Origin of the sequence: Bacillus hominis (assembly GCF_030348325.1) — a bacterium.
In the GTDB taxonomy this organism is placed as follows: Bacteria; Bacillota; Bacilli; order Bacillales; family Bacillaceae_G; genus Bacillus_A; species Bacillus_A hominis.
Map to the genome: position 1 here is coordinate 4,568,840 of NZ_JAUCFS010000005.1, position 115,343 is coordinate 4,684,182.

Below are 115,343 nucleotides of genomic sequence, written 5' to 3' on the forward strand. Positions count from 1 at the left end.
TCTCTAGCACCTTTTGTACTTCTGCTACATATTCACTAACACTTGGATTACCTGTTCCTACTGGAATAATCGATACATCAACAATTGCCATAGTAACTTACCTCCTATAATCGCTTCTTATATATCCATTGTCTATTTTACCAAAATCTTTATCATTTTAATAATTTGTTATCCTTCTACTTTAAACTGCTCAACCAATCTTTCTAAGTCCCGCATATTCTCTGTCAAACTTTCCATCGTATGAGCTACCTTTTCTAAATGATTAACCTGTGACTCAGTCGCTGCATTCACCTCTTCAGAAACAGCTGCACTTTCTTGACTTGTACCAGCAATTGTGTTCATTACCTCTGTAATTTCTCCTTGCTCGTGACCTATGTTATTTACCTCTTCTACAATTTTTTCAACTGAAGTACTAATAGTATTTACAACTGACATAATTGTACGGAATTCAGCCTCTGCCTCTGTCGTAACTTTATTTTGTATATCCGCAATATCTTTCAATTTACTTACAACTTCTACAACTCGTTTTACTTCTAATTGTACATCTCCAATCATCGTTGCGATTTCTCCTGTTGCCATTTTTGATTGTTCCGCTAATTTTCGAACCTCTTCCGCAACAACAGCAAAGCCCTTACCTTGCTCACCTACACGTGCTGCTTCAATCGAAGCGTTTAAAGCCAGTAAATTCGTTTGATCCGAAATACCTTTTATAAGCTCTACAACATTTTGAATTGATCCAACTCTTTGCTCTAACTTACCAGATGCTTCTTCCGTATGAACAACGATAGAAGATGATTGTTCTCTTGTACGAACTAAATTCCGCATCGTATTTAATCCTTGCTTAGATGCTTCTTCCGCCTTGCCAGTCACTCCCTTTATTTCACCAACGGAACTATTCATTTCTTCCATTGACTGCGCCATATTTTCAAGTTGCGCTGAAACCTCATCTACACTATTAGCAAGAGTAGACGCACCTCCGCTCACATCATCCATTGCACCTGAAACTTCTCTACTAGCTGCTACAGTTTCATTCGTTAAATAATGCAGATTGTGAGTCGATTGCTGTACTGTCGATACACTATTTTTAATTTTACTTACCATTTCATTCATTTGCTCAACCATATCATTAAAGTGAATCGTAAGTGTACCAACCTCATCTTTACTTGTCACTTTCATTTGTAGTGTTAAATCACCTTCCGCCACTTTTTGAACGTGATTTGTTAATAGTTGTAATGGTCTTGCTAATCTTCTTGAGAATATGTATGACGCAACTATTCCAATTAATAAACTTATACACGCCGTTAAAATAACCGTATTTCTTGTTTCTATTAGTAAGTTATCAATGGACTCTTTCGGATATACAATCCCAATTTTCCACTTCATCTTATCAAACACTTGACTATAGGCTACTACATCTTTCCCATCCAATGTCGTCACCGCAAATTTCGTTTCATCTTTATTTAAACTTTTTACAAGTGGTTCTTTTGAAACATCTTTTCCTACTTTCTCTGGATATACAATGGCAATATTTTTATCATTTACAATAAACATTTCTCCGCCATTATTATATTGAATATTATGGAGTAGCTTTTGAATCGTTCCTAGTGATACATCCATTGCAACAACACCTAACACAGAACCATCTTGTCCGACAATGGCTTTTGAAACTCCAATACTTAACTTACCTGTCGCGATTTCATATTGTGGTTGTCCCCAAATAATCGATTTTGTATCTGCTTCTGACGCTTTATACCATGGACGACTTGTTGGATCATATCCTTCCGGTACTTTGCCTCCTTCAGCAAGATTTGCACTCAACGTTTTTTTATCTTTCGTCCCAATGTATACATCTAAAATATCAGGATGATTCTTTTTAAACCTTGAAAATTCCTTTAAAATAAAACTCTCCTCTTCTGGAGTAACTCCATCTTGTAGCATATTTTGAATATCATCATGAGTTCCATAATGCCCCATATCTTCTTCAATTCGCTGCATAAATGCAGTTAACTGCTCTGTCACAAGATCCATCGTATTTCGAGAATACTGGTCTAAGGAGTGCGTTTCTTTCTCTTTTTGCAATTGATACACAGCTGTACCTAATATTACAAACATCATAGAAATAAGCACCGAAAATACTACTGCAATTTTTAAACGTAAACTTCTTAACATCTTCCCTCAAGCATCCCCTTCTCGATGAAATTTAATTGTATTAATCACTATATTAAGTATAATAGATAAATCAGAAAGCTCAATCTATATAGTTTAAAAACTTGAAGTTTATTCTCATTTCAATCAACTTACTTATTATCTCAACACTTGTGTAAAAACAAATAGTTCATTATCCTTAACATATAATCTCATTCGTTCGGAGGGAACTATGTTACAAAAATTCGGTTTCTCACAATATGAAAGCCAAGCTTACGAAGTTGTCGTATCAAGCAATGAACCATTAGATGCAACAACTATCGTTAAACATTCCGGTGTTCCAAAAGCAAAAATATATGAAGTGTTAGCACGACTCATTGATAAAGGAATGGTAATGGATTCTGTTTCAGAGAAGAAAAAGCTATATACAGCGTTACCACTCAAACTAGCAATTGAAAAGTTAACAACAGAATTCCAATCTAATATTAAAGAACTTGAAAATAATATTTCTAAAAAATCATTCACAGATGACCGTGTTTGGAGTTTGAAAATGCAATCTTCTATTAAAGTACAAAGTAGGCAACTTATAGAAGATGCGAAAGAATCCATACGCATTTCCGCATGGAATGATACCCTTTTAGAATATCTTCCTTTACTAGAACAAAAAGCAAACCAAGGGGTCCAGATCGAGTCCCTCATAGTTGGTAAAGTAGAAACAGACTTAGAAAACATACATTTTCTAATCCCAACTGAAGAACCTAACGCATTAGAGCGTTACTTACTACTCATCGTTGACGATCGTGAAATTTTATTTGCTGGTGTAGAGCAAGAATCATGGCAAGCGATGAAAACAATGTCACAACCTTTCGTGAAGTTCTTTACGGAGTTCTTCTATCATGACGTCGCTCTCGCAAAAATTACAGAGAAACACCATGATCTCTTTATGGAAGATGAGGAAATTAAGAGTTTGTTGATGAAGTTGAGGTACTAACACATTCCCAAAATTGATTCTACAATTTGAATAGATAATATAATTTTCCATACAAAAAAAGCTGTACCAAACGGAGTTTTACATACTCTTTTGGTACAGCTCTTTTTTATGCTTTCGCTAATTCAATTTTATGTAGTTTGTTTTTCGGATGGTTTTGATTTGTAAATACAGAACGGTCATTCTTTATGTGTACGTTTTGTAAAGTTTACACTCAAATAAAGCGACTATATTAAGGCTTTTTTTGTTCCTTTATCTCCATCAATAGCTCAATAATTTTCTCATTTTGCTCTACTTGTTTCTCTGAATTTTGATAGATGAAGCGAACCCATCTAAGAACAAACACGACTACAACTATTGGGAGTAGTGCCAATATAGCTCCAACTAAATCATATGCCATTTTCCATCACCTCGCTATATACACCCTTCTCCTTTCATCCATTAAAACCTGCAATTTTTTACAAATAAAAAAGAATCTATCATACGATAGATTCTTCTTTCGCAAACTGATTCGAGCGTCCTCTCGTAATTGAGAAAATCGCACAAAGCAGTGCCAATATAATAAAAACGCCGCCTACCCAAGCGTTATATATAACAGATGATTTTTCAATAACAACTCCGCCTACTGTTGAACCAAGTGCAATTCCTAAATGAAGTGCAGAGTTATTTAAACCTTGCTGAATACCAGCTGATTCCGGTGCAATTTCAATTAAATAATTTTGCTGTGCTGGTGAAATCGCCCAGCTCAGCATACTCCATAATCCCATCATAATAATGAAGAGCGGGAATGAGAATGTCATTAGTGGCAAAATGAAGATTGCACATGCAAATACGATAATAATGGAAATAATACTTTTCTTCGATCCCCATTTATCCGCAAGCCAGCCGCCAAATCCGCCGCCAATTACCGCTGCGATTCCGAAAATAAAGTAAAACACACTAATCCAGTTTGCTTCAACATGCATTACATCTTTTAAAAACGGCGTTAAATATGCGTATAGTGTTAAATGACCTGTTAAAAATAAAAATGATGTTAACTGTGCACTTACAATTTTTTTATCCTTTAACGTAGCAATTTGTTCTTTTATTGACAATACCGATGTCGCTGGTACTTTCGTTAAAAATAATGAAATACAAGCAATCGCCATAACAGTTAATATTGAAATTAATATAAATGGCGCCCTCCATCCATATGCATTTCCGAGCACAAGACCAAGCGGTACTCCAAGTACAAGTGATCCACTAATCCCCATGAAAATGATTCCAATCGCACGCGCACGAAAATGCGGTTCTACTACACTAGAAGCAAGTGTTACCGATAGTGCAATAATAAGCGATCCACTCGCTGCACAAATTACTCTCGAGAACATTAACATCCCGTAATTCACACTAAATGCCGAAACGATATTTCCAATTAAGAAAATTGATAATGCCACAACATATAATTTTTTTCTTTCAAACTTTCCTGTTAATGCTAATAAAACTGGCCCTGATAGAGCAAATACTACTGAAAATATTGTAATAAGCTGACCCGCTGCACTAATCGACACACCTAAATCATTGGCAACTAAATCAAGCGTTCCTCCTATAATTAGCTCAACCGTTCCGACTACGAAAGCCGCAATAGCTAAAATATATACACGAAAATTCAAGTCTTCCCCCACACTTTCTCTTTTGGTTACTACAACTATAGTAACCAAAAGAGAAAGTGTACGCAAGTACAATTTTTTTACAGCAAAAAAGCAGGCGTATTATACGCCTGCTTTCTAATATTATTAAACTCCAGTTTCTTTCTTCTTATTTAAGTACCAGTACACCGGAAGTCCAGTAAATACAATTCCAATTGATAAGAAACAACTTACTGGATCGTTAATAATCGCACTTCCAAGTACAAACAATGATCCCAAAATCGCAACGATTGGCACAATCGGGAATAACGGTACACTATATGCACGCTCTTTATCCTTGTTACGTTTTCTTAAAATGAAGACACCGATAAATGTCATTACATAGAAAATATAAATGATGAATACGGAAATCTCGGATAGCTTATTCGGATCACTAATAAGCATTAAAATAATTCCTAAAACGATTTCAACAGTAATCGCATTTGCTGGTGTTTTAAATCTCGAATTTTCTTTTGCAATAAACTTAGAAAACGGAAGGTGCCCACGCTCTGCCATCGACATCGGAATACGTGGGAATGTTAAAATCTTTCCATTTAAACAACCGAAAATAGAAATGATAATACCGATACTAATAATTTTTCCGCCATATTCTCCAAGTAGCATGCCCGCAGCTGTCGCTGTTGCATTTTCTCCAAGGTCTACAATTTTCGCTGCTGGTAGTACGTTTAATAACGCTAAGTTAATTAATACGTAAGCAGCCGTTACAATTAAAATCCCAACTGTCATTGCCTTCGGTAATAATTTTGTTGGGTTCTTCATTTCTCCGCCGATAGAAGCAAGTAAAATCCAGCCATCATAAGCAAATAAAGTTGCTAAAATTGCCATCCCGATGCTTTGATTTTCTGATATTGGCACAACTACGTTGAAAATATCACTGTTTCCTTTCCAAAAACCTAACACAACAATTAATATAATCGGAATCATCTTCCCAACTGTCGTAACCGTCTGGACGATACCCCCATATTTTGTTCCCATACTATTTATAACCCCAAGGAACACCACTGTTCCAATTGCGATTGGTAAATTCCATACTTTATCTAAATAGAAAAAATTAATCATTAAAGAACTAAAATACAAACCTAACGTTCCAATAATAGCTGGTCCATATACAATCGTTTGCATCCAGCCAGATAAATACCCCCAAAAACTTCCGTAAATCTCCTCTAAATACGTATACAATCCACCATTTTTCGGAATTTGCGCTCCAATTTCGGCTACTGTTAAACCACTTGCTAATGTCAACAGGCCACCAATTACCCAAGCAAGGATTGCCATATTAGAACTCCCCGAGTAATCTAATACGCTCCCTGGTTTCATAAACACACCAGACCCAATAATAGTTCCTACTACGATAGAAAGTGCTACTGTTAAACCAATTTTATTTTTCTCATCATGATGCATGCTGCGTATCCTCCTTCCAATTCTAGTGTGATGCAAAAATGAAATAAAAAAACACTCCTCCCTAAAAAAGGGACGAGTGTTGTATTCGTGGTTCCACCCTTGTTTCAATTCGTAAAGTGACACACTTCACCAATTTCTCAAGTCTAAATAACGGTTTTTGCCGGCAAGCAATTACTAGATATCCGTTCACTGCTGCAGTTCAGAGGTGGTAATCGATTTTCCCGTATTAGGAAGCTCACAGCCAAAGGCTTCCCTCTCTGAGAATCGTAAAAAATTGATCATATCCTCATCATCACTTCTTGATGTCGAATTTTGTAGTTATTTCTCATTATATTGAATTGTTAGAAAAAATCAATATATATTTTATATAACAAAAGAAATATTTCTCTTCTTATATTATAACAGAAGCTATTATATTTCTCTAATTTTCAATCAAAAGGACCGATTTCCACATTAAGAAATCGGTCCTAAATATGTACCTTTCGGTTGCCCACACGAAAGATACTACATAATTCAATTATTTATCTTCATTTTTCATGAAAAACTTACCCCGCATTAACGGGCAGTAAAACTTCCACCTTAAAATCCAGCGAATACAGGGATGAAGTTGGAATATTAACTGCCCGTAAAAGCCCGATTGGTTCAACTAATAATCAGTGGAAATACACCACTGATTAAAGTTTCACTTTATGGTGCGGAAGATCCACATTTAATTCTGCTAATTGTTTCTTTTCATTTTCTAGAATCGCTTTCGCTTTTTCTTTCGTTGCCTCATCTAATCCTGCAAAGATGTCTTCATGCTTCCCTTTCTCAGGAAGTTTCACGCCTAGTTCCGTCAGCTTCTCTTTCACTTGCTCACGAGTTAATGCTCCAGACTTCTCTTGTTCTAAAATTGATTTCGCTTTTTCTTTTGTCGCCTCATCTAGATTCGCGAACATGTCTTTGTGCTTACCCTTTCCTGGGGATTTCACACCTAGTTTTGTTAATTCCTCTTTTGCCTGTTCACGAGTTAGTTTCCCCGATTTTTCTTGCTCTAAAATCGACTTCGCTTTTTCCTTTGTCGCCTCATCTAGATTCGCGAACATGTCACCACGCTTCCCTCTCTCTGGAAGGTTTACGCCTAATTCTTTCAATTTCTCTTTCGCTTGCTCACGAGTTAATGCTCCAGACTTCTCTTGTTCTAAAATCGACTTCGCTTTTTCTTTTGTCGCCTCATCTAAATCTGCAAACATTTCTTTGTGCTTACCCTTCTCTGGGAATTTCACACCTAGTTCCTCTAATTGTTTCTTTGTATCATCCATAATTGTTTTTACTTTTTGTTTTGTAGCGTCATCTAAATCCTTTTTCGCCGTTTTTGCAGGCTGATCCACTGCTGGAGTATTCGTTGCCGCGAATGCCGGAATACCGACTCCTCCAATGATTCCGAATGATAAAGCACCTGCAATCGCTAAATACCCAACTGTTTTCTTCTTCATAGGAAATTTCCTCCTTCATATTTCTAAAGCATGTACACTTTCGTATACAATGCCTATAGTAATGTTGGTTTCTTAAAATTTCCTTAACGATGCAAATAAAGTGAAACTATAATCAGTAGGGAGTTCATCCTATACTAATCGGATTAGGCTTTTACAAGACAAAAAACACCGCTCATCACGAGCGGTGTTTCTCTAAGCTTTTTGTAATTGTAATTCTTCACGTTCCATTACTTTTCTTAATACAATTGTTTGTGTCATTGTAAATAAGTTACCTGTAATCCAATACAATACAAGTCCTGACGGTGCCGCAATTCCCATAAATAAAATCATCGCCGGCATCATTATTTGCTGTATTTTCAGCATTTGTACTTGCTCTCCAGGCGTTATATTTGATTGGAACACCTTCATCTGGATAAATGTTGTTAACGCTGCAATAATCGGTAATATATGATATGGATCTGCATGTCCTAAGTTCACCCATAAAAATGAAGATGTACGAATCTCTTCAGTTCGGCTAATCGCATAATACAAAGCAGAGAAAATTGGCATTTGTATAAAGATTGGCCAGCAACCAGCTAACGGATTCCAACCGCCTGATTTCATTAGTTCTGACATTTCTTTTTGATACTGTTTTTGTTTTTCAAGATCTTTACCCACATCACCGTGTTTCTTTTTCAGCTTCTGTAATTCAGGTTGCATTTTTTTCATTTTCATTTGACTACGATATTGCGAAACAGCTAATGGAATCAGTGCTGAACGAACAACAAGCGTAATGACAATGATAGCAATACCAAAGCTTCCACCAGATATATGATGAGCAACAAATTGAATCATAAATGAGATTGGATATACAAAATAATGGTTCCAAACTCCCGTACTATGTGAATCAATTGTGCCTGCATTACTGCAGCCAGATAAAACAAAAACAAGTAATAATGATAAACTAATGAGCGCAGCTCGGTATGATTTTAACATGTTTATTCCTCCAATGTTTCGTAATTAATTAGCGAAACATTGGTGTATATGGACCTACCTCGTCACTCTCTCCGCTCGATTCTTGTCTGCGAACAGAACGAATCATTCCATATTTATAAAAAATAGAAAATAGCGGTACATTTCTTGTACCCTCTTCACATGTATCAACTAGCTTAAAAGCTCTCTGTCTACCGCTCGATGCTTGCTGACGTACAAAGCGAGAAACGTTAGCAAGAAAAAAGACTTCTAATAAACAAAGCGCCGTCGTTACAAACGATATATATAGAATTGCATCCTGCAATAAAAATTCCATCGCTTCACATCCTTAATAAAGTCATTTTAGCACATTCAACAAACATTCTCTATTTCCTTTTGTTCTCAAAAGCTTTTTTGCATATTTTCTCAAAAAATTATGCTAAAAAACCAATGTATTCGCTTTCTTTAGTATATTCACACGTATCTTTGAATAGGTTTAATTTTTTAGAAATTTATAAAATTTTTGCATTATAATAAAACTATTGCCAGTTTTTGAAAAAAGCTTTATTCTCTTCTTGTAATCAAAAATGAATATGGAGATGAAACATACTATGGGTCAACTAGGAGACGCCGATTACGTTCCCGACACCGCCTTTTTATCCTTCCCAGCAGCTAAAACATTTCACTTAGAATTTATCATACAGTTAGTTGTTATTTTTATAGCTTCTATTTTGTATGCAATTTCTATGAATATGTTTTTTATCCCGCATAATATGATTAGCGGTGGGTTCGCTGGTGTAGGGATGATTATCGGTTATTTAATGCACTACAATATCGGAGCACTTATCTTTTTACTAAACATTCCGCTTCTTATTTTAAGTCACTTTTACTTAGGTAAGAAGACAACCTTTTTAACGGCATACTTTGTAGCTGTATCATCTTTAGCGATGAACATTATCCCAGTACACCAAGTCTCAGACGATATTTTACTTTCTTCTGTATTCGGTGGTGTCATCTGCGGTGCTGCCTCAGGAATCATATTCCGATTTGCTTCTTCAACAGGTGGTTTTGATGTTGTTGGATTGATTGTAGCGAAACATCGCGATGTTTCAATTGGAGCAATCATCTTTGGATTCAACTTAATCTTACTTGTTGCAGCAGGATTTATTTTCGGATGGGATATTACGCTTTATACGTTAATTAGTCGGTTTGTAGTCAGCAAAGTAATTGATGCCGTGCATACAAAACATATTAAATTAACGATAATGACAATTACAGAAAAAGGTGAGGAAATAAAAAGCTCACTATTACATCACGGCATACGTGGCGTAACAATGGTAGATGCTGTCGGCGGCTATACAAACCATAAGAAAAAAATGATTTACACTGTCGTAACTCGCTACGAGTTGGGCGAAATGAAACGTATTATCCGCCAAGTGGATAATAAAGCATTTATGAACATTACTGAAACAGTTGAAATTGTCGGCCGTTTCAAACGTATATAAAAAAGCGCAAGGAACTACAATTCCTTGCGCTTTTTATTTTTTACACTTATTACAAAATCAGATAATTCTATTATTGTATCACTAAATGTGTTATAATGAAATTAGACTTACAAAAAAGAGTATATAGACTTGGAAGTTTCTCTTATTTTTATAAGCAAAAAGAAACGAGCAGTCGGGTATATTTCAGACACCATACACGTAACGGTTTTAAAAAAAGCCGATCACCTTAGTTATTCTTCACTGATCTTTTTATAAAAAGATACGTACAACTAAAATTCACTTCAATATACTATACCTACCTTTTTGACTTCCAAATCATCTTATTACATAAGGAGATGAACATATGAATCAATATATACGATACACACTAGCTGCCTTATTTGCCATCATCGGCGGTGTAATCTGTTTCTGGACAAACACTCAGCTTGGAGAACATATCATTTTTAATGGAATCGAAACACTTGTAAGCGCTTCAATTTTAGGCGGCTACATTTTCTTCCTCTTCAATCCAGAAGAAAATGCACAAAAAACAATGTTATTAACAATGATCGGAATCGTTGGTGGATGTATTTCCTACTCAATGACAAACTATACATTACCACTTCAATTAAGCTCAGCTTTCTTCCACGGTCTATGGACTTGGTTTATCGCATTCTGCCTAGCAGACATATTCAACCTATTACAAGACACTGAAGAAGAAAACGGTCATCAAATTGAAAGTAACTCGTAAGCTGGAAGAGATTCTTCCAGCTTTTTCAGATCATCTTATATACCCTGCATGGTACTCCCTGGAATATATCAACGTTTTTTCATTATATCGGCGTTTCCACACAGGATGTCGATTTAACGACATCCTTCGACATCCCTAAAGCACAACATACCCTATCCCCCAAGCAACTTACTACCGAACTCCACAATTAAAAAGATAACTACAAGAATCGCAAGTATCTTTAATGCCACATACGTCACTTTAAAAACAGCATAAATGAGCAAGACTAACAAAATAATCGCTAAAATTTCCATATATACTTCCTCCAAGCTTTGCTCTTCTTACCTCATTTTACTCGCCCAAAGCTTTTTACGGAACGGCATAAAGTTACATATAGAAAAGAGGATACCTCACCCATCGTAAGATACCCTCTCCTGTAGCTGCTCAAACCATTCTCTCTCTAATTGTAAATATCCTATTTCACTCTTCTCAGTGCTCTTCAATTCTTTATCAGCTTTCCTCATATAAGTGCGTGAAGCTTCTAAATCACTCTCTAAATATTTAACAATTCCTTGTGTGCGGTAATACCCATTTAAGTCCATTTTTGTAATTGCCTTTGCATGTTCCTTCGCTTCTTGCAGGGAAAGACTTTCCTCCTGATACAGTACTTTATATAAAAGGTACCAACTATGAAAGCTACTAACGAAAAATTTATTTTCTTTCGTTACAGGCAGTTGAACAATTTGTTCTACATACGGTATCGCCCTTTCCATTCCCTCTTGATCAGCTCGAGCATAAAAGACGAGCATAAGTCCACTCATTATCTCGCTTATACTTTTATCCTCTTTTAATTTTTCCTCACTAAGTTCTATTAATCTCTCATTCCAATCTTTCGGTCTTTTGTAACTAAATAACTCACTCGATACTTGAATCGTGTATAAATGCTCTCTAGCCTTTTCATCATCTTTAATTAAAATGAGGAATTGCATGCCATCGCTTAATAGTGTTCCCTTAATTGGAATTGCTGTGACGACAAAGATTGCAAGGTGTAACACAGAAAAGTATAAAAGCATGTGGTAATAACTCACCATATATATGTAACCTGATACAATGCCAAATATGAAACTCGTTAACGGTCCGCTTAAAGTCATCCATGCCCATTTTCTTGAAAGGTTCGGTGTTTGTGTGGAAGGCGGCACTAACATTGCAACGCCACCAACATACATCCATATTTTATTTTCTCGAATTCGTATTTTCCCCTTTTCTTTTTGAACAGTAATAGGCCCTACTGTCATAAACTTAAATTTCAAACCGACTATCAAGCCACATATTACATGCCCTAATTCATGAATAGCTAACACTAGCAATGCAATCCCAAAAAAGGCCCACATTTCTATAATTACCTGTACTTTTTCTATTCGAATGAACCCATATAAAACAGAGCAAACGAAGGCCACGAACATTGAAAAAGCAGGTCTTCTTAAAATGTCCAACGCTTTTCTCCCCTTAATAAATCATCTTTTTATGCATTTCATACATATACGTTCCAACATGTAATACCCAAACGAACGAAATCATAATGACCATAAAGAAATCTTTTCCGTCTAAAAGTGCATACGCAATCGCCGCAAACCACGCACAAACAAGCGTCATATTTGTATATTGATATGCCTTATATCCGGCTTCATGAACGATTTGCTGTTGCCCTTCATCTGCATTCTTCGCCCACATTTCCATTGACTGAGAATACGTGACACTCTGTTCTGGATATAGATTGTTATACCTTTTCTTCATTGCAAATCCTAACCAAGTTATAGCAATAAAGCATACTGCAGATGCCACTGTACTTACACTAACAAAGAACAAGTTCCCCTCACCTGTATACGTTCGGTAAAAAGCGATAACTGAGCAAACAAACCATGATGGAATAACAATTTCCATTATTCGAAGATAAATAAGTACTATTCCTAATCTTCGTCCTTTAACATTTTCCTCTTCATCTTTTGTTTGTGCGAGCGCTCTTGTACGCTTCCAAATATAATACATAGCCGCTATACCGAATACACTCATCATAATAATGCTAATAACAGGAGATATTTTGCTAGTACCAGCTGTAGCAATATCCCCTACTACATACCCTATAAACCCACCAAAAATTGCTCCTACTAACAACTTCAATAGAGCCGTCATTTTCCCATTCCTCTTACTCCCCATCTCCATCTTCCCCCTCCACTAACATAAATATCTCCTCCACCGGCGCTCCAAAAATTTGTGCGATTTTTAGCGATAACACAATAGATGGCGCATAATCCCCACGCTCAATTAAACTAATGGTTTGCCGTGATGAGCCAATCGCTTTACCTAACTCACCTTGTGATAAACGATGCTTTGCTCGAAATTCTCTCACCCGATTTTGAAGCTTCATATTTTACCTCTTTTTCTTTTATTTAATTAGAATTGTAAATAATATCCTGTCGGATGTCAATTATCATTGTCATTTTGACGTAGATACATGTCAAAAATGCATATATATTACACTAGACATAACGTATATAACAATTTTTAAGAACTACATAATTGAGGTGTCTCATGGATAAAAAAATGGTCTTCCCTTACGCTCTTATTAAATTTTCAGCGGCATGTTCTCTCCTTTTTGTTATTTTTCTTTATAGGAAGTGATATGAAATTATTTAAAACTTCCGAATACTTAACTGGCTTTTCTAGTGAATTTAATAAATATGAACCTATGTCCATACTAAGCAACGATACTTCCGAACTTTCACCTAGTAAAACGGGAACATATTATATAGTAGTGACCGGTTACGATATCGAGGGGAAAATAAAAGCAAACTGGAAAATAAAATAAAAAAGGCGGTGCTTTTGCACTGCCTCCCTAAAATTTGACATAGAATGGATTCCATATTAACTTGCGTTTTGTAAGAATACTCGTTTTAGTTGTTTGCGGAAACGAATGCTTAACGTAATTGCTACAATGACAATGACTCCGAAAATGATTTTACCGATATGATCTTCCAGTAATCCGAAAATATCATGTAAGTTACCACCTAACCAGTAGCCACCGATTAAGAAGAACGACACCCAGAATAAAGCACCTGAATAAATTGTAATCGCAAAGCGGCGAAACGGTAAGTTAATGATACCTGCAAAGTATCCTGTAAAATGACGTACACCAGGAATAAAGAAGCCGATAAAGATTAGAAAATATCCATACTTATCGAACCACATTCTCGTTAAATCAATTTTTCTTTGTGTTAAAAATACGTACTTTCCGTATTTTTGAACAAAAGGCATACCAAGCTTATTCCCTAAAAAGTATTGGATCGTCATTCCTACACTCGTTCCAATAAAGGATAAAATAATTAAAATAGGTAAACTTAAATCACCCTGCTGTGCTAAAAACCCCGCATATGCTAATGTTGGCTCTCCCGGAAACGGAAGTGCGATATATTCTAACAGCAATCCTACAAGTACAACATAATACCCGTATTGCTGAAATAATTCATGAACCCATTCCATGTCATCTCCCCTTTCATTCACTTACAACTTGTTACTATTATTGTATAAAAAAATTGTCGAAATAACTATCACAATAGCTTACATTTTTATTACATTTTTGTAAGGCTCATGCTAAAGTTTTCTGTTCTTTATTTAATTATATAAATTATTGTTTTAAAACGGGATGACACCTATCTATTACAATGACTAGGGACATTAACATACAAATTTTATCCAGTTTTAAGCACTCGGAAACCACCTCATTTTGTTCTCTATAAAAAACCATAACAAACTCATACTAACTTCATATTAGCTTCATATATGTATTGTAAGATTATATCGGAATTTGTTGAAAACTTTTACTACTATATTACCTAAACATTAAATTGAATAAATATAAATCGCTTTCTGAAAATGAAAAAAGGGAGAATAAGAATGGAAGCTTATAAAATGCACGATTTTATTAATACCAATATTGAATCTCATCCAAATGAAACGATTTTTAATTTACACATATGTGAAACAAATGAATTTGACGTAAGTTTAACAAAATCTACAACTCTATCCTTTATCATTTCTAAAAAGAATATTAAGATTGTCACGAAAAAATGGATTAATTCTAATCACGAAAGCATGATTGGAAAAAGTTACATCATTCCAACGAAAGCGTTTCATTATTTCTTACCTATCATTTCTACAACAGAAGATGAAATGAACATTCAAGTACAAAGCTTTGGACTACACGGTGAGCTTTTACTAAATGAAAGATTACTTATTGATAAAAACAACAAACATAATACAAAAATCACCACTTTTTTTGAATCACTAAATGAAAACGTACATCAAGCATTACGAGTATTACAAATTCATTGTATGTAATACTATTAAAATAGTAAAAGGAGAATATAATGAAAAAATTACTATTAACTATAATGTTGTCATTAGGTTTTTTAGCTGTTCCATATATGTCTGTGGAAGCGGCTTCAACTAACGAACAACTTATCATTGACACGAAATTAAATAAAATGGATTTCTATCAAAATGGGAAGTTTATAAAAAGCTTCACTGTCGCTACTGGCAAAACAGCAACACCTACACCTAAAGGTACTTTTCAAGTAGTAAATAAAATTAAAAACCGTCCTTATTATAAAAGACATATTAAAGGCGGCGATCCACGTAACCCACTTGGTGACCGTTGGCTCGGATTAAATATGGCAGGAACATACGGAACAACGTATGCGATTCATGGGACTAACAATAATCAAGCGATTGGCAAAGCTACAACACTTGGCTGTATTCGCATGTATAACAATGATATACATTGGTTATTTGAACGTATTCACGAACGTGCCACTGTCACTGTAAAATAACCTATGAACAAGATTTACATGTAGCCAAGAATTTTATATCTTGGCTTATTTTATTTATTCATTTACAGTAGCTAAACAACTCTACTTGCATATATAATGAAAGTAGACTGCACTAAATAGCATATAAACATTAATAAACATGGATATTAAAATTATACAGTTATAATATTTTATAAATTTCACACTGCATACTATAATAGAACTACTGTGATCCTGAAATATTCAGTCCAATAAACAATTCCCCTTGCTACTTTTATGATTATTTTATAGCGGGGGCTTATTATATGTATATACAACTTGAGTCATCCGAAAAATGATGAATTCGAATATTGCAGTAAAAAGCGTTATTTAGGAGGTGTTACTATGACGCATATACTGGTGATTGAAGACAACCCAGATATACAAGAACTTATTCGTGAATTTTTAACTGCCCAAAATTTTACCGTTGATGTGGTTGGCGCTGGAACGGAGGGGATTCTTCTTTTCCAAAAAAATTCATACGACCTTGTCCTCCTTGATGTAATGTTACCAGATATAGATGGTTATAGTATTTGTAAAATTATGCGAGGACAGTCTGATGTACCAATCATTATGTTAACAGGCTTACATAATGAAGAGAGTGAAATTAAAGGGTTTGAGTTGGGCGTTGATGACTATATTACGAAACCGTTCCATTACACGGTATTTATTAAACGCGTAGAAGCTGTATTAAGAAGGACAACAACGAAGGAAGCCGAAACTGCAACTATACTACAATTCCATGAATTGATGTTAAATTCTACAGCATATGCAGCTTATGTTCATGGTAATCAAATTGAACTAACAACTAAAGAGTTTGAGATTATATATACGTTGTTACAAAATCGAGGAAAAGTATTATCAAGAAGTGATTTGTTAAATAAGGTATGGGGCTATGAACATTATGGTGATGTAAGAGTTATAGATACACATATTAAAAATTTAAGGAAAAAATTAGGGATTACTTATATTAAAACGGTGAAAGGCATTGGCTACAAAATCGAAGCATAGCAAGGATAACATCACCAAAAATATTTTCATCAAAACCCTATTGTTTTGTGTTCTTTTATCAATTTGTCTTTATCAAATCATTTATTTTCTAGCTTTAAACTATGATAAAGGGCGTTATGCGAAAAACTCTGAAACTCAAACTGCAGAACATGCGGATTCAGTTCCGAAAAACGAACAAAATAAAAGAGAACGGAATAAAGTTGTTTCAGAGGGTAGCATCTCAAATTTCCAGTCATCTATTATAGATTTCAAATCACTCTCTACGGCTATTAATCATCTTTTGCAACCTAGCCAAACTACAAAAGCAAAAGAGAATACAGCAAATCTTTCTGGGAAAAGTAACAAAACTGAATCACATACTAAAGCGGACAACACAGCCGATAACACTGATTCCTTACATACACAAAATGCAGCAAAGAAAACAAACGAAACACATGATAATCCAAGTTTAGCAGATGCCTTGCAACAATTAGCTCCAAATATTGGTGCAACAATGCTTGCATTATCGCTGCTCGGTTCTTTAGTTTATACCAAACTAATTGCCAAACCTTTTCAATATATGAGTGATACTTTAAAAGATATTATAAATCTGGACTTTTCAGATAAACAATCACCTAGCAAAAATACAGATCAAACAGATTTTAATTTGCAAGTAGCCGCTTCACAAGTCCCAACCATTGTGAAGAATCTACATGAAACAAATAAAGATTTACGAAATGAGCTCAAGAAAGAACAACAATTAGAACAATCTCGCAAAGAATTTATGTCTATGGTATCCCATGAATTAAAAACACCTATCGCAGCCGTTATGGGACAACTAGATGGCATGATTCACGGAATCGGTGCTTACAAAGATAGAGATAAATACTTAAAACGTTCCTACGAGATGATGCAGGATATTAACGTATTAACGGAAAAGATGTCAGAATTATCCAAAATGCAAAACCCTCAATTCAAACCGAATTTAGAAGTTATTTCACTATCTAATATCATTGAGGACGTTATGAAGAAAGTAGATTATTTTATATCTGTAAAACAATTAAATGTTCAATCTAATATTAAACAAGACGTACAGATTTTAGCTGATTCTAAATTTATTCAAACTGCTATTTTTAACATTATTTCAAATGCAATTCACTATACAATCGATCATCAGCATGTATATATAAAACTTTATGAAAAACCGAACGGTTACGCATTAGAAGTATTAAATACAGGTTCACAAATTGATGAGGACAAACTCGCTCATTTATTTGAGCCTTTTTATCGCGCTAATCCTGGAAACAACGGTTTAGTACAAGGTAGCGGTCTTGGATTATATATTGTAAAACAAATACTAGATAAACATCAGTTTCCTTATGGAATACAAAACACACCTCAAGGTGTAAAATGCTCAATTGTCTTTCCGAAAGCAATGTAACCTACTACTATAATCTCATACCCCAAACTCATACTTCGTATGAGTGGCGGAATTTTGTAGAGTCTCGTACTCTGTTTCGTTCGCCCGTTGTCCTTATTAGGATAACGGGCGTTTTTTTATTATTTATCCCGCTATTTGTGGGTAACTCGATTGGTGTGGACTACTAATCAGTGGGGATGAGCAACCCCCCCACTGATTAAAGTTTCACTTTATATAAGGAGGTTTTCTCATGGAGAAATTTAAGTATTCATTACTAGTTTTACTCGGCGCTTGTAGCTATGGCGTACTTTCAACTATTTTTAAACTCGGATTCATTGACGGATTTTCAGCACATCAACTATTAGGAGGACAGTATGTCTTCGGATGGATTGGACTCCTTTTACTCGTTCTTTTCTTTTCCCGTCATAAAGTAACAAAAAAGCAATTCTTTTCATTACTAACAGTCGGAACAACTATGAGTATGACTGGGATTTTCTACGCTATTTCTGTAGAAGAACTACCAGCCTCTATCGCTGTCGTTTTACTCTTTCAGTTCACTTGGATTGGTGTAGTCATCGAAGCGATTGCTAATCGAACATTCCCAAGCCGCGAGAAAGTTATATCTATTATTATTTTATTTACTGGTACATTGTTTGCTGGTGGAGTATTTGAAGGTCTTGGACAAAACTTTTCGACGAAAGGTATTATCTTCGGGCTATTAGCTGCCGTCTCTTTCTCATTCTATGTATTTGCAAGTGGGCGCGTCGCTACAGATGTTCCGCCTTATACGAAAAGCTTTCTTATGACAACGAGTGCTACTCTTATTGTATGCTTATTTTTCCCGCCTACCTTTTTAACGGACGGCGCTTTACAAGCAGGCCTATGGAAATATGCTTTCTTCCTTGGACTGTTCGGGGTGATTATACCTGTCATTTGTTTTTCAATTGGTGTACCAAAAGTCGGAACAGGACTTGGTACAATATTAGGTGCAGCTGAATTACCAACAGCAATTATCGCTTCTATTACACTTGTTCATGAAGTGGTAACGCTAATGCAGTGGCTTGGAATTATCTTTATATTGATTGGGATTTTCACACCGCAACTGCTTACGGCTAGGAAGGAAAGGAAACATAATAGTGTGCATAGTGCATAACAAAAGACCTTTCATTTACTTGAAAGGTCTTTTCCTTTGGGCTTCATCTTGCCATGTAAAATCAAAATTTAGCCTAAACAGAAAAGGAAATCCCATCCTCCTGCCGAATAACTATACGTTCACAAAAGGAGTGATAAAATTGAATCAAAAGCAACTAAGTACTATTAATGAAAGAAGCTGGAATGCAGCTGCCTATGAAGCTTGGACGAATCGTCACGGCACACCGACAGAATATGCAAAAAAACTCATGCAAGATCCTGTTCATGAAGTCTCCTACTATTTGCCTTACATACAATCTCCAAAAGGAAAGCGTATTATTAATTTACTCGGATCAAAAGGTAACAAAGCAGTTGCTCTTGCTCTTTTAGGAGCCGATATAACCGTTGTAGACATTTCAGCAAGTAATGAAAAATACGCAACCGAACTAGCCGAGGCTGCTGGAGTCTCTATTCAGTATATCGTTTCTGATGTACTAGATATAAATCTCCCACAAACATTTGATATTGTATTACTAGAACTTGGTGTACTTCATTACTTCTTAGACTTACAACCACTCTTTCAAAAAATTGCTAACTTACTTAAACAAGATGGAATGCTTATCCTTCGTGATTATCATCCCGTTTACACCAAATTATTAGGTGTGAATCATCCATCATTTCGAGCGAGTGGAAATTATTTCGATGAAGAACTGATTGAAGATGATGTTGCTTACAGTACTCTTCTTACAGAAGCGCAAAAAGAGTCTTTACCGAAAACAACCATCCATCGCTGGACGTTAGGAGAAATTATTACAACACTCGCGGAAGAACATTTCAAAATTGAAAAACTAACTGAAGAACACGGGCCTCATCAACGATGGGTCTTCCCTTCTACTTCACCCGAAGGAATTGAAGAACGTATACCCGGTCTATATACATTAATTGCGACAACATGCAAAAAAGGATCCCTTCACGGATAGGATCCTTTTTTTGCATGCTTACGCATATAAGTTGAGGTTGGAGATTACCATAATTCTGTAGAATAGGACACAAGATATTTCAACATTCGTCTCTGACTTACGTCGTCAAAAAGGGGTATGACCAACATAACGAAGAGTAATGTTTCAGTTGATAGTGATAATCGTTATCAACTAATTAGAAGTATACAGGATGTTATTTCGAATTACAATAGTATTTCTTATTTTTATTTAAGAATTTTTGATATATAAATATATCCATTTTAATAACATTCACTTCTACTTATCTGCACCTTTCTATTATCTTCTATAATTTTCATTGAACAAACTTCATGATAAAGAGGGATGACTTTTCAGCCCTCTTTTTTCACTTTAAAATATATCTTTCTCTCTCTTCCTCTGTCTGCTATAATGCCTAAAGGAAAGAAGAAAGCTTTGTTCCTTTAGGAGTAAGGCTTTCTTTTAATTCATTATATGAGTTAATTCTAATACTAAGATTTTAAAAAGGAGGCTTTTTGATCATATGAATTTTATGAGCATTAGAAAAAAAATTCTGTTCATGATGGGAACGATTTGCGCTTTATTTGGCATCGCATTAGCTTTTATTTTATTCTTTGCTGTTGACCAATCTCATAAGGCTGAAACACTACAAAAAGATATTTCCCCTCTCGCAACAGAATTAAAAGAACGTGGAGACGCGTATCAGGTACAACTTTCAGCTTTAAGAGGTTATTTACTGCAACACGATCAAGTCGAATTAGACAAGTTTCATGAAATGAGTAAGCTTCTTGAAGATAATAAAGCACAACTTCTTTCTAACCCTAACGTAGCCCAATCTGTAAAAAATACTATGGAACTCGGCTCTACTTGGAGAAAATTTGTTGAAGAAAAGGTTTTCTCTCTTGCAAAAGAACAAAAATGGGAAGAAGCATTACAACTTGCTTCTTCAGAAAATGGTACTGTTTATAAAGTTATTGGTGATTTCACAAACTATAGCAATGAACAAGCTAAGTTACGTGAACAATCCATTGCAAAAATTGATCAATCTTCACTGCTAATTGAATATATTATTTTCTTATCACTTGTTATATGTATTATTGTTGCACTCATTCTTGCATGGTGGTTCTCTGGTAAGCTTGTTAAACCAATTGAACAAATTGATACGAAATTAAAAGAATTAGCTTCTCAAGAAGGTGATTTAACAGCACGTCTACAAGTAAATAGCAATGATGAAATCGGTGCAATTGCCACATCCTTTAATAACATGTTAGAAAACTTACAGCACATCATTAATCGTGTTCAAAAAACTTCTGTGGAAGTACAAAATGCTTCTGAAAATATGCTAGAAAAGACCAATACATCGCGTGATGCAACAATAAAAGTTCAAAGCTCGATGTCCAATTTAAATGCCAGCATCCAATCACAAACTTCTAGTATGGAAGAAAGCTCGACTGCCATGGATGATATGGCATTGAGTGTTCAGCGCATTGCAGAATCTGCTTCTTCTGTAGCCGAACTAGCTGTAGCCACGTCAGAACACGCTAACGATGGAAGTATCGTTATTCAAAAATCTATTTCACAAATGACGACGATTCACGAAGCTGTAAATGCTACATCAGAAGTGGTCGAACGTCTAATCACTCATACAAAATATATTGATGCAGCTGTACAATCTATTTCCAGTATCGCTGAACAAACAAATCTACTTGCTTTAAACGCTTCTATTGAAGCGGCTCGTGCTGGTGAACAAGGAAAAGGATTTGCTGTCGTAGCTGATGAAGTTCGTAAACTTGCTGAACAATCAAAAACAGCGGCAACAGATATTAACCAATTGCTTCATCAAATTCAAAATGATACAGAAACTGCTAGCTCTATGATGTCTCAAGGTCGCTCTGAAGCATCTGAAGGTATTAATGTCATTCGTGAAGCAGGCTCTTCTTTCACAACAATTGTCGGTCAAGTGAATACAGTATCTACTCAAATCCAAGACATATCAGCAACTGCTGAAGAAATGGCCGCAAGTGCTGAAGAAATGAATGCTTCACTTAATAACATCGCTTCAATTTCTAATGAAGTTTCAAGTGAGACTGTCGCAACAGCACAGTTTGCTGAACAGAAAGTCATCGTGATGAATGAAATGACTCTCACTGCAAAACAAATGAAACAAACGGTTGAGGAATTAGATCACCTTGTATCTCATTTTAAAACTGAATAGCTTTTCAAAAAAATATTCCTCTCTCAGGGAGGAATATTTTTTTGAGCTCATTTCCTGCACTTATCCCGCATATCCGTTATAATGAGAATCGATATCATTAATATTTAGGGGGTGCTACACATGTCACAACAAGCATTTGAAGAAAAGTTATATGCCAACTTAGAAGCTGTTATTGACCCTGAGTTAGGTGTTGATATTATCAACCTCGGATTAGTTTATGACGTTACAGCAGATGAAAATAATAATGCTGTCATTACAATGACAATGACTTCTATCGGTTGTCCCATGGCCGGGCAAATCGTGTCAGACGTTAAAAAAATATTATCAACGAACGTACCCGAAGTAAATGAAATAGAAGTAAACGTTGTATGGAATCCGCCATGGACAAAAGAACGTATGTCACGTATGGCGAAAATCGCATTAGGTATTCGTGACTAAATAGGGAAAAGACCTGACAAGCCAGTCAGGTCTTTTTCTCTTATTATTTTACTCCTACAGCATCATAAGCTTTCGTTACGGCTTGTACAGCTTTAGAGTTTTTACCATATAAATCTTCTGCTGATTGAAGTGCAGCTTGACGCATCATTTTAAAGTCAGAGTTTGCAGTTAAATATTTTGTAAGAGCACGGTAGTAAATTTTTTCTGTTGCTTCACGGCCCACTCCAGTTACTTTCACATTGTAATGCGTACCACCCTCAGATACTAAATACGCAGCTTTATTGTTAATACTACTGTTAATATGAACGCCGCCATTATCAGCTGTTCCAGTATAGCGTTTATTGTAATGATCTGGGTAACCTTCACCTGGTTTTAATGGGTTTGGAATAGATGCTGGATCTTTCAGTGAACGAAGTGCATCACCAGGTTTTCCAGGTGTATAAATGTCAGCACCTAAATCCCAACTCTTCTTCTCAACCATGACACCCATAATATCAGATAACGATTCATTTAACGCACCTGACTCATTTTTATAAACAAGATTTGCTGTATGCTCAGTTACAGCATGCGTTAATTCGTGACCGATAACATCTAGTCCAGCAGATAATGGAATGAATGTCTTGCCATCGCCATCACCATACATCATCTGAACACCGTTCCAAGCTGCGTTATTCCAAGATTCACCTACGTGAACAGTAGAAATAAGTCTCGCACCTTTATCATCGAAAGAGTTACGGTTAAATGTCTTTTTATAGTAATCATATACTTTTCCTGCATTCACATGCGCATCAACTGCCGCTTTATCTTCAAAGAACTTAGATTTACTTACAACTTCTTCTCCTGTATATCCAAGAATTTGTGAGAAGAAATTAAACCAGTTTTCATCCATATTCTCTGCATCAAATGTATGGACACCTTGTCCTCGTGTACCATCAAATAAGTTGAACGCTCCTGTTTTCGTATCTTGAGCAATTTCAAATGATTGTCTACCGCCTAATACTCCGTAGCCAAATCCAGTAATGTGATCTACAGCATTATATTTCTCAATAACATTTCCATTTGTTGCATCAACAAAGTAATGCCAATATCCTGGAGCTGGTTTTGAAACCGACGCTTTTACAAGATATGCAAGATAGTATTGACCATCTTTTTCATACACATATAAATCTTTTTTCACACCATCATAATTCTTTACTTGACCAATTTCTTTCTCAATATTAGCTTTTGCAATCGTTTCTGCTTGTTCCGCACTAATACTTGCAGATGCAGGAATATTTTTATCATCTAAACTCGGAATAACTTGTCCGAAAAATGCTTTTACATTGTTCTCTTTATCAAGCGTAACCGTTTGATCTGAACCATACACAGGAATGTTATTATGCTTCTCAACTAACTTCACATGTGTTGTACCAGACTCAGCATCTTTTTCTTCACCAACGATATTGAAATGTTTGTCAATATTTCCCGCTAGTTTAAACATATCCTTTTTACTCTCTAAATATTGAAAGACCGTCTCTTTTTTATCTAGTCCTTCCGGCGCTTTCCATTCTTCACCTATGTAAGCTGGTGTTTTAAACTCTTGGTGATACTGGATTTTTTGCTCTTCTGCTTTCGTCGTAGTTGCTCCAAATGCCCCAAACCCACTTGCGATAACAGTTAACGCTAATGCTGATGAAATGACCTGCTTTTTCAATCTAACACTCCCCATTCCCCTAAGAATTTTTGACACACTTAATACAATTCTAAATGCTTATTCGTATACCTGTTTCCAAAAATTGAGAAAGTTTTTTCTGATAATTCAACTCGCCAAAAAGAGGACATCGTTTTTCGATGTCCTCTTTCCTATAACTTTTCATTCCGCTATTTATATACTGGAAAACCACCAATGATTAAAGCTTCACTTATTGTATTTTCATTTCAATTGCTAAATAGTGAGACTTCTCTTTCGCTTGAATGTGAATATCTTCTTCTACAGCCTCCGCTGCATCACGCATTACAAGTGTTTCACCGTTTACAACGCTGCTACCTTCAATTTGTACAAGATACAATTGACGTCCTTCTTTAACAGGAAAATGAATTTCTTTACCAGCTTCTAATAATAAAGAATATAAATTTGCATCTTGATGAATATGAATTGGTGCATCTCCATCAGAAGGAGATACCATATGGAACCACTCGTTTTCACGTTTACTCCAATCAAATTTAAACTCACCATAGTTCGGTTTATGACCATCTCGGTCTGGTAAAATCCAAATTTGCAATAAACGTAATGTTTCATTTCCTAAGTTATGCTCACTGTGAAATACACCAGTACCTGCACTCATATATTGAACATGCCCACGCTCAATTGTCCCTCGGTTCCCCATACTATCTTCATGTGTTAATTCACCATCTATAACGTAAGAGATAATCTCCATATCACGGTGCGGATGCATATCAAAACCCGTTTGTGCCGCTATTAGATCATCATTCATAACACGTACTGCTCCAAAATTCATGTTGTTTGGATTATAATAATTTGCAAAAGAAAAATGAAAATGTGTATTTAACCAGCCGTGATTTGCTCTTCCCATATTTTTATGATCAACTTTTCTAAACATATCCTTCACCTCATATTATCTCGAAATCGAGATATTTATTTTTAATTTTATCACTGCAACTTCTTCAGTAATTCTAATAATTGTTTTTGTTCTTTTCTATTTAACTTATCAAATTGCTCTGCTTGAAATGTTTCTTGCGGCGGGACTATTTCTTCATATAGAACCTTTCCCTTTTCTGTTAATGAAATATATTTCGTGGTACCTTCTTGTTCACGCTGAATCCAATCTAGTTGCTCCATCTTATTTAAAAGTTGAGTAACATTTCCTTTCGTAACAAACAACTTATTTCCAAGCTCTTGCTGCGTTAAACGATCGTGTCCTCCAATTTGAACTAATACATCAAACTGAGCGGCAGATATATTCCACTTTTTCAAATGCTGATTCGTCTCACGAATACTTCTATTATAAAAGCGTGATAAACGAAACCATAATAGTAATCCAAGCCTTTCCTCTGCTTTCATTCCATCACCTCGCTCATTTGATACTATTAGTTTAGAACTAAACTTAATAAAGGTCAACTACTTATTTTTTATTAGTAACAAATAAAAGCACAGTGTTTTTTCTCCACTATGCTTCAGATTAAATTTCTATTTTTATATTCATCTAGCTTCCTCTCCGCGAAATGCCTCGCATCTTTCTCGATCCATCTTTCTTCGTATAGTTCATTTCCAACATATAGTACATCGTCCTTATGCTGCATCGCATGCCTGAATTCATGCAATAGCGTTTTGAGTACTTGCTCATACTCTTCCCACATACAAACGAAAATTAATTGTTTTTCTTTATGATAAAAACCACCTACCGGGAATAAAAACTCCTCTTCTTCTTCTCCTAATGATAAAAGTACATCATTCGCATCACACGTATCACAAAAAACAACTGGCGTTGCACTTACTTCAATGAGAGAAAACAAATCATTTCTTAACTTTTTGACATCCCAAGGAAGCTCCGAATCCAACACATACCAATTCTCCACCTGTTGATATACATTTTGAAACTGGAGTTCCATTTCTCTTTATTCCCCTTTCCAAGCCTTCTTTTTCTATATATATGCCACAATATGGTGAATATTAAACATACTCTGTCATACTTTGAAAAACGACAATAAAAAGAACCTATTTCAGTATAGGTTCTTTTCCATAATTACTTTTTTTTCATCATTTTTTTTAGTACAAAATAACCAATTGCGCAAACAATAGCAGCAAGTGCAAAATATTTCACATAAGGACCAGCTACTTTATTAATACTTTCCCACTCTGATCCTAATTTAAATCCTAAATATACAAACACAATTGACCATGGAATAACAGCTAGTGTAGTTAGCGTAATAAACTTAGCGTGCGACATTTTTGCAATACCCGCTGGTATAGAAATAGCATGACGCACAACGGGAATAAAACGTGCGGTAAAGATAACGCCAGTTCCGTAACGATTAAACCAATCTTCAGCGTAATCAATATGCTTCTTCTGAATTAAAATATATTTTCCATATCGCTCAAGAACAGGTCTTCCTCCGTACCGACCAATCCAATAAATGAATAGTTGTGCGATTACACCGCCAATTGTACCGAACGCGACAGCGCCCCAAAATGTAATGCTTCCTGTTGATACTAAATAGCCTGCATAAGACAATACGATTTCACTCGGAATAACCTCTAACATCAATCCAAGCATAATTCCCCAATAACCAAGTCCTTCTAAAAAAACTAAAACTGAATGAATCAACTCTCCTAACATCATTTACCTCTCTTTACTGTTTTAATTGCAAAAATAAAAGTACAAGCAGGAAATATCTTGTACTTTTATTTTTAAAAATTTAGTTGGTCTTCGTATCCCACTTAAAGATTTTATTTAAAAATTCATATACATTCTTTGACTCTTTCGTCAGAAGTGGGCCTAAAATAGATAGTATAAGCACATATAATGCTGAGAATGGTTTCAATACTGACATTAAACCACCGGCGATACCGATATTGGCCATAATGATAGAGAATTCTCCCCTTGAAACGATTGTTAATCCAATATTTGTTGATGCTTTATGAGATAATCCAGCTTGTCTTCCTGCAATCATTCCTGCTACAAAGTTTCCGATGATTGTAAGAAGGACCGCACCTAACGTTAACCATATTGCCCCGCCTAATGAAAACGGATCGATACTTAATCCGAAACTGAAGAAGAAAATTGCTCCGAAGAAGTCTCTAAATGGAACAACAAGATGTTCAATTCGGTCACTATGCTCTGTCTCAGAGAAAACTAATCCTAAAAGAAGTGCTCCGATTGCTTCTGCAACGTGAATTGTTTCTGAAAAACCAGCAATGAAGAATAACGAAGCAAATACTACAATAATAAAGATTTCATCTGAACTAATATTCAGCAACTTATTTAATAACGGTGTTGCCTTTCTAGCAACAATAAAGAATAGAAGCATATATCCTAAAGCGATTCCAATTGAAGTAAGAGCACCTAAGAAGGAAGCGTGATCGCCAAGAACTAAGCCAGAAACTACTGATAAATATACGGCAAGGAATATATCTTCAAACATAATAATTCCTAAAATTAATTCGGTTTCATTATTACCAGTTCTTCTTAAATCCACTAACACTTTAGCAACGATAGCGCTAGAAGAAATCGTAATAATACCCGCAATAATTAAGATTTCAAGTAACGGGAAGCCCATTATAAATCCGTATAATAATCCAAGTGAAAAGTTAATTAAAATATAAATTGTTCCGCCAATCGCAATAGAGCGTCCAGATTTAATTAGTTTTTTCATCGAAAATTCTAATCCTAGATAGAAAAGAAGGAATAGCACTCCAATCCGTCCAAGGAAGGAAATTACACTTGCACTTTCAATAAATTTGAGATCGATAACACCTATTGTCGGTGCATGCGGCCCTACTAACATTCCGAGAACAATTAGAAAAGGAATTACTGAGAATTTAAACTTTCCAGCAATTACCGCCGCAATTGCTACTAAAACTAAAGCTGTACCAACTTCAAAAATTAAAGTATCCATCTAGTCAGTCCCCCTATTCGAAAGTAATTCATTAATAATTTTTTTAATTTCTTCTCTCTCACCTGAAACTACAAGCATATCGCCTTCTTCAATTACCGTTTCTGGTCCTGGATTAAATAGCTTTTTCATATTCTTTTTCATAACTGCAATTATCGTTACGCTATACGTTTTTCTTATTTCCAGATCGCCAATTGTTTTTCCGATTGCTGGAGCGTTGTTTTCAACTTTGAACCACTCAATCGCTAAACCTTCAAAGACCATTTCAACATTTTCTAATGCTCTAGGCTTATATACCATTCCACCTAATATTGCTGCAATTTGTCTTGCCTCTGAATCACGTAGTGAAATACTAGAAATACTTTCTTCATGGTCTGAATCAAAATGATACATTTCTCTACGGCCATCATCATGAATGACAATCACCATTTTTTCGTTACCTTTCGTAACAATCTGAAACTTATAACCAATACCTGGAAGTTCACTTTCTCTAATATTCATATTTAGCTCCTCCTCAACAATTTTTATTTAAATTTTCTGTTTTTCTGTCTTTTATTCATCCAATCAATTTTAGAAATTCTAACCATTCAGGATACCTATGATTTGGAAACCTTTTATTGTAATAATAAGTGGCTCCTAAACAGATAATTGAAGATGTATGGTAACAATAAATTACTCCTCATTTTCAAACTTTCAAGACTTACTTCCAACAGAGATTCTTCTTTCACTTTATCCCTTCTCTCTCACTTGAAATTTTGTTTTTTAAAATGTGAATAATTCTAAAAACAATTACCATGTAACATAATCATAACATAAAATACATTTAAGTAACATAATTTTTTAGAAAAATTGATTCTGGTATATTTTTTGCATATAATTTTCTTATTATGAAAAAAAGGAAGTGTATTATATGGTTGATATCTTTAGCAGATTCCTTGAGGTAACGAATAATATATTATGGTCATATATTCTTATTGCAATGTTAATCGGCTTCGGTCTTTATTTTTCTTTTAAATTGAAATTTGTCCAAATTACTCATTTCGGTGAGATGGTCAGTTTAATTAGTAAAGGATTCAATCGAAAAGAAAAGAAAAAAGATAGCATCTCTCCGTTCCAAGCATTTTGCTTAAGTGCCGCTGCACGCATTGGTATCGGGAACTTAGCTGGTGTAGCATTAGCAATTTCAATGGGTGGACCCGGCGCAATATTTTGGATGTGGTTTATCGCTATTCTCGGAGCAGCTACTAGTTTTGTAGAATGTACGCTCGCACAAATTTATAAAGTAAAAGATGGAAGCAGGTTCCGCGGTGGCCCAGCATATTACATGGAAAAAGGGTTAAACAAACGCTGGATGGGCATCTGGTTTTCACTTCTCATTACAGTTGCGTACGGATTAATCTTCAATTCAGTACAAGCAAATACAGTAACGATAGCGTTTGAAAATGCTTTTGGACTAGAGCGAACTATCGTAGGAGCTCTATTAGCTTTATTAGTTGCAGTTATCATTTTTGGGGGTATTAAGAGCATTTCACGTATTACAGAAATGATTGTTCCTCCAATGGCAATCGTTTATATTGGTGTGGCTATTTTTGTCGTTATTAAAAACTTCAATATGTTACCAAGCATTTTTACAGAAATATTTAATAGTGCATTTGGTTTAGACCAAGCCATCGCTGGTGGTATTGGAGCAGCAATCAAGTTCGGAATTCAGCGCGGTTTATTCGCAACAGAAGCTGGTATGGGTAGCTCTCCTAACGCAGCTGCAACATCAGATGTATCTCACCCTGTAAAACAAGGACTTGTTCAAGCATTAGGTGTTTTCGTAGATACATTTTTAGTATGTACATCAACAGCGTTTATCGTACTATGTTCTGGACTTTACAAAGGATCAAATTTAGAAGGTATTGAATTAACACAACAAGCATTAAGTTCACAAATTGGACCGTGGGCAAGCACTTTCTTAGCGATTATTATTTTCCTATTTGCTTTCAGTTCCTTACTAGGAAACTATTATTATGGCGAAACAAACATCGCATTTATTAAAGAAAGTAAAACATGGTTAATGATTTATCGCGTTGCAGTTGTCGGAATGGTTTTCTTCGGATCCATCGCTGCCCTTCAAACAGTTTGGAGTTTAGCTGATTTCTTCATGGGACTAATGGTATTCACAAACGTAATTGCCATCTCATTCCTTAGCAAATTTGCATACGCAGCTTTAGTAGACTATATTAAGCAAAAGAAACAAGGCAAGGATCCTGTCTTCCTTGCAAGTTCTATCCCTGGCTTAAAGAATACGGAGTGTTGGGATGGACAGGATGTAGAAGAAGAGAAACAAGCTGTGTAATAACTAAAAGCAGAAGCGGCTCATTCAGAACAAGAGGGTGTTGGAACTCCTGATTCCGAGGTGCTTTTTGCCTCGCAGGAAAAAGCGAAGCCACCGAACATTCTAGCCGTTGGAGCTAGATATCATTAAAAATCCCTATTACCTCACCGTAATAGGGATTTTTATTTACAACAGTTCATAATTTGTTCAAATTAATTCCAGCAAAAGGGTTGATTTATACAAATTACTAGATTATAATAATTATAAATTAGTAATTGATATAACATAACAACTCAAAAGGAGATTGATCATAATGAACAAACAAGTAATCGAAGCATTAAACAAACAAGTAGCAAACTGGAGCGTTTTATTTACAAAACTACACAACTTCCATTGGTACGTAAAAGGACCTCAATTCTTCACATTACACGAGAAATTCGAAGAACTTTACACAGAATCAGCTACTCACATCGATGAAATTGCAGAACGTATTTTAGCAATCGGCGGCAAACCAGTAGCAACAATGAAAGAATACTTAGAACTATCTTCTATTCAAGAAGCGGCTTACGGAGAAACTGCAGAAGGTATGGTCGAAGCGATCATGAAAGACTATGAAATGATGCTAAGCGAACTGAAAAAAGGCATGGAAATCGCTCAAGAATCTGACGACGAAATGACATCTGACCTACTACTAGGCATCTACACAGAACTAGAAAAACACGCTTGGATGCTACGTGCGTTCTTGAATCAATAATAGACTTAAATGCGGAAGCGGCTCGTTCAGAATCGCAGGGCATTGGAGCTCTCGACCTTGAAGCGCTTTTTGCTTCGAGCGAGAGAGCGAAATGACCGGAGATTCTAGCCGCTGGAGCTGGATATCAATTAAAAGCGGAAGCGGCTCTTTCAGAGTCGCTTTTTTCTATTTCATGTTCCCGTATGACGATACATGAAATTATATTAACGATTTTTCAAATATATCAATCACAACTTACAATATATCAACGATTCGAAAAAGAATATCGATTTACCAACAAATAACGACAATAAAAGTACTCCTCTCTCCTACTTTTATCAATATATTACAATCTCTTTTATGTTAAAATATAGGAAACACCCTTTAGTAAAAACGATCCAAAAGCTTTTCCAAATTCATCATTTACTACTTAAATGGCGGGAGTGGTTCAGTTGAAAGACTACTTAATTAGAGCATTTTTTGCGTTAATAACAGTTGGGATTCTCTTACTTATAGCTAATATTTTCAATATACGTGTCGAGGTTAAAGACTATGCTTTCCTCGTTGTTGTAGCGATTGGTGGCGGCTGGGGTGGCTGGTACCTGTATAAAAAACAAAATAAAAATAACAATAAAGGCATTCCGAAATAATATGGAATGCCTTTATTCTATATTACATAATTAAGCTTAAACCACTAATAAAGCAGTCCCCAAAAACATCATAAAAACCCATATTCTATGGTAAATAAAAAGAATTCATTTTGAATATAGAAATAGTCCAAAATCTTGCATAACAGAGGTATGCCCCATTTGCCGCAACATTGTGGCTATGTTCCCACGGTGATATGCTCCGTGGGTGACGACGTGTAGTATTGTTTCAGAAACCGTCGTATCCAGGTGCCCAGCATATGGATTATCAACCTCAAACACTTTTTCATAATCATGTTGACTACTTAAAAGTTCTTTATATCGTTTAGATAATTCATAAAAACTAGTTTCCATTTCCTCAATATTTTTTGTTTCCAGCTGTTCTTTCAATTGGTCTGTTTGTACCATTGCATCACTCATGCTTTTACCAGAAATAATCTCAAACCAGGCTAAATCTGTGAGGTAGATGTGAGACATTACTTTTGCCACCGAAGAAAAACCACTCTTAACTTCCTTATGGAAAATGTCTTGCGGTAGTTCTTTTAAGCGATTTAAAATAACTTCATTTGCCCATAAGTGGTAGTTATACATTTTTAATACAGAACGACCCATGCTCATTTCTCCTCCAATTTTCATTTTAATGATTAGATTATGATACATAGCTGATTAAAAATCCCCAAAGGATTACATCTATAAAATTTATTCTGATTTCGATTAAAAAAACCTCTATTAACTTCATAAAAAACATTCGCTATCTTCTACAATCTGACCCTTTAACGGAACAATTCTATGTCACTCAATAATTCCTTACTCACCTTTTATTCAGATGTTCTTTTTTAAGTCAGCAAAACATACCTTCATCTACTTCCCCTCTTCCAACAATTTCACATCTCACTATCAATATATTTAACCAAATTAAAAACACATGCCTTTTTAAAATGATTTTACATGTTTCCCTCAAAATCTATATAAAAAAACAAAGTAATCAAAATGATAAAGGCATTCCAAAGTAATATGGAATGCCTTCCTTGTTATTTCCGTTTATAGTAAATAACGAAATTCAGACCACTGATCAAAACAATCCCAATAAACATATCAAACGACACTGAATCTCCACCTAAATTATACTCATCAACGATAAACCCCGACATAAAGAGTGTTATCGCCGAAACACCGATACAAATTATCGAAATAAACCAAAGAGAAAACTCATTAATCAGCTCTTTCTTCTGTCTTAAAACAATTAGCATAACAAGAATAGATGCTGCTAAAATACTTTTAAAAACAGGGCGTAAATACACAAACTCCTCCATTTATTTCTCCTTTTCCAAAGAACATTACATCTCAAGATTAACATATTTAACCAAATTAAAAACACACACCTTTTTACGATAAAAAAGACATGTGTTTCTATAAATCGCTATAAAAATGTACTATGGTAGCTGCTTCCACTTCGTCCCCAAAACAGGACGCTCATAATTTTGGATTGCATGAATTAGTTTATCTGCCGTCTCAGCTGAAACGATCAACTCTTTATTTGATGGATTCATAAATCCTTCTTCAGCTGCACGTTCAACCATTTGCAGAATTGGTCCGTAAAAGTCTTTTATGTTTAATAAACCAACCGGCTTATTATGTATACCAATTTGTGACCAACATACAATTTCAAATAGTTCTTCAAAAGTTCCATATCCGCCTGGTAGTGCAATGAAAGCATCCGCAAGCTCTGCCATTTTTGCTTTACGTTCGTGCATCGTTTCTACTTCAATTAATTCTGTTAATCCTGTATGTACAATTTCTCCTCGAAATAGACCGCGCGGCATAACACCTGTTACACGCCCACCTAAGCGAAGAACTTCATTCGCTACTTCTCCCATCAATCCAACGCATGAACCACCGTATACAAGCTCATAATCGTTTTCAACAAACATTTTCCCTAACTCTATTGCCTGTTCTTTAAACTCTGGTCTTTCCCCTAAATTTGAACCTGCAAACACACAAATCTTTCTCATCCCTACACCCCAAAACTATATATTGTCATGATACAATGAGTATTGTACAACATATTGAAGGGATGAGGAAGAAATGGATATCGTCGCATTTCAAAGATGGGTGGAGGAATTTTACGAAAAACGAAGCTGGTCACAGTATAATTCCTTTATTCGCTTAAATTTCTTAACTGAAGAAATTGGGGAAGTTTCACGAGTTGTTCGCGCCATTGAAATTGGTCGCGGTCGCCCTGATGAAGAAGCAAAAACACAAGAAGAGTTGAAACAAGAACTAAAAGAAGAACTTGGGGATGTACTATCTAACCTTATTATTCTTTCACAAAAATATGATTTGGATTTACAAGACATTATGGAAACACACGTCACAAAGCTTTCGAAAAGGTTCGAAGCATCCAAATGAGAATATTATCAATTATGGTATAATATTCTTGTCACAATAATAAGGGGGATTTTATGTTATCTAAAAAATTGCACGACGCACTAAATGAACAAATGAATTTTGAATTTTACTCTGCCCACGCTTATATGGCAATGGCTGCTTACTGTACAGCGGAGAGCTATGATGGTTTCGCTAACTTTTTCCTTGTACAAGCTGAAGAAGAACGTTTCCACGCAATGAAACTTTACAACTATATTAATGACCGCGGCGAGCGCGCTATTATTACTGGATTTGATAATCCGAATAACGAATACGAATCTGTATTAAATGCTTTTGAAGTAGCACTTGAGCATGAGCGTGAAGTAACAAAGCGTATTTACAACTTATCTGATATCGCTTGGGATGAGCGTGAGCACGCAACAATTACATTCTTAAAATGGTTCGTTGACGAGCAAGTAGAAGAAGAAGCTTCATTCGATAGCATCATCCAAAAATTAAAACGTATTACAAGCGATTCAAACGCACTGTTTATGCTAGATGCTGAATTAGAGAAACGTACATTTACGCCTCCGGCTGAATAATATTTTAATCACCTTAATGCATATATTAAGGTGATTTTTTATTTTCATTTCATTTGAAGCTCATTCCTTTTTTCTTCCCTAAGCTTAATAACCTTAGCCACATCATTCTTATAAAGACCTGAAACCTTCTCAACAAAGTCACTACTAGTAAAAGCCCTATCCCCCACTTCTACTATGCTCAAATACCCATGGATCAATTTCAAAAATGCTCTAGCATCTTCTTCGGTTAACTTATCAATATTCTCAATAACCTCATCAAGCTCTTTTAAGTTTTCTCGCTCTTTCAACCTAATTCCCCCTCACTGCCCTATTACATTTATCATACCAAAACAAAAAAGCCGTTCATCCCCTAAGTGAGAGATAAACGACTTCTTTGTTATTTATTAAAGCATAACCCCAACGATAATCGCTGATAATATACTTACTAACGTTGCACCGTATACTAGTTTTAATCCGAATGAAGATACAACGTTTGCTTGTTTGCCATCGATACTCTTCGTTGCACCTGCGATAATTCCGATAGATGAGAAGTTCGCAAATGATACAAGGAAGATAGATAAAATACCTACTGTACGAGCTGATAACTCACCAGCTACTTTTCCTAGATCAAGCATCGCAACAAATTCGTTCGTTACTAATTTCGTTGCCATAATTTGTCCTGCTGTTAGCATCTCTGATGTTGGAATACCCATTACGAATGCTAATGGTGAGAAGATATATCCTAAAATGCTTTGGAATGTGATTCCGAAAATAGAATCGAATACACCGTTAATTGCTGTAATTAATGCTACGAAACCGATTAACATCGCCGCTACTGTTACAGCGATAGAGAAACCAAGCATAATATATTCGCCTAACATTTCAAAGAATGTTTGCTTTTTGTCTTCTTGTAATTCTAAAATATCGTCTTCTTCTTTCACATCATATGGATTAATGATATGAACGATAATGAATCCACTGAATAAGTTTAGTACAAGTGCTGTTACTACATATTTTGGATCAATCATTTTCATATAAGAACCGACGATTGACATCGATACTGTTGACATTGAAGATGCACAAAGTGTGTATAAACGATTTTTCGGTAATTTGCTTAGTTGATCTTTTACTGTAATAAATACTTCACCTTGACCAACAATTGCAGCTGCTACCGCGTTGTATGATTCTAATTTTCCTAAACCGTTAATTTTACTTAATACGAAACCGACTGCACGAATGATAATCGGTAAAATTTTAATATGTTGTAAAATCCCAATTAGTACCGCTAAGAAAATAATTGGTAATAATACTGTTAAGAAGAATGGTGCTTGTCCATCGTTTGCTAGACCACCAAATACGAAATTAACCCCAGCTTCCGCAAATTTTAAAATAGCGCCAAAGCCATCTGCAATCCCTTTTACTAACACAAATCCGATCTTTGTATTTAGTAAGAAATACGCAAGTACCAATTGAATTACAAGCATAAGTGCAATTGGTTTATATTTAATTTTCTTACGATCTGAACTTATAAGGAAACCTAGTACAAACACTACAAGTAAACCGACTAGAAACATTACTATTTTCATATGTGAATCCTCCACTTCTCCCACGAGTTATTGGTCGTATAACGTATAACGAATGACGTCTGACCATTGATGTTAAAAAAATTTAAATCCCTAATACTATTCAACTGTTATCTAAAATCAGTAAGCGTTTACATAAATTGCAATTTATAAAAGGTAGCCTCGTCTCTCCTACCATAATTGAAAGTCTGAAATTGATACCACCTACAAATCAAATTGTAAGCGTTATCTAATCGAAATGCAATATAAATTTTAAAAGATTTTCATATGTAAATATATTCCTCATTAATTGGTTTTTTTATGAAAATCTACCATAAAAAATAGCCCTAGCTATGAGCTAGGACCATCCTTTTTTATCCCGCATTAACGGGCAGTAAAACCCCACTGATTAAAGTTTCACTTTATAACATAACACCAACGATAATCGCCGATAAAAGACTTACTAATGTCGCACCGTATACAAGTCGTAATCCAAATGATGAAACGACGTTTGATTGGTTTTCATCGATCCCTTTCGTTGCACCTGCGATAATTCCGATAGATGAGAAGTTCGCAAATGATACAAGGAACACAGAAAGAATCCCAACTGTACGAGCTGATAAATCGCCAGCTACTTTTCCTAGATCAAGCATCGCAACAAACTCGTTTGATACTAATTTGGTTGCCATAATTTGTCCCGCTGTTACCATCTCTGATTGCGGGATACCCATTACGAATGCTAATGGTGAGAAAATATATCCTAAAATAGCTTGGAATGTAATACCGAACATTGAATCAAACAAGCTATTGATTGCTGTAATTAATGCTACAAAACCAAGCAACATTGCTGCTACCGTAATCGCAATCGTGAAACCAAGCATAATATATTCGCTCAACATTTCAAAGAATGACTGCTTTTTCTTATTTTCTAACTGTAATGTATCTTCTTCTTCTGTAATATCATACGGGTTAATGATATGAATGATAATGAAGCCACTGAATAAATTTAATACCAGCGCTGTTACTACATATTTTGGCTCAATCATTTTCATATAAGAGCCAACGATCGACATCGATACTGTCGACATTGAAGATGCACATAGTGTATATAAACGATGTTTTGGGATTTTACTTAATTGATCTTTTACTGTAATAAATACTTCTGCTTGTCCAACAATCGCAGCTGCTACCGCATTGTATGATTCTAATTTCCCTAAACCATTTACCTTACTTAACAAAGTACCAATGGCACGAATAAATATTGGTAAAATCTTAAAGTGTTGTAGAATTCCGATTAATACAGCAAAGAATACGATTGGTAATAATGCTGTTAAGAAGAATGAAACTTCTCCTTTATTAACAAGGCCTCCAAATACGAAAACGATTCCAGCTTCCGCATATCCAAGAAGTGCACCAAATCCATCAGAAATTCCTTTTACTAAAATATAACCAACTTGCGTATTTAATAAGAAATATGATAATACCAACTGAATTACAAGCATGATTACGATTGGTTTATACTTAATCTTCTTTCGATCGGCACTTATAAGAAAACCGAGTATGAATACAACGAGTAATCCTACAAGAAACATAACAAACTTCATTAATAAAATCCTCCATTTAACTCTTCATTAACGTTGAACGTCTGACCATTAGAAATACGAAATAAACCGAACTTTCCATTTACCCCTAAAACCATAGAAATGATTATAAAAAGTCGTCTAATCTCTTATTCTAAAGCCATTAACCATTCTAACACAAATTACAACTCACATCTGCATTTTTCTTTAAAAAAATTACATTTTATTATAAAACATTCATTAATGTTCGTCTTTTACCTCTCCTCCTAGTTTATTACTACAAAAAAAACGAGCATCAAATTTCTTTGATACTCGTTCCTCTTTTATTATACAGCTTTTTCTTTATCTGCTACTACCGGCTTATCCCAGCACTCTGTATTTGTCAAACCTGGGATTGAATCCGCACTGAATACCGGATCTTTCCCTTGTTTCTTTTGTCTTACGTAGTCTGCCAACGCAGCATACGCAAATCGACCAAGAAGTGTAATCGCAATTAAGTTTGTGATTACCATTAGACCCATAAATAAGTCTGCCATATTCCATACGACTTGAAGCGTTGCAACAGAACCGAATAGAACCATTCCAACTACCGCAATACGATAGATTGTTAACCAAGTTTTACTTTGTTTAATGAATTCAATATTCGTTTCACCATAATAATAGTTTCCTAGAAGTGAACTGAAAGCAAATAAGAAAATGATGATCGCTAAGAAGCTACTTGCCCACGAACCGATTTGTGAACTTAACGCCACTTGCGTTAATTCAATACCTTCTAAATTTGTTGACTTATATGCACCAGAACATAGTACGATAAACGCTGTTGATGTACATACTAAGAATGTATCTACTAAAACTCCGATTGTTTGAATAAATCCTTGTTTCGCTGGATGCGTTACATCAGCTGTTGCTGCCGCGTTTGGCGCACTACCCATACCTGCTTCGTTCGCAAATAATCCGCGCTGAATACCATATTTCATCGCAGCACCGATACCGCCACCTACAGCTGAATCTAAACCGAATGCACCTTTAAAAATTTCTGTAAACATATCCGGTATTAAATAATAATTTTTAATAACAACGAAAACAGCTACTGCAATATAAAGAAGTGCCATTGGCGGAACAATCATTTCTGACATACGCGCAATACTTTTTACACCACCAAAAATAATCACCGCAACTAATGCAGCTAATGCAATTCCGACAATATAACGCTCAATGCCAAAAGCATTTTCAAACGCTAATGTAACTGTATTTGCTTGTACCGAGTTGAAAATTAAACCGTAACTAATTGTAATCAGAATAGAGAACCAGATCCCCATCCAACGTTTATTTAAACCTTTTTCCATATAATAAGCAGGACCACCACGGAAGCCACTGCCATCTTTTATTTTATAAATTTGCGCAAGCGTACTTTCTACGAAACTTGAAGACGCCCCGATAATTGCAATAACCCACATCCAAAATACAGCTCCAGGTCCTCCCATAGAAATAGCTAGTGCTACACCAGCTAAGTTCCCGATACCAATACGAGCTGCTGAACTCATACAGAAAGCTTGGAAAGAAGATACACTTCCCTTTTTACGTGTCTTTCCAGTCAATCCATCCCCCATTAATCGAACCATTTCCCCTAAATGAGTAATTTGTACGAATTTCAATTTAATAGAAAAATAAAGCCCTAAACCAATTAACATTGCGATAAGAATATATGACCAAAGAATCGTATTCGTTGATGAAACGAATTGTTCTAAAATATTCATACTGTTAGTCCCCTCCCTTTTTTCTTCATAAATTGAATTATATTTAAAAAATATTCAAAAATCAACATTTTTCGACAGGATATTACTTCCATGTGTCAGGTTTCTTAACATGACGGTGTTATTTGTTATGTTTAATGACGTTATATTTATAAAAATGTACATACTAAAACAAGAAAGTAAAACTTTCATGAGAAATTTATCTCCCATCTAGCTTCTTTGCTTCATCCAAAATTTAAAAAGAAAGTCTTACTACCTACAAATAGCGTGTTAAATAATTTTATAAACAACGCCATTGACAAAAATATAAAACTGTAACTATAATAGTTACATCGGGTTGTAACTAACCTAATTACATTAAATTTATTCATTTTCACATATACACTTTAACAAAACACTTTGGAGGGATTCATTATGAAAATCGGAATTATCGGAGCAAGCGGCAAAGCAGGAAGTCGCATTTTAAAAGAAGCATTAGATCGCGGACATGAAGTAACTGCAATCGTAAGAAGCGCTGCAAAAATCACAGAAGAAAATGCAAAGGTTTTAGAGAAAGATGTATTTGCTCTTACATCTAACGACCTAGGAGCATTTGATGTAGTTGTAAATGCATTCGGCGCTCCAGCAGGTCAAGAACACCTTCACGTAGATGCAGGAAATGTACTAATTGAAGCTATGAAAGGTGCACCTAATACGAAATTACTTGTTGTTGGCGGCGCTGGTAGCTTATTTGTAGACGAAGAAAAAACAACACGTGTATTTGATACACCAGGATTCCCAAATGAATACCTTGCAACTGCTCAAAACCAAGGTAAAAACTTAGAAATCTTGCAACAAACAAACGATATCACTTGGACATTCATCAGCCCTTCTGCACTATTCGCATTAGGAAAACGCACTGGCTCTTATACAGCTGGCAAAGACAACCTTCTTGTTAACGCAAAAGGTGATAGCTACGTAAGTTACGAAGATTTTGCAGTAGCAGCACTTGATGAAATCGAAACTCCAAAACATGTAAACGAACGCTTCACAGTCGTTTCTGAAGCTGAGTAATAAAAAAGCTCGTAAACATAGTGTTTACGAGCTTTTTTCATCATCTGTTATACTGATTCGATTTATGTGGTTCATTTGGTGTATAGGGTTTATTTGGTTTATTATCATGACCATTTGCTTTTTTCCAACTTATCGCTAACTCTGGACTTGTTTTTTCTTCACTACGCTCAAGTAACACAACCGCATTTTGAATAGTCGGTGTTCCTTTATGTGCAATTCCTTGTAATTTCGTTAAATTTCCTGACACTTTAAAACTAAATCCACCCGATGGCGTTTGTTTCGGAATTAAAATGCGGAATTTCTCTCCCGCATTAAATTCGGTTTTCGCTTCACCTTTTTCATTTACGAACTTCGCGCCTTCTGGTGCACCTGTTGCCTGTACTTTATATGTTCCGCTTTTCGCGTTTGTTTGCACTGTATATAAACCAGTTTCAAAAAACTCATCTTTTAATACTGCTTCTTGTTCTTCTGTTGGAGTTACACTCATCGTAATTTCTTGTAATTCTTCACTAGCGCTTGCTTTTGCAACAATATCTTTCGTTACTTTTTCTACATTTTTATTACGGAAATCTAAATCATTAATATCAATTTGTTTTAACGCATTCCACACCGCAAGCTGCGTTGCGTAATGTGCATCTCTCCAATCAGAAACACCCAATTCTTGCGGGCTCTTCTGTGGATATCCATTTAATAGTACGCGGTACACGTTAATATCCACTTTACCCATTTCAGGTAAATCTTGACCACTTGGCGATTTTAAATCTACATTTAAGCAAAAAGCAATTTTTCCATCTGCTGTTTTAATAAGCTCTGTTCGAATTGGTTTCTTCTTTGACCTACTGTAACTCCAATCCATTTGATACTTCGTATGGTCCATAACTTCTGCGAATGCTTTTTGAAGTGGGAATAATAAGTTCGCAAATACAAATAAAACACTCAAAAAAGTGGCCATTATCTTGAACGATCGTTTTATATTCATGTCTACAACCCCTTATAAAATAACAAATTTACTACTGTTTATTATTTAGTTAGAAATTTTTTTTATGCATAGACAAAATAAAAAAGAGCGCAAACTTTTTGCACTCTTTGAACTTACCTCTATTAGAAATCAAAGTTATCCGGATCTGGACCGACGCGGTGGTTTTCATTTAAAGCATCAATCTTTTCCATATCTTCTTTTGTTAATTCGAAATCAAATATATTAGCATTCGCAACAATACGGTGTTCTTTCGTTGATTTTGGAATCGTCACAACTCCATTTTGTAGATCCCAGCGTAAAATAACTTGTGCTGTTGTTTTACCATATTTATCAGCAATTTCTTGTAATGTTTCATTATCTAATAACTGACCTTGCATAAGTGGTGACCATGCTTCCATTTGAATACCTTGCTCTTTACAGAAAGCTTGTAATTCTTTTTGTGTTAAACGAGGGTGATATTCCACTTGGTTAATCATCGGTTTAATTTCCGCATCTTTCAATACATCTTGCAGGTGATGAATTTGGAAATTACTTACGCCAATTGCACGCGCGCGCCCTTCTTTATAAAGTGTTTCTAGCGCTCTCCAAGAATCTTTATATTTCCCTTCTACAGGCCAGTGAACAAGGTATAGATCTAAATAATCTAGTTCTAATTTTTTTAAGCTCTCTTCATATGCAGCAAGTGTCGTTTCATATCCTTGATCTGCGTTCCACACTTTTGAAGTAATGAATAAATCTTCTCGAGAAATCCCTGCTTCTTTTATACCAGCGCGAATGCCTTCTCCAACTGCTTTTTCATTTCCATAAATCGCAGCCGTATCGATGCTGCGGTATCCTGCTTTAATCGCCGACTTTACAGCTTCTACAAGTTCTGGTCCATCTTCTACTTTAAATACACCTAAACCGAACCAAGGCATTTCTACACCGTTATGCAATGTTGTTGTACTTTGTAAATGTTTCATTTTATTTTCTCTCCTTTTATTTTGCTTGATCTCTTTTTTCTAATGCCGTACTCCAAGCTGTTAAAATAACAGCACCTACTACCATAATGCCGCCTACCCAAGCTGTATGAAGTAACCCTAACGAGTTCGTTACAATACCGCCTAAATAAGCACCGAGAGCAATTCCTGCGTTAAACGCTGCAATATTAATTGCCGATGCAATATCAACTGCACTCGGAACAAAGCGCTCAGCCAATATAACTACATATACTTGTAACCCTGGGACATTCATAAATGCAAATAGTCCCATAAAAATAATCGTAATCAGCCCTGCTACTTTAAATGGTGCTGTAAATGTTAGCACGAATAATACAATTGCTTGAATGAAAAACATATAAAATAATGCTCGAATTGGATTATGATTTGATAGCTTCCCGCCAATCATATTGCCAATCGCAATTGCAACCCCATACACTAACAAAATGATTGTAACGGTACTCGATTTAAATCCTGTTACTTCTTGTAATAGCGGAGATAAATACGTAAATGTTACGAATGTTCCCCCGTATCCTAATGCAGTAATGATGAAAACAAGTAATAATCGCCCATTCGTAATAAGTTTGAATTGATCACGAAATGATACTCGCGCCCCCTTTTTTAAATTAGACGGAATTAGCATACTGTTTGAGATTAAGGCAACAATTCCAATTACTACAATTACCATAAATGATGCTCTCCAGCCAAACTGTTGCCCAATAAATGTTCCAATTGGTACACCTGTAATGGTCGCAACGGTTAAACCAGTAAACATAAAAGCAATCGCGCTAGCACGTTTATTCTCTGGTACGAGTGCAGCTGCAATTGTGGATCCGATTGACATAAAAACGCCGTGTGCAAACGCAGATACAACCCTCGCGATAAGTAAAACAGTGAAACTTGTTGCCACAGCTGCAATTCCATTACCGATAATGAAAATAATCATAATCCACATTAATAACGTCTTTCGCGACATACTAGCTGTTAACGACGTTAACACTGGGGCACCAAACGCTACCCCTAACGCATATAAAGAAACGGTTAAACCCGCTGTTGTAACAGAAACATGTAAATCTTCCGAAATAGATGGTAATAAACCGACACTAATAAATTCGGTCGTTCCTATTCCGAATGCACTAATCGCTAGTGCTAATAAAGCAAACATACTTCTTCGATTCGTTTGAACAGCCGAAGAAGATACTGTATATGAATTCAATTGAATTCCTCCTTATTACAAGAAATCCAATCATAATAGTATGATAAAAAGGCCTTTTTATCTTCTAAAAAATATATTTAATCTCTACAAATGCTATTATGAATGGTTTCATTCCTTTTTGAAAGAACGCACTTTCAAGTACGATAGGCACTAAAAAGTAACATAGGTACTTTTTAGTGCCGTACTACTCATTTGCCTCTTACGTATGCTATTATGAAACATATTCAACACGATAAAAAGTACGTACTTTAAAGTGCTATAGGTACTAAAAAGTAACATTTACATCATTTAGCTTCTTTCGTTGAAAAATTGAAAGCCATATTCATCAGAGGAGATTTTTATATGAAGAAATACAACATTCCTGTAGAGGCAACTTTAGAGGTCATCGGCGGAAAATGGAAAGTCGTCATTCTTTGCCATTTACAAAAAGGCACAAAAAGAACGAGTGAACTAAAACGTTTAATGCCTGGTATTACACAAAAGATGTTAACACAGCAATTACGTGAATTAGAAGAGGATGGGGTTATTCAAAGAAAGGTATACAATCAAGTACCACCAAAAGTAGAATATTCCCTTACTGACTACGGATGGTCTTTAGAGTCCATTCTCGATTCTCTTTGTACTTGGGGCGAATGCCATCTTGAAAAAGGCGGTAACACATCGATGCTAATTACAGAGGACGAACAATAAAAAAAGGAAAAAATGAACATAAATTTGTCCATTTTTTCCTTTTTTTATTTATATATATGTACATTTTTAAGATAGCTAAAATATTTTATGCGCTTTCACGCCTTGTCAGTACTAGGTTACAGACTCAATATCAAATAATTAGGAATCATTTTTATGTTAACATACGTGTATATAGTATATAATAAAGGATATATATTATATACACTTTCCGATAAGGGAACTTTCCATTATGCGGACAAGCCATGTATCGGACAGTTCATAAATAATAGGTAAGACGTTATGGTTTTAGATTTATGATTTCAGCTTACTTGCTGTCATAAATTTAAAGGCATTTTATTGTGTTTTGTGAAACTTTGTATAAACTTTCGTAAAACACGGTTACTATCTTACTTATCAAAAATAAGAGTATTGCTATCGTAAAGGAGAATTGGAGATGCCAGAAACTATGACTCAAACAAAGCCAGAACAAGAAACTGTACAAATTTCTGCTAGCCAAGGACAACTTGATGTACTTGATCAGTTGTTAAAACCTGAGGTACAAGAATCATTAACTACACTAGTGGAACAGCTTCCAAAATTAACTGAGCTTGTTAACATTTTAACTAAGTCTTATGACTTCGCTCAAACTGTTGCTACTGATGAAGTATTAAAAAACGACACTGTTAGCGCAATTACAGAGCTTGTAGAACCTGTAAAAGATACAGTGAAAAGCATGGCTGCAACTGCTATCGAAGCGAAAGATCGTGCTGATGAAAGCAACGAAGTTATCGGCCTATTTGGTCTATTAAAATTATTAAAAGACCCACAAGCACAAAAAATGTTCCGCTTTGTAAATGCTTATCTTCAAATTAGTGCAGAACGTAATAATAAATAATTTAATTTATAACAACAATTAGTAAAGACGGGGGATATCATACTATGTCAAAACAAATTGTCATCTTAGGCGCTGGTTATGGCGGTCTTCTTGCCGCTTTAAACGTACGTAAATACTACAGCAAATCAGAAGCACAAGTTACAGTGATCAACCAATACCCAACACACCAAATCATCACTGAACTACACCGCCTTGCAGCTGGTAATGTTGCTGAGCAAGCAGTTGCAATGCCACTTACAAAGCTTTTCAAAGGCAAAGACATCGATCTTAAAATTGCAACAGTTGAGTCATTCTCAGTTGATAGCAAAGAAATCAAACTAGCTGGTGGCACTACGCTATCTTACGATGCACTTGTAGTTGCTTTAGGAAGTAAAACTGCTTACTTCGGTATTCCAGGACTAGAAGAAAACAGCATGGTATTAAAATCTGCTGCTGATGCAAACAAAATCTACAAACACGTTGAAGACCGTATTCGTGAATACGCTAAAACGAAAAATGAAGCTGATGCTACAATCGTAATCGGTGGTGGCGGATTAACTGGCGTTGAGCTAGTTGGTGAGCTTGCTGACATTATGCCTAAACTTGCAAAAAGCCACGGCGTAAATCCAAAAGAAGTTAAACTTCTTCTTGTTGAAGCAGGTCCAAAAATCCTTCCAGTATTACCAGACCACTTAATCGAACGTGCAACTGCTAGCTTAGAAGCACGCGGTGTTACATTCTTAACAGGTCTTCCTGTAACAAACGTTGCTGGCAATGAAATCGACTTAAAAGACGGTCAAAAAATCGTTGCTAACACATTCGTTTGGACTGGCGGCGTACAAGGTAACCCATTAATTGGTGAATCAGGTCTTGAAGTAAACCGTGGACGTGCAACTGTTGATGCACACCTACAATCTACTTCTCACAAAGACGTATTCGTTGCTGGAGACAGCGCTGTTGTCTTCGCTCCAGACGGTCGTCCATACCCACCAACTGCACAAATCGCTTGGCAAATGGGTGAGTTAATTGGATACAACTTATACGCAGCACTAGAAGGCAAAGCATTCGAAGAGTTCGCACCTATCAACTCTGGAACACTTGCTAGTCTAGGACGTAAAGATGCTGTTGCTACAATCGGAGCAAGCAATACTCCACTTAAAGGTTTACCAGCATCATTAATGAAAGAAGCAAGTAACGTTCGTTACTTATCACACATTAAAGGTCTATTCAGCTTAGCTTACTAATCTGAATATAAGCCCGAATCATGCCCTGCATGGTTCGGGCTATTTTTATCCCGCTATTTGCGGGCAGTAAAACTCCCACCTCACAATTTCGGCTGGAGCAAAGAAGTTAGATGGGAGGCGGGCTGCCCGTGAACGCCCGATTGGTGTGGGCTAATAATCAGTGGGGATAAACAACCCCCCCACTGATTAAAGTTTCACTTTATCCGTAATTTTCTCTAATTTATTTATTCGGCAGAAGAATAATATAATCCTCTTTAATTATCAAAATATACTGACTTTTTATGTCAGAATTGTGTATATGAAAAGAGCGGAAGTAGCTATCTTCCCTACCTCCACTCTTTCACAAGAACTATTCGCCCAATTCCACTAAGCTGTAGTTCTTCTTCCCTTTACGAATAATAATAAACCTTCCATCAAATGAATTTTCTACAGTAACATCAGTACCTACATCCGTTACTTTTTCACCATTCATAGATATAGCCCCATTATTAATATCTTCACGCGCTTGACGTCTAGAAGGTTCAATTCCTAAATCAACTAACCACTCTACAATGTTTTTCGTCTCTTTTGAAGATTGGAATGTCGGCATCTCTTTAAAGCCTTGTTCAATTTCATCAGCTGTTAAAGATTTAATATCTCCGCTAAATAAAGCTGCTGTAATTTTCACAGCCTGCAAAAATGCCTCTTCTCCATGAACGAATTTCGTCATTTCTTCCGCTAATACTTTTTGCGCTTCACGTTTATGAGGCTCTGTTTCTACCTTCGCTGCCACTTCATCAATTCGCTCTTTCGTTAAGAACGTAAAGTATTTCAAGTATTTAATTACATCACGGTCATCTGTATTCACCCAGAACTGGTAAAATTCAAACGGTGTTGTCTTTTCCGGATCAAGCCAAATAGCACCACCTGCTGATTTACCAAATTTCGTACCATCCGATTTTAATAATAACGGAATTGTTAGCCCGAATACTTTCGCCTCATGACCTTCTAATTTACGAATTAAATCTAAACCACTCGTAATATTTCCCCATTGATCACTACCACCGATTTGTAATTGAACATCTTCTTCTTTGTATAAATGATGGAAGTCCATTGCTTGCAAGATTTGGTACGTGAACTCTGTGAAAGAGATTCCTGTATCTAAACGACTTGCGACAATATCTTTTGCTAACATGCTATTTATGCTAAAGTTTTTTCCGTAATCACGTAAAAACTCGATAATGTTTATTTTATGTGTCCAGTCATAGTTATTTACCATCTTCACTTCGCTATTCCCGCCGAAATCAAATAGCTTTTTCATTTGCGCTGTTAACGCATCTACATTATGCTGGACTACTTCTAAAGTTTGCAATTGGCGCTCTGATTGACGACCACTTGGATCACCAATTGTTCCTGTTGCCCCGCCGATTAAAATAACAGGATGATGACCAGCTAATTGGAATCTCTTCATCATCATAAAAGGAATCAAATGTCCGATATGCATACTATCACCAGTCGGATCCACTCCGCAGTATAGTGAAATCTTTTTCTCTTCTACTAGCTTACGTAAACCTTCTTCATCTGTCTGTTGATTCACAGCACCGCGCCATTCTAATTCATCAATAATATTCATCTTTTGTCATCCCCTTTATTTTTTAAAAACAAAAAAGTCCCTATGTCTATGACATAGGGACGATTATTCACCGTGTTACCACCCAGTTTGCATAAATAGCATAGCTATTCATACCACTCTTAGCAATAATATCGTTTGCTACTCCGCTTAGCGTTACCTAAGATACTCCAGAGTGTAATTCACAGGTTTGTTTGTGCTAGGTTCCAGCAACCCCTAGCTCTCTTTGATAACAGTGACAAACTGCTACTGGGCTCTTTCAACGTATATTTTATTTGTTAAATTATTAGCCATTATATTGAATCGAAAACAAATTGTCAACAATATCCAAATATTATTCCGAAATAATTCATATTTTTATACGTTTTTATTCAAAGGTTACTGTAGATCTTCTCCAATAATCCTTACTTCTCGCTCTAATTTCACACCGAATTTTTCTTCAACAGTTTTTTGTACGAAATGAATTAAATCAATATAATCTTGTGCAGTTCCGTTATCAACATTCACCATAAATCCAGCGTGTTTTAAAGAAACTTCCACTCCGCCAATTCGCTTACCTTGCAGTCCTGATTCTTGAATAAGTTTACCCGCAAAATTATTTGGTGGACGCTTAAATACACTACCACATGAAGGATACTCTAACGGTTGTTTTGATTCACGTTTAAACGTTAAATCATCCATTTTTTCCTTGATTTCTTCACGCACACCTTCTTCAAGTTCAAACTTCGCTTCAAGAATAATATAATGATTGTTCGCAAATACACTCTTACGATATCCAAATTCAAATTCATCTTTCGTTAAAGTGCATAGCTCTCCATCACCTGTCATTACAACTGCTTCAGTTAATACATAAGCTACTTCACCGCCATATGCACCAGCATTCATATATAACGCTCCACCAACTGAACCTGGAATACCACAAGCAAACTCAAGTCCTGTTAAACAGTGATCCAATGCAATTCGTGACACATCAATAATTGCTGCACCACACCCCGCAACAATCGTTGTCCCTGTTACAGTAACACCTGTAATATGAATTAAACTTACTGTAATCCCGCGAAGGCCACCGTCTTTAATAATAACATTAGATCCGTTTCCTAAAAACGTAACTGGAATATTGTATTGATTCGCATACTTTATAACTTCTTGAATTTCATCATAATTCGTAGGAGCAACGAACACATCCGCTTTCCCGCCCACTTTAATATGCGTATGATTCTTTAACATTTCATCTTGCTTCACATGACCTTCAGGCAATACTGTACTTAAATATTTATAAACCTCTTGCATATTCATTTTACGATTCCTCTATTTCTATAATCTTTTTATCCCGCTATCCACAGGCCCATAATATCCCCACATAACAATGCGCTACAAATAAAAAGCACAAGTGGTAGATAAAGTGTACATAAAACACACCTATAAACCTCTTAAATTATAAGAGGTTCCACTCATATTAAAATATATATCGCATAATAAAGCAACCCAAATGGGCTACTAAACTTGACATGTAACCATATAGACAACAATTTGTAAAATATATAGGTTTTTCAAAGCAATACCCTTCAATATCTTACTATACCATACGAAAGAAAAGTGGTATTTTTTGTATTTTTTTATTTTCATCAATAAAAAAGAGCACATCCCACAGAATGTGCCCTTTCTATACTCTTTAAATTATTTTTCGTTCTCTTCTTTTTCCTTATCAAACCATAATAGCTCATCGTCATCAACTTCACCATTATAATTGATTAGAATCTCTTCGCCCGCTTTTATATCTTTGTAAGCAAAGAAGTTAAACATATGATTCTCAAAGACAATATCATACGTTGCATTCGGCTTATATGAATGATTAAATAACATGCCGTATCCTAAAAGGAATGCCGTATGATTTACCCCATACTCAAATGCGTAGTCAGCAAGTAACGTTTTCTCAATGTGTTCATGCTGTTCATTCGGATAAGAGATAACTGGTGCTGAGTGTATCAACTCACCCTTTTCAATATCACGAGTTGCAAATACACCTCTATTAAATTCTCCATCACTAAGTTCAGAAGTCTTAACTTCAATCATATTCGTCACCTATATATTTCTTTCTTCGAAGTATTTTTCTCCTTAAGCTTGGCAGAAAACGCGGAGAAAAGCAATTAAATTCCTACCAAGTATAAAAAGAGCACATTATTTGCACTCTTTTTAGGTAATATTCTATGAAGCCCCGCGTATCAATTATTTCAGTTTAAATACCGCGCTCACTGGGTTATGATCACTATTTTCAAATTTTAAATCTTTGCCTTGTACATTTACAATTTCAACATTCGGTGAAACGATAAAACCATCAATAATAGTGACGAAATTTTCACCTTCCACGTATTTCTTCACATCATCCCTTACCGTCATAATAGAAGAATCTACAGCCCATTGAAATCCTCCGTCCGCAAAGTCCGTTGGTAACTCTACTAGCCATTCAGGACGCTCTTTTACAAACTTAGGATCGCTTAATTGGACATTAGAAAGTAACTGGTTCCAATCTCCACCTAATATTACGTAATCACCATTTTGATAACACTTGTTCATATATTCTTTTAAATATTCCGCTTGTTGCTTTCTAATTTTTCCGCCCTCATCATAAGCAGATAAATGTACGTTTACGAGCCTAACATACTTCCCATTATTAACAGGGATTTTATGTTCAACAATCGCTCGATCTAAATCGAATAAACGCTTCGGCCAAGGCTCCATTCCTGGTAGTTGGAACCTCTTCGCTGTTTGAACTGTGTATTTAGAAAATGTACTTAATCCTCCCTCAGCATATCCCATCGGCTTTGTGACTGGGACAGGAACCCACTTAGTATCGTAGTTCTTCCCAAATGACGAAGCATACTCAGGTAATCCTTTTTTCAAAAACTCATGTTCATTTACATCAAATGAGCGTTTGGATTTTATATCAACTTCTTGCAATAACGCAAAATCGCTATTCTCATTTTGTAAAAATGAAAGCATATTTTTCAAATTCATCTCAGTTTGCTCCTTGCTACTCGAACCAGATCCTTTTCCACCGTCCATAAAGAAGTCTTGGTCCTTATCTAATCCAGCGTATCCAATATTAAATGTTGTAACTTTAAATTCATTTCCTGGCTGCAGTACACGCTCTTTATTATTTTCAACCTTTACGTCTAAAACATTCGCTGGCTGTTCTTTTGTAAGTGTCATATACGCTAAAAAGCCACCTAGAATACAGGCCACTATTAAAATAAATATTAATACTATTTTTAAAAATTTCTTCAAAACACATGACTCCTTTTTCTACAAAGTAATATTTTTCTGTATTTTCAGTTAAATCAATATACATTAAAGACACAAGAAATATTTTACCACAAGGGAAACTATATATCATTATATTTAGTTAACAAATAATTTCCATATCTCTCACAGCAATTATCTTGAAATTCAATCATAACATTTAATAAGGTAAGCTTGTGAAGAAATTACAGTACATATCAGAGAAATTACAGATTCAAAGAATATACAGATCCTCCTTTCAACACTTCTCATTAACATATTTATTGGCAATCCAAAATAATATTTAGTACACTATAAATAGAACTTATAGGCGATGGAGTTCGCCATAACTGCTATTTAGCTAATGACTCCTACCAGTATGACTACTGGTAGGAGTCTATTTTTTTTGAGTAAACTATTAGAGAGGTGAAGAAATTGAAATATATTATTGTTGGCATAGCCGGTATATTAGGAGCTCTTTCCCGTTATTATTTAGGTTTTACTATCGATACGCTTTGGCATCATTCATTACCATTCGCTACATTAACGATTAACTTAATTGGTTGTTTCTTACTTGCTTTGCTAACCACCTATATCGCTCGGTTAAACATTTTATCCTCCGAAGTTATTACAGGAATTGGAACCGGGTTTATCGGTTCATTTACGACATTTTCAACATTCAGCGTAGAAACTATACAGTTAATCAATCATTCACATTTTGGTATCGCATTTTTATATGTATTATGCAGCATGCTAGGTGGTCTAATTATGTCTGGCCTCGGCTATAAACTCGGCGACCTTTCACTACAAAAGCACCTTGAGGAAGGTGAAATATCATGATTAATGCTTTATTAGTAGCAGTCGGTGGATTCTTCGGTGCCATTACACGATTTGCGATTAGTAATTGGTTTAAAGAAAGAAACAAAACTTCATTTCCCATTGCTACATTTCTCATTAATATAACGGGAGCATTTTTACTCGGATATATAATCGGCAAAGGGATAACTACAAGTTGGCAATTATTATTAGGCACAGGATTTATGGGCGCCTTCACTACATTTTCAACGTTTAAATTAGAATCCATTCAGCTTTTCAACCGTAAGAACTATCGCGTACTACTTCTATATTTAAGTGCTACTTATATAATCGGTATCACATTCGCATTCCTTGGGATGAAGTTAGGTGGAATATAAAAAAAGCGACTCTTTTACCGGTCGCTTTTTTTCATAAAAAGTATGTCACGCCATATGGAATTGAAAATAAACCAGCTGGATACACATCATAATGTATACTTTGCACAGGAAGCTGCGAATACGACATATACTGGCTCTGCATCATTTGCTCTACTTGTGCTTGTTGTTGCATTTGAATGGCCTGATGCACTGCCTGAATTGTCATCTGTGCCCCAGCCAATGTAATAGCTGGCCCTACTTGTCTTCCAGTGTAAAAATAATGGTTCATCATTATTCAGCTCACTTTTTATTTTTCTTCCATATTGTATGTTTCTATTTCATAGTACGTGTTTTACCACGCTTTCTTTTTTCGAAGCATCGAGAAAATAGCCACGAATAAAATCGCAATAATTCCAGTAAAAACAAATAAATAAGCTAATGGAATTAAGAAAAATGGTTCCACTAAAGTTCCATCCATCTTCACTTCCGAACCAATTATATTAAACATTATTATACATAACACTCCTAAAAATATCGGACTAGCCGCTAATACATATTTATTTTTCATAATATATTCTCCTTCAATTTCATAATTAATTGATTTGTATTCCTTTTCACTATTCTTACTACCATTATAATAAATTCAATAATATTATAAGTCAACAACTATTTATCGTTTTGCAATAAATATTTACTATTTATCATAATAAAAAAAGCTATAGACAAATCATTGTCTATAGCCTCTTCACTCAATTATTTCGATCCAAAATACGCTTTTTGGAACATACACATTCTTATCGCATTATGGTAGTTACCATCAACGAAAAATTCATCTTGCAGCTCACCTTCAACTACAAACCCAACCTTTTTATAAACATGTACAGCCTTTTCATTCTCTTTATCAACAACTAAATAGAGTTTATGCATATTTAGCACAGAAAAAGCGTAACCCATCGCCAAACGCGTTGCTTCCGCTGCGTATCCATAACCTTGATACTTCGGGTCAATGATAATTTGGAATTCTGTTCTACGGTGAATATAATCGATTTCTACTAATTCGACCAATCCAACCATCTCATTATCTTTTTCAACGATAAATCGGCGTTCACTTTGATCATGTATATGTTTATCATATAAATCCTGCAGTTCTACAAATGCCTCATACGGCTCTTCAAACCAATAAGACATAATATGTGCGTTATTATTAAGTTCGTGTACAAACTTTAAATCTTCCCGTTCTAAAGGACGTAATTTCAATTCCTGATTCATTCCTATAACCTCCAAATAAAAGAAACCTCTTCACTTAATTTCTCAATTTTTTTCGATTTCAAACGCCCTATTTACATTGTAAACTTTCAAGTAACTTGAAGGTCAAGACATAAAAAGTAGCACAAACAAAAGTCCGCACTACTACTCTTTTCTCAAATCTCTCATATTTGATATGTATAAAGCAATGACTAAAACAAGAATGGACCCTGCATATAATAACGTCTCCATTGGTTCCTCATGAGATACAATAATCAATCGAATTAAAGCCGTAATTCCAATATAAATAAAATAACGCAATGGGAAATGATAGTTCGATTTAAAATACTTAATAATTAATGCGATAAACTCGAAGTATAAGAAATAGACGATGATACTTTCAACTAATTTATAAGATGTATACTTCTTCGCCGAAAATATGTATTGAATAAACGTGATTGTCTCATTAATTAAAAAGATAGATAAAACAATGGATAATATAATTAGAGCTATATTTAATATCCACTGCAAAACGCTAGCTATATAATGATCGATATTAAATTTCACTTCCACACTCCCCTTCATGTAAATACTTATTTATTATAGCAAAATTATAATTGGAGCGGAGTTAGATTAAATATGATCGACCTCTTTCACTACCACTTCACCATTAGGATATCTTTGCTTAATATAGTCGTTTCCCCAATCGCAAAGTACTTTTGAAACTTCTTTTAATGATTGTCCCTGTTCCGTAAGGGAATACTCAACTTTCGATGGCACTTGATTGTATACTTTTCTAGATACAAGCCCATCCTTTTCAAGCTCTTTCAATTGTTCAGTAAGCATTTTTTGTGTAATACCCGTTACCGATTTTTTTAACTCACCTGTTCTTGTCGGTCCGCTTGTTAAATGATATAAACTAATTAGAAGATAGAATGGACAAACTCAAGTAAGTATAAGTTTGCCCATTTTGTTTGTTATTTACCTAGAGACACCACGCTAACCACATATGAATGTGAAAACTATTTAAAAATTTTTATCCTAATCGGTCTCTTTTTTTACTTTTTGTTACAAATCCAATAATAAGAAATGCAACAATAGATACTAAATAACGCAACCATACAAGTTCCAATTGCGGAATTGCACAATGTTTTTCATATTTATAATACAGCAGGGATATTTATTATTTTTAATATTAGAGATAAATCATGTATTACAACCCATCTAACTGAAAATCTGATTTCATCTCATTCCAAAAATCAACAAGTAAACTAGGCCTTGAATTGTTAGGTAAATCTAATATGTATTTTATTTTCTTACTATTTTTTTCGCCTAGATATACTAATTTCACCGATGTATTAAGTGTAACTCCCCAGCTTTCTCTCATTTTCATTGTTACAATACCTTTATGATTTTGTAAGCTCTCCCATGAAACTATTGTTTTCTTTGTACTCTCATTAAACATTCCATTCGTCTTGTTAGCACCTTTTAAAGGTGCCAATATATGCAAATCTGTAAAAATTGTTTGTTCCGTTTGCGTGTTATTTGTTGCCTCAATATCAAAAACATAATGAATTTCTTTATTTCCGTTATCATCAATTACTCGTTGCTTCTTGAAAGAATTAATACTAACTTTAAATATATCTGTATCAAATGACTTACCTAGATTAATATTCTCTGATTTCACAATATAAGATTTATTAAAATTATTTACTACCTGATATCTCCAATATGCTCCTAATATAAAAAGTGTACCAATAATCACAAAAACATATCGCTTTTTATTCATATCTTTCTCCCTCTACATCTCTGAAGATAGTGATACTTTACCATTTTCAACTAGGAATATTTTGTCCGCAATTAAATTTAACGTTTCACTATCATGACTCGCAACTAATATAGTTGTACCTTTAGACTTTAAACCTAATAAGATTTTAGTTATATCCTTAATTCCATCTTCATCTAAAGCGTTTGTCGGTTCATCTAAAATTAATAACTTAGGGTTTTCCATAATTGCTTGCGCTATACCCAATCTTTGTTTCATCCCAAGTGAATATTTTTTCACTTTCCTTTTATCTTCTGGATTTAATCCTACGAGCTCCATTGTTTCACTAATTGTTTTATCCGTTATTTTATTTTGAATAGAAGCTAATATTTTTAAGTTTTTAAACCCTGTATAGTCTGGAATGAACCCTGGATATTCAATAATAATGCCTGTATTTTCAGGAAACGGATGATCAATACCAATCATTTTTCTATCGATTAATATTTCACCACTATCTATTTTCATCAATCCTAGTAAAGCTCTAAAAAACATTGTTTTACCAGAACCATTTCTCCCTTTAAAACCATAAATCTTTCCTTGTTCTAATTCTAAATTAACATCATTTAAAATAACATTACCTTTTAGCATTTTAGAAACACGCTTAATCTCAATGTATATCATCAGAATCATCCTTTCTATTAACAAATTCAAATGTTTTTCCTACCAAATAACAACTTATCCATAGAAAAAAAGCGCACAAAAGAAAGTGGAATATAGAATATAGAAAATGTTCACTATTAAAGTAGAATAAATTCTTGCGGATTAACATACTATCGAATGGATTACATATAACCGGTATAAATATAGTCATGGTAACAATCACAATAATCACCATATATGAAATAAGACTTTTTAATTTAGTAGATACGATTAAATAAACCCAAACTAATAAGACAGATGTTATTACTTGTAAAGTAAAGCTTTTTATAACAAAAATAATTTCTTTTACGTGATTAAAAATTTTAGGGTTAACATTTTCTGTATATATTCCCCAGTTAAATTGATACGAACAAAAAATACCACCCCAGAAGAACACTGCAATATAAAATAATACAGTTATGCAAATAGCTAATATACCTGTACTAATAAACTTGCTAAACAACACTTGATACCTAGACACTTTTCTTGCTAAAAGATACGGTGTCTGTTGTATAAAATCAGCTCTTACATAAGTACCTAATATAAAGCAATACGATAATTGTAATATAAGCCATGTTACTGGAAGCTGGAATCGCCCCATTTCAACTTCTTTAAAGGATATCCCTTTTAGTAATTCATATAAAACATCAAGAACCGTTATAGCATTTGAAGGTAGCTCTCTATACTGGGTTGATTGCTTTAATAAAAATACCTCTCCCCCCACCAATGCACTATAAACAATAAATGCTATTATCAATCTTAATTTCATAATATGAATGCTTAATATTAAATCCCTTTTTACTAATTTATAAAAAACACTATTTTTCATCGTAATTAATCACTTCCGTTATATAAGTCCATCCGATGTAAACAAATATTCAATATGGAAAATAAAATACTAATAATCCCTAACATAAAAGCTAATTTCATCAAGCTTATACTTGTTAGAAATAAATCTTTTTCTTGAAAAACCAAACCTTTCGACCAAAATAAGGAAAAATTATATTTTTTTTCTAATAACTGATCAATTGTAATAAAAAAGTAAATACTAAAAATACAAATAGCTTTATTTTTAACAAAACAAATTAGTATTTGTGCAAAAATACATATCGCTACAGTTACTAGCCATAACGATACTATAAAATATGTAATTACTAACCAACTTGAAGATGGAAGCAACCAAATTACTATTTTTTCTCTTACAATTAAAAAATTAATCCCTATAATTAACAAATAGATACTCGAATAGATAATTGCTAGACTCACAATCTTTATTATTAAATGAACACAATATGATTGACGAGTTTTATGTCTAAAATACACGTAAACATTCTTATCCATATAATTAAACGAATAGAAAAAAAGCAACAATAATGGCAGATAACTAAATAACACTATCTTCATATCTCTTGAAGTAATAAGAAATGAAAACAAAGAATCATTAGATAAAAAGTAAACGGATCTAATCAAGGGAATAGACACACCGGCTATAAGAAATAAAATATTAATCACAAATAACCCTCGTTTTTGAAACAACTCTAATAAATAAATTTTCAAAAGGTTATAAAATAACATGTCGTTTTACTCCCCTTAAAAACAAAACTACTGATAAAATAAAAATCCCTACCAACACTAAAATAGAAACAATAATATTTGCTCCATGATATATATGAGATTCAGATAAGAAATATATGGGAGCAAGGGGCGTAGGATAAAACAAATTAATTATCATTAAAAAGAGCTGTAATAAAAAAGCACTTAATAAAGTTATAAAAGTATGCTTTGCATAAAAGGATATACTAAGAGAAAACAAAGCAAAGGCTCCACCATAAAAAAACGCTATAAATGTATATAAAATCATATGGATGAACGGATATTCAAAATATATACTAATAAAAAAGGTTGCTCGCTCATACATCCCTATATTGGAATTTAAAATTTCGTCAGGAGTTATATTTGGAAGAAACATAAACGATAAAAAAATGTTTAAAATTAATGGAATAATAACGACAACACCACCGATAAGAAAGGTCTTACTAAACAGCTTAAGAAAATACATTTTATAATTACTTCTCATAATTACAAACAAAAAAGAACCATTTTTTTTATCTTCCTGAAAGATTGATGAACTAGGTAAACTTGCAATCACTGGAAGTATAAAGAAAAATAAAAAGGAAGGTGTTACAACACTATTAATTCCCATCCAAGTTGTATATGGAGTGAAGATAACATCCCTTTTATCAGCTAGTGGCATTACGTAATATAATATATATACACAAGATAAGGATATTCCTAACACAAGCGAAAAATAAAGATTCTTATTATTCATTCTTTTCTCAAAATACTTATCCATATTTCACCTCTTAGAAAATCAAATATATCCCTCATAATATTTTAAATACAAAATATTATGAGGAGGGACTTACAAAAATATAAAATATTATATTTATAAGTTCATTTTTTAAATATAATTATTTACGAATACTATCTGGGCTCCAAACACCGCGCGCTGTACCCTCAGCCCATCTTCTAGTATCAATTTTAACCTTGATACCAGAATTATATTTCTCAACTGCTAAATTATATAAGAATTCCTCTTGACCATCACGCATTTTGTATGAATGACCATCTGAAACGTCTGTACCATCTTTTAATGCAGCCCAGGCATTGAAATATCCATCTAATCCCGACATACTGTTCACCTTCATATAATATGCTGTTCTATTATATTTAGGTTGAGATGGTGTTTCATCATTAGGACTGTAAACACGATATACATTTGACCATGGGCGATCTTCATGATTAGACTTTGCTGCCGCTGATACTGCAAAACTTGATAATGCTATTCCTGCAGTTAAAGTTAGAACTGTTATTTTTTTGATTTTTTTCATTTATTCTCCTCCTATTCTTTTACTTGTAAGCCCTTAAAAAATATAACACGCACAAATAAATAATTATATATAAATATAAAGATTTTATAATATTTACATTACCTTAATTTAAACTATAACTTTTTAACAAATACTTTGTAAAACATGTCATTACACAAAGTTTTTCAACCAATAACAACTGTTTTGCTTGTAGATATTAAATAAAACCAAGATATTTATAAAAAAGACACAATATAGTTGCTTCAGTTGATATTTTTAGTCAACTATCCTTAGAAAAACAAATTTTCATTAGTACTCATAGCCTTAATGCGTGCTAAAGTAGGAATTTCCCCAAACAAGATTGGTTATATAAATTTCCAATCCTCTAGCGGTAATACTGTTCGTTTTGAAACAAATTGTTCATTATAAAATCATTTGTAATGATAAAAATTTTAATGAAGCATATCCTTGCACAACAAAAAAGGAAGCATAAACCTGCATTTTATGCAAAGTTATGCTTCCTGTTATATACAAAATAAAAAACCACCAAATATGTATTGGTGGAGACGGTGGGAGTCGAACCCACGTCCAAAAATATCGGCACTTAAGCTTCTACGAGTGTAGTCGATATATTAGCATTTCGCGAACTCTTCGGCCTATCGACAGGCTTCCAAGTTGCTAGTCTGATTGTTCTCTTCCTTCGCCCTCAGACGGCGAACTCCGGCGTAGTCCACTTAGTTTGAGTCCCTTACCCTACCACATGGACGATGGAGGGAGGAACCTTTAGTGCAATTAAGCAGCTAAAGAAAGATTGTTTTGTTTGCCAATTATAGGCTTTGACGTTTTAACGAGGCCGATCCCCTCGACTCGCAACCTAAGCTCGAACTATCCCTGTCGAATCCGTAACGTCCCCATGATAGAAATGGAGCATACGAAGAAATATCGTGATAGCTACTAAGAGCTGTTTTTCAATGTGCAACAACCTTACATAAGTTATTATATCATACGCGCGCCGTTTTACAAATGTAAATATCTGTATTACATCTTTTGACGATCACGGAACGCGCGTGCAATTTCACGGTTTGCTTCTTTCTCTTTTAAATCGTGACGCTTGTCATATTGTTTCTTACCTTTAGCTAAACCGAGTGCCATTTTTGCAAATCCATTTTTCAAATAGATTCTAAGTGGAACTAATGAATATCCTGTTTCTTTTGCAGCTCCCGCTAGCTTATCAATTTCTTTTTTATGAAGAAGTAATTTTCTCGTACGAAGCGGATCATGGTTGAAACGATTCCCTTGTTCATATGTACTAATATGCATATTATGAACCCATACTTCACCATTATGTACACGTGCAAACGCATCTTTCAAGTTCACGCGTCCAGCGCGAATCGACTTAATTTCCGTTCCTTGAAGGACAAGCCCTGCTTCGTATGTTTCTTCGATGAAATAATCATGAAATGCTTTTTTATTTTGTGCAATAACCTTACCTGTACCTTTTGGCATATAACGTCCCTCCTCTATTTTTACTATTGTAACAAATGTTAATAAAAAGCGAAAGTGGCTCGCTCAGAATCTTTGGACATTAGAGCTCCCGACAGAGAAGCGCTTTTTACTTCGTCCGAGGGAGCGAAATGGCCAATAGATTCTAGCCACTGCAGCTAGATTCCACCAAAAGCGAAAGTGGCTCGCTCAGAATGTGAGGTGGATGGAGCTTCTGACCTTGAGGCGCTCTTGCCTCCCCCGGAAGAAGCGCAGCCGCCAAACATTCTAGCCACTGTAGCTGGATTCCTATAAAAAGCGGAAGTGGCTCGCTCAGAATCTTTGGACATTGGAGCTCCCGACAGAGAAGCGCTTTTTGCTTCGTCCGAGGGAGCGAAATGGCCAATAGATTCTAGCCACTGTAGCTGGATTCCATAAAAAGCGAAAGTGGCTCGCTCAAAATGTGAAGCGAAGCCACTCTTTTCTTACTTACGCTTTTTCTTTTTCTTCTTGAATCCTGGTACATTTTCAAAGAAGCCTTTTTTCTTCTTGCCATTACTATTACTATCTTTTTTACCTGGCTGACTAGCGGATGTAGATGCTGATGCTTTTCCTTTTCCTTGTCCACCACGATCAAATTTTCTTCCTGTGCCGCGTTCGCCACCGCGCTCATTACTACGTTCGCTACGTCCACCGCGTTTCTTTCTGCCTGTTCTTGGCTGTTCAATCACGACTGGGCGATCTTTGAACTTACGACGAGGTGTACCTTTCATGCCAACGATTTCAAAGTCGATTGCGCGCTCGTCTTTATTTACGTTAATAACACGAATTGTAATTTCGTCACCGATGCGGAATACGTTACCTGTACGTTCTCCAATCATCGCAAAATGTTTTTCGTCATAACGGTAGTAATCATCTGTTAAATAACTAACGTGTACAAGACCTTCAATTGTATTTGGAAGCTCAACGAATAAACCGAAGTTTGTTACAGAGCTAATCATACCGTCATACTCTTCACCGATCTTATCAACCATATACTCTGCTTTTTTCATTTCGTCTGTTTCACGTTCAGCTTCAACTGCACGGCGTTCCATATTAGAAGAATGCTCTGCAATCTCCGGTAAGTTTTCGCGCCATTTCGCTTGCGTTTCGTTGTCTACTTTACCATTAATGATATATTCACGAATCAATCTATGAACAATCGTATCTGGGTAACGACGAATTGGCGATGTGAAATGTGTGTAGAACTCAGTTGATAAACCGAAATGTCCTAAGCTATCCGAATCGTAACGTGCCTGCTTCATAGAACGAAGCATAACTGTTGAAATAACTACCTCTTCCGGCTGCCCTTGAACCATTTCAAGAATTTGTTGCAGTGCACGAGGATGTATTTCGTTCGCACGTCCTTTTACCGCATATCCGAAGTTTGTTACAAACTCAAAGAAACGCTCAAGCTTATCTTCTTTCGGATCTTCATGGACACGGTACATAAACGGTACGTTCATCCAGTGGAAATGCTCTGCTACTGTTTCGTTCGCAACAAGCATAAATTCTTCAATTAGCTTCTCTGATACAGAACGATCACGCATGACAACATCAGTCGGTTTTCCTTCTTCATCTACTAATACTTTCGCTTCTTTAAAGTCAAAGTCAATCGCACCACGGCGCATACGTTTTTCACGTAAAATTTGCGCTAACTGCCCCATTTCTTTAAACATTGGCACTAGCGGCTCGTAACGTTCAATTAGCGCTTCGTCTTCATCTTCTAAAATGCTTCTTACGTCAGCATATGTCATACGCTCTGTCGTTTTAATTACACTTTGGAAAATCTCGTGTTTTACAACATCACCTAGATTGTTGATTTCCATTTCACAAGATAGTGTCAGACGGTCTACTTTCGGATTTAATGAACAAATACCGTTTGATAAACGATGCGGAATCATCGGAATTACACGGTCTACAAGATATACACTCGTTGCTCTCTCCGCTGCTTCAACATCAATTGGAGAACCTTCTTGAACGTAATGACTTACATCCGCAATATGAACACCAAGCTTATAGTTACCGTTTTCAAGCTTCGTTACTGTAACAGCGTCATCTAAATCTTTTGCATCTGCACCGTCAATTGTAACAATCATTTGATCACGTAAATCACGGCGATCTTTTATATCTTCTTCTGAAATCGTTTCTGGTACACTGTTTGCATGCTCCATAACTTCTTCAGGGAACGCTAAAGGTAAATGATGTTTATGAATGACAGATAAAATATCTACCCCTGGGTCATTTTTATGACCTAAAATTTGAATAACTTCACCTTCTGCGCTTAAACGGTTCTCTGGGTAGCTCGTAATTTTCACAACGACTTTATGACCTTCTACAGCGCCCATAGATGCACTTTTCAAGATGAAAATGTCACTTGTCCAGCGTTTATTATCAGGGATAACAAATCCAAAGTTTTTCGATTCTGTATATGTACCAACTAGTTCCTTCGTTCCACGCTCTAAAATACGAACAATCGCACCTTCTTGGCGTGATCCACTTGATTGCGAGCTAACACGTGCTAATACTGTATCACCATGAAGTGCACCATTTAGTTCTGTAGGCGGGATGAAAAGATCATCATCTCCCGTTTTCTTCTCTTCTGGAACAACGAACGCAAAACCACGTGCGTGTCCAATTAATTTACCGCGTACTAAATTCATTTTTTCTGGAAGACCGTAGCGATTACTACGTGTGCGGATAACAAACCCCTTCTCTTCCATCATTACAAGTGCCTTTACGAAATCTTTAAAGCCCTCAGAGCCTTCGATTCCAAATGCAGCTTCTAGTTCTTGTATCGTTAACGGTTTATAAGCTTCTTCTCTCATAAATAATAACAACTTATCAATATGTTCTTGTATGATTTCTTCCAAGCAGAAATACCTCCTTTAAACCCTTATATTATTTAGTGTATCCGAAAGATGGGGGATGTATAAAGTGAAACTTTAATCATCTCCCAATGATTTTTTACAGCTTTCATAAAGTGAAACTTTAACCCGTGGTTTTTTGTCCGTCCCCACTGATTATTAGCCCACAAATAGCGGGATTAAAAATTCCCTTATGAAAAAAAGAGGCAACTAGATCTTACCAATCTAGTTGCTCCAAGAAGTTATATACATCCTCATGTAGCACATCACGTTCTTTATCAAGTGTAATGACATGCGTAGAGTCTTCATACCATTTAATGTCTTTTAACGTAGATTCTACACCGTTATAAATAATGTTAGCACTATCTGTATTAATCATCTCATCATGGCGTGCTTGTACAACGAATGTTGGAGCATAAATCATATCAACATTATTGCGTACGTCACGAATCAACTCTTGTAATGCTTTTAATGTATTCATCGGTGTCTGTTTAAATTCAAACATTTCCTGCTCAATTCGTTCTGGTGATTTTTGCTCACGCTTTTTATATTCGCGGGCATATGCCAATATACCTTGGTACATAATCTCTTCACTTTTAATGTACATCGGTGCACACATTGGTACAACACCTAAAATCGGTAATGTATAAGCAAGTTTTAATGAGAATACTCCGCCTAATGATAATCCAACCGCAGCTATTTTCTCGTAACCTTGATCTTTTAAATGCTGGTAGGCATTCATTACATCTTTCCACCAGTCTTCAGGGCCTGTATGAACAAGCTGCTCTGGTGGTACGCCGTGTCCTTTATAAATTGGCGCATGACAAGTATAGCCTTTCTTCTCTAAGAAACGCCCTAGCATGCGTACGTCAGCTGAGTTCCCCGTGAATCCATGTAATAATAAAACAGCGCGGTCTCCACCTTCAAATGTAAATGGTTTTGGAGATGCTAATTTCATCATGTACTTCTCCTCTTTCTCTTCTGTAATCTAGTCGTATTCTTTCTATTCTTAGTGTACCATATTTATAATTCTATAATCTAATTAGAAACTTTTTTCGAATAACAAATTAAAAAAAGAAGAACCATTAGCATAATCGGCTAACGCTTCTTCTTTTAATTTTATAAGTTTAAGTACGTAACAGCAATTGTTAGTGTAAAGAACAATACAGCTAAAACAATTGTGATACGGTTTAATACCGCTTCAATTCCACGTGCTTTTTGCTTACCAAATAATTGCTCTGCACCGCCTGAAATTGCACCTGAAAGGCCTGAGCTATTACTAGACTGCATAAGTACCATAACAATCATTAAAATCGATACAATAATAAGTAAAACTGATAATAACGTATGCACTTGGCGTACCTCCTACAAAGATTCAGTTAGTTTAAATGTTAGCATAAATCCTATAGAAAAGCGAGAGCCTATAGTGTCGCTCTCGCTTTTCTTCTATTACATAAACACCATTGCAAATAACGGTCCGAGCAAACATGTCAAAATTGCTGTTAATGTCATTGTTACCGATCCAATAACACCTTCATGCTCATTATTTTTCATCGCTCTCATAACACCCATAATATGAGACGCACATCCAAAGCCAATCCCTTTACCAACTGAGTTTGTAACGCGGCTCCATTTTAATAAAATTGGTCCTGAAATTGTTCCAGTAATACCTGCGATAACGACGAAGGCTGCTGTTAAGGACGGAACACCACCAACTTGTTCAGATACACTCATCGCAACTGGCATTGTCACTGATTTTGGTAAAGAAGATAAAATTAAGCTTTTATCTGTTCCCATAAGTGTGGCAATAACCAAATCACTTGCAATAGCAACTGTTGTACCTACTAATACACCACCAGCAATTGGTACAACATATTTTTGCAGAACATGACGTTGTTTATAAAGCGGGATTGCAAATGCTACAACACCTGGTCCAAGTAGGTTTGCAATCCAACCACCACCACTTTCCATATAATTTTGATATGGTATATCAAGCACTATAAATAAGAAGGCCATTAATCCTGTTGCAACAAGCATTGGAATAGTAAATGGTGTTGGAAATAATTTATAGATTTTTTTAGATAATTGATATAATAGCAACGTAAAAAGAACCCAACCAATTCCGATTAATATTTGGCTCATTGTGTCTCTTTTTCCTCTCTATTCGCAAGATACTGTCCTGTATGTCCTGCGACAATAATAATTAAAAACGTACTCGCTACAACTGTAATGAAAAGAGAAATTCCTTTACTCATAAAAAAAGCACCGTAATTCATTAGGCCAAGCGTTGGCGGAATTAATAAAAACGGCATAATAGCAACGAGTGTTTCTGCTCCTAAATCAAACCATTTCACTGGAAGGACTTTTAGGCTAAGTACAACAAGCAAAAGAAACATCCCAATTAAACTTCCTGGAATCGGAATATTTAACATTTCTTGCACCCAATTTCCAACCATATAAAACACATAAAGAGCAGCAATTTGGACAAGAATCTTTGTAAATTTCATGTTCATCATCCCTCATGTTTATACGATCTTCTGTTAATATCCTTATCATAGTATAAATTGTAAAAACCTGCAATTTATCAAATCGACAACGAAAATCCACTATATTATACGCTTACACCCTTGATATGACTGCGTTTACGAATGTAATTTACGTCAAAAACCTTGACCTAATATATAAAGTTTATATTTTCTGAATTTAATCGGTTATTATTTTAAGAAAATAATCTTTTTATTATCCTTACCCAAAATCTTACATATATATAAATAAGATAGGTGGTGAACATATGTCTAAAAAAGTTCTCATTTTTTGTGATCCTGGAATCGATGATACGATAGCCCTGCTCCTTGCATTCTGTATCGATGAAATTGAAGTCGTTGGAATTGTCGCTGATTACGGGAATGTTCCAAAAGAAATGGCTGTACAAAATGCTCATTTTCTTAAACAAAAATCAAGAAATAGAGATATAAAAATATTTGGTGGTTCAGAACGTCCTCTCAATGGAGGTCCACCCGCTTTTTTTACCAATATTCACGGTAAAGAAGGGTTAGGACCAATTATCCCAAATGAAAAGTTACAAAACGGAGAAATGGAGAATTTCTTTGAAGTTATCCCTCTTATCGAACAGTATAAAGACGAACTAATCATTGTAAGTTTAGGGCGCCTCACTTCCCTAGCTATTTTATTTATTTTATGTAAAAATTTAATGCAGCAGATCCAGTCTTATTACGTAATGGGTGGTGCCTTTTTACATCCAGGTAATGTTACTCCAGTATCGGAAGCTAATTTTTATGGTGACCCAATCGCGGCTAATATTGTATTACAATCCGCATCTAACATGTACATTTATCCATTAAACGTAACTCAATATTCAATCGTTACACCGGACATGGCTGAATACATTGAAAAAAAAGGAAAAGCCCCTCTCGTCAAACCACTTTTCGATCACTATTACTATGGATATTATAAAAATGCTTTACCACATTTAAAAGGTTGTCCATTTCATGACACAATACCGATACTAGCTTTATTTGATAGCTCCATGTTCACTTATCACAAGTCACCAATTGTTGTCATGACAGAATCTTATGCTCAAGGAGAAAGCATCGGTGATTTCCGCTCCTTAGTTGGATCAAGCTCATTCACCAATTGGCCAGCGCAGCAAATTGCTATCGATTTTGATTATAATTTCTTCTTTAAATACTTCATGTCACTTATGACAGATGAAAGCTTTTAGGTATAACCCTTACTGCCTGCAACATTAATTTTTTTTGGATAAAAATTGGTTTTTTTAACCAAAAATAACTTCTATTTATTTTAAGTAGCTCATATATATAATCCACCTACCCTAAGCTTTCATCTACACCAGCAATATATATTTCTTCTCTCTCTGAGGGAGAAGAAATATATATCCCAAAGGTGATTTGGTGTTGGTAGCCAATTTTGAAATTTCACCAGATAGGATGAGATAACATGTCAAAAAAGGTTTTATTCTTTACTGATGCAGGTATTGATGATGCAATCGCTCTTATTATGGCTCTTTTTTCAGAAAAAATTGAAGTAGTCGGTATCGTTGCTGATTATGGGAATATTTCTAAAGATGTTGCTACCAAAAACATTGAATACTTAACAGAAATAGCAAAAAAGAAACCTATTCCAATATTTAATGGCGCTGATTACCCCCTTACAAGCAATACACCTCATTTTTATCCTGATGTACACGGTATCCACGGTCTTGGACCTATTATTCCAGAAGGTAATTTTCATACGGGGCAATTAAAGAGTTTTTTTGCGATTATTAACATGATAGAAAAATATAAAGATGAATTAATCATTGTAAATATAGGTCGCCTCACTTCTTTATCTATATTATTCATTTTATACAAAGAAATAATGAAAACTGTAAAATCTTACTACATTATGGGCGGAGCTTTTTTACATCCTGGTAATGTTACTCCTATAGCGGAAGCTAATTTTCATGAAGATCCGGTCGCTGCCAACTTAGTTTTCAAATATGCATCTAACGTATCTGTATATCCACTAAATGTAACTCAGTATGCACTTGTTACCCCTGAAATGATTAATTACATTGATGAAATTGGTAAATCCAAACTCGTAAAACCTATGCTTGATCATTATTACTATCAATTTTATAAAAAGCTATTCCCAGCATTAGAAGGCGCTCCTGTTCATGATCTCATGCCGCTCATGGCTATTATCGATGATACAATGTTCACATACCATCATTCCCCTATTTACGTTATTAATAGTGATTTAGCTCGTGGACAATCATACGCGGAATTTCGTTCTTCTATTCAAGAAAAACCATTTATTAATCGACCTATACAACGAATTGCTATCGATTTTGATTACAACCGATTTTTTAACTACTTTATGACGATTATGACAGATAGACAATTCTCTTGAACTCACCCCTCTTACCTTCTATACCAACGTATTCGATTACCCATAGCAAATCTTCAAAAAGAAGAACCTCTAGGCTTTTATCTAACTACCATTTATTCCCCACCTATTCATTTCTAGAAATAAAAAAACAGACCGTGATTTCTCACGGTCTGTCGTTATTTTCTACAATTATCGTTTGATGTTGTAGAAAGATTTTAAACCATCGTAAACAGCGATTTCGCCTAGTTCGTCTTCGATGCGTAATAATTGGTTGTACTTAGCAATACGGTCAGTACGGCTCATAGAACCAGTTTTGATTTGGCCAGCGTTAGTTGCAACTGCGATGTCAGCGATTGTAGCATCTTCAGTTTCACCAGAACGGTGAGATACAACTGCTGTGTAACCAGCACGTTTAGCCATTTCGATAGCTTCGAAAGTCTCAGTTAAAGTACCGATTTGGTTAACTTTAATTAAGATTGAGTTAGAGATACCTTTTTCGATACCTTCAGCAAGTTTTTGAGTGTTAGTTACGAATAAGTCGTCACCAACTAATTGTACTTTATCACCGATACGCTCAGTTAATAATTTGTGACCATCCCAGTCGTTTTCGTCTAAACCATCTTCAATAGAGATGATTGGGAAGTCTTTGCAAAGCTCTTCGTAGAAATCAACCATTTCTGCAGAAGTTAAGCCAGTACGGCCTTCGCCTGCAAGGTCATATTTACCAGTTTCTTTGTTGTAGAACTCAGAAGAAGCAACGTCCATTCCTAAGAATACGTTCTCGCCAGCTTTGTAACCAGCTTTTTCGATAGCTTCGATGATTACTTCTAGAGCTTCACGGTTAGAACCAAGGTTTGGAGCGAATCCACCTTCGTCACCTACAGCAGTGTTAAGACCTTTGTCATGTAATACAGCTTTAAGTGCATGGAATACTTCAGCACCCATACGGATTGATTCTTTGAATGTTGGAGCACCAACTGGTAAGATCATGAACTCTTGGAAGTCAACGTTGTTATCAGCGTGAGAACCACCGTTGATGATGTTCATCATTGGAGTTGGTAATTGTTTTGCATTGAATCCACCAAGGTAACGGTATAATGGAAGACCTACGAAGTCAGCTGCTGCGTGAGCTACTGCCATAGATACACCAAGGATAGCGTTAGCGCCTAGTTTACCTTTGTTTGGAGTGCCATCTAATTCGATCATAGCACGGTCGATACCAGCTTGGTCAGTTACGTCGAAACCAACGATTTCTGGAGCGATTGCTTCGTTAACGTTGTTTACTGCGTTCATAACACCTTTACCAAGGTAACGAGATTTGTCACCGTCACGTAATTCTACTGCTTCGTGCTCACCAGTAGATGCACCACTTGGTACGATAGCGCGTCCGAAAGCGCCGCTTTCTGTATAAACTTCTACTTCTACAGTTGGGTTACCACGAGAGTCAAGGACTTCGCGAGCATAAACATCAATAATTGTTGACATAATAAATTCTCTCCTTTTTATATAAGCAAATTATTTAATAATTGTTTTACCTGTCATTTCTTTCGGTTGTTCCACATTTAAAAGTGTAAGCATTGTTGGAGCGATATCTCCTAAAATACCACCTTCACGAAGCTCTACATCATTTTTTGTAACGATGAAAGGAACCGGGTTAGTTGTATGAGCTGTCATTGGTCCACCATCAGCAGTTAACTCCTGATCAGCATTACCATGGTCAGCAGTAATAAGTGCTACACCATCTTTTGCAAGAATCGCTTCTACAACTTTTCCTAAACATTCGTCAGTTGCTTCTACTGCTTTAATTGTTGGTTCCATCATCCCAGAATGGCCAACCATATCACAGTTTGCAAAGTTAAGAATGATAACATCATGTTTATCATTTTCGATTTCATTTACTAAAGCGTCCGTTACTTCATAAATGCTCATTTCAGGTTTCAAGTCATATGTTGCAACCTTCGGTGAGTTAATTAAAATACGCTCTTCTCCTGGGAATTCAGCCTCACGACCACCGCTAAAGAAGAATGTAACGTGCGGATACTTTTCAGTTTCCGCGATGCGAAGTTGCTTTAATCCCGCTTGCGCAACAACTTCACCTAATGTGTTATCAAGGTTCATTGGCTTGAATGCCACGTAACCATCTACAGTTTCACTGAAATGTGTCATACAAACGAATTCAGGAATGTGAGGTACTTTTTCACCACGATCGAACTCACGGAAGTCTTCGTTTGTAAATACACGAGCAATTTGAATTGCACGGTCTGGACGGAAGTTATAGAAGATAACTGCATCATCATTATTGATTGTTGCAACTGGCGTGTCATCTTCGTTAACAATTACAGACGGCAATACGAATTCATCATAGATGCCATTTGCATAAGAGTCTTCTACACACTCTTCTGCTGATTTATAAGTAGGGCCTTCACCATTCACCATAGCACGGTAACATTTTTCTACGCGATCCCAACGCTTGTCACGGTCCATGGAGTAATAACGACCAGAGATAGTCGCGAATTGTCCTACACCTGTTTCTTTAATTACTTCATTTGTTGCATCGATATAACCTTTTGCTGTTTGTGGTCCAACATCGCGGCCATCTAAGAATGCATGGATATATACTTTCTCCACGCCTTCTTTTGCTGCTAAGCGAAGAAGAGCAAACATATGGTTCATGTGACTGTGCACACCACCATCAGAAAGTAAACCGAATAAATGAAGAGCAGTACCTTTTTCTTTCACGCTTTTAATTGCATTTTGGAATGTTTCGTTCTGATCGAACTCACCTTCACGAATTGCAACGTTTACGCGTGTTAAGCTTTGATATACTATGCGGCCTGCACCGATATTTAAGTGACCAACCTCAGAGTTACCCATTTGACCTTCTGGAAGACCCACTTCCTCACCACAAGCTGTAAGCGTTGTGTGAGGGAATTTGTTCCAGTAACCATCAAAGTTAGGTTTCTTAGCTTGTGCTACAGCATTCCCGTAAGTTTCTTCACGTAGTCCGAAACCATCAAGAATGATTAAAGCTGTTGGCTTTCTCATTTTACCGCCCCCAGAAGACCTAAGAACGAAGCAGGCTCTAAGCTAGCACCGCCAACTAAAGCGCCGTCGATGTCAGATTGTGCCATATACTCTTTAATGTTTTCTGGTTTTACGCTACCGCCGTATTGAATACGAACAGCTTCTGCAGCTTCTGGAGAAACAGCTTCTGCAACAACTTTACGGATATGCGCACATACTTCATTTGCATCTGCAGAAGAAGAAGATTTACCTGTACCGATAGCCCAGATTGGCTCATAAGCGATAACAGTTGCTTTAACCTGCTCTTCTGTTAAACCTGCAAGTGCTTTTGTCACTTGACCTGCTACTAGATCAAATGTTTTTCCGCTTTCGCGCTCTTCTAAAGTCTCACCACAACAAACGATTGGTGTTAAACTATGTTCAAATGCTGCAAGAGTCTTTTTGTTTACTGACTCGTCTGTTTCAGCAAACATTTCACGACGCTCAGAGTGGCCAAGTACTACGTAGCCTACTTTTAAGTCGCTAAGTGCTACTGGGCTAATTTCGCCAGTGAATGCACCATTTTTTTCGAAGTGCATGTTTTGTGCACCTACTTGTAAGTCAGTTCCTTCAGTATTCGCTACTAAGCGCTCTAAGAATAGAGCTGGAGAGCAAACTACTGCATCAACAGCTGAAGCTGCTGGGATTTGACCTTTAACTTCCTCTACGAAGCTAACTGCTTCAGCTAGAGTTTTATTCATTTTCCAGTTACCTGCGATAATTGGTTTACGCATGCTTTGCACCGTCCTTTTTCTTTGGCTGCTACTTATTTGTCGTTAAGACAAACTACACCTGGAAGCTCTTTGCCTTCCATGAATTCTAATGACGCACCGCCGCCAGTAGAAATGTGGCTCATTTTATCAGCCATACCGAATTTTTCAACAGCTGCTGCAGAGTCACCACCGCCGATAACAGAGTATGTATCTTCTGCATCTGCTAATGCTTGTCCTACTGCTTTTGTACCTTCTGCGAATGGAGTCATTTCGAATACACCCATTGGTCCATTCCATACAACAAGCTTAGAGTTTTTAATTACATCTGCATAAATTTCACGTGTTTTAGGACCGATGTCCACGCCTTCCCATGTAGAAGGAATAGAGTCGATACCAACGATTTGAGTTGTTGCAGTTTCAGAGAATTCCTCAGTGATTACAACATCAACTGGCATATAGAAGTTTACGCCTTTTTCTTTTGCAAGTTGCATAAATTCTTTAGCTAGTTCAATCTTGTCATTTTCACATAGAGATTGACCAATTTCATGACCTAATGCTTTAACGAATGTGTAAGCAAGTCCGCCACCGATGATTAAGTTATCTACTTTGTCTAATAGATGACGAATTACACCGATTTTATCTTTTACTTTCGCACCACCGATGATAGCTGTGAATGGACGTTCTGGGTTAGAAAGTGCTTTACCTAATACATCTAACTCTTTTTCCATTAATAAACCAGATACTGCTGGTAGGTAGTCTGCGATTCCTGCTGTAGAAGCGTGAGCACGGTGAGCTGCACCGAATGCATCGTTTACGAAGATATCAGCAAGAGCTGCAAATTCTTTCGCAAGTTCTGCATCGTTCTTTTCTTCGCCCGCATAGAAACGTACGTTTTCAAGAACTAATACGTCGCCTTCGTTCATTGCTGCAACCATTTCTTGTGCAACTGGTCCGAATGCTTCGTCCGCTTTTTTAACATCTTTACCAAGAAGCTCGCCTAAACGTGCTGCTACTGGAGTAAGACGTAATTCTTCTACTGCTTGACCTTTTGGACGGCCTAAATGACTTGCTAAAATTACTTTCGCACCTTGCTCTACTAAATATTGAATTGTAGGAAGAGCTGCACGGATACGAGTTTCATCTGTAATTTTGCCTTCTTTCATAGGTACGTTGAAATCAACGCGGCAAAATACACGCTTACCTTTTAAATCTACGTCACGAATTGATTTTTTGTTCATTGGATTTCCCTCCGACTACTAGTTAGGATTGACAAAACCCATTCAAAAGCTTAACACATTTGCTTCTAAAACGAAAGAAGAGAGAGAGGGAACAAACCCTCTCCCTCGTTTTGTCATTGATTACTTATATACTTAAGAATTAAAGACCTTTAGAAGTCATGTATGCAGCTAGGTCTACTACGCGGTTAGAGTAACCAGTTTCGTTATCGTACCAAGAAAGTACTTTAACCATGTTACCTTCCATTACCATTGTAGATAATGCATCGATTGTAGAAGAAGCTGTGCATCCGTTATAGTCGATAGATACTAATGGCTCTTCGCTGTATCCAAGGATACCTTTTAATTCGCCTTCAGAAGCTGCTTTGAATGCTGCGTTTACATCTTCAACTGTTACTTCTTTGTCAAGTTCAACAACTAAGTCAACAAGAGAAACGTTAGCAGTTGGAACACGTACAGCGCCACCGTTTAATTTACCTTTAAGTTCTGGTAATACTAATGCTACAGCTTTAGCAGCACCAGTAGATGTTGGGATCATGTTTTCAGCTGCTGCACGAGCACGACGTAAATCTTTGTGTGGTAAGTCTAAGATTTGTTGGTCGTTAGTGTAAGAGTGAATTGTTGTCATCATTCCGCGTTTTACGCCGAATTTTTCGTTTAATACTTTAGCGAATGGAGCTAGACAGTTTGTAGTACAAGAAGCGTTAGATACTACGTTGTGGTTAGCTGCATCGTATTGTTCGTGGTTAACACCCATAACTACAGTGATATCTTCGTCAGAAGCTGGAGCTGAGATGATAACTTTCTTAACTGATCCACCTAAGTGTTTCTCAGCGTCTGATTTTTTAGTGAAACGGCCAGTAGATTCTACTACTACTTCTACTCCGTAGTCGCTCCATGGTAATTGAGCTGGGTCACGCTCAGCGATAACTTTAATTTCTTTACCGTTAACAACGATGCTGTTTTCGTTAGCAGATACTTCTGCATTTAAAGTTCCGTGAACTGTGTCATATTTTAAAAGGTGAGCTAATGTTTTAGCATCTGTTAAGTCGTTGATTGCTACTACTTCTACCTCAGAGTTGTTAAGAGCTGCGCGGAATACGTTACGTCCGATACGTCCAAATCCATTAATACCAATTTTAGTCATTTAAATTTCCTCCTTGGGGGATTATATTAAAGGGTAATACCCTTTGTTAATTGTTTTGCTGCACCTTCATCTGTAATTAGAATTGAAGTGTGCCCTTGCTTTATTACAGCCTGTATTGCTTTTGCTTTTGAAGAACCTCCAGCGACTGCGACAACGTGAGATACATGTTGTAAATCTTCAAGTTGCATGCCAACTGTTCTTACTTTATGAACAACATTTCCTTCTTCATTAAAGTAGTAACCGAAAGCTTCACCAACTGCTTCGCTCGCCTGAATCTTTAACCAATCTGCTTCTGAAGTATTTCTGCGACGTGCCATTGTTAACGCATCACCGATTCCATGAATGACGATATTGGAAGATCGAATCAACTCAAGAACTTCTTTCACGGAGGGCTCTGTTACAATAGACGCATATGCTTCGCTACTAACGTGATCTGGAACATACAATAAGCGATAATTACTCATCGTATTTTGTGCCATTTTGGCGCAAATGGTATTGGCTTCTAACTCAACACCTTCTCCAATTCCACCACGTGCTGGGACAAATAGCATATGTAAATCTTTGCAATCAAGTTGCATCATGTCCGCAGCAGCAGCTAGCGTAGTTCCTCCAGCCACAGCAACGATATTATTCGCTGTCAGACGGTCTTTTATACAAGTCACACAAGCACGGCCCATCTCCAGTTTGACCCAAGGTGATTCATCACTATCACCAGGGACAACGAAAACTTCATCCAAGTCTAATGTTTCCTTAAGTTGTTTTTCTAAAACCTTTAACCCGGAAATTTCTTTCATAAAGTCTTCCAAAGCAAGAACTAAAGCTGTTCCTTCTTCTGTCAAAGTCATTCCAGAAGAAGCGACGTGAACTAAGTTTTGTTCTTTCAAAACTTGAATTTCACTTCGCAATACTCGTTCTGTCATACCGAGACTTGCAGATAAGTTTCTTCTTCCAATCGGCTGCATAAGCCTAATGTACTGAAGCACTTGCATTCTCGTTTGCATAACAGGTAGCAGATCAGGTAATAATTTTTTTGTATTCTGAATCCATGAGCGCATATCTTTTCTCCTCACTACATCGGTTCATTTTCCTTCGTGGTCACTTTATGTCCCATAGTGACATTTTGTGTCCCACTTAGATTAAAAAAATAATCCCTGCTACGTGTATTATTGTAACAGGAGATAGAAACTTATTCAACTCTTAACTGAATTGTTTATATAGTTTATTATGACACCTTTGTGAATGTTACCATATCCTACTTGTTTTCCGCCTATTTCTACAACTGGAATCATTAGATGGTATTTCTCTAAAAGGTCATTATCTTCATATATATCTATTTCCTCAATTTGAAAAGAATATTCACATTGCACTTCCTTTAAAACTTGTTTCGCCTTCACGCAAAGACCACAATCTTTTTTTGTATATAGTACAACTTTCATCTTCTTCACCTATCCAATTGTTTTTCTTAGAGACGAAGCAGGAATATGCATTTGCTCTCTATATTTCGCAACCGTTCTGCGAGAAATAACGATTTCATGCTCTTCTTCTAATAATTTTGAAATCTTTTGATCCGAAAGTGGCTTTTTCTTATTTTCCGCTCCAACAAGCGTTTGAATGAATTGTTTCACACGCTTTGTAGAAACCGCCTCATCTTCCGTCGTAGAAATAGAATTACTAAAGAACGATTTCATTTCAAATAAACCGTGCGGCGTTTGCACATATTTATTACGCGTTGCACGACTAATTGTAGATTCATGCACACCTAACTCTTCCGCCACCTCTTTTAAAGCAAGTGGTTTTAAATACTCTGGACCTTTCCAGAAGAAATCACGTTGTTTTTCCATAATAATAGTCATCACTTGCAGGAGTGTTTGTTTTCTCTGTTTCAAACTGCGCATAATCCATTGCACATGCTGATACTTCTCCGATACATATGAAGCAACTTCACTTTCACTATTATTTAGAAGCGCACTATACTCAGAGTGAATTTCAATTCTCGGCATATTTCTCTCATTCATCTGTAAAACGAGACGATCACCGTCTTTTTTCACCGCCATATCAGGCACGATATAAAGTGGTTTATCAGAAGAAAACGCAAGCCCTGGTTTCGGTTGCAATGATGTAATACAGTTCACCGCCGATTGTAGTTCTTCATTACTACACTTCAACACTTGAACGAGCTTTCGCCAATCTTTCTTCACGAAATAATTAAAATGATCATCTATAATTTCTTCCGCTAAACCATTCCTTCTTTGTAAGCGCTTCAATTGGATTGATAGACATTCCTGAATATTACGCGCACCTACCCCTGCTGGCTCTAAAGATTGGACAAGCTCCACGGAACGATCCACTAAATCGATTGGTGCAAAAAGAAGCTCTGATAGCTCTTCATTCGTTTCTTGTAAATAGCCATTCCCATCCATATTCATAATAATGAAAGAAGCTGCTTTCCGCTCTTCTTCATCTATTTTATAATACTGTATTTGATTTAATAAATGTTGCTGAATCGTTGTAGAATCCACACTGTAGATTTCCATTTGATTATCGACTTGTTTGCTGGTACTTTTACTTGTGTTAGAGCTCTTTTTCTTCTCCCTCTCAAAACCACCTAACTCAATAAGGGGATTCTCTAACGATTGCTCATATAAAAACTCCGATAATTCTTGTACATTATACTGGAGCATTGTAATCGCTTGCCTTAACTCTTGTGTCATTGCCAAACGTAAGCTTTGTTCTTGTAAAAGACTTGCCTTCAAACTAATCTCCCCCTTGTTTCTATTGTACAATAAGTTTGGTAAAAGGAGAATCCTATCGCAGACACCCATTCCAAAATATTATTAATTTATATGTATTAATGACATTTACATCTTACAACCGAAAAATGAATAATATTGAAAGAAAATAATAACGCATAAAAATTATCACCATATACTAATAGTAAATCTTATAACCAGATATAACAAGAAAGAAATAAAAAAGGTCCTAACTTACAATTGTAAGTTAGGACCTTTTGACGCGCCCAGAGGGATTCGAACCCCCGGCAGACGTGGTACCGGAAACCACCGCTCTATCCGACTGAGCTATGGGCGCATGATTATAAAATACACTTCATTTTCTTCTCATAATAATAGCAATAAAAACCATTTAAATCAATAAGAACTCTTTGATAGAACATTATATATACGCTTTTTTCTGCATAAAAACGCCCCCTAATCTCTACATTTAGGAGGCAATTCTTAACCGTTTTATTTATCTAGTTTCTCTTTAATCTCTTTTGGAATTTCATTCGACTGTACTTCTTGGTATGTTTCAATATATTCCCCTTTTGTTTTAACCTGCACATACGCTCCCTCTCTTAAGCCATTAGGGGCATAAAACTTAACATCTCTTTCTTCACCTGAAGCGTAATAACCAGTAAGTTTATAGTCTCCAGCTACTTCTCCAATTCTGGTTAGTCGACCAGATTCCTTTGCTTTTACGTATACCCAGTCCTCTTTTACAAGCGGGTTATATCTATCCGTTATCTCATTATGAGAAAAGCTTGCCACACCAATCACTAATATAAAAATTCCAATTAAACCTAATAATAATTTCTTCATTTTTCTCTCCTTAAAATATCCTTTTAACTTGCCTTACTTTCTTTATTCTAGGAGAAAAAGTTTTTTTCCACTATCGCTTATCCTTACATATTCATTACAAAATTGTAATCTACACATGCTACATCCCTAAAATTCCCAATCATAAATTCACCCCAATTCACAAATTATAACTTTTGAATTGATATTCCAAAGGGGGCTTCATTCAATGACTGTAATTACAAAACTAAAGCAAACTGTTTCTGGATTAAAAAGTGCACAAGCTAGCTTAGAGGGATTCGCTCTTGATACGGATAACCAACAAGCAAAGCAACTTTTCCAAACAGCTGCAGAGCAAACACAAACAATTATTGATTCTTTAAACCCACGTGTTGAAGAAGTCCAGCAAGAAGAACCACAATACACACAGCAATAACCAAAAGTACCATTTCATCTAATGGTACACAATTTGAGAAAAAGGATGATATGCAATCATCCTTTTTCTCTCACATTACATAATGCAATAGAAATGGAATGATTATAATGCGAAAACTCGGAATCATAACCGCGTTATTTATGCTCCTATTCGGTTCACTTACCGGATGTGATAATAGCCCGTTAGATAAAAAGATAAAAAAAGAAGATGCAAAACGAACTGAAGAAGACAAGGGCCCTAAGTTAACAAAAATGAGTACAGAATCCTTTAATCAATCTATATCGCAAGAAGCTAAGAAAAAAGCTCTCGCTATGGAGGGAATTATAGAAGCTACCGCAGTTAATACAAATTTAGATCTTTACATAGCCGTCAAGCCTGAACATCACGAAAGATTTGGTTTAAAACCTTTACGAAGTAAATTAAAAAAGAAGCTAAGTGATGAAAACCCTACTTTCGATATTCGTGTAAGTACAGACAAAAAGATCTATATGCTCATAGAAGAACTTGAAAACAAAATTAAGAAAAAGAAAGTAAGTAAAGATGGCATTAAAGATCAATTGAAACTCATTCAATCAGAAATGGGATCTAATATTTAAGCTTTCTAAAAGAGAAGGAAGGATTCAAATGTCTAGTAAAGATAAAAATTTAACACCTGTACAACAAGAATATAAAAAATTTGAACAACAACGCGAACCGAAGCGCCCCGTTTTAAAAAATTGTATAAAAGCTTTTTTCGTCGGGGGATTAATTTGTCTAATAGGCCAACTGATTTCCACCTTTTATATTACTTATTTTGATTTCACTGAACGCTCTGCCGGGAATCCTACAGTTGCAACTCTTATTTTTATTTCTATGCTACTAACGGGATTTGGCGTCTACGATCGACTTGGGCAATTTGCTGGTGCTGGCACCGCAGTTCCCGTTACCGGATTTGGTAACTCTGTTATTGCCGCATGTATTGAACACCGGACAGAGGGGTTTGTTCTCGGTGTTGGTGGCAACATGTTTAAACTAGCAGGATCGGTTATTTTATTTGGCGTATTTTCAGCTTTTGTCATCGCTCTTATTAAAACGATTCTCTTTCAATGGGGAGGGCTGTAAATGTTACAAGGACACCGAACTTGGGTATTCGAAAACAAACCAGTTATCATCTCAACAGGTGTAGTCGGCGGCCCCTTTGAGGCAAAGGGAAAAATCCCTGAAGACTTCGATACCCTTCATGAAGATTTATGGCTCGGACAAGATTCCTATGAAAAAGCACATAAAATTTTGTTTGAAGAAGCTTGTAGCCGTGCTACAGAAAAGGCGAAACTTCGTAAAGACGATATTCAATTCGTACTTGCAGGAGATTTAATTAATCAAATAACTCCAACGAGCTTTGCATGCCGCACACTCGGCACGCCTTATCTCGGTTTATTCGGCGCCTGTTCTACCTCTATGGAAGGCTTAGCTCTCGGCGCCAGTATCGTAAATGCAAAAGGCGCGAAATATTTATTAACTGGCGCCTCAAGCCACAACACTGCCGTAGAAAAACAATTTCGCTATCCAACTGAATATGGGGGCCAAAAACCTCCTACCGCCCAGTGGACAGTGACTGGAGCAGGAGCCGCTATTTTGAGCGATACTGGACATGGCCCTATGGTAACATCTGCAACGATTGGGCGAGTTGTTGATATGGGATTAACTGATCCATTTAATATGGGAGGTGCGATGGCTCCTGCTGCTGTCGATACAATTGAAGCTCATTTAAGAGAAAGGCAGCTTGATGCATCTCACTACGATTTAATCGTAACAGGCGATCTCGGACATGTTGGACGCGAAATTGCTTACGACTTACTACATAAACATGGGACAAAAGTAACAAGTGAACAATTTCAAGATTGCGGACTACTCATTTATAGAGAAGGTCAGCCTGTAATAGCCGGCGGGAGTGGCCCAGGCTGTTCAGCGACAGTCGTGTACGGGCATTTATTAAATAGAATGAAAAAAGGAGAATTCAAAAGGATACTCGTTGTTGCGACAGGTGCTTTACTATCTCCTCTTACATTCCAACAAGAAGAAACAATTCCGTGTATCGCTCACGCTGTTTCGATTGAATTTGGAGGTGCATTGCAATGATTTTTTTCTGGGCTTTCGTCATTGGTGGGCTTATATGTGTAATTGGTCAACTTATGTTTGATGTCGGTAAACTTACTCCTGCCCATACAATGGCAACACTCGTTGTTGCTGGAGCTATATTAGATGGATTCAATCTGTATGAACCATTAATTGATTTCGCTGGAGCTGGGGCAACTGTACCGATTACAAGTTTCGGTAACGCCCTCGTTCACGGCGCGATGGAAGAAGCTGCAAAACATGGAATTGTTGGCGTCATTACCGGCATGTTTAAAGTAACGAGCGCCGGTGTATCAGCAGCTATTATTTTCGGGTTCATTGGCGCATTGCTATTCAAACCGAAAGGATAAGGAGTGTTTGTATGACTGTTATCGCTAGCGTAAAAACTTGTCTTGCTAGTTTAAGGGGCGCTCAAGCAAGCTTAAGCTCTCTTTCGCTAAATTCTACAGACGACGAAGCAAAACGCGTATTTCATGAATGTATGTTAGAAATGGACAGTGTTATCGCTGATTTAAAGGATAGAGTTTCATTATTAGAACGTGAAGAACCTCAATATAAAGGGTTTTAAGTAGACTGGAGGAAACGACTATGTCTCACCTGCCTGAATGGACACTTGTCATTCTTCGCTCTGTATTCATATTAATTATTTTATTCACTATTACAAAATGCTTAGGAAAAAGGCAACTCTCTCAGCTTTCCTTTTTTGAATACATAGCGGGAATGACAATCGGTGATATCGCCGCTCAAATAGCTACAGGGCTTGACCAAAAATTTTTCCATGGTGTCTTTGCAATACTTATTTTCGCTTCGGTACCTTTTTTTGTCGGAATTCTTTCCTTAAAAAACAAAACTGCTAGAGATTTTTTTGAAGGGAAGTCTACAGTTTTAATAAAGGATGGCAAAGTACTTGAGGATAATTTAAAGAAAGAAAAATATACAAGCGACGAGTTACTTGAACTTCTTAGAGGAAATGGTGCATTCAGTATAGCTGAAGTCGAATTTGCCGTTTTAGAACCGAGCGGAGAATTAAATGTATTATTAAAGAAAGATGCTCAACCACTTACTGCAAAAGACCTCGGATTAAAAGTGCCGAATGAGAAAGAACCACAAACTGTTATTATGGATGGAAATGTACTAGATGAACCTCTTTCAGCAAGTGGACATAACCGTGCTTGGTTACATTCAGAATTAGAAAAACTCGGTGTTGTCATCGAAAATGTCTTTCTCGCTCAAGTTGACTCATACGGACAACTTACTATCGACATTTATAATGACAAACTTCAAATGCCTTCTCCTCAAAACAAACCTTTACTATTGGCATCTTTAAAAAAATGCCATGCTGATCTTGAGCTATTTTCTTTAGAAACAAAATCGAAATCAGCAAGTGAAATGTATAGTAAAAACGCGAAACAAGTCGAAACAATTTTAAATAAAGTAACCTATCTTTTAAAAGAATAAATACCGAAAGAACGCTTCAGTAAAAAGGCGTTCTTTTGCCTTTTCTACACCTTTAATCACGTTTAAATTTATGTAATTCGGTTATGATGTTGAAGATACATAAGCAGGGAATTTTAAAAACATAGCGAATAAATCATGATACAACTACATATTTTTTGATTTAAAGTGGTTTCGTTTGACCTTCATTGACCATAATTGTATTATAAGACTAAGAAAGCTTTTAAAGGAGGAAATAACAGATGAATTTAATTCCTACAGTAATTGAACAAACAAATCGTGGAGAACGCGCTTACGATATTTACTCTCGACTATTAAAAGACCGCATCATTATGCTTGGTAGCGCAATTGATGACAACGTAGCAAACTCAATCGTTTCCCAGCTTTTATTCTTGGAATCTCAAGATCCAGAAAAAGATATTCACATCTATATCAACAGCCCTGGTGGTTCTATCACAGCTGGTATGGCAATTTACGATACAATGCAGTTTATTAAACCACAAGTATCAACAATCTGTATCGGTATGGCTGCATCTATGGGTGCATTCTTACTTGCAGCAGGTGAAAAAGGAAAACGTTACGCACTTCCAAACAGTGAAGTAATGATTCACCAACCACTCGGCGGTGCACAAGGTCAAGCGACTGAAATCGAAATCGCTGCAAAACGTATCCTATTCTTACGTGAAAAATTAAACCAAATTCTTGCTGACCGCACAGGTCAACCACTTGAAGTTCTACAACGCGACACAGACCGCGACAACTTCATGACAGCAGAAAGAGCTCTAGAATACGGCTTAATCGATAAGATCTTTACAAATCGTTAATAACTACTAAAAGCGGAAGCGGCTCGTTCAGAATCGCAGGGCGTTGGAGCCCTGGTTCCGAGGCGCTTTTTGCCTCGAATGAAGGGGCGAAACGACCGGAGATTCTAGCCGCTGGAGCTAGATATAACAAAAAGCAGAAGCGCCCTATTACAGGGCGCTTCTTTATTATCATGTACTTCCATCAATTAAACTCAACCCACAAACAAACAACAAAATAAAGAAAAGCTATCGCACATTCGCGATAGCCTTTTATTGTACATATGCAGCTAATGCTTCCAAAGCCTCTTCTGCATCTGAACCTTCTGTTGTGATTGTAATCATGCTACCAGTTCCGATTGCTAAGCTCATAATCCCCATTATGCTCTTTGCATTAACTGCCTTTCCATCTTTCTCAATGAAAATATCAGAATGAAAACGATTTGCTTCTTGTACAAACAACGCAGCCGGACGTGCTTGTAAGCCGTTTTTTAATGCAACTTTAACCAATTTTTGAACCACAGCTCCATTTCCCCTTTAACCTCTTATTTTTTTGCTACTGTTTCCCCCGCGCGTAATTTCTCTGCAATTTCATCGATTTTACGCAAACGATGATTAATACCCGATTTACTAATTTTCCCCCCGGATACCATCTCACCTAACTCTTTCAATGTTACATCTTGATAATCTCTTCGTAACTGTGCAATTTCTCTTAATTTATCTGGCAAAATATCAAGCCCAACCGTCTCATCAATATAGCGGATGTTCTCAATTTGCCTTAGCGCTGCACCAATTGTTTTATTTAAATTAGCTGTTTCGCAGTTAACTAAACGATTTACTGAATTACGCATATCGCGAACAATTCGAATATCTTCAAATCTTAAAAGTGCATTATGAGCACCTATAATATTTAAAAACTCTGTAATTTTCTCAGCTTCTTTCAAATACGTAATGTACCCTTTTCTTCTTTCCAACGTCTTACTATTTAAATCAAATCCGTTCATCAGTTCACATATAGAATCATTATGTTCCTTATATAACGAAAAGATCTCTAAATGATAAGATGATGTTTCTGGGTTATTTACTGAACCACCTGCTAAAAATGCACCGCGTAAATACGATCGTTTACAACATTTCTTCTCGATTAATTCCTGCGATATATTTCGAATAAACGAAAAGTCATCTCGAACAATGTGAAGATCTGCTAATATTTCGCGAGACTTCTCAACAAGCCGCACGATATATACATTATTTTTCTTCAATCGCATTTTTTTACGAACAAGTAATTCTACCGTCACATCATATCCTTTTTTCAAAAGCGTATAAATCCTTCTTGCAATTGCTGCATTTTCCGTTTGAATATCGATAGATAGGCGACGGTTTGAAAAAGAAAGCGATCCGTTCATTCGAAGCAACGCCGATAACTCGGATTTCTCACAGCATTCCTTCATTTCAAGGTTGGTCAACTCTTTCTTTGTTTCTGATGCAAATGACACAGTCAACACCTCCTTATACTATTACTTGGAACAAAAATCTTGTCCTATATGAATGAGGAGCGTTACCTCAAACGAGGCAACGCACATTTATAACAATGAATATAAAATAGAAGCTAACTTTAATGTATCATGTCTTACAACACGATCATCATATTTCGCTAATTGATCTTGAATGATTTCGATATTATGTTCAGCAAAACGATCTATATCCAGTGCAACTGGTTCCGACATTTCTTCCTCATATAAATTACGTAATTCACGAGGAATATCACGATTATTTACAATCGCAGTGTCGATAAATGGTTTACCTAAATGATCATGTAACGCCTGCACATGATCAAACGCAGTATAACCCTTCGTTTCGCCCGCTTGCGTCATAACATTACATACATATACCTTCTTCGCTTTTGCAGCAAGAACAGCGTCTCCAATTTTGTTAACAACTAAATTCGGTAATATACTTGTGTACAGACTTCCTGGACCGAAAACAAGCAAATCAGCTCGTTTAATTTCCGTCAACGTTTCACATAACGGTTCTACATCTTCTGGAGTTAAAAAGACACGATTAATCTTCTTCCCGAAATAAGGAATCTTTGATTCACCTGTTACAATTTCTCCATCTTCTAATTCTGCATGAAGTACCGCACTTTGATTCGCTGCTGGCAATACACGTCCTCTGACATTTAATACTTTACTCGTTTCCGTAATCGCGTGGTAAAAGTCTCCTGTAATCGAAGTCATACCTGCCAATAGTAAATTTCCTAACGCATGCCCTTTCAGTCCGTCTCCAGTTGTAAAACGGTGCTGAAATAAAGCTTCCACTAATGGTTCTACATCCGATAACGCAACAAGTACGTTACGAATATCACCTGGAGGTGGAATTTCTAGCTCATCACGCAGTCTACCTGAACTGCCTCCATCGTCGGCTACTGTTACAACTGCTGTAATATCAACAGGATATTGTTTTAATCCTCTTAATAAAACAGAAAGTCCAGTTCCACCTCCCATGATAACAATTTTAGGTTTTCTCTCTTTTTTCATCCCTTAATGGCCCTTTCTCTTCTCCACATCACGATGAGATACATGAACGCTATACTCTGGTTTCAAATGTTTCCCAAGGTACTCTGTAAGCGTAACAGAACGATGTTGCCCACCTGTACATCCAATCGCAATTACAAGTTGACTCTTACCTTCTCTTTTATAATGAGGCAGCATGAAAGTAATAAGATCCGTCAATTTCTCTAAAAACTTATGTGTTTCATTAAATTTCAACACATACGACGAAACTTCTTCATCCAGTCCTGTTAATGGCTTCATATGTGGAATATAATATGGATTTGGTAAAAAACGAACATCAAATACTAAATCAGCATCGATTGGGATTCCGTACTTAAATCCAAATGACATAACATTTACACGGAATGCTTGCTCAGTTTCTGTTGAGAACAAGTGAACAATTTTCTCTCGTAATTCTTTCGGTTTCAAATCAGATGTATCAAGCACAATATTCGCTCGCGCCTTCATATCAGTTAATAGACCACGCTCAGCTTCGATTCCCTTTAACGGCAAACCAGTTGGCGCAAGTGGATGCGAACGTCTCGTTTCTTTATAACGAGTTACAAGTGTGCTATCTTTCGCATCTAAAAATAAAATATGAGGAATAATCCATGTACGTTCTGATAAATCATCAAGTGCTCCCCATAAATATTCAAAAAACTCTCGGCCACGTAAATCAATACCGAGTGCTACTTTATTCATTTTACCTTTTGAATCTGCCATAAGTTCAATAAACTTCGGCAATAACATCGGTGGTAAATTATCTACACAAAAATATCCTAAATCTTCAAAACTTTGTAACGCTACCGTTTTTCCAGCTCCAGACATCCCTGTAATAATTACCATTTTTATATCATTATTCTCTGTCATCGTATCCTCTCCTTGCAGGTTTAACTCGGATCTAATCGATATGAAAGCAACTCAAAATCTGGGGTATATACAAATGTACCGTAGATTATACCATTCCCTTTAATTAAATAATCAATAATGTGATAATCTCCTGGTGCCATTGCTAAATCATCAATTTTATCAAATGTATGCCAACCAATGATGCCTTCTTCGCTCTCTAATTTGTTTTCTCCTGCAAAATCTGTTGCTAAAAAGGAGAACATCATCCATTCAGAAACAACTTTATCACCTTCTTGGATGACAAAAGTGAAGACCCCTTTTAATGCTGGATTCTTTAAATAAATACCTGTTTCTTCACGATACTCGCGAACAACGGTATCTCTTACTGTCTCACCACGCTCCATTTTCCCGCCCGGTGCAACCCACCAATTTCGGCGAGGTTTTTGGAGTAAGAGTACTTCATTATCTCTAATTAACACACAGTTTGTCACTCTTTGCATGTTTCTTCACCTCAGCTACTTGCAGCAAAATTTTTCACTGCATACTCATTTCATTATACTATCAAAAACAGTTTGCTACAACGAAGGTGCCAGTCCCCTTTTGCTAAGCAATTGTAAAAAATCTTTCTATAACAAGCAATCAAAACACCTTACTTCCCATGAACAGTACATAAAAATCCCCTTAACGATTTTTATCGTTAAGGGGATTAAAACACTTATTTCTTACCGAAATAAGTAACAATCGCAAATCCTAAAATAAAAGTAATAATTGAACTTATAATTGAAATACCACCAGTCGGAATGCCAGGGAACACAATGACAATCGACCCGATAACGAGCCCAATAATTGCCGCAAATGTCATACTTTTATAACGATCTAACAAATAACTAATTCCTTTACTACTTACAACAAATCCGGCCATAACGCCGGCACCGATAACCACGATTAACGGCAAATTGAGTGTAGTTAAAGCGTTAATTGCTGTTGGATACACACCAATAATTAATAAAATAAACGATCCACTAATTCCAGGAAGAAGCATAGCCATACTAGCCATCCATCCTGCGAAAAATAAACCAATTGCATTTAAAATTGTTAACGTCGTAATTGGATCCGCTGCCTTATCTGGTTTAAAGAATGCTGTTATTGCAACAAGAATTGCTGCAATTATTAATAAGGCAATATGACTACCTTTAAACGTTGCCTTTGCATCAGCTTCTCTCATTAACATCGGTAATATACTAATAATTAAACCGAGGAAGAAAAATTGAGTCGGTTCATAATGATTTGCTAATAAATATTTAATAACGTGACTTAACGTTAGAAAAGCTGCCGCTACACCAGCTGCAAGTGGGATTAAAAACGCTAAATGTTTTTTCCATTCACGACTAAAGAATCCGCTAATTGCTGCGAGCAATTGTTCATAAATCCCTAACACAACAGCGATTGTTCCGCCGCTCACACCAGGAATTAAATCACTAACGCCCATACAAAATCCACGATATATATTACGCCATTCCATACTGAATAAATTCCTCATTTCTTATAGTGATTTTTTCCATAAATTCTAGTATAACAATAAGAAAGATTATATTCTTAATTTTTTTTGACAAAAGTTTGACATTTGAACAAAAAAAAGAAAGCCACCTATCGGTAGCTTTCTTCTCAAAAGGAAAAATACCCTTATTTTTCTGTTACAGTCTTTAGTTCCTCTACTAACTCTTCTATATAATGCTGTGCACTCTGCGCTGCAATACTACCATCGCCTGTTGCAGTTACAATTTGACGAAGCATTTTTTCACGAACATCACCAGCTGCGAAAATACCAGAAACTTTCGTTTCCATACGCTCGTTCGTTTCAACATAACCATTTTCATTTGTAATACCTAACTCAACAAACGGTTTTGATAGTGGTAGCATACCGATGTATACGAAAACACCGTCAGTTTTCACTTCTTGTTCTTCTCCACTGTTTACATCTACAAGCGTTACGCTTCCTACTTTACCATTTGCATCGTTAATTTCTTTTATTGTGTGATTCCAAATGAAATCTACTTTCTCATTTTGGAAAGCACGATCTTGTAAAATTTTCTGTGCACGAAGCGTGTCACGACGGTGAACGATTGTTACTTTTGATGCGAATCGTGTTAAGAACACACCCTCTTCAACAGCAGAATCTCCGCCGCCAATAACAACAAGTTCTTTCCCTTTAAAGAATGCACCATCACATACTGCACAATATGATACACCGCGGCCGCCAAGTTCTGTTTCACCTGGCACACCAATTTTTTTATACTCTGCACCGCTTGCAACGATAATTGCACGTGCTTTATATTCTTTTTTACCAGCAATAATTGTTTTGTACTCTTTACCATCAATGATTTCTTTCACATCACCGTATGCATATTCAGCACCAAATTTCTTCGCATGCTCAAACATTTTATTTGATAAGTCTGGTCCTAAAATAGACTCATAACCTGGATAGTTCTCTACATCTTCTGTATTTGCCATTTGTCCACCTGGAATACCACGCTCAAGCATCAATGTGCTTAAATTCGCACGAGATGTATATACCGCAGCTGTCATACCAGCTGGTCCTGCACCAATAATAATGACATCATAAATTTTTTCTTCTGACACACTATTCACTCCCATTCATTCATACACATTAAGTTACCCTCATTATACTGTTAGCATCATTTTTTTCCCAATGATTTGCCTACCCTACGTGTGCGTGCGTTTAACAGCCTGCACATACTTTCGTACAGTCGCTACAGATACATTATATACATCACCAAGCTCTGCCTGTGTCATCTTATTTCTTTGTTCACCGCGCACAATATATTCAATTGCCGCTGACCAGCCGTACACATTTGTAAAGGTCGCTCCAGATGTATATAAACGTATGAACGTACAAAACCAAAAGTTTAAACACTCTTCGATTAATTCATCGTCTTTTTTCGTATAATTGTATAACGCGTCCGCAATTCGCACGCACTGTTCGAATTGCTGTAAATCAGCTGGAATGCTTTTATGACTATTAAGTAAAAAGAAATATTTTGCAAGTTGTGATACGATTGGAACACCATTTTTCGCTTGCGTTATATCAAAGAAAAAACCAACCTTCTCTGGTGTTGACAATTCATTCATTAAATATAAAGCTAGCATTTGCTCTTCTAGCGTCGCGCTTTGCTGAAATGATTTTCGTAATTCTTCAAATAAAAGGTTTTGTCCTTCATCTGCTAAATTAAGTGCATTCCACGGTTCTTTTCCTTTTTTATCAGGATGCAATTCTACAACATGTTGCCACATTTTTTCAGCTACTTGCTGTTCCTTCACCATATACGCAGAGTATGCAAACCAGTAATAAAAACTAACGTCTCCTTCGTATCCTTGACGCTTTAATACTTTGAACCATTTATATGCAGTTTCAAAATGACCAATTGTTGCAAGCGTTGTCCCAAGTTTCAAACGATGCTCAAATGAAATTGGATATACCGAAACTAACTGCCCTGCTAATAACTCTACTTGCTTATGCTCTCCAATTGAATATAGAAAAATAAGCGTATTACAAAGCGCATGCATATTACCAGGATTTTTCTCTAAAATCATTTCTGTTAACTTGAGCGCTTGATCTACATTACCTGATTGAAAATGCGCAATCGCTAAATTATTATGACCCGACCAAAATTCTGGATATTCTTTCGTAACAACTTCTAGTGTAGCAATCGCCTCTTCTAATTGTCCGTTACGAATGTAGCGGTTCGCTTCTTCCTGCATAACAATTAGCTCATCTTCATCCTCAATCTCTTCCGCACCCATTGCTTCTTCTTCCATAATCTCAAGCAATTCTAATGTATCTTCTACGAATTCCTTCTCTTCCGCAACTTCTAAATATTGCTCTGCATACTTCTTCGCCTGTTGAAACAAGCCCATATATGCATAATTATTTGCAATAAAATAATAGCATTGCTCAAGTTCAGGATTGGATCTAACAAGCTTTAGAAATATCTGATTCGACTCTTGATATTCACCAGATTCAGATAATGCTATTGCTAGTTGGCATAAAATAAACGGCTCCTTCTCGCTTTGTGCCGCTCTTCGAAAATATTTAATTGCATCTTGCAATTTTTGCCCTTTATAAGCCCTCATCCCTTTTTTATAAAAGAAGTCCGCTAATTGATTAAAAGAGATAACTTGTCCGTTCTCCTTATATATTCTTTGATTTTTCCCCATATATCCTCCAGTTTTTTGTTTTCTTCGTTCACACATTCTTCTATCTATAAGTATAAACGATTCCGTAAAAAACAAAACAGTATATTGTAATCAATTATTTCCTTTTTATTCATAAAAAGAGAAGGGAAATGTTACATTTTTAACATCAACCTTCTCTAGTGGCCATTTCCTCTTTCGTATAAATAATACGCATCGGATTTCCGCCTACGAAAGCGCCGCCTGGTACATCTTTATGGACAAGTGTGCCAGCAGAAACGATAGCACCATCTCCAATCGTCACACCTGGTAAAACTGTCGTATTCGCTCCAATCATAACTTCATTCCCTATAATGATTTCTCCGAGTCGATACTCACGAATTAAATATTCATGCGCTAAAAGCGTTGTATTATAGCCGATAATTGAATTGTCTCCCACAGTAATCTTTTCTGGAAACATAATGTCCGGCATTACCATAATTGCAAACGACGTTTTCTTTCCTACTTCCATCCGTAAAAACGTGCGATATAACCAATTCTTTACGGATAAAAATGGCGTGTAACGTGCGATTTGGATGATAATAAAGTTTTTCATTACCTTCCAAAAAGAAACCGTTTTATACACATTCCACAATGAATTTTCTCCTGAAACAGGATAGCGCGTTGTCCGTCGCACTTAGCTCTCACCTCTACTTAAATAAAGTGAAACTTTATGAGCGGTTAATACCGGACAAAATCGGTAGTAAATCACTCATCTTATCTAGCATAAAGTCTGGCTTGTAAGCTTCTAAATACGCTCTACCTTTCAATGTCCATGAAACCGCTACTGTTTTCGTACCTGCATTTTGTCCACCGACGATATCATGATGATTATCACCAACCATCAATGTTTCTTCTGGATTTGCATCTAATAATTCGAGCGCTTTTTGAAGTGGTTCTGGATGTGGTTTCACATGTTCCACATCATCAATTGTCACGACAACATCAAAAAACTGATCAAGTTTCGAAAGCTTTAATCCCATTTCAACCGTCTTTCTTGCTTTCGTTGTAACAATGCCAACCTTATAGCCTTGCTTCTTCAATTCTTGAACTGTTTCATATACAGTTTCATATTCTTCCACTAATTCATCATGATGCTCATGATTAAATTGACGATAACATGTAATCATCTCTTCAACCTTGCTTGCATCAATATTACTAAAAGTATCGTGCAAAGATGGACCGATAAATGGCAATACATCTTCACGCTTATACTGATTTGGATAATATGTATGTAACGTATGTAAAAAAGAAGAGATAATAAGTTCGTTTGTATTAATTAACGTTCCATCTAAATCAAATAACACTGTATTTATTTTCATCGTCCTTGATCCTTTCATTACCTGAATATGAAAGAAGCAGCATCTTATATAAGATGCTACTTTTCTCTAATTTTCTAAATATCTTTTATCAGCTTGCCCCATTTTTCGTCTCACAATAATGAAAATGATAGAAATAACAACAATTCCAATAGACATTACTTGTGCAATACGAAGTGGTCCTAACATTAAACTATCTGTACGCAAACCTTCTACGAAGAAGCGTCCCACTGAATACCAAATTAAATATGTGAAGAATAATTCACCACGTCGTAAATTCACTTTTCGTAACGCGAGTAGTAAAATAACACCTGCAAAGTTCCATAATGATTCATATAAAAACGTTGGGTGATAATACACACCATCAATGTACATTTGATTAATAATGAAATCCGGTAAATGAAGACCTTCTAAAAACTGTCTCGTTACTTCATCACCATGCGCCTCTTGGTTCATAAAGTTTCCCCATCGGCCAATTGCTTGTCCTAGTAAAATACTCGGCGCAGCAATATCCGCTAACTTCCAGAATGAAAGCCCGCGTCGTTTCGCAAAAAGGATTCCTGTAATAACAGCCCCGATTAAACCACCATGAATCGCCAAACCACCTTGACGAATATTAATAATTTGACTCGGATTTTGCGAATAATATTCCCATTCAAAAATAACATAATACATTCTCGCAAAAAGAATGGCAATTGGTACTGCGATTAATACAAGGTCGATAAATGTATCTTTGTGAATACCAAGCCTTTCTCCCTCGCGAGTTGCTAGCCAAAGACCTAATAGCACACCTGTACCGATAATAACCCCATACCAATAAACAGGGAACGGTCCGAGTTGGATTGCTATACGGTCAAGCTGTGGTACAGAACCTAACAGCATATGTATGACCTCCCTCTTTAGAGTCTACTCTTGATTTCCTAACTCAATCGCACTCATTAATCGTTCAGAGAACTGCTGTGCCGCATTGACTCCCATACGTTTTAATCTGAAGTTCATCGCTGCTACTTCAATAATAACAGCCAAGTTTCGACCAGGACGAACTGGAAGTGTAATCTTCGTAAGTTCTGTATCAATAATCTTCATCTTCTCTTCATCAAGACCTAAGCGATCATAATTTTTCTTTTGATCCCAAATTTCAAGATTAATAACAAGCGTAATACGTTTATAATTTCGTACTGCCCCTGCACCGAATAACGTCATTACGTTAATGATACCTAGACCACGAATTTCTAATAAGTGCTCAATTAAATCAGGTGAGCTTCCTACTAATGTGTCTTCATCTTCTTGACGAATTTCTACGCTATCATCCGCAACAAGGCGGTGACCACGCTTTACAAGTTCAAGCGCTGTCTCACTTTTCCCGACACCACTTTGACCTGTAATTAAAACACCAACGCCATAAATATCTACTAACACACCATGAACAGCTGTTGTTGGCGCTAGCTTACCTTCTAAATAGTTTGTTAAACGACTTGATAATCTCGTCGTCGTTTGAGAAGAACGTAATAAAGGCACGCCTGATTCACGTGATGCTTGTAATAACTCATCCGGCACATCTTGATTACGAGTTACAATAATACAAGGTGTCTCTTCCGTACAAAGCGCTTTCATTCTCTCTTGCTTTTGCTCTGTCGTTAACGTATCAAAGAATGTAAGCTCCGTTTTTCCAAGAAGCTGCACGCGATCAGCTGGATAATATGTAAAAAATCCTGCCATTTCAATTCCAGGTCGTGATAAATCACTCGTATCAATCGGACGATGAATCCCTTCTTCACCACTTACTAACTCCAATTGAAATTGTTCAATTAAATCTTTTGTCCTTACTTTCGGCATATGTATAAACCTCCACTCCGCTGCGGGTTCAGTCTCATTTGATGTAAAATTCCATTCTACCGGATATTGTACCATTTTTTTCTGGAAACAAGAAACACGGTTTCTAATAAATAGAAAAAAACATTTCATATGAATCATGAAATGTTTTTCTTTTTGTCATTTTCTCTTTTTTTCATGTAATGGTTCAACAATTACTTTTTCAATTATCATATTAAAAATCGAAATACAAATTGCCGCAACAATCGCTACACCAAATCCAGATATATTAAAGGCGTCCCCTAATAATGAATCCGTCATCTTTAACGTAATCGCATTAATAACAATTAAGAAGAAACCGAAAGTTACAAGAGTAATTGGTAGCGTAATTAAAATTAAAAGCGGCTTTACAAATACGTTTAAAATCGCCAATATAATACTCGCAATAATTGCAGTTTGTATATTTGCTATGTAAAATGCGTCTGGTGCAACCCCTTTTAAAAGTCCGGATACAGCGATTAACACAATACTATTTACAAGAAGTGATACAATCCATCTCATTTCCTTACACATCCTTTTAACATATATATTTCATCATACGCTAATAGACAATAAACGCAAGTAACACGCAAACTCTTATACCAATTTATTCTATTCTTTATACTTGTATACCTACTAACAATCTTACCAGTTTCCCTTAGTTAAATAAAAACCGAGTGTAATTTCCACTCGGTTTTATTTAACAACTTATTGTGATAACTCTACTTCTTTTATTTTCTCTTTCATTCTTGCTTTATCACGATCTAAAATCTCTTTTAAATACTTACCTGTATACGAGCGTTCTTCTTTCACTACTTGTTCTGGCGTTCCGGAAGCAACAATTTGTCCGCCTTTGTCTCCGCCTTCCGGCCCAAGATCAACGATATAATCAGCTGTTTTAATAACATCTAAATTATGCTCGATTACAAGTACTGTCTCCCCGCTTTCAACAAGACGTTGCAACACTTCTAGAAGACGTGCAATATCATGTGCATGTAAGCCAGTCGTCGGCTCATCTAAAATGTATAACGTACGCCCTGTAGAACGACGATGTAATTCAGAAGCTAATTTCACACGCTGCGCCTCACCACCTGATAACGTCGTAGCTGGTTGTCCTAATTTCATATAACCAAGCCCTACATCTACAAGTGTTTGAAGTTTACGCTTAATTTTCGGGATGTTAGCAAAGAACTCTACCCCATCTTCAATTGTCATCCCTAACACTTCAGAAATATTCTTATCTTTATATTTCACTTCTAACGTTTCACGGTTGTAACGTTTACCGTGACAAACTTCACACGGAACATACACGTCTGGTAAGAAATGCATTTCAATTTTAATAATTCCATCACCACGACACGCTTCACAACGGCCGCCTTTTACGTTAAAGCTGAAACGTCCTTTTTGATATCCACGCACTTTCGCTTCATTCGTTTGCGCAAACACATCACGAATATCATCGAATACACCTGTATATGTTGCTGGGTTGGAACGTGGTGTACGCCCGATTGGTGATTGATCAATATCAATAACTTTATCTAACTGCTCAAGACCTTTAATTTCTTTATGAGCCCCTGGCTTCGCTTTCGCTTTATATAACTTTTGAGCTAACGATTTATATAGCACTTCATTAATCATCGTACTTTTTCCAGAGCCAGATACGCCTGTCACTGCTACAAATGTTCCTAGAGGGAATGACATCTTCGCATTTTTCAAGTTATTTTCTTTCGCACCGACAATCTCCACTTTACGTCCATCACCTTTACGTCTTTCAAGTGGTACCGGAATAAACTCTTTACCGCTTAAATATTTCCCTGTTAATGAATTCTCGTCTTGCATAACTTCAGCTGGTGTACCTGCTGATACAACTTGACCACCATGAATACCTGCACCAGGTCCGATATCAAGTAAATAATCAGCAGCCATCATCGTATCTTCATCATGCTCAACAACGATTAACGTATTTCCTAAATCACGCATTTCCTGCAATGTACGAATAAGACGATCATTATCGCGCTGATGCAAACCAATAGAAGGCTCATCGAGGATATACAGTACGCCAGTAAGGCGAGAACCAATTTGCGTTGCTAAACGAATACGCTGCGCCTCACCACCTGATAAAGTTCCTGCTGCACGACTTAACGTTAAATAATCTAAACCGACGTTCACTAAGAACCCAACGCGTTCCTGAATTTCTCTTAAAATTAAATGAGCAATTTTTTGTTGTTTCTCAGTTAACTCAACATTCGAGAAGAACTCCTGTACTTCTTGAACAGAATATTTCGTTACATCAGCAATCGTTTTATCACCAACGAAAACAGCTAAACTCTCAGGCTTTAAGCGTCCGCCTTTACACTTTGGACAAGCTTGCTCCGCCATATATTTCTCCATTTGCTCACGAACATAATCAGAACTCGTCTCACGATAACGACGCTCGATATTCGGAATAACACCTTCAAATAAAATCTCATTTTCCTTTACTTGACCAAATTCATTCACATAGCGGAAATAAACCTTCTCTTCCCCGCTTCCGTACAACACTTTATCAAATAAATCCTTCGGTATATCTTTCACCGGCATATCCATATCGATGCCGTAATGATTACACACAGATTTTAATAATTGCGGGTAATATTGTGAACTTGTCGGTTCCCAAGGAGCAATCGCATGTTCATTTAATGATACATCCCAGTTCGGAATAACAAGCTCTAAATCTACCTCTAACTTCGAGCCAAGTCCATCACAAGAAGGACACGCGCCGAACGGACTATTGAACGAGAACATACGCGGCTCTAATTCTCCGATTGAAAAACCACAATGCGGACAAGCATGATGTTCACTAAATAGAAGTTCTTCCTCTCCCATTACATCGATTAAAACTCGGCCCCCGCCAAGCTTTAAAGCACTTTCGAGTGAATCTGCAAGTCGGCTTGCAATTCCTTCTTTCACAACAATACGGTCAATAACAACTTCAATTGAATGCTTCTTATTTTTTTCTAACGTAATCTCTTCAGATACATCCAGCATCTCTCCATCAACGCGCACACGAACATAACCTTGCTTCTTAATATCTTCTAATACTTTCACATGCGTACCTTTACGCCCTGACACGATAGGCGCTAGCACTTGCAACTTCGTACGTTCAGGATATTCAAGAACACGGTCTACCATCTGTTCCACTGTTTGTGATGTAATTTCAATTCCATGATTCGGACAAATCGGCGTACCAATTCGTGCGAATAATAAACGTAAATAATCATAAATCTCTGTTACCGTTCCAACCGTTGAACGTGGATTACGACTCGTCGTTTTTTGATCAATTGAAATCGCTGGAGATAAACCCTCAATCGTATCAACATCCGGCTTATCCATTTGCCCTAAAAACTGGCGCGCATACGCGGATAAAGATTCCACGTATCTGCGCTGCCCTTCCGCATAAATCGTATCAAATGCTAACGATGATTTTCCTGAACCAGACAATCCCGTCACAACAACAAGCTGATTTCTCGGAATGGTTACGTCAATATTTTTTAAATTATGCGCTCTAGCACCTTTTACAACAATAAAATCCTTACTCACTCTTTTCACCCTTCCGCTTTTAATTCTAATAGTAAATCTCTTAATTCAGCTGCACGCTCGAAATCTAACGCTTTTGCTGCTTCTTTCATCTCTGCTTCCATCTTCGCAATTGTATTTTCACGTTCTTTTTTCGTCATCTTCTTAGCTGGTGCTGTTTCATACGTTTCCGTATCCTCAGCTGCTGTTGTCGCACGAATAACGTCACGTACTCCTTTTTGAATCGTCTTCGGCGTAATACCATGCTCTTTATTGTAAGCTTCTTGCAACTGGCGACGACGCTGCGTTTCTTCAATCGCAATTCCCATTGATCTTGTTATACGATCTGCGTACATAATAACGCGGCCGTTTTCATTACGTGCCGCACGACCAATTGTTTGAATTAATGAACGCTCTGAACGTAGGAATCCTTCCTTATCAGCATCTAAAATAGCTACAAGTGATACTTCTGGAATATCTAATCCTTCTCTTAATAAGTTAATACCGACAAGTACATCAAACTTACCAAGGCGAAGGTCACGAATAATTTCAATACGTTCTAACGTTTTAATTTCAGAGTGAAGATAGTTCACTTTAATTCCTACATCTTTTAAGTAATCCGTTAAATCCTCTGACATTTTTTTCGTTAAAGTCGTAATTAATACACGTTCATTTTTTGCAATACGATCTTGAATCTCTCCTAATAAATCGTCAATTTGACCTTCAATTGGTCGTACATCAATTGGTGGATCTAAAAGCCCTGTTGGACGAATAATTTGTTCTATTACTTCCGGTGACTGCTCTAACTCGTATGGTCCTGGCGTTGCCGAAACGTAAATAACTTGATTCGTTTTCTCTTCAAACTCATCAAATGTGAGCGGTCTATTATCTAAAGCTGATGGCAGACGGAATCCATGATCCACAAGCACTTGCTTACGTGCTTGGTCCCCGTTATACATCGCTCTTACTTGCGGAACCGATACATGCGACTCATCCATAACAATTAAGAAATCCTCTGGAAAATAGTCCAAAAGTGTATATGGTGTTGAACCTGCTGGACGAAGTGTTAAATGACGGGAATAGTTTTCAATCCCTGAACAAAAACCCATCTCACGCATCATTTCTAAATCATAACGTGTACGTTGTTCTATGCGCTGCGCTTCTAACAATTTACCGTTATCATTTAATTCTTTTAAACGCTCTTCTAATTCTTTCTCTATATTTTCAATAGCTACCTTCAGCTTTTCTTCACGTGTAACGAAGTGAGATGCCGGGAAGATTGCTACATGATCACGTTCTGCTAATACTTCACCCGTTAATGCATTTACTTCTCGAATACGATCTATTTCATCTCCGAAAAATTCAATTCGAATACAATGTTCGTCAAGTGATGCAGGGAAAATTTCAACTACATCTCCGCGCACACGGAATGTACCACGCTTGAAATCAATATCATTACGTCCATACTGTACATCAACAAGTTCACGAAGCAATTGATTGCGGTCCTTTTCCATACCAACTCGAAGTGAAACAACTAACTCGCGGTATTCTTCCGGAGAACCTAAACCGTATATGCACGATACACTCGCAACGATAATAACATCATCTCGTTCAAATAAGGAAGACGTTGCCGAGTGGCGTAATTTATCGATTTCATCGTTAATTTGCGCATCTTTTTCAATAAACGTATCCGTATGTGGTACGTACGCTTCTGGCTGATAATAATCGTAATAACTAACAAAATACTCAACAGAATTGTTAGGAAAGAAATCTTTCAGCTCACTATATAACTGCCCTGCTAACGTTTTATTATGAGCCATCACAAGTGTTGGCTTCTGCACTTCTTTAATGACATTTGAAATCGTAAATGTCTTACCCGTCCCTGTCGCTCCAAGCAACACTTGCTTTTTCTTTCCACTATTAATTCCCTCTACAAGCTTCTCTATCGCCCCCGGCTGATCACCTTGCGGGGAATATTCTGAGATAATTTCAAATGGATGTTCCAACTAAAAACCGACCTCCTCATAAAAATCTGTATTATTATTTTACCACGAATGCTCATAAAAAACCTAAAAAAACGAACAGATATTCGGTAAAACTTTCGACAATATATACATAAAAAAGGAAGGAATAAATACTTCCTTCCTCTACTAACTCTATTTTTTAGGTACATATAATAGGTCATATCCATTGCGCCCATTTTCATTCGTACAATCTATTAACCTATAACCTGTTTCTAATTCACGTTGCTCTTTAACAATCCTTTTACAACTATCTTTATGTAACCCTTTATGGTCACCAGCAAATTGGTCTTGTCTATTATCTAACACATAAAGTATATCTTTCTCACTATGCTCTAACGTTTGAAAAACCGGATCACCTTCATCTGTATAATTTACAATTCTTATTTTATCAACTTCCCCTTGTTCCACATTCAAAACGAACTTTTCGAATTTATCCAGATTAGAAATTTCTGCCCCCTTTGCAACGACATCATTCTTCTTATCAATTGCACTGTTAGGTTGTGAGCATGCTACTAAGCTAAAGAGAACTAGGCATATAAAACCGCTTCTTTTTTCTATTGTCAGCCTCTCCTATAAAAATTATTTGTATACCCAAAAAGCTACTTTCCTCTATGAAAGTAGCTTCTCGTTTTCTTTCTCCTTCTTCGGAAAAATCACATATGAAAATGAAATTGCAGTATCCACTAAAAGAATAATAGCCCACACTTGGCTTACACGGCTTGCTGCTTTATTTAAAACGATTCCTGACTCTAACCAATTGCTCCACTGTTCAAATGGAATAAATCCATACGCGAAGAAAAAGAAAATATGCACAGCGACGAATAAAACAAGGTGTAGTACCCAAGTTTTCATTTCTTGCTTCGCATAGGCCATGCCTGTTAATTCTACCTGTTCTTCAATAATAGGCGCTGGTTCATTCCGCCATTTAGCAACTAATTTTCGCACATATATATCTAATTTCTTCAAATCCTTTTTTCCATAAAAAACTGCATATAATAAAATGATTACCGTAATGATTTGAAAATTAGAGAACTTCCCTGTTTGATAATAGTCCACTACCCCTAAAGTTAAAATAAACACTTCATTTACGAGTAGCACAATCCCCATAATAAAACTCGCCTTTTTCAAACGGAATCCGTAACGGAGTAAAAAGAAACCGATAGCCGATAACCAAAATACAATCTCTGCACCAATTAAAAAATACCACCGATATTCTGCCAGTATACTCATTTATCTCTCTCCCTTTCATCATATATACGAAAAGCCTCATCCATATATACTAGAAGCTCTTCCTCAATTGGATACATACTCATTTTCTGTGAATCTTCTTTTGACTTTCTTACTTCCCACAATTTATCTAAAAATGTTTCATCACCATTTGCCATCTCTAAACACTTCTGCATTAATTTCTTTGTTGCGCCTTGTACTTCATCACATGATGCTTCCTTACCGTCTTTCATAAAGTTACGTAGTTGCTTTAATAAATCTACCCACTCTAAAACATTCGGATCTTCTTCACTCATGTTCGGCAAATTATGAAGCAACTTTTGTTCTTCCTTAGAAAAAACTTCATTTTGGAACATTTCACGTATTCGAGGAGACTGTTTCGAAAGCTGAATAAGTTCAAACATAACTTTCCAATCCAGTTCCCCTTCCACATCTACTGAATAAACAACCGCTTGTAAAATACGTTCCATTCGATTAAATTTCTTCTGTTCATCTTGTACAAACTTAAGTTGCTTTCCAAGCGATACTTTTAAATTGAGCTCACCCGTTATTAACATATTCGTAATCTCTTTTAACGAAAAACCCATTTCTTTTAAAAATAAAATTTGCTGCAAACGAACAACGTCTCTCTCGCTATATAACCGATGTCCTCCATCAGTTTTTCCACTCGGCTTTAATAAATCGATTTGATCATAATAACGTAACGTCCTTACTGTAACCCCTGTTTCCCTCGTTAGTTCTTGAATCGAAATCAACTCCATCACCTCTTCTCCTTCATTATAAAAGATGACGTAACGTAACTTTCAAGTAGTTTGTAAAAAAAATACAAAAAGCTGTTTATACCCTTTGTATAAACAGCTTTTATGGAAGAAAACCCTTTTGTATAGCACGTCCACAAGATAAAATAATTGCCCCAACAACAACACTTATTGCTGTTTTATGATAATGCGCTAAAACTAATAAATAGTATGATAAACCTACAGCACCAATCATAATACATACACTTGGCACTGGATTACGAGAGAAGTTTTGCATCCCCCACAAAATTGCAAATATAGCCGTCGCAACGCATAATACCGCTAATCCCATCCCGTTTCCCCTTTATATATTTATTTGATGTCCCTTGTTGCTAATACACTCGTCGATGCCACGCTAATTAACAGTCCAAAAATAACTATATATAATGATTCATTTACATCCACGATCTCTCTATCTAAATACTTATTCACGCAAAGGTACGAGGTAAAAAGTAAAAAGAAACCTACCATACAAACCATAAAATATTGCTGCATTTTTTTCATGACCCTCTCATCTAATGCAGGTACGCCTTCTTCTTTTAATCGCCTTTTCTCCCTATACTCAGACACAGCATATAAAATAATAAGAGCTACATTTGAAATCAATATCGTTCCCCACGAAATATTTAAAATGACTAAACTCGTATTTAAAAGAATTCCCGCTAAAAATAGACTCCCTAAAAATCTCATAACCCCTTGTTTATTCATACACGATCAGCCTCTTTTTTATTTCTATATTTCCACTTCGGCCAATAATTCACAACGAAATAAACAAACTGCCCTAGTACAAATAAAACAAATGGCATACCAGCATTTCCGTAAACAATTAAATTATATATACTCCATATCGCTAAACTAGTTGTTAAAAATAACCCTAAATATTTAAACGCTTTATCCGATTGAAATCTCTCAAACTCATCGTTCATTTTCTCTCCCCTTACTCTAGCGTAAATATTTCCTCTACCTTCATTCCAAAATATTTGGCGATTTTTAAGGATAACTCTAGACTCGGGTTATAGTGGTGGTTCTCAATTGCCACGATTGTCTGCCGCGTCACTTGCATCGCCTTTGCCATTTCAATTTGTGTTATGTGATTTTGCTTTCGCAATTCCTTAATTATATTTTTTACACCCATAGGTTCCACCTTCAAAAGTAAAGATATCTTTACTTTAATTATAAATATTTTCCAGTTACAAGTAAAGATGAGTTTACAAAAAAAGGTAAAAAAGAGACATCTATAAGATGCCTCTTTTCTACTACATAAAGCCTAACGCGTATACAAGAACATATCCAAGTACCGAAAGGCAAACCGAGCCAATTAACCCTGCCACGAATGCCCTACTTCCTAATTTGCGGAACGTTTTAAACTCTACATTTAAACCGAGTCCTGCCATCGCCATTGCAATAAGCATGTACGCAATGACTACAATATATCCGGCAACAACTTCTGGTATAATCCCAAGCGAATGCACCGCACTCATTGCTAAAAATCCGAAGATGAACCAAGGAATCGGAAGATCGCGCCACGATCTTTTTTCTTTGCTTCCCTCGCTCTTACCAAACCATAATCCAATTAAAATCGCTACTGGAACAAGCATCGCTACGCGCGTTAATTTCACAATAACTGCGATGTCTACAGCCGTGCTACCGCCTGGTGCGGCCGCCGCGATAACGTGGGCGATTTCATGTAGTGTCGCTCCCGAGAACACGCCATATCCGTACGGAGATAAGCCAAGCACTGGATATAATAGCGTATAAATAAGCGTAAATATTGTACCTAAAATAGCAATAATTGCAGCACCGACCGCCGTTTCATCATCCTTCGCTTTCACTTGCGGTGCAATTGCGACGACCGCGGCCGCGCCACAAATCGCCGTTCCGCACGCCGTTAAAATCCCTAATTTCTTTTCTACTTTAAATACTTTCGTTAGTCCATATACAACGAAAATGGTAAATGTAATAACAACCGCTGCGATGACCAATACTTTCGGCCCCGCCTTCGCAATATCTACAAGGTTTAACCGCATTCCAAGTAAGATGATCCCAAAGCGTAGCAACTTCTTACTTGCAAAGTTCGTTCCCGCTAGCGCTTCTTGCGGAACTCCGATAGCCGCTCGCCAAATCATCCCAATTAGAATAGCAATTACTAATTGTCCCATAATATTTAAAAACGGAAGCCCTGCTAAATATTTCGCGGCAATGGCGATTAATAATGTAATCCCAATACCTTGCGAAAATCCAAAGCCCTTCTTCTTTTGTATAACAAGTGTTTGTTCCACCTTGTACCACCCCAATAATCATATTGGAACATGCATGTTCTTTCTAGTTACATTATAAAAGAATTTTTATAATAAGTTTAATATCAATATTGAATCTCTATCATCAGAAATACTTATGATAAGATGAAGGAAAAACGAAAGGAGCTTAGCAAATGAACGTAGATATTTTAAAGATTTTTGTTACGGTCGTTGAACAGAAACATTTCTCCCGTGCAGCAGAACTATTAAACCTTTCACAACCCGGCGTAAGTATGCACATTCGCAACTTAGAAAACGAATTTGGGACTACACTTATTCAGCGATCCCCGAAGCACGTCCAAGTTACGGAAGCTGGAAACATATTATACATACATGCAAAGCAAATGCTCTCTCTTTATGAAGATGCTAAGCAGGAAATTAACGAACTACATAACGTTGTAACAGGAACACTTCGCATCGGTGCTAGTTTTACAATTGGTGAATACTTACTTCCGAAAATACTCGCTAACTATGCGAATGAAAATCCACACGTCGAAGTTCATACATTTATCTCAAATACAGAAGAAGTTTTGCAAAGCCTCCGCTCCAATCAAATCGATATCGGCTTAGTGGAAGGCCAGGTCGTATACGCTGACGTGGACGTTGAAACGTTTATGCAAGATGAAATGAAGCTCGTCGTTCCGCCAAATCATCCATTACTTCACATCAAAGATATAAACGAAACTACTCTCCAAGACCAAGTATGGGTATTAAGAGAAAGTGGCTCTGGGACGCGTGCCTATAGCGATCGTTTCATTCATCAACATCATTTAAAAATGAAACGATTCTTTACATTTAGTAGTATTCAAAGCGTAAAGGAAGCCGTCGCTGCCGGGCTCGGCATCGCTATACTTTCTGACTGGACCGTGCGGAAAGAACTACTAGCCAAAGAACTATTCCACATCGAAGTTCCAAATGAAAAACTAATCCGCCCATTCTCCATCGTGCGCGGCAAATATTTCATCCCGTCTAAAGCCATTCAAGTGTTTTTAAATCATGTAGATTCTTTTGCGAAAAAACAGAGTTGACCTTCACATTAGTGTGAAGGTTTACAATACATGTAAAAGGAGTGAAATGCAGTGCGAATTGGAGAGTTATCAAAAGAAACTGGCGTTAGCGAGAGATCACTAAGACATTATGAAGAAAAGGGATTACTTCCTTCGAAGCGCCTCACAAATGGCTACCGTGATTTTGATGACAGTGCCATCGAAAAAGTAGAGCTTATTCAAATATACTTACAGCTCGGCTTAAATTTAGAAGAGACAGCAAGAATGCTGCGTTGCCTTGAAATCGAGCCGCACCTGTACGAAAATCCGTGCAGTAGCATCCTTGAGCTTTACGAAGATAAGCTCAAGGAAGTAACAAGGCAAATCTCATTACTTTCCAACATTCAAACGAATTTACAAAAACACGTTTCACTCCTAAAACAAGCAAAAGAAAAGGGATGATTACATGTTTGTTATACACGGCAGTTCAAGACGAAACGGGAATACAGAAGCCTTAACACATATGATGATTGATGGAATTGAAGCAGAACAAATTTATTTGCGTGATCATACCATTTATCCTATTACAGATCAGCGCCATGATGCAGAAGGATTTCAACCTGTAAATGATGACTATGGGCAGTTAACCAAACGCATGCTAGAGCACGACACGATTATCTTCACTACACCGCTATACTGGTACGGAATGAGTGGCCATATGAAAAATTTCGTTGATCGCTGGTCACAAAGCTTGCGCGATACATCTCTTCATTTTAAAGAGAAAATGAAAGGGAAAAAGATGTACGTTGTAATCGTTGGCGGAGACAATCCAAAACTGAAGGCATTGCCACTTATCGCCCAGTTCCAGTACATCTTTGATTTTGTTGGTTCTTCATTTGAAGGATATGTTATTGGGGATGCGAATGGATTAGATGAAATCAAAAATGATGCTGAAGCACTCGCAAAGGCACAACTGTATAATAACGAATTTAAAAATCACAAACAGAAATAAGTTTGACAAACTCTTTTGTATGCGCATACAATAAAAATAATATTATGAAAGGAAGGTACTTTGACCAATGAAGTTCTAATTCTCTTATTTATTTCATCCATCACAAATAGTGAACAAAAATGATGAAAACTAGCAGAGGATTAGTCTGTCCATTTGTCGATACTTTCTTTCGAAACGATCATGTAAAAAATCGTTTATTTATGTACGATTTTTACATGCAAGGGCGACGTTTATCCTCTCTAGTGAAACTAGGGAGGTTTTTTTATGACTATTTTATTCGCACGTAATATTGAAAAGAGCTTTGGTGATCGCACCCTATTTACATTACCATCACTGGAAATTCAAGCAAACGATCGTATAGGAATTGTCGGAGTCAACGGAGCTGGAAAATCTACGTTACTACAAATATTAAGTAAAGAAATAGAAGCTGACAAAGGTACAGTAACTCATCATGGTTCTATCTCCATCATTCCTCAGCTTAGCGAGGAACTACCGAAAACCGCTTCTTCTCTCGCAAAAGGAAAATGGAGTATTTCAAACGTTGCAGATTCAATGAGCGGCGGCGAACGAATGCGTCTAAAGATTGCCCATGCTCTCGAACAAGATGCAGGCATTCTATTCGCTGATGAACCAACAAGCCACTTAGATATGTTCGGTACAGAGCAGTTAGAAAAGGCACTTTTATCTTATAAAGGGGCACTTGTTTTAATATCACACGATCGTGATTTTCTAAATACTATATGTACAAAAATCATCGAAATTGAAGATGGCACTATTCAAGAGTATAAAGGAAATTATTCAAACTATCGAAAGCAAAAAGAACGTGAGCGAATACAAAAACAAGCAGAATATGAGCAATATATAAAAGAAAAAAATCGTTTAGAGCAGTCAATTTTACAAAGAAAGCAAAGCGCTTCTAGTATGACAAAAATCCCAACGCGGTTCAGTTCATCTGAATCTAAACTTTATAAGTTAAGCGGGGCTCATGGGCAAGAAAATGTTAGCAAAGCAGCTAAAGCATTAGAGACACGTCTTGAAAAATTAGAAAAGAAGGAAAAACCAAAGGATCTTTCTCAAGCTCAGTTTGACGTGCAATACCATACACCAATTCATAGTAAAGTGGTGGTACAGTTTAATAAAGTAACAAAGAAAATAAGTGACCGCATACTATTTAAAAATATGAGTGGGACTATTGCCCCTGGTGCGAAGCTTGCTATTTTAGGGGCAAATGGAAGTGGAAAAACCACTTTGTTCAACATGCTTCTCGCAAACGAGCGCGGCATTCAGCTTTCGAAAAGTTGTAAAGTTGGATACTTTGAACAAACACTATCAATTTTAAAAACAGATAAAACAATTTTAGAAAATGTTCTAGAAGAAACAAATTATACGGAGTCGTTCGTTCGAACAATACTTGCACGGCTCCTATTCCGCCGTGAAGATGTTCATAAACCTGTGCACGTCTTAAGTGGCGGTGAACGAATGAAGGTTGCACTCGCAAAAGTATTTTTAGGAAACTATAATATGCTTCTGCTCGATGAACCGACAAACTATTTAGACTTAGCAACGCAAGAAGAATTAGAAAGCATGTTACAAGAATATCCTGGGACTATACTTTTCATTAGCCATGATCGCGCCTTTATTCGTTCTGTTGCAGACCATATTCTACAAGTAGATGAGAGCGAGCCAAGAATATTCCACGGCAATTACGAGCAATACACAAAAAGAATAACCGAAGCTTCTGTAAACGTTACTGAACAAGAATTATTGAGGTTACAAACAAAATTAACTGAAATCATCAGCCGGATTTCTATACCAAATCATCACGATGACATCACATTTCTCGAACAAGAATACGAAAAATTATTAGCTCAAATTCAAAAATGTAAAGAAGCGCTCTAATGTCTTCCCTATATATCGACGGGATCTTCTGCATTTCCCAAGAAATATCGCAGCTTCGACATAGAATATCGACTTAAACACAATATCAGCATCAATAACAACAAAAAGCCGTGCATCAGCACGGCTTTTTACTTTATATACGGACAGCAGTCCCGCTCACCGCAACCATTAGCATCCCTTCGCGAACTACTTCGTAGTCCACGTCGATACCAACAATCGCGTTCGCATTTTTTTGTCTTGCGAGAGTTTTCATCTCTTCCATTGCAATGTCGCGCGCTTCTTTTAATTTACTTTCGTAAGCGCCTGAGCGACCACCGACAACGTCGCGGACAGAAGCGAACAGGTCACGCACGATATTCGCCCCCATAATTGCTTCGCCATTGACGATATCGATATAGTCAGTAATCTCTTTCCCTTGAATTGTAGAAGTTGTTGTTACAATCATGCTTTATAGCCTCCCATATAAGATTTCCACTTACTTATGGTGCACTAATTCAGCAGAAATTATATTTATGAACTAAACTGTGCCTCATATAATCGGCTATACCCTCCGCCCTGCTCAATTAATTCCTCATGTGAACCTTGTTCTGCAATACCGTCTTTATTTACAACGACGATGCGATCTGCATTTTTAATAGTTGCAAGCCTGTGAGCGATAACTAACGTTGTACGACCGACAGATAGTTCAGCAAGTGATTTTTGAATAGCAAGTTCCGTCTCTGTGTCTAGCGCAGAAGTTGCTTCATCTAAAATTAAAATTGGCGGGTTTTTCAAGAACATACGGGCAATTGCTAAGCGCTGCTTTTGTCCTCCTGAAAGTTTCACACCACGCTCACCAATAACTGTATCTAAACCGTCTGGTTGCGAGTAAATTAAATCCTCCAACTGGGCACGTTTTACCGCCTGCCAAATTTCTGCTTCTGACGCTTTTAAGTTTCCGTAAGCGATATTTTCACGAATTGTTCCTGAGAATAAGAAAACATCTTGCTGCACAATTCCAATTTGCTTACGAAGTGACGATAACGTCATCTCTTGCGTATCAATGCCATCAATTTGAATCGATCCAGACGATTGTTCATAAAAACGTGGTAATAAACTACATAGTGTTGTTTTCCCTGCCCCTGATGGCCCAACGAACGCAACTGTTTCACCTGCATGTATTTTCAAACTAATATCGTTTAAAATCGGCTCTTTATTTTCATATCCGAACGTGATGTTATTGTATTGAATATCACCGTGTACATGTTTAACTTCTATTGCATCTTTAGAATCTACAATATCCGGCTCTGTTTCCAGAAGTTCTACATATCTTTTAAAACCAGCGATTCCTTTCGGATAACTTTCAATAACCGCATTAATTTTTTCAATTGGGCGGAAGAAAATATTCGTTAACAAAACAAATCCAATAAATCCACCGTACGTTAATTCACCTTGCAGTACGAACCATGTACCACATATTAATACAAAGAGTGTTACAAGGCGCATCAGCATATAACTAACAGATGAGTTTAACGCCATAATTTTATACGCCATTAATTTCGTTGTACGGAAACGAGCATTGTTTACAGCAAATTGCTCTTTCTCAAACTTTTCATTTCCGAATGCTTGTACAACGCGGATACCACCAACATTGTTCTCAATACATGCATTGAAATCAGCAACGTCTGAGAATAAACGTCTAAACGTACCTGTCATTTTTTTGTTGAAGTAAAGTGCCAACCATAATAAGAACGGGATTACAAAGAATGTTAGAAGTGCTAACTTCCAGTTAATCATCATCATGAATGAAAATGCCCCGACTAAAGTCATAACAGCAATGAATAAATCTTCTGGCCCGTGGTGAGCAATTTCCCCAATTTCCATTAAATCGTTTGTAAGACGTGAAATTAAATGACCTGTTTTATTATTATCAAAAAATCTGAATGATAGCTTTTGAATGTGATCAAATAATTTCTGCCTCATATCTGTTTCAATGTTAATCCCTAGCATATGTCCCCAATATGTAACGACATATTGCAAACCTGCGTTTAACATATAAACTGCAAGTAAACCGAAACAAGCCCATAAAATAAGCGTCCAGTTTTGCCCTGGCAATAACTTATCAATAAATTGGTTTACGATAAGTGGGAAGCCAAGTTCCAGTAATCCTGCGATAACTGCACAGGAAAAATCGAGTATAAATAAACCTTTGTACGGTTTATAGTAAGAAAAAAATTTACGTAGCATATTTTTCCTCCCTTTTCCAAATTAAAAGACTCTCTAAATGATAACCATTATCAAATAATTATTCAAGTTATCCGTCTATGAAACTAAAAAAACCTTCATCTGTGTTTGATGAAGGTTTCCATTTTATTTTATATAGCTTCCGAATCCCACTCATGTTCTTGCTGAACAAACACAACACCTAATTCGTGATGTCCCCCGGCATATAATGCCGTTTGAGCAAGACGAAGCTCACCATTTGTATCTAATACTTCTAATTTACAAAATGCTCCTGTCGTCTTCGTTTGAAGTGCATCATAAAACTCTTCGGTACTTCTTGGAATGACTCCATTTACTTTCGTAATAACTTCTCCAGGCTTTAAATTCATCTCCGCCCCAATTGTATTCGGAATTGTATCTAACACAACAAGTCCATCATTACGTGCGGCAAAGTATGCTGGTCTTTTCTCATCCGCAATTTTCTCTTGCACCGAGATCGTGAAACGTCCAAGCATTGCAACTCCCATCGCGATAATTGCGAGTACGTGCCACCAGTAACTTGCGATACCTAAAACGAGTACGAGCCCTGCTAATCCATAGACACGTCTTCCTGTAAATAATAAAGCTTCTGTCGGCTCATAACTTCTAATCTTTCTCATAAATCCAATTAAAAATGGAACGAGGAATAAAGAGTATGTAGTCGAACCTATTGAAACGACAGGCCACCAAGAAATAAATCCTGTCACCGCGTCTCCTGGTATAAGAATAAATACTGGTACAAGCCATAAACGATTTGATTCATGTAGTCCAATTCGTAGCCCACGCTTACCTTTCTTAATTTTCGGCGTAGAATATCGCACTGCATTTTTAGAGATTAATAACCCCTCTACAACGAGCATAACGCCTAGTAAAATAGCAAGGGATACAATCGTACCCTCTTCACCTTCTCCAAGCTGTAAGAAGGAGAATGGCATCTTAGACGATAACAACAAGAATGCAATAGCGATTCCGAAAGTATAAGCTACAGATAAATATCGATACATAGCAGTTAATCCAAATAATAACGTCCAAAGTAAAATTGCCCATAAGCTCGCTTTCGAAACAACAAGCCCCATCCCAATCGTAATAATAGATACGATTAACCCGTACCCAATACCCACAAATAGAGAAGTTCGCAGTTCAAACCAAATATCATATACTTTAAAAGAAAAGTCTTTTCGTTCTCGTAATATACGTAAGTATCCAACGAAGATACTACTAATTAAAAATACATAGACAGCAGGGTGTAAGAAAAAACGTCCAACTGCTCGTAATATTTCAAAAAGCCATGCCTCCACGAATTCATTCACCACCATTTATATCATTTTTTCTTTTTATCTTATCATAACTAAAGAAACGTTTGTTTAACACATAAAAAAATACAGGCATCAAAGTGCCTGTATTCTTTCTTATTTCGCTATCAATTTCAATGCCGTCTGTAATTGTAAATCATTTTCTCCAGAACGGATTTTTTCAATAATTTTAGTTTGAATCGCTTCAGCTGTCTTTTTATCAAGTTGTCCTGTCGCTTCCATCTCATTCGCATTTTGGAATGCTTTCAGTGCTGATTCTGTTTCTTTACTAAAGTATCCATCTTCACGTCCTGGTACATATCCTAAACTCTTAAGCATTTCTTGCGCGTGTTTTACTTGTACATCATTTGAATTGTATGAAAGTGTCTTTTCAATTTGAATTGGTGTCGCATGATAATAATCTGGTTGCTTCACTTCTACAGTTGGCGCGATTCCTTTTTTATGAATCCAATTGCCATCCGGTGTTAACCATTTAAACATCGTTAATTTAATGTTGCTGCCATCTTTAAATGGAACAGCCTGCTGAACAGTACCTTTACCAAACGTTTTTTCACCAATTAAATCGTACCCCTCTCCTTCTTTTAGCGCACCCGCTAAAATCTCTGAAGCAGAAGCACTTCCATTATCAATTAATACTGAAATTGGATATGGCTTTCTTTCTTTCAGTTCAGTGGAGAATTTCTTCTTCTCACCATTTCGCTGTTCTACTTGTAGCATTGGCTTTTTATCTGTCATGATTTCTCCTAGTATTTCTTCTACACTATTTAAATAGCCACCAGGATTACCACGTACGTCAATAACTAAACCTGCTATATGTTTCTTCTCTAACTCTTTTAACTGATCCTTAAATTCTTTCGCAGTATTTTCAGCAAAAGAAGTAATTTGCATATAGCCGATATCTTTTCCGCTCTCTTGCTTTACGGAACTAAATACAGTGAAGATTGGAATCTTTTCACGCTTAATTTTAAATTCTATCGGATCAGCCACTCCTGCGCGCTTAATTTCAATTACAACAGTCGTTCCTTTTTTACCACGAATTTTTAATACTGCTTCTTCACGTGATAAATCTTTCACACTATTCCCATCTACAGATAAAATTTGGTCATTCGGTTTAATTCCTATCTTTTCTGCTGGTGAACCTTTAATTGGCGATACGATAATAAGCTTACCGTCCGTCTTGTTCACTTCAGCTCCAATCCCTTCAAGTTCAGGATCCAGTGACTGACTAAACTGTTTTGCCGTTTCTTTATCCATATACGTGGAATAAGGGTCCTTCAGCGTAGACAACATTCCTTGTATCGCACCTTCGACTAACTTGTCGTCTTTCACGTCTTCCACATAACGTGAATCAATTAGTGCATACGCCTCATTAATCTTTGCCAAATTCCCTTGCGCTGTGCCAGCATTACCATTCGATACTGTTTGCGTTACATACGCTGGGTTTATCCCAAACCAGTACATACCACCAAACATCCCGCCAGCACCAATTAAAAATGCAACAACCATTCCAATAATTGCAACTCTACGTTTCAATGCGGAATTCCCCTTTCCAGAACACACAGGTGGTGTAGCAAAAGGCATCACACGATGTGTGATGCCTTTTCCTATTTCTACTATATGATAAGCTTGTACGAATTATGTTTGCAACTTTTTATACTTTTAAGAAGCGACGAATTGACATTACACTTCCCCACATACCGATTAATGCACCGATTAACACTAATAAACCAGCTAATTGGAATACGAATGGGTTGTATGGTAGAAGCTCGAAAATTGTTCCGCCAAGTTTTTCATTGAACACACCTTGCAATGAATTATATATAACTAAAATTAAGCTAATTGGAATAATTGATCCTAATACTCCTAGGAATAATCCCTCTAACAAGAACGGCCAACGAATAAACCAGTTTGTTGCACCAACAAGTTTCATAATTTCAATCTCAGTACTACGAGCATAAATTGTAATTTTAATTGTGTTAGAGATTAAGAACATCGCTGTGAATAGAAGACCAGCAATTAACGCAATCCCGATGTTACGACCAGTTTTTACAGTATCAAATAATTTTTCAACTTGACCTTTACCGTATTGAACATTACTTACAAACTGCATTTTCTCAATCTTTTTCGCAATTGTTGCCGTATCTGTTGGTTCTTTCGCCTTTACAACAAATACATCTTTCAGTGGATTATCTTGCTCAAATAACTCGAACGTTTTTCCACTATCGCCTAAGCTTTTAATTAAACGTTTCAACTCTTCTTCTTTAGAAGAATATTTAATAGAATCTACTTTCGCAACTTTACTCATATCTTCTTCTAATTTCTTTTGATCAGCTTCTTTTGCTGCTGGATCAATATGCACACGAATTTCTACATCTTGCTCTACTTTCGTCGCAAAATGGTTCATATTCATAATCGCTGCCAAAAAGACACCTACAAGTAATAATGTAACTGTTACTGCACTTACAGAAGCAAATGTCATCCATCCGTTACGGGATAGATTTTTCACACCTTCTCGCAAATGTCGACTAAGGGTTTTAGCCTTCATATCCGTATCCTCCCTCAATCTCGTCTCGAACAATTTTTCCGCCTTCAATTGCAATTACACGATGACGAATTGTATTTACGATATCTGCGTTATGTGTCGCCATAACAATCGTTGTACCACGCTCATTAATACGTTTAAAAATATTCATAATATCAAGCGCTGTTTCAATATCTAAGTTACCTGTTGGCTCATCAGCAATTACAACCTTTGGTCTATTTACAATCGCTCTTGCAATCGCCACACGTTGTTGCTCTCCGCCTGAAAGTTCGCTTGGAAGTGCATCTGCACGATCATCTAGACCTACAAGACCTAACACTTCTGTAACACGTTCACGAATCGCATCTGGTTCTTCTTCAATTACTTCTAAAGCAAACGCAACATTCTCATATACCGTTAATTTAGGTAGCAATTTAAAATCTTGGAAAATTACGCCTAATTGACGACGGAAATATGGAACATCTCTTTCTGCTAATGTTTCAATTACAAGTCCATTTACATTAATTGATCCTGTAGATGGCTTCTCTTCACGATACATCATTTTAATAAATGTAGATTTTCCGGCTCCACTCGGTCCAACTACGTATACGAATTCACCTTGTTTAATGTTAACTGTGAGACCAGCAATGGCTTTCATACCATTTGGGTACTCCTTATAAACATTCGTCATTTTTATCATTATTTATCACCCAATACTTAATGATTTTTTTCGAAATACTTTTCTGTACATTTGAAAATAAAAGAACAACCTTTATTTCCGCTCGATCATTCTTGTTGAAGGTAGCTTCCATACATGCTTTTTATTAGCAACGCTACTCTATGTAATATATTTCATCAAAATTCTACAAACCCCATTGTAACATCAATCGGTTTCCAATTCGGATACAATTTTGTTACAGTTATGTTACATCCCAAGAAAAGGTAAACGAGCTCATGTAATTACTTAACTCGAAGCACTTTTCGGTCAAGTTATACAATCAGCTCGTTTATTAATTACGTTTCTTATTTATGCTCCGCTAACCATTCAGCTACTTTTTTCGCATCT

The 115,343-nt window shown here is 36.3% G+C and carries 126 protein-coding genes, 1 tRNA gene, 1 other RNA gene, 1 pseudogene, 1 riboswitch and 2 other annotated features (2 of these 132 running past the window's edge); of the genes and pseudogenes, 37 read left to right on the forward strand and 92 right to left on the reverse strand.

The annotated features are described in order from the left end of the window. From QUF93_RS26440 to QUF93_RS29090, 3 genes and pseudogenes are all read right to left on the reverse strand, one after another. Positions 1–91 carry the 5' portion of an MTH1187 family thiamine-binding protein gene (locus QUF93_RS26440; RefSeq protein WP_001018862.1) on the reverse strand. It extends 212 nt beyond the left edge of the window, so 91 of the gene's 303 nt are visible here — the first part of the coding sequence; it begins with the start codon at positions 89–91; its stop codon lies off the left edge, out of view. A gap of 77 nt (positions 92–168) precedes the next feature. Beyond that, complete coding sequence (locus QUF93_RS29085) at positions 169–1,176, reverse strand: methyl-accepting chemotaxis protein (RefSeq protein ID WP_434476098.1); 1,008 nt, start codon at positions 1,174–1,176, stop codon at positions 169–171. Then, positions 1,165–2,169, reverse strand: a pseudogene (locus QUF93_RS29090) (cache domain-containing protein); the annotation flags it as partial. The gene QUF93_RS29085 and the pseudogene QUF93_RS29090, both read right to left, overlap by 12 nt. 208 nt (positions 2,170–2,377) lie before the next feature. Here QUF93_RS29090 and QUF93_RS26450 point away from each other — a divergent pair. Continuing rightward, a complete protein-coding gene (locus QUF93_RS26450) occupies positions 2,378–3,136 on the forward strand; it encodes a TrmB family transcriptional regulator (protein WP_289360696.1) in 759 nt (252 codons plus the stop codon). A 229-nt stretch (positions 3,137–3,365) separates the two neighbouring features. Here QUF93_RS26450 and QUF93_RS26455 read toward each other — a convergent pair whose 3' ends face one another. From QUF93_RS26455 to QUF93_RS26480, 6 genes are all read right to left on the reverse strand, one after another. Further along, positions 3,366–3,533, reverse strand: a complete 168-nt coding sequence (locus QUF93_RS26455; RefSeq protein WP_289360697.1) for a hypothetical protein — start codon at positions 3,531–3,533, stop codon at positions 3,366–3,368. A gap of 79 nt (positions 3,534–3,612) precedes the next feature. Beyond that, entirely contained in the window at positions 3,613–4,857 is a 1,245-nt protein-coding gene (locus tag QUF93_RS26460) for an MFS transporter (RefSeq protein WP_289360698.1), read from the reverse strand. A gap of 51 nt (positions 4,858–4,908) precedes the next feature. Continuing rightward, positions 4,909–6,222 (reverse strand): APC family permease, encoded by a 1,314-nt coding sequence (locus QUF93_RS26465; protein ID WP_289360699.1) that lies wholly within the window; start codon positions 6,220–6,222, stop codon positions 4,909–4,911. Positions 6,223–6,287: 65 nt separating this feature from the next. After that, positions 6,288–6,524: a binding site (T-box leader), on the reverse strand. 372 nt (positions 6,525–6,896) lie between these two features. Beyond that, entirely contained in the window at positions 6,897–7,697 is an 801-nt protein-coding gene (locus QUF93_RS26470) for a hypothetical protein (protein WP_289360700.1), read from the reverse strand. 192 nt (positions 7,698–7,889) lie between these two features. Beyond that, positions 7,890–8,672, reverse strand: coding sequence for a membrane protein insertase YidC (locus QUF93_RS26475; protein WP_289360701.1), 783 nt, complete (start codon positions 8,670–8,672; stop codon positions 7,890–7,892). Positions 8,673–8,700: 28 nt separating this feature from the next. Then, a complete protein-coding gene (locus tag QUF93_RS26480; RefSeq protein ID WP_070145382.1) occupies positions 8,701–8,985 on the reverse strand; it encodes a hypothetical protein in 285 nt (94 codons plus the stop codon). A gap of 274 nt (positions 8,986–9,259) precedes the next feature. Here QUF93_RS26480 and QUF93_RS26485 point away from each other — a divergent pair, with 274 nt between their 5' ends. Together QUF93_RS26485 and QUF93_RS26490 are read left to right on the forward strand one after the other, a co-directional pair. Continuing rightward, positions 9,260–10,153: a YitT family protein gene (locus QUF93_RS26485; RefSeq protein WP_000530031.1), complete on the forward strand. Its 894-nt coding sequence runs from the start codon at positions 9,260–9,262 to the stop codon at positions 10,151–10,153. A 343-nt stretch (positions 10,154–10,496) separates the two neighbouring features. Further along, positions 10,497–10,883: a DUF3938 domain-containing protein gene (locus QUF93_RS26490; RefSeq protein ID WP_289360702.1), complete on the forward strand. Its 387-nt coding sequence runs from the start codon at positions 10,497–10,499 to the stop codon at positions 10,881–10,883. Positions 10,884–11,035: 152 nt separating this feature from the next. Here the strand turns inward: QUF93_RS26490 and QUF93_RS26495 are convergent, their stop codons facing one another. The 4 genes from QUF93_RS26495 to QUF93_RS26510 all read right to left on the reverse strand — a co-directional run bounded on the left by QUF93_RS26495 (position 11,036) and on the right by QUF93_RS26510 (position 13,287). Further along, complete coding sequence (locus QUF93_RS26495; RefSeq protein WP_002124182.1) at positions 11,036–11,176, reverse strand: DUF3985 family protein; 141 nt, start codon at positions 11,174–11,176, stop codon at positions 11,036–11,038. A gap of 96 nt (positions 11,177–11,272) precedes the next feature. Next, a complete protein-coding gene (locus QUF93_RS26500) occupies positions 11,273–12,355 on the reverse strand; it encodes a M50 family metallopeptidase (RefSeq protein ID WP_289360703.1) in 1,083 nt (360 codons plus the stop codon). A gap of 13 nt (positions 12,356–12,368) precedes the next feature. Further along, on the reverse strand, positions 12,369–13,082 hold the full coding sequence (locus QUF93_RS26505; RefSeq protein WP_289360704.1) for a DUF3169 family protein: 714 nt from the start codon (positions 13,080–13,082) through the stop codon (positions 12,369–12,371). After that, positions 13,066–13,287, reverse strand: a complete 222-nt coding sequence (locus QUF93_RS26510) for a helix-turn-helix transcriptional regulator (RefSeq protein ID WP_000776149.1) — start codon at positions 13,285–13,287, stop codon at positions 13,066–13,068. Before QUF93_RS26510 ends, QUF93_RS26505 begins: the two co-directional genes overlap by 17 nt. A gap of 255 nt (positions 13,288–13,542) precedes the next feature. Here QUF93_RS26510 and QUF93_RS26515 point away from each other — a divergent pair, with 255 nt between their 5' ends. Next, positions 13,543–13,728, forward strand: coding sequence for a hypothetical protein (locus QUF93_RS26515; RefSeq protein ID WP_289360705.1), 186 nt, complete (start codon positions 13,543–13,545; stop codon positions 13,726–13,728). A 56-nt stretch (positions 13,729–13,784) separates the two neighbouring features. Here QUF93_RS26515 and QUF93_RS26520 read toward each other — a convergent pair whose 3' ends face one another. Next, positions 13,785–14,399, reverse strand: a complete 615-nt coding sequence (locus tag QUF93_RS26520; protein ID WP_289360706.1) for a DedA family protein — start codon at positions 14,397–14,399, stop codon at positions 13,785–13,787. A 414-nt stretch (positions 14,400–14,813) separates the two neighbouring features. Between QUF93_RS26520 and QUF93_RS26525 the strand changes: the two genes are divergently transcribed. The 8 genes from QUF93_RS26525 to QUF93_RS26560 all read left to right on the forward strand — a co-directional run bounded on the left by QUF93_RS26525 (position 14,814) and on the right by QUF93_RS26560 (position 22,937). After that, positions 14,814–15,257 (forward strand): DUF3978 family protein, encoded by a 444-nt coding sequence (locus QUF93_RS26525; protein ID WP_289360707.1) that lies wholly within the window; start codon positions 14,814–14,816, stop codon positions 15,255–15,257. 29 nt (positions 15,258–15,286) lie between these two features. Further along, complete coding sequence (locus QUF93_RS26530) at positions 15,287–15,748, forward strand: L,D-transpeptidase (protein WP_289360708.1); 462 nt, start codon at positions 15,287–15,289, stop codon at positions 15,746–15,748. 363 nt (positions 15,749–16,111) lie between these two features. Beyond that, entirely contained in the window at positions 16,112–16,777 is a 666-nt protein-coding gene (locus QUF93_RS26535) for a response regulator transcription factor (protein WP_002124171.1), read from the forward strand. Next, complete coding sequence (locus tag QUF93_RS26540) at positions 16,755–18,197, forward strand: sensor histidine kinase (RefSeq protein ID WP_289360709.1); 1,443 nt, start codon at positions 16,755–16,757, stop codon at positions 18,195–18,197. Before QUF93_RS26535 ends, QUF93_RS26540 begins: the two co-directional genes overlap by 23 nt. A gap of 229 nt (positions 18,198–18,426) precedes the next feature. Continuing rightward, positions 18,427–19,329 (forward strand): EamA family transporter, encoded by a 903-nt coding sequence (locus QUF93_RS26545; RefSeq protein ID WP_289360710.1) that lies wholly within the window; start codon positions 18,427–18,429, stop codon positions 19,327–19,329. Positions 19,330–19,468: 139 nt separating this feature from the next. Further along, positions 19,469–20,287 (forward strand): class I SAM-dependent methyltransferase, encoded by an 819-nt coding sequence (locus QUF93_RS26550; RefSeq protein WP_289360711.1) that lies wholly within the window; start codon positions 19,469–19,471, stop codon positions 20,285–20,287. A 520-nt stretch (positions 20,288–20,807) separates the two neighbouring features. Beyond that, a complete protein-coding gene (locus QUF93_RS26555; RefSeq protein WP_289375871.1) occupies positions 20,808–22,499 on the forward strand; it encodes a methyl-accepting chemotaxis protein in 1,692 nt (563 codons plus the stop codon). 120 nt (positions 22,500–22,619) lie between these two features. Beyond that, entirely contained in the window at positions 22,620–22,937 is a 318-nt protein-coding gene (locus tag QUF93_RS26560) for a metal-sulfur cluster assembly factor (protein ID WP_002124161.1), read from the forward strand. Between the two features lie 43 nt (positions 22,938–22,980). Here QUF93_RS26560 and QUF93_RS26565 read toward each other — a convergent pair whose 3' ends face one another. The 7 genes from QUF93_RS26565 to QUF93_RS26595 all read right to left on the reverse strand — a co-directional run bounded on the left by QUF93_RS26565 (position 22,981) and on the right by QUF93_RS26595 (position 29,051). Next, complete coding sequence (locus QUF93_RS26565; RefSeq protein WP_002124159.1) at positions 22,981–24,630, reverse strand: M4 family metallopeptidase; 1,650 nt, start codon at positions 24,628–24,630, stop codon at positions 22,981–22,983. Between the two features lie 208 nt (positions 24,631–24,838). Further along, entirely contained in the window at positions 24,839–25,537 is a 699-nt protein-coding gene (locus tag QUF93_RS26570) for a pirin family protein (protein ID WP_289360713.1), read from the reverse strand. Positions 25,538–25,587: 50 nt separating this feature from the next. Continuing rightward, entirely contained in the window at positions 25,588–25,998 is a 411-nt protein-coding gene (locus tag QUF93_RS26575; RefSeq protein WP_002124157.1) for a MarR family winged helix-turn-helix transcriptional regulator, read from the reverse strand. 113 nt (positions 25,999–26,111) lie between these two features. Beyond that, entirely contained in the window at positions 26,112–26,546 is a 435-nt protein-coding gene (locus tag QUF93_RS26580; RefSeq protein ID WP_002124156.1) for a DUF3920 family protein, read from the reverse strand. Between the two features lie 134 nt (positions 26,547–26,680). Further along, a complete protein-coding gene (gene uptA / locus QUF93_RS26585) occupies positions 26,681–27,274 on the reverse strand; it encodes an undecaprenyl phosphate transporter UptA (protein WP_060632800.1) in 594 nt (197 codons plus the stop codon). A 79-nt stretch (positions 27,275–27,353) separates the two neighbouring features. Beyond that, positions 27,354–28,553, reverse strand: coding sequence for a cation:proton antiporter (locus tag QUF93_RS26590; RefSeq protein ID WP_289360714.1), 1,200 nt, complete (start codon positions 28,551–28,553; stop codon positions 27,354–27,356). Continuing rightward, positions 28,554–29,051, reverse strand: coding sequence for a cation:proton antiporter regulatory subunit (locus QUF93_RS26595; RefSeq protein ID WP_002124154.1), 498 nt, complete (start codon positions 29,049–29,051; stop codon positions 28,554–28,556). 409 nt (positions 29,052–29,460) lie between these two features. On the opposite strand from QUF93_RS26595, the gene QUF93_RS26600 reads away from it, so the two are divergent. From QUF93_RS26600 to QUF93_RS26610, 3 genes are all read left to right on the forward strand, one after another. Then, positions 29,461–30,894 carry an alanine/glycine:cation symporter family protein gene (locus QUF93_RS26600; protein ID WP_289360715.1) on the forward strand — a complete coding sequence of 478 codons (1,434 nt, stop codon included), beginning with the start codon at positions 29,461–29,463 and terminating at the stop codon, positions 30,892–30,894. Positions 30,895–31,186: 292 nt separating this feature from the next. Further along, complete coding sequence (locus QUF93_RS26605; protein ID WP_212935585.1) at positions 31,187–31,627, forward strand: Dps family protein; 441 nt, start codon at positions 31,187–31,189, stop codon at positions 31,625–31,627. A 431-nt stretch (positions 31,628–32,058) separates the two neighbouring features. Then, a complete protein-coding gene (locus QUF93_RS26610; protein WP_000656311.1) occupies positions 32,059–32,256 on the forward strand; it encodes a hypothetical protein in 198 nt (65 codons plus the stop codon). Positions 32,257–32,361: 105 nt separating this feature from the next. Here the strand turns inward: QUF93_RS26610 and QUF93_RS26615 are convergent, their stop codons facing one another. The 3 genes from QUF93_RS26615 to QUF93_RS26625 all read right to left on the reverse strand — a co-directional run bounded on the left by QUF93_RS26615 (position 32,362) and on the right by QUF93_RS26625 (position 34,265). Then, a complete protein-coding gene (locus QUF93_RS26615) occupies positions 32,362–32,865 on the reverse strand; it encodes a DinB family protein (RefSeq protein WP_289360716.1) in 504 nt (167 codons plus the stop codon). A gap of 419 nt (positions 32,866–33,284) precedes the next feature. Beyond that, on the reverse strand, positions 33,285–33,566 hold the full coding sequence (locus QUF93_RS26620) for a hypothetical protein (protein WP_002124147.1): 282 nt from the start codon (positions 33,564–33,566) through the stop codon (positions 33,285–33,287). Between the two features lie 120 nt (positions 33,567–33,686). After that, on the reverse strand, positions 33,687–34,265 hold the full coding sequence (locus QUF93_RS26625; protein ID WP_486877389.1) for an LOG family protein: 579 nt from the start codon (positions 34,263–34,265) through the stop codon (positions 33,687–33,689). A 73-nt stretch (positions 34,266–34,338) separates the two neighbouring features. On the opposite strand from QUF93_RS26625, the gene QUF93_RS26630 reads away from it, so the two are divergent. Both QUF93_RS26630 and QUF93_RS26635 read left to right on the forward strand, forming a co-directional pair. After that, positions 34,339–34,662 carry a MazG nucleotide pyrophosphohydrolase domain-containing protein gene (locus tag QUF93_RS26630; protein WP_002124144.1) on the forward strand — a complete coding sequence of 108 codons (324 nt, stop codon included), beginning with the start codon at positions 34,339–34,341 and terminating at the stop codon, positions 34,660–34,662. A gap of 53 nt (positions 34,663–34,715) precedes the next feature. After that, on the forward strand, positions 34,716–35,222 hold the full coding sequence (locus QUF93_RS26635; protein WP_000949403.1) for a ferritin: 507 nt from the start codon (positions 34,716–34,718) through the stop codon (positions 35,220–35,222). A gap of 44 nt (positions 35,223–35,266) precedes the next feature. Here the strand turns inward: QUF93_RS26635 and QUF93_RS26640 are convergent, their stop codons facing one another. The 4 genes from QUF93_RS26640 to QUF93_RS26655 form a co-directional block, all read right to left on the reverse strand. Next, entirely contained in the window at positions 35,267–35,509 is a 243-nt protein-coding gene (locus QUF93_RS26640; protein ID WP_289360717.1) for a hypothetical protein, read from the reverse strand. 96 nt (positions 35,510–35,605) lie between these two features. After that, positions 35,606–36,787, reverse strand: a complete 1,182-nt coding sequence (locus QUF93_RS26645; RefSeq protein WP_289360718.1) for a NupC/NupG family nucleoside CNT transporter — start codon at positions 36,785–36,787, stop codon at positions 35,606–35,608. A gap of 398 nt (positions 36,788–37,185) precedes the next feature. Further along, complete coding sequence (locus QUF93_RS26650; RefSeq protein WP_289360719.1) at positions 37,186–38,367, reverse strand: NupC/NupG family nucleoside CNT transporter; 1,182 nt, start codon at positions 38,365–38,367, stop codon at positions 37,186–37,188. A 302-nt stretch (positions 38,368–38,669) separates the two neighbouring features. Then, complete coding sequence (locus tag QUF93_RS26655; RefSeq protein ID WP_289360720.1) at positions 38,670–40,100, reverse strand: alanine/glycine:cation symporter family protein; 1,431 nt, start codon at positions 40,098–40,100, stop codon at positions 38,670–38,672. Between the two features lie 411 nt (positions 40,101–40,511). Here QUF93_RS26655 and QUF93_RS26660 point away from each other — a divergent pair, with 411 nt between their 5' ends. Further along, complete coding sequence (locus QUF93_RS26660) at positions 40,512–41,150, forward strand: NAD(P)-dependent oxidoreductase (protein WP_289360721.1); 639 nt, start codon at positions 40,512–40,514, stop codon at positions 41,148–41,150. Between the two features lie 40 nt (positions 41,151–41,190). Here the strand turns inward: QUF93_RS26660 and QUF93_RS26665 are convergent, their stop codons facing one another. The 3 genes from QUF93_RS26665 to QUF93_RS26675 form a co-directional block, all read right to left on the reverse strand. Further along, on the reverse strand, positions 41,191–42,129 hold the full coding sequence (locus QUF93_RS26665) for a thioester domain-containing protein (RefSeq protein ID WP_289360722.1): 939 nt from the start codon (positions 42,127–42,129) through the stop codon (positions 41,191–41,193). A gap of 122 nt (positions 42,130–42,251) precedes the next feature. Next, the gene (locus QUF93_RS26670; protein WP_289360723.1) at positions 42,252–43,091 is read right to left on the reverse strand and encodes a glyoxal/methylglyoxal reductase; all 840 of its coding nucleotides are present in this window, start codon (positions 43,089–43,091) and stop codon (positions 42,252–42,254) included. A gap of 16 nt (positions 43,092–43,107) precedes the next feature. After that, a complete protein-coding gene (locus tag QUF93_RS26675) occupies positions 43,108–44,271 on the reverse strand; it encodes an MFS transporter (RefSeq protein WP_289361019.1) in 1,164 nt (387 codons plus the stop codon). Between the two features lie 393 nt (positions 44,272–44,664). Between QUF93_RS26675 and QUF93_RS26680 the strand changes: the two genes are divergently transcribed. From QUF93_RS26680 to QUF93_RS26690, 3 genes are all read left to right on the forward strand, one after another. Continuing rightward, positions 44,665–45,012 (forward strand): winged helix-turn-helix transcriptional regulator, encoded by a 348-nt coding sequence (locus tag QUF93_RS26680; RefSeq protein ID WP_002124128.1) that lies wholly within the window; start codon positions 44,665–44,667, stop codon positions 45,010–45,012. Positions 45,013–45,445: 433 nt separating this feature from the next. Beyond that, positions 45,446–45,886 (forward strand): DUF1641 domain-containing protein, encoded by a 441-nt coding sequence (locus tag QUF93_RS26685; RefSeq protein ID WP_002124127.1) that lies wholly within the window; start codon positions 45,446–45,448, stop codon positions 45,884–45,886. Positions 45,887–45,930: 44 nt separating this feature from the next. Further along, complete coding sequence (locus tag QUF93_RS26690; RefSeq protein WP_002124125.1) at positions 45,931–47,109, forward strand: NAD(P)/FAD-dependent oxidoreductase; 1,179 nt, start codon at positions 45,931–45,933, stop codon at positions 47,107–47,109. 349 nt (positions 47,110–47,458) lie between these two features. Here the strand turns inward: QUF93_RS26690 and tyrS are convergent, their stop codons facing one another. The 4 genes from tyrS to QUF93_RS26710 all read right to left on the reverse strand — a co-directional run bounded on the left by tyrS (position 47,459) and on the right by QUF93_RS26710 (position 52,003). Continuing rightward, on the reverse strand, positions 47,459–48,721 hold the full coding sequence (gene tyrS, locus QUF93_RS26695; RefSeq protein ID WP_289360724.1) for a tyrosine--tRNA ligase: 1,263 nt from the start codon (positions 48,719–48,721) through the stop codon (positions 47,459–47,461). Between the two features lie 52 nt (positions 48,722–48,773). Then, positions 48,774–48,990 (reverse strand) — a binding site (T-box leader). 106 nt (positions 48,991–49,096) lie between these two features. Further along, positions 49,097–50,014 carry a UDP-N-acetylmuramate dehydrogenase gene (gene murB / locus QUF93_RS26700; RefSeq protein WP_002124123.1) on the reverse strand — a complete coding sequence of 306 codons (918 nt, stop codon included), beginning with the start codon at positions 50,012–50,014 and terminating at the stop codon, positions 49,097–49,099. A gap of 381 nt (positions 50,015–50,395) precedes the next feature. Beyond that, positions 50,396–50,791, reverse strand: a complete 396-nt coding sequence (locus QUF93_RS26705; protein WP_002124122.1) for an SET domain-containing protein — start codon at positions 50,789–50,791, stop codon at positions 50,396–50,398. A 153-nt stretch (positions 50,792–50,944) separates the two neighbouring features. Further along, entirely contained in the window at positions 50,945–52,003 is a 1,059-nt protein-coding gene (locus QUF93_RS26710; protein ID WP_289360725.1) for an endonuclease/exonuclease/phosphatase family protein, read from the reverse strand. Between the two features lie 315 nt (positions 52,004–52,318). Further along, positions 52,319–52,378, forward strand: a riboswitch (Fluoride riboswitch). 54 nt (positions 52,379–52,432) lie between these two features. Here QUF93_RS26710 and crcB (QUF93_RS26715) point away from each other — a divergent pair. Continuing rightward, complete coding sequence (gene crcB, locus QUF93_RS26715; RefSeq protein ID WP_002124118.1) at positions 52,433–52,837, forward strand: fluoride efflux transporter CrcB; 405 nt, start codon at positions 52,433–52,435, stop codon at positions 52,835–52,837. Then, complete coding sequence (crcB, locus tag QUF93_RS26720) at positions 52,834–53,190, forward strand: fluoride efflux transporter CrcB (protein WP_002124117.1); 357 nt, start codon at positions 52,834–52,836, stop codon at positions 53,188–53,190. The genes crcB (QUF93_RS26715) and crcB (QUF93_RS26720) overlap by 4 nt, the downstream gene beginning before the upstream one ends. 31 nt (positions 53,191–53,221) lie before the next feature. Here the strand turns inward: crcB (QUF93_RS26720) and QUF93_RS26725 are convergent, their stop codons facing one another. The 17 genes from QUF93_RS26725 to QUF93_RS26805 form a co-directional block, all read right to left on the reverse strand. Continuing rightward, a complete protein-coding gene (locus QUF93_RS26725) occupies positions 53,222–53,461 on the reverse strand; it encodes a DUF3947 family protein (protein ID WP_002124116.1) in 240 nt (79 codons plus the stop codon). 60 nt (positions 53,462–53,521) lie between these two features. Continuing rightward, entirely contained in the window at positions 53,522–53,737 is a 216-nt protein-coding gene (locus QUF93_RS26730; RefSeq protein ID WP_002124114.1) for a DUF3955 domain-containing protein, read from the reverse strand. Positions 53,738–53,922: 185 nt separating this feature from the next. Further along, positions 53,923–54,438 (reverse strand): spermidine N1-acetyltransferase, encoded by a 516-nt coding sequence (gene speG, locus QUF93_RS26735; protein ID WP_289360726.1) that lies wholly within the window; start codon positions 54,436–54,438, stop codon positions 53,923–53,925. A gap of 141 nt (positions 54,439–54,579) precedes the next feature. Beyond that, positions 54,580–54,999, reverse strand: coding sequence for a phosphate-starvation-inducible protein PsiE (psiE, locus tag QUF93_RS26740; RefSeq protein ID WP_128281881.1), 420 nt, complete (start codon positions 54,997–54,999; stop codon positions 54,580–54,582). A 48-nt stretch (positions 55,000–55,047) separates the two neighbouring features. Beyond that, positions 55,048–55,338: a winged helix-turn-helix transcriptional regulator gene (locus tag QUF93_RS26745; RefSeq protein WP_289361020.1), complete on the reverse strand. Its 291-nt coding sequence runs from the start codon at positions 55,336–55,338 to the stop codon at positions 55,048–55,050. A 289-nt stretch (positions 55,339–55,627) separates the two neighbouring features. After that, on the reverse strand, positions 55,628–56,203 hold the full coding sequence (locus QUF93_RS26750; protein ID WP_289360727.1) for a hypothetical protein: 576 nt from the start codon (positions 56,201–56,203) through the stop codon (positions 55,628–55,630). Between the two features lie 12 nt (positions 56,204–56,215). Continuing rightward, positions 56,216–56,860 carry an ATP-binding cassette domain-containing protein gene (locus tag QUF93_RS26755; protein ID WP_128281879.1) on the reverse strand — a complete coding sequence of 215 codons (645 nt, stop codon included), beginning with the start codon at positions 56,858–56,860 and terminating at the stop codon, positions 56,216–56,218. Continuing rightward, entirely contained in the window at positions 56,847–57,647 is an 801-nt protein-coding gene (locus QUF93_RS26760) for a hypothetical protein (RefSeq protein WP_289375872.1), read from the reverse strand. Before QUF93_RS26760 ends, QUF93_RS26755 begins: the two co-directional genes overlap by 14 nt. 792 nt (positions 57,648–58,439) lie before the next feature. Further along, entirely contained in the window at positions 58,440–59,231 is a 792-nt protein-coding gene (locus QUF93_RS26765) for a hypothetical protein (protein ID WP_289360729.1), read from the reverse strand. Between the two features lie 118 nt (positions 59,232–59,349). After that, a complete protein-coding gene (locus tag QUF93_RS26770) occupies positions 59,350–59,769 on the reverse strand; it encodes a DUF2712 domain-containing protein (protein ID WP_002124098.1) in 420 nt (139 codons plus the stop codon). A gap of 537 nt (positions 59,770–60,306) precedes the next feature. Continuing rightward, positions 60,307–60,661, reverse strand: a transfer-messenger RNA (tmRNA) gene (gene ssrA / locus QUF93_RS26775). A gap of 125 nt (positions 60,662–60,786) precedes the next feature. Further along, the gene (smpB, locus tag QUF93_RS26780) at positions 60,787–61,254 is read right to left on the reverse strand and encodes an SsrA-binding protein (protein ID WP_289360730.1); all 468 of its coding nucleotides are present in this window, start codon (positions 61,252–61,254) and stop codon (positions 60,787–60,789) included. 461 nt (positions 61,255–61,715) lie between these two features. Continuing rightward, a complete protein-coding gene (gene rnr, locus QUF93_RS26785) occupies positions 61,716–64,142 on the reverse strand; it encodes a ribonuclease R (protein WP_002124097.1) in 2,427 nt (808 codons plus the stop codon). Positions 64,143–64,353: 211 nt separating this feature from the next. Further along, on the reverse strand, positions 64,354–65,094 hold the full coding sequence (locus QUF93_RS26790) for an alpha/beta hydrolase (RefSeq protein ID WP_170933777.1): 741 nt from the start codon (positions 65,092–65,094) through the stop codon (positions 64,354–64,356). Positions 65,095–65,255: 161 nt separating this feature from the next. Beyond that, complete coding sequence (gene secG, locus QUF93_RS26795) at positions 65,256–65,489, reverse strand: preprotein translocase subunit SecG (protein ID WP_128281867.1); 234 nt, start codon at positions 65,487–65,489, stop codon at positions 65,256–65,258. 96 nt (positions 65,490–65,585) lie between these two features. Next, positions 65,586–66,278, reverse strand: coding sequence for an LrgB family protein (locus QUF93_RS26800; protein WP_289360731.1), 693 nt, complete (start codon positions 66,276–66,278; stop codon positions 65,586–65,588). Next, positions 66,275–66,652 carry a CidA/LrgA family holin-like protein gene (locus QUF93_RS26805; protein ID WP_205685972.1) on the reverse strand — a complete coding sequence of 126 codons (378 nt, stop codon included), beginning with the start codon at positions 66,650–66,652 and terminating at the stop codon, positions 66,275–66,277. The genes QUF93_RS26800 and QUF93_RS26805 overlap by 4 nt, the downstream gene beginning before the upstream one ends. A gap of 275 nt (positions 66,653–66,927) precedes the next feature. Here QUF93_RS26805 and QUF93_RS26810 point away from each other — a divergent pair, with 275 nt between their 5' ends. Next, positions 66,928–67,878 (forward strand): nucleoside hydrolase, encoded by a 951-nt coding sequence (locus tag QUF93_RS26810; protein ID WP_289360732.1) that lies wholly within the window; start codon positions 66,928–66,930, stop codon positions 67,876–67,878. A 236-nt stretch (positions 67,879–68,114) separates the two neighbouring features. Further along, complete coding sequence (locus QUF93_RS26815; protein WP_289360733.1) at positions 68,115–69,068, forward strand: nucleoside hydrolase; 954 nt, start codon at positions 68,115–68,117, stop codon at positions 69,066–69,068. 168 nt (positions 69,069–69,236) lie between these two features. Here the strand turns inward: QUF93_RS26815 and eno are convergent, their stop codons facing one another. The 10 genes from eno to QUF93_RS26865 all read right to left on the reverse strand — a co-directional run bounded on the left by eno (position 69,237) and on the right by QUF93_RS26865 (position 78,801). After that, positions 69,237–70,532 carry a phosphopyruvate hydratase gene (gene eno / locus QUF93_RS26820; RefSeq protein WP_002124088.1) on the reverse strand — a complete coding sequence of 432 codons (1,296 nt, stop codon included), beginning with the start codon at positions 70,530–70,532 and terminating at the stop codon, positions 69,237–69,239. A gap of 30 nt (positions 70,533–70,562) precedes the next feature. Beyond that, complete coding sequence (gpmI, locus tag QUF93_RS26825) at positions 70,563–72,092, reverse strand: 2,3-bisphosphoglycerate-independent phosphoglycerate mutase (protein WP_001231161.1); 1,530 nt, start codon at positions 72,090–72,092, stop codon at positions 70,563–70,565. After that, positions 72,089–72,844: a triose-phosphate isomerase gene (gene tpiA / locus QUF93_RS26830; protein WP_289360734.1), complete on the reverse strand. Its 756-nt coding sequence runs from the start codon at positions 72,842–72,844 to the stop codon at positions 72,089–72,091. Before tpiA ends, gpmI begins: the two co-directional genes overlap by 4 nt. Before the next feature lie 32 nt (positions 72,845–72,876). Then, the gene (locus tag QUF93_RS26835; protein WP_002124084.1) at positions 72,877–74,061 is read right to left on the reverse strand and encodes a phosphoglycerate kinase; all 1,185 of its coding nucleotides are present in this window, start codon (positions 74,059–74,061) and stop codon (positions 72,877–72,879) included. 139 nt (positions 74,062–74,200) lie between these two features. After that, the gene (gene gap / locus QUF93_RS26840) at positions 74,201–75,205 is read right to left on the reverse strand and encodes a type I glyceraldehyde-3-phosphate dehydrogenase (protein ID WP_002016071.1); all 1,005 of its coding nucleotides are present in this window, start codon (positions 75,203–75,205) and stop codon (positions 74,201–74,203) included. A gap of 26 nt (positions 75,206–75,231) precedes the next feature. Next, positions 75,232–76,260, reverse strand: coding sequence for a gapA transcriptional regulator CggR (gene cggR / locus QUF93_RS26845; RefSeq protein WP_002124083.1), 1,029 nt, complete (start codon positions 76,258–76,260; stop codon positions 75,232–75,234). Positions 76,261–76,395: 135 nt separating this feature from the next. Beyond that, a complete protein-coding gene (locus QUF93_RS26850) occupies positions 76,396–76,641 on the reverse strand; it encodes a glutaredoxin family protein (protein WP_002124079.1) in 246 nt (81 codons plus the stop codon). 9 nt (positions 76,642–76,650) lie between these two features. Next, positions 76,651–77,958, reverse strand: a complete 1,308-nt coding sequence (gene rpoN / locus QUF93_RS26855) for an RNA polymerase factor sigma-54 (protein ID WP_289360736.1) — start codon at positions 77,956–77,958, stop codon at positions 76,651–76,653. A 258-nt stretch (positions 77,959–78,216) separates the two neighbouring features. Then, positions 78,217–78,292 (reverse strand) — tRNA-Arg (locus QUF93_RS26860). 155 nt (positions 78,293–78,447) lie between these two features. Beyond that, on the reverse strand, positions 78,448–78,801 hold the full coding sequence (locus QUF93_RS26865) for a YxeA family protein (RefSeq protein ID WP_289360737.1): 354 nt from the start codon (positions 78,799–78,801) through the stop codon (positions 78,448–78,450). A gap of 205 nt (positions 78,802–79,006) precedes the next feature. On the opposite strand from QUF93_RS26865, the gene QUF93_RS26870 reads away from it, so the two are divergent. The 8 genes from QUF93_RS26870 (at position 79,007) to clpP (ending at position 83,607) form a co-directional block, all read left to right on the forward strand. Beyond that, positions 79,007–79,213, forward strand: coding sequence for a DUF1657 domain-containing protein (locus QUF93_RS26870; protein WP_002124076.1), 207 nt, complete (start codon positions 79,007–79,009; stop codon positions 79,211–79,213). Between the two features lie 107 nt (positions 79,214–79,320). Continuing rightward, on the forward strand, positions 79,321–79,809 hold the full coding sequence (locus QUF93_RS26875; protein ID WP_002124075.1) for a YhcN/YlaJ family sporulation lipoprotein: 489 nt from the start codon (positions 79,321–79,323) through the stop codon (positions 79,807–79,809). Between the two features lie 28 nt (positions 79,810–79,837). Next, positions 79,838–80,314, forward strand: a complete 477-nt coding sequence (gene spoVAC, locus QUF93_RS26880; RefSeq protein WP_002034730.1) for a stage V sporulation protein AC — start codon at positions 79,838–79,840, stop codon at positions 80,312–80,314. Further along, positions 80,315–81,331, forward strand: a complete 1,017-nt coding sequence (spoVAD, locus tag QUF93_RS26885; protein ID WP_289360738.1) for a stage V sporulation protein AD — start codon at positions 80,315–80,317, stop codon at positions 81,329–81,331. It abuts the gene before it with no gap. Further along, on the forward strand, positions 81,328–81,678 hold the full coding sequence (gene spoVAE / locus QUF93_RS26890; RefSeq protein ID WP_000575919.1) for a stage V sporulation protein AE: 351 nt from the start codon (positions 81,328–81,330) through the stop codon (positions 81,676–81,678). Before spoVAD ends, spoVAE begins: the two co-directional genes overlap by 4 nt. An 11-nt stretch (positions 81,679–81,689) precedes the next feature. Next, positions 81,690–81,896: a DUF1657 domain-containing protein gene (locus tag QUF93_RS26895; protein ID WP_000215896.1), complete on the forward strand. Its 207-nt coding sequence runs from the start codon at positions 81,690–81,692 to the stop codon at positions 81,894–81,896. Positions 81,897–81,916: 20 nt separating this feature from the next. Then, entirely contained in the window at positions 81,917–82,786 is an 870-nt protein-coding gene (locus QUF93_RS26900; protein WP_289360739.1) for a DUF421 domain-containing protein, read from the forward strand. Between the two features lie 239 nt (positions 82,787–83,025). Continuing rightward, positions 83,026–83,607, forward strand: coding sequence for an ATP-dependent Clp endopeptidase proteolytic subunit ClpP (gene clpP, locus QUF93_RS26905; protein ID WP_001049163.1), 582 nt, complete (start codon positions 83,026–83,028; stop codon positions 83,605–83,607). Between the two features lie 249 nt (positions 83,608–83,856). On the opposite strand, the gene QUF93_RS26910 is transcribed toward clpP, so the two are convergent. The 23 genes from QUF93_RS26910 to QUF93_RS27020 form a co-directional block, all read right to left on the reverse strand. Continuing rightward, positions 83,857–84,105, reverse strand: coding sequence for an HPr family phosphocarrier protein (locus QUF93_RS26910; protein ID WP_289360740.1), 249 nt, complete (start codon positions 84,103–84,105; stop codon positions 83,857–83,859). A gap of 23 nt (positions 84,106–84,128) precedes the next feature. Continuing rightward, positions 84,129–85,079: a DNA-binding protein WhiA gene (gene whiA, locus QUF93_RS26915; RefSeq protein WP_002016082.1), complete on the reverse strand. Its 951-nt coding sequence runs from the start codon at positions 85,077–85,079 to the stop codon at positions 84,129–84,131. Positions 85,080–85,166: 87 nt separating this feature from the next. Beyond that, positions 85,167–86,120, reverse strand: coding sequence for a gluconeogenesis morphogenetic factor MgfK (locus QUF93_RS26920; RefSeq protein ID WP_289360741.1), 954 nt, complete (start codon positions 86,118–86,120; stop codon positions 85,167–85,169). A 3-nt stretch (positions 86,121–86,123) separates the two neighbouring features. Next, positions 86,124–87,005, reverse strand: coding sequence for an RNase adapter RapZ (gene rapZ, locus QUF93_RS26925; protein WP_002016084.1), 882 nt, complete (start codon positions 87,003–87,005; stop codon positions 86,124–86,126). Positions 87,006–87,025: 20 nt separating this feature from the next. Beyond that, positions 87,026–87,484, reverse strand: a complete 459-nt coding sequence (locus QUF93_RS26930) for an NUDIX hydrolase (RefSeq protein ID WP_002124062.1) — start codon at positions 87,482–87,484, stop codon at positions 87,026–87,028. Positions 87,485–87,699: 215 nt separating this feature from the next. Beyond that, a complete protein-coding gene (locus QUF93_RS26935; protein WP_289360742.1) occupies positions 87,700–88,506 on the reverse strand; it encodes a DUF368 domain-containing protein in 807 nt (268 codons plus the stop codon). Positions 88,507–88,667: 161 nt separating this feature from the next. Then, positions 88,668–89,624: a thioredoxin-disulfide reductase gene (gene trxB, locus QUF93_RS26940; RefSeq protein WP_289360743.1), complete on the reverse strand. Its 957-nt coding sequence runs from the start codon at positions 89,622–89,624 to the stop codon at positions 88,668–88,670. 84 nt (positions 89,625–89,708) lie between these two features. Beyond that, positions 89,709–91,220: a tetratricopeptide repeat protein gene (locus QUF93_RS26945; RefSeq protein ID WP_088060488.1), complete on the reverse strand. Its 1,512-nt coding sequence runs from the start codon at positions 91,218–91,220 to the stop codon at positions 89,709–89,711. Between the two features lie 145 nt (positions 91,221–91,365). Beyond that, positions 91,366–91,872, reverse strand: a complete 507-nt coding sequence (locus tag QUF93_RS26950) for an acyltransferase (protein ID WP_289375874.1) — start codon at positions 91,870–91,872, stop codon at positions 91,366–91,368. A gap of 34 nt (positions 91,873–91,906) precedes the next feature. Beyond that, positions 91,907–92,557, reverse strand: coding sequence for a pyrophosphatase PpaX (gene ppaX / locus QUF93_RS26955; RefSeq protein WP_212934996.1), 651 nt, complete (start codon positions 92,555–92,557; stop codon positions 91,907–91,909). 66 nt (positions 92,558–92,623) lie between these two features. After that, on the reverse strand, positions 92,624–93,436 hold the full coding sequence (gene lgt, locus QUF93_RS26960; RefSeq protein ID WP_002124049.1) for a prolipoprotein diacylglyceryl transferase: 813 nt from the start codon (positions 93,434–93,436) through the stop codon (positions 92,624–92,626). A 24-nt stretch (positions 93,437–93,460) separates the two neighbouring features. Continuing rightward, a complete protein-coding gene (gene hprK, locus QUF93_RS26965) occupies positions 93,461–94,390 on the reverse strand; it encodes an HPr(Ser) kinase/phosphatase (RefSeq protein WP_001127254.1) in 930 nt (309 codons plus the stop codon). A 156-nt stretch (positions 94,391–94,546) separates the two neighbouring features. Further along, positions 94,547–94,927 (reverse strand): phage holin family protein, encoded by a 381-nt coding sequence (locus QUF93_RS26970; RefSeq protein WP_289360744.1) that lies wholly within the window; start codon positions 94,925–94,927, stop codon positions 94,547–94,549. Positions 94,928–95,113: 186 nt separating this feature from the next. Next, positions 95,114–97,984 (reverse strand): excinuclease ABC subunit UvrA, encoded by a 2,871-nt coding sequence (gene uvrA, locus QUF93_RS26975; RefSeq protein ID WP_289360745.1) that lies wholly within the window; start codon positions 97,982–97,984, stop codon positions 95,114–95,116. 5 nt (positions 97,985–97,989) lie between these two features. Beyond that, the gene (gene uvrB / locus QUF93_RS26980; protein WP_002124044.1) at positions 97,990–99,966 is read right to left on the reverse strand and encodes an excinuclease ABC subunit B; all 1,977 of its coding nucleotides are present in this window, start codon (positions 99,964–99,966) and stop codon (positions 97,990–97,992) included. 150 nt (positions 99,967–100,116) lie between these two features. Further along, positions 100,117–100,548, reverse strand: a complete 432-nt coding sequence (locus QUF93_RS26985; RefSeq protein ID WP_289361021.1) for a DUF4362 domain-containing protein — start codon at positions 100,546–100,548, stop codon at positions 100,117–100,119. A gap of 45 nt (positions 100,549–100,593) precedes the next feature. Continuing rightward, positions 100,594–101,214, reverse strand: a complete 621-nt coding sequence (locus QUF93_RS26990) for a hypothetical protein (protein ID WP_289360746.1) — start codon at positions 101,212–101,214, stop codon at positions 100,594–100,596. Beyond that, complete coding sequence (locus tag QUF93_RS26995; protein ID WP_289360747.1) at positions 101,211–101,972, reverse strand: MerR family transcriptional regulator; 762 nt, start codon at positions 101,970–101,972, stop codon at positions 101,211–101,213. The genes QUF93_RS26990 and QUF93_RS26995 overlap by 4 nt, the downstream gene beginning before the upstream one ends. Before the next feature lie 100 nt (positions 101,973–102,072). Continuing rightward, positions 102,073–102,300: a hypothetical protein gene (locus QUF93_RS27000; protein WP_289360748.1), complete on the reverse strand. Its 228-nt coding sequence runs from the start codon at positions 102,298–102,300 to the stop codon at positions 102,073–102,075. Positions 102,301–102,320: 20 nt separating this feature from the next. After that, positions 102,321–102,716, reverse strand: coding sequence for an ATPase (locus QUF93_RS27005; RefSeq protein ID WP_289360749.1), 396 nt, complete (start codon positions 102,714–102,716; stop codon positions 102,321–102,323). Beyond that, positions 102,713–102,934 carry a hypothetical protein gene (locus QUF93_RS27010; RefSeq protein WP_002124035.1) on the reverse strand — a complete coding sequence of 74 codons (222 nt, stop codon included), beginning with the start codon at positions 102,932–102,934 and terminating at the stop codon, positions 102,713–102,715. The genes QUF93_RS27005 and QUF93_RS27010 overlap by 4 nt, the downstream gene beginning before the upstream one ends. Positions 102,935–102,945: 11 nt before the next feature. Further along, complete coding sequence (locus tag QUF93_RS27015) at positions 102,946–103,143, reverse strand: type II toxin-antitoxin system RelB family anti-toxin (RefSeq protein WP_002124033.1); 198 nt, start codon at positions 103,141–103,143, stop codon at positions 102,946–102,948. Between the two features lie 121 nt (positions 103,144–103,264). Beyond that, positions 103,265–104,287, reverse strand: a complete 1,023-nt coding sequence (locus tag QUF93_RS27020) for a YeiH family protein (protein ID WP_289360750.1) — start codon at positions 104,285–104,287, stop codon at positions 103,265–103,267. 152 nt (positions 104,288–104,439) lie between these two features. Here QUF93_RS27020 and QUF93_RS27025 point away from each other — a divergent pair, with 152 nt between their 5' ends. From QUF93_RS27025 to abc-f, 4 genes are all read left to right on the forward strand, one after another. Then, positions 104,440–105,333, forward strand: a complete 894-nt coding sequence (locus QUF93_RS27025; protein ID WP_289360751.1) for a LysR family transcriptional regulator — start codon at positions 104,440–104,442, stop codon at positions 105,331–105,333. A gap of 51 nt (positions 105,334–105,384) precedes the next feature. After that, complete coding sequence (locus QUF93_RS27030; RefSeq protein WP_289360752.1) at positions 105,385–105,753, forward strand: MerR family transcriptional regulator; 369 nt, start codon at positions 105,385–105,387, stop codon at positions 105,751–105,753. Positions 105,754–105,757: 4 nt separating this feature from the next. Next, a complete protein-coding gene (locus tag QUF93_RS27035) occupies positions 105,758–106,303 on the forward strand; it encodes a flavodoxin family protein (protein ID WP_289360753.1) in 546 nt (181 codons plus the stop codon). A 264-nt stretch (positions 106,304–106,567) separates the two neighbouring features. Beyond that, entirely contained in the window at positions 106,568–108,202 is a 1,635-nt protein-coding gene (abc-f, locus tag QUF93_RS27040) for a ribosomal protection-like ABC-F family protein (protein WP_289360754.1), read from the forward strand. A 133-nt stretch (positions 108,203–108,335) separates the two neighbouring features. Here abc-f and QUF93_RS27045 read toward each other — a convergent pair whose 3' ends face one another. The 7 genes from QUF93_RS27045 to cccB form a co-directional block, all read right to left on the reverse strand. Further along, positions 108,336–108,647, reverse strand: coding sequence for a YbjQ family protein (locus QUF93_RS27045; RefSeq protein ID WP_199674397.1), 312 nt, complete (start codon positions 108,645–108,647; stop codon positions 108,336–108,338). A gap of 65 nt (positions 108,648–108,712) precedes the next feature. Continuing rightward, positions 108,713–110,428, reverse strand: coding sequence for an ABC transporter ATP-binding protein (locus QUF93_RS27050; protein WP_289360755.1), 1,716 nt, complete (start codon positions 110,426–110,428; stop codon positions 108,713–108,715). 128 nt (positions 110,429–110,556) lie between these two features. Further along, a complete protein-coding gene (locus tag QUF93_RS27055; RefSeq protein ID WP_289360756.1) occupies positions 110,557–111,741 on the reverse strand; it encodes a PDZ domain-containing protein in 1,185 nt (394 codons plus the stop codon). Between the two features lie 111 nt (positions 111,742–111,852). Then, positions 111,853–113,289 (reverse strand): S41 family peptidase, encoded by a 1,437-nt coding sequence (locus QUF93_RS27060; protein ID WP_434476086.1) that lies wholly within the window; start codon positions 113,287–113,289, stop codon positions 111,853–111,855. 118 nt (positions 113,290–113,407) lie between these two features. After that, complete coding sequence (gene ftsX, locus QUF93_RS27065; protein WP_002124017.1) at positions 113,408–114,301, reverse strand: permease-like cell division protein FtsX; 894 nt, start codon at positions 114,299–114,301, stop codon at positions 113,408–113,410. Next, entirely contained in the window at positions 114,291–114,977 is a 687-nt protein-coding gene (gene ftsE / locus QUF93_RS27070) for a cell division ATP-binding protein FtsE (protein WP_033712425.1), read from the reverse strand. The genes ftsX and ftsE overlap by 11 nt, the downstream gene beginning before the upstream one ends. A 323-nt stretch (positions 114,978–115,300) precedes the next feature. Next, positions 115,301–115,343, reverse strand: the 3' portion of a protein-coding gene (gene cccB, locus QUF93_RS27075; RefSeq protein ID WP_002124013.1) for a cytochrome c551. It continues 281 nt past the right edge of the window; 43 of the gene's 324 nt are visible here — the last part of the coding sequence; the start codon falls outside the window, past its right edge; it ends in the stop codon at positions 115,301–115,303.

Bases quoted from the DNA above. Each gene is read 5' to 3' on its own strand.
- QUF93_RS26620 (WP_002124147.1), bottom strand. From the start codon at position 33,566: ATGGAGGAGTTTGTGTATTTACGCCCTGTTTTTAAAAGTATTTTAGCA.
- QUF93_RS26805 (WP_205685972.1), bottom strand. From the start codon at position 66,652: ATGATGAACATGAAATTTACAAAGATTCTTGTCCAAATTGCTGCTCTT.
- QUF93_RS27000 (WP_289360748.1), bottom strand. From the start codon at position 102,300: ATGGGATTAGCGGTATTATGCGTTGCGACGGCTATATTTGCAATTTTG.
- QUF93_RS26555 (WP_289375871.1), top strand. From the start codon at position 20,808: ATGAATTTTATGAGCATTAGAAAAAAAATTCTGTTCATGATGGGAACG.
- QUF93_RS26545 (WP_289360710.1), top strand. From the start codon at position 18,427: ATGGAGAAATTTAAGTATTCATTACTAGTTTTACTCGGCGCTTGTAGC.
- QUF93_RS29085 (WP_434476098.1), bottom strand. From the start codon at position 1,176: ATGAAAGTGACAAGTAAAGATGAGGTTGGTACACTTACGATTCACTTT.
- QUF93_RS26590 (WP_289360714.1), bottom strand. From the start codon at position 28,553: ATGGATACTTTAATTTTTGAAGTTGGTACAGCTTTAGTTTTAGTAGCA.
- QUF93_RS26575 (WP_002124157.1), bottom strand. From the start codon at position 25,998: ATGAAAGCAGAGGAAAGGCTTGGATTACTATTATGGTTTCGTTTATCA.
- QUF93_RS26605 (WP_212935585.1), top strand. From the start codon at position 31,187: ATGAACAAACAAGTAATCGAAGCATTAAACAAACAAGTAGCAAACTGG.
- QUF93_RS26870 (WP_002124076.1), top strand. From the start codon at position 79,007: ATGACTGTAATTACAAAACTAAAGCAAACTGTTTCTGGATTAAAAAGT.
- QUF93_RS26690 (WP_002124125.1), top strand. From the start codon at position 45,931: ATGTCAAAACAAATTGTCATCTTAGGCGCTGGTTATGGCGGTCTTCTT.
- hprK (WP_001127254.1), bottom strand. From the start codon at position 94,390: ATGCCGAAAGTAAGGACAAAAGATTTAATTGAACAATTTCAATTGGAG.
- QUF93_RS26470 (WP_289360700.1), bottom strand. From the start codon at position 7,697: ATGAAGAAGAAAACAGTTGGGTATTTAGCGATTGCAGGTGCTTTATCA.
- QUF93_RS26850 (WP_002124079.1), bottom strand. From the start codon at position 76,641: ATGAAAGTTGTACTATATACAAAAAAAGATTGTGGTCTTTGCGTGAAG.
- QUF93_RS26895 (WP_000215896.1), top strand. From the start codon at position 81,690: ATGACTGTTATCGCTAGCGTAAAAACTTGTCTTGCTAGTTTAAGGGGC.
- QUF93_RS26630 (WP_002124144.1), top strand. From the start codon at position 34,339: ATGGATATCGTCGCATTTCAAAGATGGGTGGAGGAATTTTACGAAAAA.
- uptA (WP_060632800.1), bottom strand. From the start codon at position 27,274: ATGTTAGGAGAGTTGATTCATTCAGTTTTAGTTTTTTTAGAAGGACTT.
- QUF93_RS26515 (WP_289360705.1), top strand. From the start codon at position 13,543: ATGAAATTATTTAAAACTTCCGAATACTTAACTGGCTTTTCTAGTGAA.
- QUF93_RS26755 (WP_128281879.1), bottom strand. From the start codon at position 56,860: ATGATATACATTGAGATTAAGCGTGTTTCTAAAATGCTAAAAGGTAAT.
- rapZ (WP_002016084.1), bottom strand. From the start codon at position 87,005: ATGACAGAGAATAATGATATAAAAATGGTAATTATTACAGGGATGTCT.
- spoVAC (WP_002034730.1), top strand. From the start codon at position 79,838: ATGTCTAGTAAAGATAAAAATTTAACACCTGTACAACAAGAATATAAA.
- ppaX (WP_212934996.1), bottom strand. From the start codon at position 92,557: ATGAAAATAAATACAGTGTTATTTGATTTAGATGGAACGTTAATTAAT.
- QUF93_RS26665 (WP_289360722.1), bottom strand. From the start codon at position 42,129: ATGAATATAAAACGATCGTTCAAGATAATGGCCACTTTTTTGAGTGTT.
- crcB (WP_002124117.1), top strand. From the start codon at position 52,834: ATGATTAATGCTTTATTAGTAGCAGTCGGTGGATTCTTCGGTGCCATT.
- QUF93_RS26660 (WP_289360721.1), top strand. From the start codon at position 40,512: ATGAAAATCGGAATTATCGGAGCAAGCGGCAAAGCAGGAAGTCGCATT.
- QUF93_RS26650 (WP_289360719.1), bottom strand. From the start codon at position 38,367: ATGAAGTTTGTTATGTTTCTTGTAGGATTACTCGTTGTATTCATACTC.
- smpB (WP_289360730.1), bottom strand. From the start codon at position 61,254: ATGCCAAAAGGTACAGGTAAGGTTATTGCACAAAATAAAAAAGCATTT.
- QUF93_RS26520 (WP_289360706.1), bottom strand. From the start codon at position 14,399: ATGGAATGGGTTCATGAATTATTTCAGCAATACGGGTATTATGTTGTA.
- QUF93_RS26790 (WP_170933777.1), bottom strand. From the start codon at position 65,094: ATGAAATTAGCATCTCCAAAACCATTTACATTTGAAGGTGGAGACCGC.
- QUF93_RS26625 (WP_486877389.1), bottom strand. From the start codon at position 34,265: ATGAGAAAGATTTGTGTGTTTGCAGGTTCAAATTTAGGGGAAAGACCA.
- QUF93_RS26770 (WP_002124098.1), bottom strand. From the start codon at position 59,769: ATGAAAAAAATCAAAAAAATAACAGTTCTAACTTTAACTGCAGGAATA.
- clpP (WP_001049163.1), top strand. From the start codon at position 83,026: ATGAATTTAATTCCTACAGTAATTGAACAAACAAATCGTGGAGAACGC.
- QUF93_RS26450 (WP_289360696.1), top strand. From the start codon at position 2,378: ATGTTACAAAAATTCGGTTTCTCACAATATGAAAGCCAAGCTTACGAA.
- QUF93_RS26530 (WP_289360708.1), top strand. From the start codon at position 15,287: ATGAAAAAATTACTATTAACTATAATGTTGTCATTAGGTTTTTTAGCT.
- QUF93_RS26645 (WP_289360718.1), bottom strand. From the start codon at position 36,787: ATGAAAATAGTAATGTTTCTAGTCGGTTTACTTGTAGTGTTTGTACTA.
- QUF93_RS26725 (WP_002124116.1), bottom strand. From the start codon at position 53,461: ATGATGAACCATTATTTTTACACTGGAAGACAAGTAGGGCCAGCTATT.
- QUF93_RS26765 (WP_289360729.1), bottom strand. From the start codon at position 59,231: ATGGATAAGTATTTTGAGAAAAGAATGAATAATAAGAATCTTTATTTT.
- QUF93_RS26835 (WP_002124084.1), bottom strand. From the start codon at position 74,061: ATGAACAAAAAATCAATTCGTGACGTAGATTTAAAAGGTAAGCGTGTA.
- QUF93_RS26670 (WP_289360723.1), bottom strand. From the start codon at position 43,091: ATGAAACATTTACAAAGTACAACAACATTGCATAACGGTGTAGAAATG.
- QUF93_RS27025 (WP_289360751.1), top strand. From the start codon at position 104,440: ATGAACGTAGATATTTTAAAGATTTTTGTTACGGTCGTTGAACAGAAA.
- QUF93_RS27045 (WP_199674397.1), bottom strand. From the start codon at position 108,647: ATGATTGTAACAACAACTTCTACAATTCAAGGGAAAGAGATTACTGAC.
- QUF93_RS26655 (WP_289360720.1), bottom strand. From the start codon at position 40,100: ATGAATATTTTAGAACAATTCGTTTCATCAACGAATACGATTCTTTGG.
- QUF93_RS26600 (WP_289360715.1), top strand. From the start codon at position 29,461: ATGGTTGATATCTTTAGCAGATTCCTTGAGGTAACGAATAATATATTA.
- QUF93_RS26455 (WP_289360697.1), bottom strand. From the start codon at position 3,533: ATGGCATATGATTTAGTTGGAGCTATATTGGCACTACTCCCAATAGTT.
- QUF93_RS26475 (WP_289360701.1), bottom strand. From the start codon at position 8,672: ATGTTAAAATCATACCGAGCTGCGCTCATTAGTTTATCATTATTACTT.
- QUF93_RS26920 (WP_289360741.1), bottom strand. From the start codon at position 86,120: ATGAAAAAAGAGAGAAAACCTAAAATTGTTATCATGGGAGGTGGAACT.
- QUF93_RS27005 (WP_289360749.1), bottom strand. From the start codon at position 102,716: ATGAATAAACAAGGGGTTATGAGATTTTTAGGGAGTCTATTTTTAGCG.
- gap (WP_002016071.1), bottom strand. From the start codon at position 75,205: ATGACTAAAATTGGTATTAATGGATTTGGACGTATCGGACGTAACGTA.
- QUF93_RS26760 (WP_289375872.1), bottom strand. From the start codon at position 57,647: ATGAAATTAAGATTGATAATAGCATTTATTGTTTATAGTGCATTGGTG.
- QUF93_RS26800 (WP_289360731.1), bottom strand. From the start codon at position 66,278: ATGAGCCAAATATTAATCGGAATTGGTTGGGTTCTTTTTACGTTGCTA.
- QUF93_RS26490 (WP_289360702.1), top strand. From the start codon at position 10,497: ATGAATCAATATATACGATACACACTAGCTGCCTTATTTGCCATCATC.
- lgt (WP_002124049.1), bottom strand. From the start codon at position 93,436: ATGCTGTTAGGTTCTGTACCACAGCTTGACCGTATAGCAATCCAACTC.
- QUF93_RS26635 (WP_000949403.1), top strand. From the start codon at position 34,716: ATGTTATCTAAAAAATTGCACGACGCACTAAATGAACAAATGAATTTT.
- QUF93_RS26705 (WP_002124122.1), bottom strand. From the start codon at position 50,791: ATGATTGAAGTTAAGACTTCTGAACTTAGTGATGGAGAATTTAATAGA.
- QUF93_RS27050 (WP_289360755.1), bottom strand. From the start codon at position 110,428: ATGCTACGTAAATTTTTTTCTTACTATAAACCGTACAAAGGTTTATTT.
- psiE (WP_128281881.1), bottom strand. From the start codon at position 54,999: ATGAAGGGGAGTGTGGAAGTGAAATTTAATATCGATCATTATATAGCT.
- QUF93_RS26730 (WP_002124114.1), bottom strand. From the start codon at position 53,737: ATGAAAAATAAATATGTATTAGCGGCTAGTCCGATATTTTTAGGAGTG.
- QUF93_RS26580 (WP_002124156.1), bottom strand. From the start codon at position 26,546: ATGGAACTCCAGTTTCAAAATGTATATCAACAGGTGGAGAATTGGTAT.
- gpmI (WP_001231161.1), bottom strand. From the start codon at position 72,092: ATGAGAAAGCCAACAGCTTTAATCATTCTTGATGGTTTCGGACTACGT.
- QUF93_RS27035 (WP_289360753.1), top strand. From the start codon at position 105,758: ATGTTTGTTATACACGGCAGTTCAAGACGAAACGGGAATACAGAAGCC.
- QUF93_RS26945 (WP_088060488.1), bottom strand. From the start codon at position 91,220: ATGGGGAAAAATCAAAGAATATATAAGGAGAACGGACAAGTTATCTCT.
- cggR (WP_002124083.1), bottom strand. From the start codon at position 76,260: ATGCGCTCATGGATTCAGAATACAAAAAAATTATTACCTGATCTGCTA.
- QUF93_RS26935 (WP_289360742.1), bottom strand. From the start codon at position 88,506: ATGGAATGGCGTAATATATATCGTGGATTTTGTATGGGCGTTAGTGAT.
- QUF93_RS26810 (WP_289360732.1), top strand. From the start codon at position 66,928: ATGTCTAAAAAAGTTCTCATTTTTTGTGATCCTGGAATCGATGATACG.
- abc-f (WP_289360754.1), top strand. From the start codon at position 106,568: ATGACTATTTTATTCGCACGTAATATTGAAAAGAGCTTTGGTGATCGC.
- murB (WP_002124123.1), bottom strand. From the start codon at position 50,014: ATGAATATGCAAGAGGTTTATAAATATTTAAGTACAGTATTGCCTGAA.
- eno (WP_002124088.1), bottom strand. From the start codon at position 70,532: ATGTCAACAATTATTGATGTTTATGCTCGCGAAGTCCTTGACTCTCGT.
- QUF93_RS26995 (WP_289360747.1), bottom strand. From the start codon at position 101,972: ATGGAGTTGATTTCGATTCAAGAACTAACGAGGGAAACAGGGGTTACA.
- ftsE (WP_033712425.1), bottom strand. From the start codon at position 114,977: ATGATAAAAATGACGAATGTTTATAAGGAGTACCCAAATGGTATGAAA.
- QUF93_RS26865 (WP_289360737.1), bottom strand. From the start codon at position 78,801: ATGAAGAAATTATTATTAGGTTTAATTGGAATTTTTATATTAGTGATT.
- ftsX (WP_002124017.1), bottom strand. From the start codon at position 114,301: ATGAAGGCTAAAACCCTTAGTCGACATTTGCGAGAAGGTGTGAAAAAT.
- QUF93_RS26480 (WP_070145382.1), bottom strand. From the start codon at position 8,985: ATGGAATTTTTATTGCAGGATGCAATTCTATATATATCGTTTGTAACG.
- tpiA (WP_289360734.1), bottom strand. From the start codon at position 72,844: ATGCGTAAACCAATTATCGCAGGTAACTGGAAAATGAATAAAACTCTA.
- QUF93_RS26570 (WP_289360713.1), bottom strand. From the start codon at position 25,537: ATGTTTAGAAAAGTTGATCATAAAAATATGGGAAGAGCAAATCACGGC.
- QUF93_RS26970 (WP_289360744.1), bottom strand. From the start codon at position 94,927: ATGAGATGGATTGTATCACTTCTTGTAAATAGTATTGTGTTAATCGCT.
- QUF93_RS26485 (WP_000530031.1), top strand. From the start codon at position 9,260: ATGGGTCAACTAGGAGACGCCGATTACGTTCCCGACACCGCCTTTTTA.
- spoVAD (WP_289360738.1), top strand. From the start codon at position 80,315: ATGTTACAAGGACACCGAACTTGGGTATTCGAAAACAAACCAGTTATC.
- QUF93_RS26990 (WP_289360746.1), bottom strand. From the start codon at position 101,214: ATGAGTATACTGGCAGAATATCGGTGGTATTTTTTAATTGGTGCAGAG.
- QUF93_RS26680 (WP_002124128.1), top strand. From the start codon at position 44,665: ATGAAGAAATACAACATTCCTGTAGAGGCAACTTTAGAGGTCATCGGC.
- QUF93_RS26505 (WP_289360704.1), bottom strand. From the start codon at position 13,082: ATGGAGATGGGGAGTAAGAGGAATGGGAAAATGACGGCTCTATTGAAG.
- QUF93_RS26675 (WP_289361019.1), bottom strand. From the start codon at position 44,271: ATGTTTGCTTTATTAGCACTAGCGATTAGTGCATTCGGAATAGGAACG.
- QUF93_RS26685 (WP_002124127.1), top strand. From the start codon at position 45,446: ATGCCAGAAACTATGACTCAAACAAAGCCAGAACAAGAAACTGTACAA.
- QUF93_RS26815 (WP_289360733.1), top strand. From the start codon at position 68,115: ATGTCAAAAAAGGTTTTATTCTTTACTGATGCAGGTATTGATGATGCA.
- tyrS (WP_289360724.1), bottom strand. From the start codon at position 48,721: ATGAATATTATTGATGAATTAGAATGGCGCGGTGCTGTGAATCAACAG.
- QUF93_RS26495 (WP_002124182.1), bottom strand. From the start codon at position 11,176: ATGGAAATTTTAGCGATTATTTTGTTAGTCTTGCTCATTTATGCTGTT.
- QUF93_RS26930 (WP_002124062.1), bottom strand. From the start codon at position 87,484: ATGCAAAGAGTGACAAACTGTGTGTTAATTAGAGATAATGAAGTACTC.
- spoVAE (WP_000575919.1), top strand. From the start codon at position 81,328: ATGATTTTTTTCTGGGCTTTCGTCATTGGTGGGCTTATATGTGTAATT.
- QUF93_RS26750 (WP_289360727.1), bottom strand. From the start codon at position 56,203: ATGAATAAAAAGCGATATGTTTTTGTGATTATTGGTACACTTTTTATA.
- QUF93_RS26525 (WP_289360707.1), top strand. From the start codon at position 14,814: ATGGAAGCTTATAAAATGCACGATTTTATTAATACCAATATTGAATCT.
- QUF93_RS27010 (WP_002124035.1), bottom strand. From the start codon at position 102,934: ATGAACGATGAGTTTGAGAGATTTCAATCGGATAAAGCGTTTAAATAT.
- QUF93_RS26510 (WP_000776149.1), bottom strand. From the start codon at position 13,287: ATGAAGCTTCAAAATCGGGTGAGAGAATTTCGAGCAAAGCATCGTTTA.
- QUF93_RS26595 (WP_002124154.1), bottom strand. From the start codon at position 29,051: ATGAATATTAGAGAAAGTGAACTTCCAGGTATTGGTTATAAGTTTCAG.
- QUF93_RS26535 (WP_002124171.1), top strand. From the start codon at position 16,112: ATGACGCATATACTGGTGATTGAAGACAACCCAGATATACAAGAACTT.
- QUF93_RS26560 (WP_002124161.1), top strand. From the start codon at position 22,620: ATGTCACAACAAGCATTTGAAGAAAAGTTATATGCCAACTTAGAAGCT.
- QUF93_RS26900 (WP_289360739.1), top strand. From the start codon at position 81,917: ATGTCTCACCTGCCTGAATGGACACTTGTCATTCTTCGCTCTGTATTC.
- QUF93_RS26875 (WP_002124075.1), top strand. From the start codon at position 79,321: ATGCGAAAACTCGGAATCATAACCGCGTTATTTATGCTCCTATTCGGT.
- QUF93_RS26615 (WP_289360716.1), bottom strand. From the start codon at position 32,865: ATGGGTCGTTCTGTATTAAAAATGTATAACTACCACTTATGGGCAAAT.
- QUF93_RS27015 (WP_002124033.1), bottom strand. From the start codon at position 103,143: ATGGGTGTAAAAAATATAATTAAGGAATTGCGAAAGCAAAATCACATA.
- speG (WP_289360726.1), bottom strand. From the start codon at position 54,438: ATGAATCAGGAATTGAAATTACGTCCTTTAGAACGGGAAGATTTAAAG.
- QUF93_RS26465 (WP_289360699.1), bottom strand. From the start codon at position 6,222: ATGCATCATGATGAGAAAAATAAAATTGGTTTAACAGTAGCACTTTCT.